This is a genomic window from Pseudoxanthomonas helianthi (genome assembly GCF_017939625.1).
GTDB lineage: Bacteria > Pseudomonadota > Gammaproteobacteria > Xanthomonadales > Xanthomonadaceae > Pseudoxanthomonas_A > Pseudoxanthomonas_A helianthi.
The window spans coordinates 991,296-1,104,963 of the sequence record NZ_JAGKTC010000001.1 but is presented as its reverse complement, the minus strand read 5'-3'; the positions used below and the strand labels follow the sequence as shown (position 1 = coordinate 1,104,963).

101 protein-coding genes and 3 pseudogenes (2 of these 104 only partly in view) are annotated in these 113,668 nt (G+C 66.0%); 50 read left to right on the top strand and 54 right to left on the bottom strand.

Annotated features, from left to right (window positions below):
- Positions 1-12 carry the 5' portion of a hypothetical protein gene (locus tag J5837_RS04985; RefSeq protein WP_210535603.1) on the bottom strand. Its footprint begins 522 nt before the window's first position, so only the first 12 of its 534 coding nucleotides appear in the window; it begins with the start codon at positions 10-12; its stop codon lies off the left edge, out of view.
- Complete coding sequence (locus J5837_RS04980) at positions 9-2,369, bottom strand: alpha/beta hydrolase family protein (protein WP_210535602.1); 2,361 nt, start codon at positions 2,367-2,369, stop codon at positions 9-11. The genes J5837_RS04985 and J5837_RS04980 overlap by 4 nt, the downstream gene beginning before the upstream one ends.
- Positions 2,370-2,517: 148 nt before the next feature.
- Between J5837_RS04980 and J5837_RS04975 the strand changes: the two genes are divergently transcribed.
- The 3 genes from J5837_RS04975 (at position 2,518) to J5837_RS04965 (ending at position 6,697) form a co-directional block, all read left to right on the top strand.
- Positions 2,518-2,775 (top strand): YcgL domain-containing protein, encoded by a 258-nt coding sequence (locus tag J5837_RS04975; protein WP_210535601.1) that lies wholly within the window; start codon positions 2,518-2,520, stop codon positions 2,773-2,775.
- Positions 2,768-6,055 (top strand): ankyrin repeat domain-containing protein, encoded by a 3,288-nt coding sequence (locus J5837_RS04970; RefSeq protein ID WP_210535600.1) that lies wholly within the window; start codon positions 2,768-2,770, stop codon positions 6,053-6,055. The genes J5837_RS04975 and J5837_RS04970 overlap by 8 nt, the downstream gene beginning before the upstream one ends.
- 174 nt (positions 6,056-6,229) lie before the next feature.
- A complete protein-coding gene (locus tag J5837_RS04965) occupies positions 6,230-6,697 on the top strand; it encodes an REP-associated tyrosine transposase (protein ID WP_210535599.1) in 468 nt (155 codons plus the stop codon).
- A gap of 88 nt (positions 6,698-6,785) precedes the next feature.
- Here J5837_RS04965 and J5837_RS04960 read toward each other — a convergent pair whose 3' ends face one another.
- A complete protein-coding gene (locus J5837_RS04960) occupies positions 6,786-8,573 on the bottom strand; it encodes a monovalent cation:proton antiporter-2 (CPA2) family protein (protein WP_210535598.1) in 1,788 nt (595 codons plus the stop codon).
- Between the two features lie 122 nt (positions 8,574-8,695).
- Between J5837_RS04960 and J5837_RS04955 the strand changes: the two genes are divergently transcribed.
- The 6 genes from J5837_RS04955 to J5837_RS04930 all read left to right on the top strand — a co-directional run bounded on the left by J5837_RS04955 (position 8,696) and on the right by J5837_RS04930 (position 15,488).
- Entirely contained in the window at positions 8,696-9,535 is an 840-nt protein-coding gene (locus J5837_RS04955; protein ID WP_244755625.1) for an energy transducer TonB, read from the top strand.
- A 168-nt stretch (positions 9,536-9,703) separates the two neighbouring features.
- On the top strand, positions 9,704-10,465 hold the full coding sequence (locus J5837_RS04950) for an energy transducer TonB (RefSeq protein WP_210535596.1): 762 nt from the start codon (positions 9,704-9,706) through the stop codon (positions 10,463-10,465).
- A gap of 787 nt (positions 10,466-11,252) precedes the next feature.
- Positions 11,253-12,251 (top strand): PP2C family protein-serine/threonine phosphatase, encoded by a 999-nt coding sequence (locus J5837_RS04945; RefSeq protein WP_210535595.1) that lies wholly within the window; start codon positions 11,253-11,255, stop codon positions 12,249-12,251.
- Positions 12,252-12,261: 10 nt separating this feature from the next.
- Positions 12,262-13,314 (top strand): serine/threonine-protein kinase, encoded by a 1,053-nt coding sequence (locus J5837_RS04940; protein ID WP_210535594.1) that lies wholly within the window; start codon positions 12,262-12,264, stop codon positions 13,312-13,314.
- Positions 13,311-14,393 carry a serine/threonine-protein kinase gene (locus tag J5837_RS04935; protein ID WP_210535593.1) on the top strand — a complete coding sequence of 361 codons (1,083 nt, stop codon included), beginning with the start codon at positions 13,311-13,313 and terminating at the stop codon, positions 14,391-14,393. Before J5837_RS04940 ends, J5837_RS04935 begins: the two co-directional genes overlap by 4 nt.
- Positions 14,394-14,423: 30 nt before the next feature.
- Positions 14,424-15,488, top strand: coding sequence for a hypothetical protein (locus J5837_RS04930; RefSeq protein ID WP_210535592.1), 1,065 nt, complete (start codon positions 14,424-14,426; stop codon positions 15,486-15,488).
- A 185-nt stretch (positions 15,489-15,673) separates the two neighbouring features.
- Here J5837_RS04930 and J5837_RS04925 read toward each other — a convergent pair whose 3' ends face one another.
- Positions 15,674-16,300: a hypothetical protein gene (locus tag J5837_RS04925; protein WP_210535591.1), complete on the bottom strand. Its 627-nt coding sequence runs from the start codon at positions 16,298-16,300 to the stop codon at positions 15,674-15,676.
- A gap of 129 nt (positions 16,301-16,429) precedes the next feature.
- Between J5837_RS04925 and J5837_RS16620 the strand changes: the two genes are divergently transcribed.
- Positions 16,430-16,687, top strand: coding sequence for a helix-turn-helix domain-containing protein (locus tag J5837_RS16620; protein WP_210535590.1), 258 nt, complete (start codon positions 16,430-16,432; stop codon positions 16,685-16,687).
- A 44-nt stretch (positions 16,688-16,731) separates the two neighbouring features.
- On the opposite strand, the gene J5837_RS04915 is transcribed toward J5837_RS16620, so the two are convergent.
- The gene (locus J5837_RS04915) at positions 16,732-17,541 is read right to left on the bottom strand and encodes an abortive infection family protein (protein ID WP_210535589.1); all 810 of its coding nucleotides are present in this window, start codon (positions 17,539-17,541) and stop codon (positions 16,732-16,734) included.
- 143 nt (positions 17,542-17,684) lie between these two features.
- On the opposite strand from J5837_RS04915, the gene J5837_RS04910 reads away from it, so the two are divergent.
- Positions 17,685-18,374, top strand: coding sequence for a recombinase family protein (locus tag J5837_RS04910; protein WP_210535588.1), 690 nt, complete (start codon positions 17,685-17,687; stop codon positions 18,372-18,374).
- 30 nt (positions 18,375-18,404) lie between these two features.
- Here J5837_RS04910 and J5837_RS04905 read toward each other — a convergent pair whose 3' ends face one another.
- The 8 genes and pseudogenes from J5837_RS04905 to trxA all read right to left on the bottom strand — a co-directional run bounded on the left by J5837_RS04905 (position 18,405) and on the right by trxA (position 24,142).
- On the bottom strand, positions 18,405-19,163 hold the full coding sequence (locus J5837_RS04905) for a hypothetical protein (protein WP_210535587.1): 759 nt from the start codon (positions 19,161-19,163) through the stop codon (positions 18,405-18,407).
- Complete coding sequence (locus J5837_RS04900; protein ID WP_210535586.1) at positions 19,160-19,612, bottom strand: helix-turn-helix domain-containing protein; 453 nt, start codon at positions 19,610-19,612, stop codon at positions 19,160-19,162. The genes J5837_RS04905 and J5837_RS04900 overlap by 4 nt, the downstream gene beginning before the upstream one ends.
- Before the next feature lie 164 nt (positions 19,613-19,776).
- Positions 19,777-20,235, bottom strand: a complete 459-nt coding sequence (locus tag J5837_RS04895; protein ID WP_210535585.1) for a hypothetical protein — start codon at positions 20,233-20,235, stop codon at positions 19,777-19,779.
- Positions 20,236-20,240: 5 nt separating this feature from the next.
- Complete coding sequence (locus J5837_RS16615; protein WP_210535584.1) at positions 20,241-20,477, bottom strand: helix-turn-helix transcriptional regulator; 237 nt, start codon at positions 20,475-20,477, stop codon at positions 20,241-20,243.
- 54 nt (positions 20,478-20,531) lie between these two features.
- On the bottom strand, positions 20,532-21,491 hold the full coding sequence (locus J5837_RS04885; RefSeq protein ID WP_210535583.1) for a tyrosine-type recombinase/integrase: 960 nt from the start codon (positions 21,489-21,491) through the stop codon (positions 20,532-20,534).
- Between the two features lie 90 nt (positions 21,492-21,581).
- Positions 21,582-21,761: pseudogene (locus J5837_RS16610) on the bottom strand (DUF6538 domain-containing protein); the annotation flags it as partial.
- Between the two features lie 144 nt (positions 21,762-21,905).
- Entirely contained in the window at positions 21,906-23,579 is a 1,674-nt protein-coding gene (gene rho / locus J5837_RS04880; protein WP_210535582.1) for a transcription termination factor Rho, read from the bottom strand.
- A gap of 224 nt (positions 23,580-23,803) precedes the next feature.
- A complete protein-coding gene (gene trxA / locus J5837_RS04875; RefSeq protein ID WP_210535581.1) occupies positions 23,804-24,142 on the bottom strand; it encodes a thioredoxin TrxA in 339 nt (112 codons plus the stop codon).
- 298 nt (positions 24,143-24,440) lie between these two features.
- Here trxA and rhlB point away from each other — a divergent pair, with 298 nt between their 5' ends.
- From rhlB to ung, 4 genes are all read left to right on the top strand, one after another.
- Positions 24,441-26,078, top strand: coding sequence for an ATP-dependent RNA helicase RhlB (gene rhlB, locus J5837_RS04870; RefSeq protein ID WP_210535580.1), 1,638 nt, complete (start codon positions 24,441-24,443; stop codon positions 26,076-26,078).
- Between the two features lie 161 nt (positions 26,079-26,239).
- Entirely contained in the window at positions 26,240-26,926 is a 687-nt protein-coding gene (ftsE, locus tag J5837_RS04865; protein WP_210535579.1) for a cell division ATP-binding protein FtsE, read from the top strand.
- Positions 26,923-27,891, top strand: coding sequence for a permease-like cell division protein FtsX (gene ftsX, locus J5837_RS04860; protein ID WP_210535578.1), 969 nt, complete (start codon positions 26,923-26,925; stop codon positions 27,889-27,891). The genes ftsE and ftsX overlap by 4 nt, the downstream gene beginning before the upstream one ends.
- Positions 27,892-28,040: 149 nt before the next feature.
- The gene (ung, locus tag J5837_RS04855) at positions 28,041-28,748 is read left to right on the top strand and encodes a uracil-DNA glycosylase (protein WP_210535577.1); all 708 of its coding nucleotides are present in this window, start codon (positions 28,041-28,043) and stop codon (positions 28,746-28,748) included.
- Between the two features lie 110 nt (positions 28,749-28,858).
- Here the strand turns inward: ung and J5837_RS04850 are convergent, their stop codons facing one another.
- From J5837_RS04850 to J5837_RS04830, 5 genes are all read right to left on the bottom strand, one after another.
- Positions 28,859-29,251 carry an MAPEG family protein gene (locus J5837_RS04850; RefSeq protein WP_210535576.1) on the bottom strand — a complete coding sequence of 131 codons (393 nt, stop codon included), beginning with the start codon at positions 29,249-29,251 and terminating at the stop codon, positions 28,859-28,861.
- 288 nt (positions 29,252-29,539) lie between these two features.
- The gene (locus J5837_RS04845; protein WP_210535575.1) at positions 29,540-30,097 is read right to left on the bottom strand and encodes a hypothetical protein; all 558 of its coding nucleotides are present in this window, start codon (positions 30,095-30,097) and stop codon (positions 29,540-29,542) included.
- A gap of 102 nt (positions 30,098-30,199) precedes the next feature.
- A complete protein-coding gene (locus J5837_RS04840; protein ID WP_210535574.1) occupies positions 30,200-31,900 on the bottom strand; it encodes a M28 family metallopeptidase in 1,701 nt (566 codons plus the stop codon).
- Positions 31,901-32,037: 137 nt separating this feature from the next.
- Positions 32,038-32,703 carry a DUF4097 family beta strand repeat-containing protein gene (locus J5837_RS04835; protein WP_210535573.1) on the bottom strand — a complete coding sequence of 222 codons (666 nt, stop codon included), beginning with the start codon at positions 32,701-32,703 and terminating at the stop codon, positions 32,038-32,040.
- 72 nt (positions 32,704-32,775) lie between these two features.
- On the bottom strand, positions 32,776-33,438 hold the full coding sequence (locus J5837_RS04830) for a DUF4097 family beta strand repeat-containing protein (protein ID WP_210535572.1): 663 nt from the start codon (positions 33,436-33,438) through the stop codon (positions 32,776-32,778).
- Between the two features lie 116 nt (positions 33,439-33,554).
- On the opposite strand from J5837_RS04830, the gene gpmI reads away from it, so the two are divergent.
- From gpmI to J5837_RS04815, 3 genes and pseudogenes are all read left to right on the top strand, one after another.
- Positions 33,555-35,099, top strand: a complete 1,545-nt coding sequence (gene gpmI / locus J5837_RS04825) for a 2,3-bisphosphoglycerate-independent phosphoglycerate mutase (protein ID WP_210535571.1) — start codon at positions 33,555-33,557, stop codon at positions 35,097-35,099.
- Positions 35,096-36,340, top strand: a complete 1,245-nt coding sequence (locus tag J5837_RS04820) for a murein hydrolase activator EnvC family protein (RefSeq protein WP_210535570.1) — start codon at positions 35,096-35,098, stop codon at positions 36,338-36,340. The genes gpmI and J5837_RS04820 overlap by 4 nt, the downstream gene beginning before the upstream one ends.
- Before the next feature lie 94 nt (positions 36,341-36,434).
- Positions 36,435-37,781: pseudogene (locus tag J5837_RS04815) on the top strand (S41 family peptidase); the annotation flags it as partial.
- A gap of 321 nt (positions 37,782-38,102) precedes the next feature.
- Here the strand turns inward: J5837_RS04815 and J5837_RS04810 are convergent.
- Positions 38,103-38,423, bottom strand: a complete 321-nt coding sequence (locus J5837_RS04810; RefSeq protein ID WP_210535568.1) for a DUF1820 family protein — start codon at positions 38,421-38,423, stop codon at positions 38,103-38,105.
- Positions 38,424-38,447: 24 nt separating this feature from the next.
- Positions 38,448-39,140 carry a rhomboid family intramembrane serine protease gene (locus J5837_RS04805; protein ID WP_210535567.1) on the bottom strand — a complete coding sequence of 231 codons (693 nt, stop codon included), beginning with the start codon at positions 39,138-39,140 and terminating at the stop codon, positions 38,448-38,450.
- 228 nt (positions 39,141-39,368) lie between these two features.
- Here J5837_RS04805 and J5837_RS04800 point away from each other — a divergent pair, with 228 nt between their 5' ends.
- Entirely contained in the window at positions 39,369-40,751 is a 1,383-nt protein-coding gene (locus J5837_RS04800; RefSeq protein ID WP_210535566.1) for an OmpP1/FadL family transporter, read from the top strand.
- 247 nt (positions 40,752-40,998) lie between these two features.
- On the opposite strand, the gene putA is transcribed toward J5837_RS04800, so the two are convergent.
- The gene (putA, locus tag J5837_RS04795) at positions 40,999-44,235 is read right to left on the bottom strand and encodes a bifunctional proline dehydrogenase/L-glutamate gamma-semialdehyde dehydrogenase PutA (protein WP_210535565.1); all 3,237 of its coding nucleotides are present in this window, start codon (positions 44,233-44,235) and stop codon (positions 40,999-41,001) included.
- 165 nt (positions 44,236-44,400) lie between these two features.
- On the opposite strand from putA, the gene coxB reads away from it, so the two are divergent.
- From coxB to J5837_RS04775, 5 genes are read left to right on the top strand one after another with little or no spacing between them, the layout of a single operon-like run.
- Positions 44,401-45,333, top strand: a complete 933-nt coding sequence (gene coxB, locus J5837_RS04790; protein WP_210535564.1) for a cytochrome c oxidase subunit II — start codon at positions 44,401-44,403, stop codon at positions 45,331-45,333.
- 24 nt (positions 45,334-45,357) lie between these two features.
- A complete protein-coding gene (gene ctaD / locus J5837_RS04785) occupies positions 45,358-46,980 on the top strand; it encodes a cytochrome c oxidase subunit I (RefSeq protein ID WP_210535563.1) in 1,623 nt (540 codons plus the stop codon).
- Positions 46,981-46,987: 7 nt separating this feature from the next.
- Positions 46,988-47,122, top strand: coding sequence for a hypothetical protein (locus J5837_RS16480; RefSeq protein WP_280518200.1), 135 nt, complete (start codon positions 46,988-46,990; stop codon positions 47,120-47,122).
- Positions 47,119-47,715, top strand: a complete 597-nt coding sequence (locus J5837_RS04780) for a cytochrome c oxidase assembly protein (protein ID WP_210535562.1) — start codon at positions 47,119-47,121, stop codon at positions 47,713-47,715. Before J5837_RS16480 ends, J5837_RS04780 begins: the two co-directional genes overlap by 4 nt.
- A 20-nt stretch (positions 47,716-47,735) precedes the next feature.
- Positions 47,736-48,614 (top strand): cytochrome c oxidase subunit 3, encoded by an 879-nt coding sequence (locus J5837_RS04775; RefSeq protein ID WP_210535561.1) that lies wholly within the window; start codon positions 47,736-47,738, stop codon positions 48,612-48,614.
- A gap of 212 nt (positions 48,615-48,826) precedes the next feature.
- On the opposite strand, the gene J5837_RS04770 is transcribed toward J5837_RS04775, so the two are convergent.
- Entirely contained in the window at positions 48,827-49,045 is a 219-nt protein-coding gene (locus J5837_RS04770; protein WP_210535560.1) for a twin transmembrane helix small protein, read from the bottom strand.
- Positions 49,046-49,092: 47 nt separating this feature from the next.
- On the opposite strand from J5837_RS04770, the gene J5837_RS04765 reads away from it, so the two are divergent.
- The 4 genes and pseudogenes from J5837_RS04765 to J5837_RS04750 form a co-directional block, all read left to right on the top strand.
- Positions 49,093-49,845, top strand: coding sequence for an SURF1 family protein (locus tag J5837_RS04765; protein ID WP_210535559.1), 753 nt, complete (start codon positions 49,093-49,095; stop codon positions 49,843-49,845).
- A complete protein-coding gene (locus J5837_RS04760) occupies positions 49,842-50,429 on the top strand; it encodes a hypothetical protein (RefSeq protein WP_210535558.1) in 588 nt (195 codons plus the stop codon). Before J5837_RS04765 ends, J5837_RS04760 begins: the two co-directional genes overlap by 4 nt.
- Before the next feature lie 22 nt (positions 50,430-50,451).
- Positions 50,452-51,618 (top strand): COX15/CtaA family protein, encoded by a 1,167-nt coding sequence (locus J5837_RS04755; RefSeq protein ID WP_210535557.1) that lies wholly within the window; start codon positions 50,452-50,454, stop codon positions 51,616-51,618.
- 97 nt (positions 51,619-51,715) lie between these two features.
- Positions 51,716-52,645: pseudogene (locus J5837_RS04750) on the top strand (heme o synthase); the annotation flags it as partial.
- Here J5837_RS04750 and J5837_RS04745 read toward each other — a convergent pair.
- Positions 52,642-53,433, bottom strand: a complete 792-nt coding sequence (locus J5837_RS04745; protein WP_210535555.1) for a LytR/AlgR family response regulator transcription factor — start codon at positions 53,431-53,433, stop codon at positions 52,642-52,644. The pseudogene J5837_RS04750 and the gene J5837_RS04745 overlap by 4 nt on opposite strands.
- Complete coding sequence (locus tag J5837_RS04740; protein WP_210535554.1) at positions 53,430-54,539, bottom strand: sensor histidine kinase; 1,110 nt, start codon at positions 54,537-54,539, stop codon at positions 53,430-53,432. Before J5837_RS04740 ends, J5837_RS04745 begins: the two co-directional genes overlap by 4 nt.
- Positions 54,540-54,748: 209 nt before the next feature.
- On the opposite strand from J5837_RS04740, the gene J5837_RS04735 reads away from it, so the two are divergent.
- Positions 54,749-55,108, top strand: coding sequence for a hypothetical protein (locus J5837_RS04735; RefSeq protein ID WP_210535553.1), 360 nt, complete (start codon positions 54,749-54,751; stop codon positions 55,106-55,108).
- A gap of 136 nt (positions 55,109-55,244) precedes the next feature.
- Here the strand turns inward: J5837_RS04735 and J5837_RS04730 are convergent, their stop codons facing one another.
- From J5837_RS04730 to dnaG, 4 genes are all read right to left on the bottom strand, one after another.
- On the bottom strand, positions 55,245-57,236 hold the full coding sequence (locus tag J5837_RS04730) for a S9 family peptidase (protein ID WP_210535552.1): 1,992 nt from the start codon (positions 57,234-57,236) through the stop codon (positions 55,245-55,247).
- A gap of 76 nt (positions 57,237-57,312) precedes the next feature.
- Entirely contained in the window at positions 57,313-58,323 is a 1,011-nt protein-coding gene (locus tag J5837_RS04725) for an MBL fold metallo-hydrolase (RefSeq protein WP_210535551.1), read from the bottom strand.
- A gap of 109 nt (positions 58,324-58,432) precedes the next feature.
- Positions 58,433-58,954, bottom strand: coding sequence for a protein tyrosine phosphatase family protein (locus J5837_RS04720; RefSeq protein WP_210535550.1), 522 nt, complete (start codon positions 58,952-58,954; stop codon positions 58,433-58,435).
- A 16-nt stretch (positions 58,955-58,970) separates the two neighbouring features.
- A complete protein-coding gene (dnaG, locus tag J5837_RS04715) occupies positions 58,971-60,692 on the bottom strand; it encodes a DNA primase (RefSeq protein ID WP_210535549.1) in 1,722 nt (573 codons plus the stop codon).
- A gap of 72 nt (positions 60,693-60,764) precedes the next feature.
- Between dnaG and dld the strand changes: the two genes are divergently transcribed.
- Positions 60,765-62,495 carry a D-lactate dehydrogenase gene (gene dld, locus J5837_RS04710; RefSeq protein WP_210535548.1) on the top strand — a complete coding sequence of 577 codons (1,731 nt, stop codon included), beginning with the start codon at positions 60,765-60,767 and terminating at the stop codon, positions 62,493-62,495.
- Here the strand turns inward: dld and J5837_RS04705 are convergent.
- The 5 genes from J5837_RS04705 to J5837_RS04685 form a co-directional block, all read right to left on the bottom strand.
- The gene (locus J5837_RS04705) at positions 62,492-64,033 is read right to left on the bottom strand and encodes a PepSY-associated TM helix domain-containing protein (RefSeq protein WP_210535547.1); all 1,542 of its coding nucleotides are present in this window, start codon (positions 64,031-64,033) and stop codon (positions 62,492-62,494) included. The two genes, dld and J5837_RS04705, sit on opposite strands and share 4 nt — an antisense overlap.
- Complete coding sequence (locus tag J5837_RS04700; RefSeq protein WP_425504814.1) at positions 64,030-64,317, bottom strand: hypothetical protein; 288 nt, start codon at positions 64,315-64,317, stop codon at positions 64,030-64,032. Before J5837_RS04700 ends, J5837_RS04705 begins: the two co-directional genes overlap by 4 nt.
- The gene (locus tag J5837_RS04695; protein ID WP_210535546.1) at positions 64,314-64,586 is read right to left on the bottom strand and encodes a hypothetical protein; all 273 of its coding nucleotides are present in this window, start codon (positions 64,584-64,586) and stop codon (positions 64,314-64,316) included. Before J5837_RS04695 ends, J5837_RS04700 begins: the two co-directional genes overlap by 4 nt.
- A 10-nt stretch (positions 64,587-64,596) precedes the next feature.
- Positions 64,597-66,723, bottom strand: a complete 2,127-nt coding sequence (locus J5837_RS04690; protein WP_342345503.1) for a TonB-dependent siderophore receptor — start codon at positions 66,721-66,723, stop codon at positions 64,597-64,599.
- 92 nt (positions 66,724-66,815) lie between these two features.
- On the bottom strand, positions 66,816-67,313 hold the full coding sequence (locus J5837_RS04685) for a GNAT family N-acetyltransferase (protein WP_210535545.1): 498 nt from the start codon (positions 67,311-67,313) through the stop codon (positions 66,816-66,818).
- Positions 67,314-67,383: 70 nt separating this feature from the next.
- On the opposite strand from J5837_RS04685, the gene J5837_RS04680 reads away from it, so the two are divergent.
- Complete coding sequence (locus J5837_RS04680) at positions 67,384-68,013, top strand: GNAT family N-acetyltransferase (RefSeq protein WP_210535544.1); 630 nt, start codon at positions 67,384-67,386, stop codon at positions 68,011-68,013.
- A 38-nt stretch (positions 68,014-68,051) separates the two neighbouring features.
- Here J5837_RS04680 and J5837_RS04675 read toward each other — a convergent pair whose 3' ends face one another.
- Positions 68,052-68,498 carry a GatB/YqeY domain-containing protein gene (locus J5837_RS04675; RefSeq protein ID WP_210535543.1) on the bottom strand — a complete coding sequence of 149 codons (447 nt, stop codon included), beginning with the start codon at positions 68,496-68,498 and terminating at the stop codon, positions 68,052-68,054.
- A gap of 76 nt (positions 68,499-68,574) precedes the next feature.
- Positions 68,575-68,790 carry a 30S ribosomal protein S21 gene (gene rpsU, locus J5837_RS04670; RefSeq protein WP_210535542.1) on the bottom strand — a complete coding sequence of 72 codons (216 nt, stop codon included), beginning with the start codon at positions 68,788-68,790 and terminating at the stop codon, positions 68,575-68,577.
- Positions 68,791-68,961: 171 nt separating this feature from the next.
- Here rpsU and tsaD point away from each other — a divergent pair, with 171 nt between their 5' ends.
- From tsaD to folK, 3 genes are read left to right on the top strand one after another with little or no spacing between them, the layout of a single operon-like run.
- Entirely contained in the window at positions 68,962-70,008 is a 1,047-nt protein-coding gene (gene tsaD, locus J5837_RS04665) for a tRNA (adenosine(37)-N6)-threonylcarbamoyltransferase complex transferase subunit TsaD (protein ID WP_210535541.1), read from the top strand.
- 50 nt (positions 70,009-70,058) lie between these two features.
- Positions 70,059-70,415 (top strand): dihydroneopterin aldolase, encoded by a 357-nt coding sequence (folB, locus tag J5837_RS04660; protein ID WP_210535540.1) that lies wholly within the window; start codon positions 70,059-70,061, stop codon positions 70,413-70,415.
- Positions 70,416-70,419: 4 nt separating this feature from the next.
- Positions 70,420-70,908 carry a 2-amino-4-hydroxy-6-hydroxymethyldihydropteridine diphosphokinase gene (gene folK, locus J5837_RS04655; protein WP_210535539.1) on the top strand — a complete coding sequence of 163 codons (489 nt, stop codon included), beginning with the start codon at positions 70,420-70,422 and terminating at the stop codon, positions 70,906-70,908.
- A gap of 104 nt (positions 70,909-71,012) precedes the next feature.
- Here the strand turns inward: folK and J5837_RS04650 are convergent, their stop codons facing one another.
- Entirely contained in the window at positions 71,013-71,768 is a 756-nt protein-coding gene (locus J5837_RS04650; RefSeq protein WP_342345502.1) for a pteridine reductase, read from the bottom strand.
- A 189-nt stretch (positions 71,769-71,957) separates the two neighbouring features.
- Between J5837_RS04650 and J5837_RS04645 the strand changes: the two genes are divergently transcribed.
- Entirely contained in the window at positions 71,958-73,430 is a 1,473-nt protein-coding gene (locus J5837_RS04645; RefSeq protein ID WP_210535537.1) for a circularly permuted type 2 ATP-grasp protein, read from the top strand.
- Positions 73,430-74,371 (top strand): alpha-E domain-containing protein, encoded by a 942-nt coding sequence (locus tag J5837_RS04640; protein WP_210535536.1) that lies wholly within the window; start codon positions 73,430-73,432, stop codon positions 74,369-74,371. Before J5837_RS04645 ends, J5837_RS04640 begins: the two co-directional genes overlap by 1 nt.
- A gap of 99 nt (positions 74,372-74,470) precedes the next feature.
- On the opposite strand, the gene J5837_RS04635 is transcribed toward J5837_RS04640, so the two are convergent.
- Positions 74,471-75,292 carry a proteasome-type protease gene (locus tag J5837_RS04635; RefSeq protein ID WP_210535535.1) on the bottom strand — a complete coding sequence of 274 codons (822 nt, stop codon included), beginning with the start codon at positions 75,290-75,292 and terminating at the stop codon, positions 74,471-74,473.
- A gap of 130 nt (positions 75,293-75,422) precedes the next feature.
- On the opposite strand from J5837_RS04635, the gene J5837_RS04630 reads away from it, so the two are divergent.
- Both J5837_RS04630 and J5837_RS04625 read left to right on the top strand, forming a co-directional pair.
- A complete protein-coding gene (locus J5837_RS04630; protein ID WP_210535534.1) occupies positions 75,423-76,607 on the top strand; it encodes a class I SAM-dependent methyltransferase in 1,185 nt (394 codons plus the stop codon).
- Positions 76,608-76,620: 13 nt separating this feature from the next.
- Positions 76,621-77,034 carry a VanZ family protein gene (locus J5837_RS04625; protein ID WP_210535533.1) on the top strand — a complete coding sequence of 138 codons (414 nt, stop codon included), beginning with the start codon at positions 76,621-76,623 and terminating at the stop codon, positions 77,032-77,034.
- A gap of 82 nt (positions 77,035-77,116) precedes the next feature.
- Here J5837_RS04625 and J5837_RS04620 read toward each other — a convergent pair whose 3' ends face one another.
- Both J5837_RS04620 and J5837_RS04615 read right to left on the bottom strand, forming a co-directional pair.
- Complete coding sequence (locus tag J5837_RS04620; protein ID WP_210535532.1) at positions 77,117-79,201, bottom strand: N-acetylmuramic acid 6-phosphate etherase family protein; 2,085 nt, start codon at positions 79,199-79,201, stop codon at positions 77,117-77,119.
- A 13-nt stretch (positions 79,202-79,214) separates the two neighbouring features.
- Positions 79,215-81,548 (bottom strand): family 20 glycosylhydrolase, encoded by a 2,334-nt coding sequence (locus J5837_RS04615; RefSeq protein ID WP_210535531.1) that lies wholly within the window; start codon positions 81,546-81,548, stop codon positions 79,215-79,217.
- 146 nt (positions 81,549-81,694) lie between these two features.
- Here J5837_RS04615 and J5837_RS04610 point away from each other — a divergent pair, with 146 nt between their 5' ends.
- Positions 81,695-82,885 (top strand): exo-beta-N-acetylmuramidase NamZ family protein, encoded by a 1,191-nt coding sequence (locus J5837_RS04610; RefSeq protein WP_210535530.1) that lies wholly within the window; start codon positions 81,695-81,697, stop codon positions 82,883-82,885.
- A gap of 111 nt (positions 82,886-82,996) precedes the next feature.
- On the opposite strand, the gene J5837_RS04605 is transcribed toward J5837_RS04610, so the two are convergent.
- The 3 genes from J5837_RS04605 to J5837_RS04595 form a co-directional block, all read right to left on the bottom strand.
- Positions 82,997-85,309, bottom strand: coding sequence for a beta-N-acetylhexosaminidase (locus J5837_RS04605; protein ID WP_210535529.1), 2,313 nt, complete (start codon positions 85,307-85,309; stop codon positions 82,997-82,999).
- A 103-nt stretch (positions 85,310-85,412) separates the two neighbouring features.
- Complete coding sequence (locus J5837_RS04600) at positions 85,413-88,130, bottom strand: TonB-dependent receptor (RefSeq protein WP_210535528.1); 2,718 nt, start codon at positions 88,128-88,130, stop codon at positions 85,413-85,415.
- A gap of 123 nt (positions 88,131-88,253) precedes the next feature.
- Positions 88,254-89,273 (bottom strand): glucokinase, encoded by a 1,020-nt coding sequence (locus tag J5837_RS04595; protein WP_244755622.1) that lies wholly within the window; start codon positions 89,271-89,273, stop codon positions 88,254-88,256.
- 371 nt (positions 89,274-89,644) lie between these two features.
- Between J5837_RS04595 and J5837_RS04590 the strand changes: the two genes are divergently transcribed.
- The 6 genes from J5837_RS04590 (at position 89,645) to J5837_RS04565 (ending at position 96,207) form a co-directional block, all read left to right on the top strand.
- Entirely contained in the window at positions 89,645-90,898 is a 1,254-nt protein-coding gene (locus tag J5837_RS04590; RefSeq protein WP_210535526.1) for a sugar MFS transporter, read from the top strand.
- Positions 90,899-90,917: 19 nt separating this feature from the next.
- Entirely contained in the window at positions 90,918-91,982 is a 1,065-nt protein-coding gene (locus tag J5837_RS04585; protein WP_210535525.1) for a LacI family DNA-binding transcriptional regulator, read from the top strand.
- 35 nt (positions 91,983-92,017) lie between these two features.
- Entirely contained in the window at positions 92,018-93,019 is a 1,002-nt protein-coding gene (locus J5837_RS04580) for an SIS domain-containing protein (RefSeq protein WP_425504828.1), read from the top strand.
- Between the two features lie 138 nt (positions 93,020-93,157).
- The gene (gene nagA / locus J5837_RS04575) at positions 93,158-94,297 is read left to right on the top strand and encodes an N-acetylglucosamine-6-phosphate deacetylase (RefSeq protein WP_210535523.1); all 1,140 of its coding nucleotides are present in this window, start codon (positions 93,158-93,160) and stop codon (positions 94,295-94,297) included.
- Positions 94,290-95,375 carry an acyltransferase family protein gene (locus tag J5837_RS04570; RefSeq protein ID WP_342345501.1) on the top strand — a complete coding sequence of 362 codons (1,086 nt, stop codon included), beginning with the start codon at positions 94,290-94,292 and terminating at the stop codon, positions 95,373-95,375. The genes nagA and J5837_RS04570 overlap by 8 nt, the downstream gene beginning before the upstream one ends.
- A 229-nt stretch (positions 95,376-95,604) precedes the next feature.
- Positions 95,605-96,207, top strand: coding sequence for a glutathione S-transferase family protein (locus J5837_RS04565; protein ID WP_210536137.1), 603 nt, complete (start codon positions 95,605-95,607; stop codon positions 96,205-96,207).
- Positions 96,208-96,239: 32 nt separating this feature from the next.
- Here the strand turns inward: J5837_RS04565 and arr are convergent, their stop codons facing one another.
- From arr to J5837_RS04505, 12 genes are all read right to left on the bottom strand, one after another.
- A complete protein-coding gene (gene arr / locus J5837_RS04560) occupies positions 96,240-96,689 on the bottom strand; it encodes an NAD(+)--rifampin ADP-ribosyltransferase (protein ID WP_210535521.1) in 450 nt (149 codons plus the stop codon).
- Between the two features lie 247 nt (positions 96,690-96,936).
- Positions 96,937-97,566: a DUF4124 domain-containing protein gene (locus J5837_RS04555; protein ID WP_210535520.1), complete on the bottom strand. Its 630-nt coding sequence runs from the start codon at positions 97,564-97,566 to the stop codon at positions 96,937-96,939.
- On the bottom strand, positions 97,566-98,255 hold the full coding sequence (locus J5837_RS04550) for a DUF4124 domain-containing protein (protein WP_210535519.1): 690 nt from the start codon (positions 98,253-98,255) through the stop codon (positions 97,566-97,568). Before J5837_RS04550 ends, J5837_RS04555 begins: the two co-directional genes overlap by 1 nt.
- Positions 98,256-98,309: 54 nt before the next feature.
- Positions 98,310-98,873 carry an L-threonylcarbamoyladenylate synthase type 1 TsaC gene (gene tsaC, locus J5837_RS04545; protein WP_244755620.1) on the bottom strand — a complete coding sequence of 188 codons (564 nt, stop codon included), beginning with the start codon at positions 98,871-98,873 and terminating at the stop codon, positions 98,310-98,312.
- 81 nt (positions 98,874-98,954) lie between these two features.
- Positions 98,955-101,477, bottom strand: coding sequence for a DNA topoisomerase I (locus J5837_RS04540; RefSeq protein ID WP_210535517.1), 2,523 nt, complete (start codon positions 101,475-101,477; stop codon positions 98,955-98,957).
- 168 nt (positions 101,478-101,645) lie between these two features.
- Entirely contained in the window at positions 101,646-102,590 is a 945-nt protein-coding gene (locus J5837_RS04535) for an RDD family protein (protein ID WP_210535516.1), read from the bottom strand.
- Between the two features lie 20 nt (positions 102,591-102,610).
- The gene (locus tag J5837_RS04530; protein WP_210535515.1) at positions 102,611-103,585 is read right to left on the bottom strand and encodes an RDD family protein; all 975 of its coding nucleotides are present in this window, start codon (positions 103,583-103,585) and stop codon (positions 102,611-102,613) included.
- A 25-nt stretch (positions 103,586-103,610) separates the two neighbouring features.
- Complete coding sequence (locus J5837_RS04525) at positions 103,611-104,645, bottom strand: RDD family protein (RefSeq protein ID WP_210535514.1); 1,035 nt, start codon at positions 104,643-104,645, stop codon at positions 103,611-103,613.
- Between the two features lie 38 nt (positions 104,646-104,683).
- Complete coding sequence (locus J5837_RS04520; RefSeq protein ID WP_210535513.1) at positions 104,684-105,394, bottom strand: pilin; 711 nt, start codon at positions 105,392-105,394, stop codon at positions 104,684-104,686.
- A gap of 107 nt (positions 105,395-105,501) precedes the next feature.
- Positions 105,502-105,993 (bottom strand): DUF494 family protein, encoded by a 492-nt coding sequence (locus tag J5837_RS04515; RefSeq protein ID WP_210535512.1) that lies wholly within the window; start codon positions 105,991-105,993, stop codon positions 105,502-105,504.
- Positions 105,994-105,998: 5 nt separating this feature from the next.
- Positions 105,999-107,225 (bottom strand): DNA-processing protein DprA, encoded by a 1,227-nt coding sequence (gene dprA / locus J5837_RS04510; RefSeq protein WP_210535511.1) that lies wholly within the window; start codon positions 107,223-107,225, stop codon positions 105,999-106,001.
- 69 nt (positions 107,226-107,294) lie between these two features.
- A complete protein-coding gene (locus tag J5837_RS04505) occupies positions 107,295-108,458 on the bottom strand; it encodes a LysM peptidoglycan-binding domain-containing protein (RefSeq protein WP_210535510.1) in 1,164 nt (387 codons plus the stop codon).
- Between the two features lie 136 nt (positions 108,459-108,594).
- Here J5837_RS04505 and def point away from each other — a divergent pair, with 136 nt between their 5' ends.
- The 5 genes from def to J5837_RS04480 form a co-directional block, all read left to right on the top strand.
- Positions 108,595-109,116, top strand: coding sequence for a peptide deformylase (def, locus tag J5837_RS04500; RefSeq protein ID WP_210535509.1), 522 nt, complete (start codon positions 108,595-108,597; stop codon positions 109,114-109,116).
- Positions 109,117-109,147: 31 nt separating this feature from the next.
- On the top strand, positions 109,148-110,068 hold the full coding sequence (gene fmt / locus J5837_RS04495; RefSeq protein WP_210535508.1) for a methionyl-tRNA formyltransferase: 921 nt from the start codon (positions 109,148-109,150) through the stop codon (positions 110,066-110,068).
- A 156-nt stretch (positions 110,069-110,224) separates the two neighbouring features.
- Positions 110,225-111,517, top strand: coding sequence for a 16S rRNA (cytosine(967)-C(5))-methyltransferase RsmB (rsmB, locus tag J5837_RS04490; protein ID WP_210535507.1), 1,293 nt, complete (start codon positions 110,225-110,227; stop codon positions 111,515-111,517).
- 94 nt (positions 111,518-111,611) lie between these two features.
- Complete coding sequence (locus tag J5837_RS04485; RefSeq protein WP_210535506.1) at positions 111,612-112,847, top strand: O-antigen ligase family protein; 1,236 nt, start codon at positions 111,612-111,614, stop codon at positions 112,845-112,847.
- Positions 112,848-112,938: 91 nt separating this feature from the next.
- Positions 112,939-113,668, top strand: the beginning of a protein-coding gene (locus J5837_RS04480) for an ArnT family glycosyltransferase (protein WP_210535505.1). 965 nt of this gene lie beyond the right edge of the window; the window shows 730 of its 1,695 coding nt (coding positions 1-730); it begins with the start codon at positions 112,939-112,941; its stop codon lies off the right edge, out of view.

The window sequence follows — 113,668 nt, the reverse complement described above, 5'->3', positions numbered from 1 at the left end:
CGGCGGGTTCATTTCAGGTTGTCCTCGAACAGCTTCAGCACCCGCTTGTACTCGTCCAGCCACGAATCCGCGCGGGTGAAGCCGTGCCGCTCCAGGGGATACGGCGCGATGCTCCAGTTGTCCTTGTGCAGTTCGATCAGCTTCTGGGTCAGGTCGACCGAGTCCTTGAAGAACACGTTGTCGTCGATCATGCCGTGGGCGATCAGCAGGTGGTCCTGCAGGCCGGCGGCGTACTCGATCGGCGAAGAGGTCTTGTACGCCTCGGGGTCGAGTTCCGGCGTGTTGAGGATGTTGCTGGTGTACTCGTGGTTGTACTGGGTCCAGTCGACCACCGGGCGCAGCGCGGCGCCGGCCTTGAATACGCCCGGCTTGCGGAACAGCGCCATGAAGGTCATGAAGCCGCCGTAGCTGCCGCCGTAGATGCCGGCCCGGTCGCGGTCGCCCTGCTTGTTCGCGACCAGCCAGTCGAGGCCGTCGAGATAGTCGTCGAGCTCCGGGTGGCCCATGTTGCGGTAGATCGCGGTACGCCAGTCGCGGCCGTAGCCTTCGCTGCCGCGATAATCGAGGTCGAGCACCACGTAGCCCTTCTGCACCAGCAGGTTATGGAACATCTGCTCGCGGAAGTAGTTCGGGTAACGATCGCTGACGTTCTGCAGGTAACCGGCGCCGTGCACGAACATCACGATCGGGTATTTGCGGCCCGGTTCGTATTGCTTCGGACCGTAGAACTTGCCCCAGACCGTGCCGGGGCCATGTTTCGACGGCACCTGCACCATTTCCGGCTGGATCCATTCGCGTGACTTGAACGCGGCGCTGCGCGTGTCGGTCAGCGGGTGCGCCTGTCCGCCGTTCGTGGACACCACGCTGAGCTGCGGCGGCAGGTAACTGGAGGAATGCCGCACCAGCAAGCTCGATCCGTCCGGAGACAGGCTGAAATCCTCGACGCCGCGCAGCGAGGTGACTTCGCGGACCTCGCCGCCGCCGGTGCCGACCGCACAGACTTCATAGACGCCGGGCCGCTGGCGGTTGCACAGGAAGAACAGCGCGCGGCCGTCGGCCGACACCTGCGGCTGCGAGGCTTCCCAATGCCCCGAAGTCAGCGCGCGCGGCTTGCCGCCATCGCTGGCATACAGGTGCGACCAGCCCTTTTCCTCGGACAGCCACCACAGCGTGCGGCTGTCCGGCAGCCAGCCGAAATCGTTGAAGCCCCAGTTGATCCATGCGTCGTCGTGCAGGCGATGGCGCGGCTGCAGCTTCGCGTTGGCGAGGTCGATCGTGGCGATCCAGCGGTCCTTGTTGTCGATCGCGCGGACCATCACCGCGGCGCTGCGGCCGTCGTCGCTCCAGCGCAGGTTGGAAGCGTCGCCGTTGTCGCCGCTGGTGGCGACCTGCACGTCGCGGTTGCCTTTCAGCGGTTCCTTGCCTGCCCGCTTGCGCAGCGCGGCCAACGGATCGTCGGCGATGCCGGGCAGGGCGTCGAACTTCAGCTCGCGCACCGACGCGCCGGCCGCATCGACCAGCCACAACTTCTGCCCCGGTGGCGTATTGCGGCCGACGCGGGTGTGGGTTTCCTCGAATTCCTCGTACCCGGATTCGGTCACGTACTTGGGCATCTTGCCGGCCTGGCCAGGGTCGGCGCCCTTCGGCTGGGTCACCACCAGCAGCCAGCGCGCGTCCGGGGACAGCGCGCTGTCGATGATGGTGACGTCGTCGCCCAGGTAGGCCGGCAACGGCGCACGGGTCGGATCGGCGCGGCGCCAGGCCTCGGCCTGCTTGCGCGCTTCCTCGCGCAGGGCGCGGTCCTTCGCCAGCGTCTGCAGGGTGCGCAATTGCTGTTCGCGCAGCGCGTCGGGCTTGGGTGCGGCGTCGGGATCCTTTTCCGCCTTGACGATCGCCGCCTGGGCCACGCCGCCCTGTGGCGTCCAGCGGAACCAGTCGGTGCCTGCGCGCCAGACCACGCCGCCGTCCGGGGAAAAGCGCGGCTGGCTTTCGACCGCTTCGCTGCGGGTCAACTGGGTCAATGCGCCGCTGCGCAGGTCGCGGACGAAGATGTCGCCGTTGCGGACGAAGGCCATGCGCGTGCGCTGCGCGTCGTAGGCTGCCGCAGGCGCATCGAGCGAGCCGCGCTCGCCATCGCCGATGCGTTGTGCCGCGCCGCCCGCGACCGGCTGGACGAAGGTGTCGCGGACCAGGCTGCCTTCGCGCTTCAGCGTGTACTGCACGGACTTGCCGTCCCAGGCCCACCAGGCTTGTTCGACCGGCGGACCGATCCAGTCCGGGTCGGCCATGACCTGTTCGATGGTCAGGGGCACGTCCTGCGCGATGGCGACGGCAGGCAGGAACAGGACGGCAAGCAGGGCGGAGCGCATCGAATCGGACCCGGGTCGTGGCGAAGCCGCAAGGTTAACAGTCCGTGCACGAAGCCGACCGGGAGGCTGCGGCGAACGCGCGCGCGGGTTCCGCCGCTTGCGCATTTCCCGCACAATTCAGCTTGTTCCCCGCAGGGCCGGCGCCTGGATGCAAGCCTACGTCTACAAAAGCCAGCGCAAGGCCGACACTTTCGTGTACCTGGCCGCGCGCGACGACTTCGCCCGCCTGCCGGAACCATTGCGCACCCAACTGGGCCCGCTCGGCTTCGTGCTGGAAGTGGCGCTGACCCCCGAGCGCAAGCTGGCCCGCGAAGACGTGGAAGTGGTGCGCAACAACCTGGCCGCGCGCGGTTTCCACATCCAGTTCCCACCGCAAGTCGTGCCCGGCGAGCGTGCCGATGGCTGAGGCGAACGCGCGCTCCCACGCCCGCATCGCCACCGGTTTGGCGGTAGTCGTCGCGGCGCTGGGCGGGTTCGGCGAATGGCCGGCCGTCGTCGCGGCACTGCTGGCGCAGTCTTTGGCCGCGCTGGGCGTTTCCTGGTGGCGGGGCAGTCGGGCGCCGGGTTTCGCCGGGCGTGATGCCGGCACGCTGCTTGCGTCGTGGGCCGGCGGCTTCGCCGGGGCCGCCCTGCTGTCGGCGTGGCCGCTGCAGGCATTGCGCGGCAGCGGCAGCCTGGGCGCCGCGTTGGGGCTGAGCGCAGCCATCGCCGCCATCGTGCTGGCGCTGTGGTGGAGTTGGCCGCTGTGGTGGGGACTGGAACGCGAAGGCGGCCGACGCCCTGCCCTCGCCGGCCGCCACGTATGGACCTGGAGCGGCCTGGGCGTCGCCGCATTGCTGGCGTTGGTGTTGGCCGGCGGCATTGTCTTGGCCTGGCCGGGGCTGCTCGCTGCGCCGTTGCGCTGGCCGTTCGCCATCGTCTACGCACTGCTGCTGCCGGTGCTGCATTGGGGCGTGCAGCGCGCGCCGCAGGCCGAAGCCCTGGCCGAAGTCGAACTTTCGCCGCGCGAATCTTCGTTCGATTTGCCGGTGGTCGAAATGAAGGCGCCCGCGGTTTCCGAGCCGCCGTCGAACCCCGCGCGCGGCCTGGAGCCGGATCGCGCCGCGCAAGCCGAGTTGTACGAAGCCGCGCGTACCGGCCGGGTCGAGCGCGCGCTGCAATTGCTCGATGCCGGCGCCGACGCGCACGCGATGCCGCCCGCCGACAGTCGCGACCAGCGCAGCCTCGCCGCGCTCGCCGCGGTATTGCCCGACCTGCGCCTGTTGCGCGCACTGATCGCACGCGGCGTGAACCTCAACCTCGCCCAGGCCGGCGTGACCCCGCTGCTGGCCGCGACTCGCGACAGCTGGCACGGTCGGCCCGATGCGGTGACCACCCTGCTGGCCAACGGCGCCGATCCGCGCGCCACCGATGCCGACGGCAACACGCCGCTGCACCACGCCGCGCGCAGTTCCGATCCGGGCGTCGCCGCGTTGCTGCGCGATGCCGCGGCCGAGATCGACGCGCTGAACGCCGATGGCTTCACCCCGCTCGGCATCGCCTGCATCGCCGGCAACTGGCGCCTGGCCAAGTTCCTGCTCGAACGCGGCGCGAAACCCGAACCGCCGCGCGGCCAGCCCGTCCTGCTGGCTGCCGCCGCGACCGAGGAAGACGATCCCGCCGGCGTGCAGTTGCTGCTGAAGTACAAGGCCAAGGCCGACACCCGCAACGCGAGCGGCCGCAGCGCGCTGCACGAAGCCGCGCTCGCCGGGCACGTGGAAATCATCGATATCCTGCTGGCCGCCGGCGCCGATGTTCAGGCGGCCGACGCGCAGGGGCGCACGCCGTGGCTCGAAGCCGCGCGCGGCGCACGTCTTCCCGCGCTGGAAAAACTTGCCGCCGCCGGCGCGCCCGCCGCGGTGAACGATGCCGAAGGCCGCAATGCGCTGCATCTCGCCAGCGCCGCCGAAGACGTGTCGCCGGCCTTGGTGCGGCGCCTGCTGGAATGGGGTGTCGATCCGGAGCAGGTCGATGCTGCGGGCAAGCGCCCGATCGATGTCGCCGCGTCCGCCGGCCGCTGGTCGCTGGTATCGGCGCTCGACCCGGACTATGCATTGCCCGCGGCGGTGCGCCCCGGCGACGAACCCGCGCCGGACCGCGCGCCGCTCGGCCTGCTGCGCGACGCCTTGCAGGAAGGCCGCAGCGATGGCCTCGACGCGCTGGTCAGGCTGTGCACCGCCGACGAGCTGGGCGGACTGCTGCACGATCCCGATCTCGATGCCGGTGCGCTGCGCTGGCTGCTCGCCCATGGCGCGCGCTTCGAAGTGGTGAATGGCGTCGGCGAAACGCCGCTGTTCGCCCTGCTGGGCCTGGGCCGCACCGCACTGCCGTCGCTGCGCGTGCTGCTGGATGCCGGCGCTTCGCCGGCCGGCGCGGGAGGCTTGGCGCGTTGGCTGGGCGCGGCGACTTCGCCTTCGCCCGACGTCGAAAATCTCGCGTTGGAACTGTTGGAGCGCGGTGCCGATCCGTTCGCGCCCTCGAAGCATGGCGATCCGACGCTGGCGCTGGCCGTGCGCCTCGATGCGCCGCGCCTGCTCGAACGCCTGCTGGACATCGGCGTGAACCTGGAAGCGCGCGACCCGCGCGGCATGACCGCGCTGCACCTGGCCGCGGCGCTGGGCCGCGAGTCGGCGCTGAAGCGCTTGATCGCGCACGGTGCTGCCCCCGGCGCGCGCGCCGCGGACGGGCAGACGCCACTGGGCGTGACTCTCGCCGCCGGCCGCCGCGACCTCGCCGACTGGCTGGATTGGCGCGGCTGGCCGCTGCCGCGCCGCGCGTTGCGCGCCGCCGACCTGCCGGCCGCGGCGATGGCCGGCGACGCCGATGCGGTACGGCGACTGCTTGATCTCGGCTTCGCCGTCGATTCCGTCGACGAGCAGGGCTGCACCGCGCTGCTGCGCGCGGCTGGCGGTGGCCATCGCGCCACGGTCGACGTGCTGCTGGCGCGGGGCGCCGATCCGCAACGCGCGGCGAACACCGGCGCCACGCCCCTGTCGGCGGCGGTCAGCATGCGCCAGGCGGAGATCGTCGCGGTGCTGCTGCAGGCCGGCGCGCAACTCGAACACCGCCTGCCCGGCGGCGTCACCGTGCTGATGCTGGCCGCGGCGTTGGGACTGCCCGACATCGTCGCGCGCTTGCTCAGCGCAGGCGCCGACGTGCACGCCAGCGATGCGCAAGGCTTGACCCCGCTGCATTGCGCTGCGCTGTACGGCTTCGTCGCCCGCGACCGTTCGCGCCTGGTCGCGTTGTTCGACACCTTGTTGTTGGCCGGCGCCGAGGCGGAAAGCGTCGCCGCCGGCGCGGTGACGCCGTTGTTGCTGTTGCTGGGCGCACGCGCGGAGCCGGGCACCGCCTGCGACGAGGACGTGGTGCTGGCCGCGCTGGAGCGCCTGCTGGACGAGGAAGTCTCGCTGGACGTGCAGGATCCGCGCGGTTTCGGCCCGCTGCACCTGGCCGCATTGCATGGCTTGCTGCAAGTGGTGCAGCGCCTGTTGCGTGCCGGCGCCGACCCCGACTTGCGCGATGCGTTGAACCGCAGCCCGCGCGAAATCGCGGTGATGCGCGGCTTCGTCGATGTCGCCGCGCAATTCGCCCCGGCCATCCCTGGTGCGCCGCTGGCCCGCTTCCTGCGCGAGCCGCGCGCGTAATCCGTCACCGCTTTGTAGAGCCGAGCATGCTCGGCTGCTCTTGATTTTTCCCGCGGCTTGGCGAAAAGCAGCCGAGCATGCTCGGCTCTACAAGGCCCCGCTGGGAAATTCCCTACACCATGTGATGGAACGTTCCGATTTTGCGTCGCCGGCAGGTTCGCCACGCTTCGGTGCATGGCCAGCCCTCGATTGCAATCCGGCCGCATTTCGCAATGCGGCGCCTGCTACTCAGTCACCATCGTGGTTCGCGACCGAAGGCCGATGCTTTCGCTCCGGCACAATGCGGGCATTGTCGTGGACGAATTGCGGCGTTTGGCATCGAAAAACACCGTCACCCACATCGCCTGGGTGCTGATGCCGGATCACGTGCATTGGCTGTTCCGTCTGAATAATGGATCGCTCAGTCGTTGCGTGCAGGCATTGAAAGCGCGCTCCGCGAGGGCTATCCACCAATACGAAAACGAAACAGGGCCGTTGTGGCAGGCTGGCTACTACGATCATCGTCTTCGCGATGAGCGCGATCTGCACGCGCAAGCCCGCTATCTCGTCGAGAATCCCTTGCGCAAGGGTTTAGTGGAGCGGGTTGAGGACTACCCGTTCTGGTGGTGCCGATGGATAACCGGTTCGGCCGATCTGCTTTGAGCCTTGTAGAGCCGAGCACGCTCGGCTGCTCCTGGTTCTTCTCACAATCTGGCGAAAGCAGCCGAGCATGCTCGGCTCCACAAAGAGACTACGTCTTCGGCGCGGCTTCCTGCGCGTCCGCTTCGAACAACTTCTCCAGATCGGCGCGCGCGCCCATCGAGGCCTGGATCAGCGCGTTCTCGTCGTCGTAGACCAGATGCTGTTCGCGCAGCAGCTTCTCGTCGTGCAGGCGGAAGCGATGCGCATGGTCGCGGGCCACTTCGGCCGGCACGCCCAGCGCCTGCAGGACCTCCTCGCCCATTTCCAAGCTGGAACCGAAGGTCTCACGGAACACTTCCGCGCCCAGATCCATCAGCCGCCACGCATGCTGGCGATCGCGTGCGCGGGCGAATACCTTGGCCTTCGGATACATGCGCCGGATCAGCCGCGTCACCCGCACGTTGGTGTCCACGTCGTCCACCGCCACCACGAACACCTTGACGTTCTGCGCGCCGGCCGCCCGCAACAACTCGGGCCGGGTCGGATCGCCGTAGAACAGCCGGTTGCCGAAGCGGCGCAGGGTGTCGACCTGCTCTGCGCTGTGCTCCAGCGCGACGAAGCGAATGTGTTGCGCGGTCAGCAGACGCGCGATGATCTGGCCGAAGCGGCCCATGCCGGCGATCAGCACCTGCGATTCGTCGTCGGGGATCGCGTCGAACTCGCGCGCCTGCTTCGGCTTGCCGTCGGGTAGCTTGGCCAACAGCTTGGTCAAGCCGATCAGCAGCAACGGCGTCAGCGCCATCGACACGCCGACGATCGCCACCAGCCGGTCGTGGCTGGTGCCGTCGAGCAGGCCGAAGCGTTCTGCATCGTTGAACACGACGAACGCGAATTCGCCGCCCAGCCACAGCACGCTGCCCAGCAACACCGCCTCGCGCTTGCGCAGGTCGCCCGGATGCAGGCCGATGAAGAACAGGATGGCGAACTTCACCAGCAGCAGCGCCAGCACGCCGGCGGCGATGATCTGCGGTTCGGCGACCACCCGGTCGACATTGATGCCCATGCCCACGGCGATGAAGAACAGGCCCAGCAGCAGGCCTTCGAACGGCCGGATCTGCGATTCCAGTTCGTGGCGGAACTCGGAATCGGCCAGCATCACGCCGGCGAGGAACGCGCCCAGCCCGGCGCTCAATCCGGCCAGCTGCATGAACCACGCCGTGCCCAGCACCACCAGCAAGGCGCTGGCGGTGAACACCTCGGGCATGCGCGTGCGTGCAACCACGCGGAACAGACTGCGCAACAGCACGCGCCCGCCCAGCACCACGATGGCGATCGCGCCGACCGCCTTCAGTATCGCCACCGGATTGAAGCCTTCCTGTTGCGCGCCGCCGAGGATGGGAATCGCGGCCAGCAACGGGATCGCGGCGAGGTCCTGGAACAGCAGGATGGCGAAACCGAGGCGCCCGTATTCGGTCGCCAGTTCCTTGCGTTCGCCCATCAGCTGCAGGCTGACGGCGGTCGAAGACAGGGCCAGGCCCAAGCCGACCACCAGCGCGGCCTTCCACGACAACCCCGTGGCCAGCGTCATCGCACCCAGCGCCAGCGCGCTGAGCGCGACCTGCAGGCTACCGGCGCCGAACACCGGCTTGCGCATCACCCGCAGCCGCGCCGGCGACAGTTCCAGGCCGATCACGAACAGCAGCATCACCACGCCGATTTCCGACGCGTTGAGGATGCGGTCGGCGTCGCGCACTACCCCATAGCCATACGGCCCCAGCACCACGCCGGTCGCCAGGTAGGCCAGCACCGCGCCCAGGCCGAAGCGCTTGAACAGCGGCACCGCGGCCACCGCGGCCAGCAAAAACACCAATGTCAGTTCCAGACCGCCGCCGTGCATGGGCACCTCCTTGGGTGGGCATTATGCGGGGTGGCCGGGTCGTGCTGTTGAACGGCGGCAGGGGTGGGAATAGGCTGTCGCGACGCGACTCAGGGAGAGGGGATATGCGCAAGGCGTTGGGGATGTTCCTGCTGCTGGCAGCGGCAAATTTCGCTTCTGCTGCGGGCAATGGTCCAGGCGCGGTGCGCAAGCAGGCCGAGGCGAGCTTGCTGGTCACCGGTACCATCGCTATCGAGGCGGATGGCAGCGTGTCGGCGGTAGATCTGGATTCTCCGGAGAAGCTCCCGAAGGGTATTGCGGCATTCGTGGGCGGCAGCGCCGCCGACTGGCACTTCGAGCCGGTCCTCGCTGATGGCAAGCCAGTCGCGGTACGCACGAAGATGAGTGTGCGACTGGTGGGGAAATCGGCGGGCAAAGGCCAGATGACGGTGTCGATTCGGGGCGCGGAATTCGGCGACTACCAAGCCCGGCCGGAAGCCGAGCGCATTACCGGTCGCAAGATGACTCCGCCAGGCTATCCCGAAAGCGCCGCGCAAGTCGGCGCGCAGGGCACAGTCTATCTGCTGATACGAATCGCGTCCGACGGCAGCGTCAGTGACGTCGCGACCGAACAGGTGAACTTGCGGATCATCGCCAGCGAACCGCAAATGAATCTGTTCCGCAACCAGTTCGCACGGACCGCGATCGTCGCCGCACGCCGTTGGACATTCAAGCCGCCGACCGAAGGCGAAGATGCCCGGCAAACGCAGTGGGCGGTGCGGATACCGGTCGATTTCACCTTCGGCGACAAGCGCGAATACGGGGAGTGGGAAGCCTATGTGCCTGGGCCGCGCGAACGCATCGCTTGGGCCCAACAGGATGACGCCGCCTTTACGCCAGATGCATTGCCGGAAGGCGGCATCTATCTCGCCGGAAGCAAGGGTCCGAAGCTGCTGACTTCGTTGGGAGACGAAGGTATTTGACGGTGACGGTGGCGAGCCATTGGTGACGATTCATCTAAATGGAGAACGGACGAGGTAAGAATCGAAGAAGGATGTGTTGCGGACCATCAGCGGGTTAGTTCAGGCTGAAAAGCCGAAATTCGATTTTCTCGGACGTTCGCTGTGGGTAGATCACAATTGGAGACGAAAATGAGGACGTGGGCTCTGGGAACTCTTGCTTTGGTGCTGACGACAGCTGCCGGTGTTTCGGCGAAAGAGGACAAGGAAGGAGAGAAGCTCGTTGCGTTCAACGTTTCCGTCCGCGTCGACGTAGATGCTGCCGGTAACCCGGTCAAGGTAGAGGCACCTGCCGATTTACCGGAAACGATCCGAGACTTTGTCGAAAAACGTGTTACCGCCTGGCAATACGAGCCTGCCAAGATCGGTGGCGTGCCACAGTCGGCCACCACATATGTCGGGGTGAAAGCTTGCGCAGTGCCCGTGGCCGGCGGGTATCGGCTGGGCGTTGACTTCAACAGCAACGGGCTGCGAAGCGCCGACGACAAACCACTGCTTCCGCCGGCGTACCCAAGGACCGCGGCGCGAAGTGGAACCGATGCCGAATTCGTCCTGATCCTTGGCGTCGATGCGAATGGTCGCGCGATGATCGATAGCATCGAGCGGAAGGAAATTTCGTCCCGCGCTGGGGCGCACGAATTCGAGCCTGTTCTGCGCAATTGGGTTAGAACCTTGCGCTTCGATCCGGAACTCGTGGCTGGCAAGCCGGTGCCCGGCAAGGTCAAAGTGCCGGTTAATTTTTCAACGCAGGGCTTTGATCGGCAAGCGATGCAGGATGAATTGCAAGCCAAGGCAAAGGTATCGCGCGAGTGCCGATTGGCCGAAAGGGACGCCGGGTTGAAGCCGGTCGCGGTGAATCCCGTCGTGCAGGTGACACCGGCGCCTGCCGGCTAGAAGAGGTGTGTGGTCTGACAAAAAGCCCCGCATCGCGGGGCCTTTTCTTGCGGCGGAAGGCCAATCGCTTACCGCTTCATCGAAGCGAAGAACTCGTCGTTGGACTTGGTGTTCTTCATCTTGTCCAGCAGGAATTCCATCGCCGCGATCTCGTCCATCGGGTGCAGCAAAAACCCTACTAATTAAAGGGTTACTTACCCTGCCTTGACCGGAATGGGGGTCAAGGTCGGGGGTCAAGGTTCGCTCTCTGGAGGTCTCCAGTCAATCATGGGGATCCCTCTCTACGTATCCTTCGGGGAGAATGGGGTTCCGGGCCCCGCGTCGGGTTTCGTCGGGTTATGTCGGGTTCCCGACTATGGAAGGGGGGGCCCGCGGAAGGGAATTGGTCCCACGAAAAGCCCCGCGAGCACTTTTTTTGAGCGCCACAGCGGCGTTTGCAATTAATTGCACAGACTTTGGAGCCCTCGAAGCGTGCCGATGGGGGGGAATGGCTTCGCTGGGCCAAGGGCGCGCATCTTTGTTTCGGGAGGGGCTTTGGCGCCAGGATGCAGTCCCGCAGAAGCGGTCGGGCCAGTGTGCTCAAAGGATCTAGAGTGCCAATTTGGCCATCTTTCGGGTGCTTAGGCAGAGGATTGTCTCCATAGCTATCATCTAGAAGTCGGTCTGTAGGCAAATTGGAAAACTTATGACATCAATCGACGGGTTCTTTCATCGCCGGCTCACGAACTGGCTTCTCCGTGCGGTCCCCCGAGGCGGAGCTCGGCGGGCTGGGCCAATGCCTATTGGCATGGCTAGTGACATTGGTAGTGTGCGTGACCGGAATGAGGATCGGTTGGCCGTATGTCGGGCAGCTGATAGATACGGAAACTCCTATGTTCTTGCAGTGGTAGCCGATGGCATAGGAGGACTACGTGACGGTATGCAATGCGCTGCAATATCAGTCGCCACAATTTTTGAGGCCGTCTACGTAGAGGCGCAGATAGGTCAGAGTAAGCCGGCGGCTTGGCTGGAACGTGCCTTAATGGCAGCCAATGAGAGGGTGTATGGCTCCTATGGAGGACGAGGCGGTACCACCGTAGCTGCGGTGCTTTTTAGCGAAGTTGGCCGCCCGTGCTGGGCAAGCGTCGGTGATAGCCGCATCTATGCATATAAGGATAGTGTCCTTGAACAGCTATCGAAGGACGACACTATCGCTGGTCAGCTCGGTCGCTATGATGACGAAATACTAGAGAGATCCTTTCTTTTGCAATTTGTCGGCATGGGGCAAGAGCTTGTGCTCTCGATTGCTGAGTTTGATAAGAAAGATGAGCAACAGATTCTTCTAAGTACAGATGGAGTCTATTTTGTAAGTCCCGATAAGCGTCTTCTTACGCAGGTACTAAATGCGGGGCGTGGAGTAGACGAAGGTGTAATAGCAAGGCGGTTAGTGGAGATTGCGAAGTGGGCGGGTGGGCCAGATAACGCCTCGGCAGCCTTAATTTCAGCGCCATTGCCATTTCCGGCGTCGAAAGAAAAGCTCGAGAACTGTATGGAGATCTGGGATAGCTTCGGGGACGCTCTACTTACATTCCATACGGTGACTGAGCGGAATCGGCAAGAGCAAAGCACGCCTGAAGAAGCTGCAGTAGCGCAAAAGTCAAAACCAAAGCGTGCGCGCAAGCAAGCTCAAAAAAGTGGGAGTACAAAGACGTCCAAGAAGCCGAGAAAGGGACGTATTCAAGAAGATCTAATTGAGGAACAGGCGCCGCAAGTGCAGCTCAGCTTTTCCAAGGGGTCAAAGGACTGAGGGATGGGGTATGTTTCCGACTCGCTATGAAGTCATCGAAGGCCCGCTAAATGGCGGTATGGGTTCGGTCTATAAATGCAAGGACGTCACTCTCGCAAGGTTTGTCGCAATCAAGGTGCTACAGAATGTAGCTGATGAGCGCCGAATGGCCGACGAGATCGATGCGCTTCTGAAACTACGTTCCAAGCATGTAGTGCAAGTCTACGATCTTGTGCCGGTCGAAGCAGGAAGGGCTGTCGTCCAGGAGTTTATCGAGGGCAATGACCTCTGGCGGAGGGATGGGCACCCGGTATCGGTTGCACAAAAGTATAGATGCCTTTGGCAAATTGCCTCGGGCATAGCTGATATTCATGACGCTGGTGTCATACATCGTGACATCAAGCCGAACAACATGAAAATTGATCCGGAAGGAGTCATTAAGATATTTGACTTCGGCCTCGCACGAAATAATGGCGTAAATGCCTCAACGCTGGGGTTCATCGGAACATATGGCTTTGCGGCGCCCGAGCTATTTGATGGGCGCGTAGCGTTTACTCCGGCCGTCGATACATATGCGTTTGGCGCAACCGCGATTCACCTTATTGCAGGTCAGCTCCCAGAGGACATGCGGCGGCCAATGCCTCCTCAGGCGCTGCCTGTTGGTTTTTTTGAGCGGTTGAACTCTGGGCTATCTGGAGATGTTGTTCGTCTACTCGAGGCATGTATGCATATGGACCCTAGTCGGCGTCCATTAATGGCTTCTGTTCGAGATGAGTTGGCGAAGCATCTGCTGTTCGATAAGCATCAGGCATTGGCTGTCCATAAGGGTCATCCCTACTACCTCAATAAGGACAATAGGACTGTATCAGCCAGATGGGATGGCGTTGGGTCGGTGCGCATAACCTACGATGGAATGAAATTCTTCGTCGAAGAGGTGGAAGGCGAAGTCTTCATCAACTACATGCCAGCAACGGCCAATCAGCTTCTACCGGAGTCATGCGTTTTGGCGCTCGGTGCTTCTACGCGAGGAAATATGCGCATGTACATTACCTTTGATCTGTCGCGTCCGGAGGTGGTTCTATGACTGGCCCTCTAGATGCTGGAGATTTGTTAGGAGGCCGCTACCGCGTACTCAATTATCACGCAGAAGGCGGTATGCAGTATGTATATGCAGCTATTGATGAACTGACACGAAGAAAAGTTGCGCTTAAGACGCCAAAGAATAACTCCGCATCCAAGCGGTTCAAGCGTAGCGCGATAGTTGCGGCGAGAGTTAATCACCCTAATGTTGCAAAGACGCTCGACTATTTGGTCGAGGATGAGAGGCGATTTCTTATAGAGGAGTTCATTGAGGGCGCAGATCTTGCAAAGTCCTTACTGGGACAAGTCAACTTCCTAGACCCGTATCTGTGTGCAAGGGTGTTTCATCATGTAGCAAAGGGAGTTGCTGCAGCACACCATGTGGGAGTTGTGCATCGTGATTTAAAACCTACCAATATCATGATCGGTGGCGGCTATAACCTGACGGAACTTAAGGTAACCGACTTCGGCGTAGCCAAGCTCGCAGGTGATGTGATCGATGAGGCGAATGCCGGTGGCGAGCAAACTCTTCTGCTCTCAGCCACCGCCGTAGGGGCACTTCCGTATATGGCGCCTGAGGCCATCGAGGCACCTAGGACGATTACGACAAAGGCCGATATTTGGTCGGTTGGAGCGATGATTTTCCACTTATCGACAGGCGTAGAGCCTTTTGGAACTGGGCTACTTGCAGTCAATAAGATTCTTGCTGCTGTCCCCGCGGAGTTGCCGCAATTTGTCACGAGAAATCCTCAGTTTCATCCACTTGCTGCACAGGTCATCGATCTGGCCAAGAGCTGTATGAAAAGGAATCCAGACGAGCGACCATCAGCTGATGAGCTTGTTCGTAGCTGTGGTGAGCTTTGTTATAGCTCGTCGTTACGAGAAGTTGGTACTGTTAAGCGAGTGCAAGATCATAAGCAGTGGGGCTTCATTAGAAGTGACAATGGGGATGTCTTCTTTCATGCAAATTGTGTGTTTGGGGCTGCTGGTCTAAGTGCGGGGGACAAAGTGCTATTTTCCAAACACGAAGTGGGTGGCAATGCTGCGCCACGAGCGTACCCAGTTCTTAAGTTGACTAAATGATGTGAACGGCCTCTGGATGATTAGGCGGACATGAGCCAAATCGGAGTAAGAGAAGGGAAGTTTCTTTCTTTGATGCCTGCTCGGCATCATAGAGCCCATGAATTCTGCTTTTTTATCCACGATCAGATGGCTCGTGTGCTGGTCGAGTATGAATCCGCTGGCGCTCATACTCGTGTTGAGCGGGCATTCAATCGGGCGGCCGCGAATGCAAGCCTTGATCTACAAAGCTTCGATTTAATCGACTTTCTCAAGGAAAAAGATCTGCGTTCTTTATATGAACAACATTTGTTAGGCCATCTCGTACTTGGACTAACAAGCGATCTTTGTCATTTCCTGTATGAGGCACTCACTGCATTTGAAAAACGCAAATTTGCAGTCGGATATAGCCTGTTGAGGAAGCCGCTGAAGGAGAATCTATTATTCCTTTGCTGGATTCTCGGTAGCTTTGATGATTTCATCCCGAGATTTGAGAGGGACAACTACAAGTCTCTTAATGGGGTGACTAAAGAGAGGCAGATTTCCATAATTTCTAGCGCTATAGGAAAACTCTCAACTGGGGATGCGTTTGATCCCGAGGCAATCTGGAAAATCATTTATTCAAAAAATTACGAGAATGGGCTTGAGCCTACTTGGCAGAGGGCGACTCATTTAATTACATCAAAGGGGGATCTCCTCAAGACTGAAGATTACACAATAAATTTCATATTCAATGACGCATCTGACGACAGGTTATATGACAGGCTGTACTTCTCTCTGCCGTACGCATTAATTTTTGCAGTGCAAGTGGTTGTTGAATGCTTCAATCGCATACAAAAAGTCAATGAAAATACTTACGGTCACCTTGTCTTGAGTACTTTGGGTTGCTACGAGGCAATGTTTCTTAAGGGTAAGTCGCCGATTGGAAGGACTCTCAACAAGAGCCTCAAAGGTTTCCTCGAGTGTTGCCATTGTCGTGCTCGGCTGAAGATTACAAAGAAGAATGCCGTTGAGATATATCTCGCAGAGCAGACGCGTTGCCCGTCCTGCAATTTACTAACCCCAATTCCCCTTTATTGGATATTCTCTTTCTCAAAACTCAAGATTCTTAGGGACTAACAGTTACATATCTCGATGCAGTCTGGCTTCTACGAAGTTGACAATGAAGACGGCGCGCTCGCTGGAGATCGGCTCGGTCCCGGTTTTTTGGAAGAAGATGAAGGGCCAGAAGGGGTCTTTGCAATTAATTGCAACGCGTAGTAAGCCTGTAGCGGTATTTGCGCATGCGCTAAGCGATATGGAAGCTAAAAGTAGGTGCTGACCCTTGTCTCGCCGTCCCCAATGCCGATGAAGAAGACGGTTGGGCTGGAGTCTGTCGAATACTGATATTGCATGCGCGTTGTCTTATCGAAGGTCGCTGCAGGCTCGCCCCAAAGGTCCCGTAGCTTCTTTCCGATTGAGTGACCGCTCCATGTAATCGAGATCGAGGTAACTTCTCCTTTGGGAGAGAAGCGAACGGCGATGGAGCTGTCTTGGTCCCAAGATAGCCCGCTGGTAGAGCAGGATTCTTCTCCTCCTGCGTCTGAGCAATGAAAATTCTCTGATTTCTCCACTTTATCCATTGGGTACAGCTTGGCAATGGCAGCGTGGAATGCTTCATTCGTCATAGGTTTCTTTGCCTGCTCAACTACGCATGCGTTGTAATCCATCGATTCCGTTAGTGTGATAGGGATATTTACCTCGGCACCGTTAGTCGCGAGGAACAGGCATCGAGGGAACCGCATTTGTGCAATTACATCGGCTCGCTGTCGGGTTTTCTGCTGCGCCGCAGTCTCCCTTTTGGCTATGACGGCGGGATCTGGCTTGCAGGCGCTCAGGGCGGTGCATAGAGCAATCATGGAGAGCAAAGCGCGATGCTTGATGTCGGTCATGCAATTTCTCCTTCATAGTTGGTGCGGGCAATCTCTTGGCGGGCCGCTCTCCCCACGATTGGCGGCCAGAGATATTGCAGACTATAGTCCGTCGCACTATAGTCACACCACACCTAATGTCCATCGCCAATGGCGACGGATAGCAAATCGGTGCAAAGGGCATTTGGCGAGACATTGCGCCAAGCCCGAGTCGGTCTTGGGCTCTCGCAACAAGATTTGGCGCTAGAGGCCGAGTTGGATCGCACTTACATCTCGCTGCTGGAACGCGGTCAGCGCCAACCAACCATTACAACGCTCATCGTCTTGGCGAAGGCGATGGGCGTAGATTCAACTGAACTGCTCAAGAGAACGGTAGCGGCGCTGCAGCCGCGACATAAAGGGTTATAGAGCCTTATGCCTTCGCCAGTTCCGCGCGCCTCTATAAATTTCGTCTAGAGTTGCGTTAATAGACGATCAGCTACCGCGCCCATGCTCTCTACTGCGATTCGTGCCTCGTCTGGGCTGACGGTCGAAGGGAATGGGCGGCCATGTCCGATGCCTTGGGCGTTGCGGAGCGCGTTGACGCCGCACGCGAGTTCATAAAGCGCGGCATCCACTCGCTCTTGTGGACTCCGTGCCGCAGATTTTTCGATGCATAGGCCTAATGCTATGAAGGCTTGTGCAAGGAGTGTTGGAAAGTTCGTTATGGTGGGTTCTGTACCGAACTTAGTCATAAGAACATGTTTTGCGGTTGCCTCAAGAAGATCCTTTCCGGTCCCGGTGACAAGAGCAGCATCTAACGCGCCTGCGCGCGCTCGTCTGACATATGCGTTGAGGGCTTCGGTGAGGGGCTTCCCCGACAGCGAGTCCAATAGAAGGGGGCGCAGTTCGCCATCAGTACTGAGTTCGTAACCCTCGCTTCGAAACGCCGCTATTGCGTCAATGATCGCCTCCCGACCGGCGTAGTTCGGTGAGGTCTCTCTGAAGCCGCCGGAGCCCCTAACTACGGCCAATAGGGCTTCAGCGAACTGGCTGGCGTTCAGCGGGGCATTTTCCATTCCCCAGCTCAAGACGCCCCTTACACGCTTAGCTTTGCCAACAACCTGGCCTGTCTTTGAGGGGTCACCAGCTGACAACCTGGCCTTGTCGATTTGAAACTCAATGGCAGAGTGCGTCGGCTCACGCTTCACTTCAGCCTGCCCATCGTCAACGAGTCTAGAGAGGGCGGTAATCACTGTCTCCGAGATGACAAGCTGGCCCATGGCGCCTCCTTCGTTCCCGCGTGACTCTACTTCAGGTCGTCCTTAGACGGTCCGATGTACTTTAATCTTCGGAATTAAGTACAATTCGGTTCCGAAAGGCCCCTCCGCGACGGGGCAATGCCCATCACTGGAGGGGGCAGACCATGCGAAAGACGGCTATCCCGGCAGTTGCCTATCTCCGCACCAGTTCCGCCACCAACGTGGGCGAGGGCAAGGATTCCCACGTGCGCCAGTGGACGGCTATCGAAGCCTTTGCCAAGCGAGCGGGGTACGTCATCCGTGAGCCCGCCTACTACGATGCCGCCGTTTCCGGCTCCGACCCCATCGACGCTAGGCCGGGTTTCCGGGAACTGCTTGCCTACCTCTCCGACAATCCCGATGTTCGGGTGATCCTTGTCGAGACCGCCAACCGCTTTGCCCGCGACCTCATCGTGCAGGAGACGGGTTACCGCCTGCTCAAGGAACGCGGGATCGAGCTCATCGCGGTGGACACTCCCGGCGGATTCCTAGACGACACTCCGACCGCTCAGCTTGTTAGGCAGGTGATGGGGGCCATCGCGCAGTTCGAGAAAGCCAACATCGTTGCCAAGTTGCGAGGGGCCCGTGAACGCAAGCGAGCCGCCGAAGGGAAATGCGAAGGCCGGAAGTCCCATCACGAGGTCAGGCCCGAAGTAGTGGAACTGGCTCGCAAGCTGCGCCGCAAAAGGGGAAGCGAAGGGAAGCGGCTGAGCTACCGAGATATTTCCGCGCAGTTGGCCCTACAGGGCCACTACAACGGCAAGGGCAACGCTTATCACGCCTCCGCTATTCGCTCCATGCTTAAAGCCGCCTAGGCGCACATAGCGGCTTTTAGGCGGGGATGCCTACCCCATCGTCGATGGGATCTCTCTTTTGTTGAGTTCGGCCCGCAATTGCGCAATGCGCCCATCGGACTTGTCGTTTTCCATGGCCGGTTCATCAGTCAGCAACACCCCGCCGCTTTCGATGAATTCGAGGCCCAACTCGGCCAGCCCAAAGAGTGCTTCCAGCTCAGATGGCGTATGGCTGAGGAGCGCATCGCGTCCAGTCACTTGCTCAATAAAGCGAACAGTCCTCAGTTGGAGGTCATCTCCACGAGCGCTTTTTCGCCAAGCCTCCAGCGAATATTTGAGAAACACCATGCAGTAAAAAGCGCATCCCCGCAAATTATCCGGATCCATCCCGGCAAGCGGATTCCTAAAATAGGGCGTGTCCGCCTGCTGCATATGCTTTCGCAGCAAGGGGCCGGCCTCGTGACGGAAGAAGACCGTATTCGCCTCTTCTTCGACGAAGAAAGGGAAGCCAACATGCCAATCGTTGCAGTAACGCGCGTCGTCGAGACCAAAGCTAAGCGCAAAGGAGTTCATATCCCTGTCATTCATCTCGCCACTTTCCGGCATGTACTCACGAACACAGCACATGTCGAGACAATCGCGAATATCTTTCCCGGTCTGGGTATGGATGAGCCATGCGCGACGAATCACGTTATGCGTTCTCTGTCTGTTGTAGCGACAGTTCTCGTCGGGGGAAAGCTTGTCTAGGCGCTTAGCAGGAAGGCGAAGCATGTCTAGGTCTTCGCCAACAATCATTTTGTGAATGGTCATTCGTTGCGCTCCCACTCGCTGCGCATCTCACGACCCCTCCGCTGTTGCATGACTTCGAGAATCATGGCGTCCTGTGGGCTCAAGCCTGCAGCGGACGTGGTTGCGGATGCTTCATCCTTCTGGCCGAACCTGTCGAAGAAATAGCGGATGGCTTCCAGCCTAATGGTGGGCGGCGCTTCCTGTGCCAGCTTCCGCAGCTGGCTGAGCATGAAGGTGTTGTATGCCGGGAGGAGGTTACGCATTTCTTCTTCTGCTTCCGCTTGCAATTCTTCCAGCTTCGCGCGGAATGCGGGATTGTGGTTCTTCCACTCGCTTACGGTCTGCCGAGAGACTCCCAGCTTTTCCGACACCTCTGTCAGGGTCAGGCCGGAGAGAATGAAATCCAATGCCTTGAGTTGGATCGGTTTCAGTTTTGCGGGCTTCTTGCCGCTTGCTTTGTGTTCGGGCATGGCGGAACTCCAGTGCAATTAATTGCAAATCGGTCAATGCAATTAATTGCAATTACGGTGGCGGTTTGTGTTGGGTCAAGCTCAGTGCAATTAATTGCAATTGGGGAAGCAACGGGCGCGGGAGGTTCCGTCCACCGCGCCCATGCTCCCCACCGCCACAGTGGTCAGTAGTCGCCGTCGTCCTCGTCCGTCATTGCGATGCGGCTGGCGAAGCCGGGGTAGAAATGCAGGCCATGCGCGCTTTTGCGCAACTCGGCGCGCTGCTCCGCGCGGAAACGGGTACCCAGCGAACTATCCATGTAGAACGGCTCGTCGTTTTCCATGGCCTTGATGACGTTCTTACCCGCGAAACCGCCGCCGAGAGAACTCTTGGCGAAGGAAACGCGGGGCGGTTCGGACTTCTTGGCCGGTGCAAATGCGGGGTCCAATTCCGACTTCTGTGCCTGCGTTTCATTCATGCGCTTTTGCAGCGCTGCGAGAGTCGGGAACATCTTGTCCATTTTCACCTGAAGCTGCTGCTCTTTGGTGAGGATGGCCGAATGCTGCTCCTGAGCCTTGCGCATCTGCGCAATGTGATTCAGCTCGGCAACGAGCTGGTTGAGGGACTTTGCGTGAACGGACATGACTGCTACCTCCGGTTAGAGCTGGAGCGATGACGGGAGACGAACTCGCCAAGGTCGGACGGGAAGTAACGCACCGTGTGGTGCCCGTACTTCACGAACGTGGGGCCACCGCCGTACCTGCGCCATTTGTAGAGGGTCGGAACACTGACACCCAAAAATTTGGCGGCGTCGTGCGGATTGAGTGGCGTTTCGGGCAAAGTGTGTGGAGCGGACACTGGAGAAACTCCGAATGACTGGAACATTCAATCCACATTCGGGGTATCAAACTCAGTTGGCAACACCTTTGTTGGACGCGTCTATTTCAGGAATCGTCTTACCGCGTTCTCAACATCGCGGGGATAGGTGATGGCTTTTCCTGTGGCGCGTTGCGTGACCTCTGTTGCGCCGCCGGAGTAGACGCGAAACGCGAGGGTCGGTAAGGAATGTCCAACGTAACGGGCGATATGGACTTGGTCGATGCTCAAGTTCTCTAGCCGGGTGATGAAGGTGCGACGCAAGGAGTGGAAATCCGTTGCGCCAGTCAGGCCCTGCTTGTTTCGGTGGTAGCGAAACGCCTGCCCCACATGCCAAGAGAGGCGCTTGTCGTAGCCGCCACCCTTTAGTTCCGGGAATAGCTGCGCCGCAGGCGAGGCCCGCCGTTTCCACCGCGCGCGGAGGATTCCCACCGGAATGGGGTGCACGACTGCAAGAGTGCGAACCCCGGCGTTGGTCTTGGCCTTGGCAATGCGGACATAGGCGACCCCGCGTTCCCAGCGGAGATCGCCTTGGGTGAGCGAGCAGAGCTCGTCAATGCGGGCTCCCGTATACAGGCCCAACGCCATGACTTCGCGTAAGGCAGGGTAAGTAGGGGAGCCCGAGAACAGCCGGACCAGCTCCGGCATGGTGTAGGGGCGCTTCAGCGGGGTCTTGCGGTCGCTGGGATTGAGGCGAAAGCCCTTCCACGGGTTTACACCCTTGGGAACGTACCCCCGCAGGCCCAACCACTCCCAGAACGCAGCCAAGGCGCTGAGCTTGCGCCTGCGCGTGCTCGCGCTGTCTGGGGACTTGGCTAAACGTTCGTCCACGTAGGCGGCGGCTATCGCATTTGTGACGACTCCGGGCGGGTGGTCTCCGCCGAGGTAGGCGCGGAGCTCGGCATAGACCTGCCGGCGTTGGTAGCGCACGGTCTTGGTGGTGCCGGCAATCTCGGCCCATTTCTCCGCAAGTTCATTCAGCCCAGCTGAAGGGCAGGCCCCAGCCGGTGCAATTAATTGCAATCGGGGGGATGAGGGTGCAGTGCAATTGATTGCACTGGCAGGCGGAAGGAGCGCGGAAGGCGTAGTAGGGGAGTTTTCCCTGAGGGAGTCGAAGTAGGCGCGTACCTGCGCCACGGCTCCCCACTTCCGGCGCACCGCTTCGTCTAGGTCGCGTGTTCCCAGCGCCCGCCGAATATGTGTATTTCCGACTCTCCCCTGCAAGGCAGGGGGTACTTTCATCCGCAGATACCAAGACTGCCCCAGTCTCTGCAAATACAGCGTTTTGCGCATCTTCCCCGTCCGTCGTGGTCGGGGGTTCTTGCTGCGCGGGGGTCAAAGTAGGGGGTCAAACCCCTTCCCGACCCTTCCGATGGTTCCGGGCCCTCCCTGCGAGAGGAGGGCCCGTTTGGACGTGGTTTCCCGGCTTTTTGGGCCTTACCGCTTCATCGAAGCGAAGAACTCGTCGTTGGACTTGGTGTTCTTCATCTTGTCCAGCAGGAACTCCATCGCCGCGATTTCGTCCATCGGGTGCAGCAGCTTGCGCAGGATCCAGATCTTCTGCAGCAGGTCCGGTTCGATCAGCAGGTCCTCGCGGCGGGTGCCGGAGCGGTTGATGTCGATGGCCGGGTAGACGCGCTTCTCCGTGATGCGGCGGTTCAGGTGCACTTCGCTGTTGCCGGTGCCCTTGAATTCTTCGTAGATCACCTCGTCCATCTTGCTGCCGGTCTCGACCAGCGCGGTGGCGATGATGGTCAGGCTGCCGCCTTCCTCGACGTTGCGCGCGGCGCCGAAGAAGCGCTTCGGGCGGTGCAGTGCGTTGGCGTCGACGCCGCCGGTCAGGACCTTGCCGGAGCTGGGCACGACGTTGTTGTAGGCGCGGGCCAGGCGGGTGATCGAGTCGAGCAGGATCACCACGTCCTTCTTGTGCTCGACCAGGCGCTTGGCGCGTTCGATGACCATTTCCGCGACCTGCACGTGGCGCGCGGCCGGTTCGTCGAACGTGGACGAAATCACCTCGCCGCGCACGGTGCGCTGCATTTCGGTGACTTCTTCCGGGCGCTCGTCGATCAGCAGCACGATCAGGTGCACGTCCGGGTGGTTGGTGGTGATGGCGGTGGCGACCTGCTGCATCATGATCGTCTTGCCGGCCTTCGGCGGCGAAACGATCAGCGCGCGCTGGCCCTTGCCCTGCGGTGCCATCAGGTCGAGGATGCGGCCGGCGATGTCTTCCGAAGAGCCGTTGCCGCGTTCCAGGGTGAAGCGCTTGCGCGGGAACAGGGGGGTCAGGTTCTCGAACAGCACCTTGCCCTTGCTGGCCTCGATCGGCTCGCCGTTGATCGTGTCGACGATGTTCAGCGCGAAGTAGCGCTCGCCGTCCTTCGGCCAGCGGATGCGGCCGGCGATGTGGTCGCCGGTGCGCAGGTTGAAGCGGCGGATCTGGCTGGGCGAAATGTACACGTCGTCCGGGCCGGCGAGGTAGGAAGCCTCGGCCGCGCGCAGGAAGCCGAAGCCGTCCGGCAGGATTTCCAGCACGCCGTCGGCGGCAACGCCTTCGCCGTGGCGGGTCAGCACCTTCAGCAGGGCGAAGATCACATCCTGCTTGCGCGCGCGGGCCACGCCTTCGTGGATGTTCAGCTGCTCGGCGATCTCCAGCAGCTTCTGCGCGGGCATGCGCTTGAGGTCGCTGAGCGAGTATTGCGGGAAGCCTTCCGGCACGCTCGGCTGCTGGCGCGGCACGAACTGGTTGTCGTTGCCTTCGCCGTCCTGCGGCAGGCCGTTCTGCTGGGCGTAGCGCTCGCGATTGCGTTCCCGGCGGTTGCGGAAGCGATCGCGGCGATTGTTATTGTTGTTGTTGAAACGGTTGTTCTGCTGGCCGTCGCGCGGTTCGCCGCCTTCGGCGCTCTGCGCGGTGTTGCCGCCTTCGGCGGCAGGCGCCGGAGCGGACTCGCTGGCGGCCGGCGCACTGGGCGCGGGCGGCGGCGGGGCTTCGGCAGGTGCCGCAACGGCGGCGGGTTGTTCGGTGGCGGCCGCGGCGGCGGCCTTGCTGACGCGCGGCTTGCGCACGCGCTTCTCGGCGGTTTCGCCGGTTTCGGAAGTGGTATCGGACAAGTGGGAAATCCTCGCTAGATGGCGAGCGCCGGCATGGAAGCGGGCGTTGTGGAAGAAACGGAAGAGGGTTCCGGGAGATGGGTGCGGCGCGCAACACCCGCGCCGGATACGGTGAAGACACTAGCACCGGGCCACGGCGGCGGCAAGCGCCGCGTGGCGGATGTGTTCAGCTGGTGCCGGGGAATGCCCGGCGAGGGAGGGCCGCGATGCGGCCCGCCGCCGGTTCAGGCGTGGGCCGTGATGCCCTTGTCGATCATCTGGGTCAGCTGGCCCTTGCCCACCGCGCCGATCTGGGTGGCCTGGATCTGGCCGTCCTTGAACAGCAGCAGCATCGGGATCGAGCGCACGTGGTACTTCATCGCGCTGGCGCGGTTTTCGTCGACGTTCAACTTGACCACCTTCAGCTTGCCGTCATAGGTCTCGGCCAGCTCGTCCAGCACCGGGGCGATCATCTTGCACGGGCCGCACCATTCGGCCCAGAAATCCACCAGCACGGGGGTGTCCGACTGCAGCACTGCGGCGTCGAAATCGGCGTCGCCGACATGGGTCACTTTGTCGCTCACTTCGGGTCTCCTGCGGAAAACGCATGGCGTCCGGCCGGGGTCGGCCGCCGTTTGGGTTAAACTTGGGTATTGCGTGGCCGGGTTCAAGGCCCTCTTGGCAAGGGTTGCGGGGCTGTCCGCGAAGCGTTTCCGTCGCGGCCCCGCCATGGTTCTGGCGAAAGGTTTTCGCTGGTAGCGCAAGGTCCCGGCATTGGGGCGCAGTGTGCGACGGCGACCCCGCCGATGCAAGCGCGAACCCGGTCTTCACATGCGCGTACGCGGAACACAGCGACGCAATCCCAGCCTTCACAGAAACACGATGAGCGACAAGCCCTTAACCGACATCACCTTCGATTCGTTCGAACTGCACCCGGCCCTGCTGGCCGGGCTGGAAGCCGCCGGCTTCACCCGTTGCACGCCGATCCAGGCGCTGACCCTGCCGGTCGCGCTGGCCGGCCGCGACGTCGCCGGACAGGCGCAGACCGGCACCGGCAAGACCCTGGCCTTCCTGGTCGCGGTGATGAACCGCCTGCTGAGCCGTCCCGCGCTGGCCGAGCGCAAGCCCGAGGACCCGCGCGCGCTGATCCTGGCGCCGACCCGCGAACTGGCGATCCAGATCCACAAGGACGCAGTGAAGTTCGGCAGCGACCTCGGCCTGCGTTTCGCCCTGGTCTACGGCGGCGTCGATTACGACAAGCAGCGCGAGCTGCTGCAGCAGGGCGTCGACGTGATCATCGCCACGCCGGGCCGACTGATCGACTACGTCAAGCAGCACAAGGTCGTGTCGCTGCACGCCTGCGAAATCTGCGTGCTGGACGAAGCCGACCGCATGTTCGACCTGGGCTTCATCAAGGACATCCGCTTCCTGCTGCGGCGCATGCCGATCCGCACCGAGCGCCAGACCCTGCTGTTCAGCGCCACCTTGAGCCACCGCGTGCTGGAACTGGCCTACGAGCACATGAACGAGCCGGAAAAGCTCGTCGTCGAAGCCGAAACCGTCACCGCCGCGCGCGTGCGCCAGCGCATCTACTTCCCGGCCGACGAAGAGAAGATCCCGCTGCTGCTGGGCCTGCTGTCGCGCAGCGAGGGCGCCCGCACCATGGTGTTCGTCAACACCAAGGCCTTCGTCGAGCGCGTGGCGCGCGCGCTGGAACGCGCGGGCTACCGGGTTGGCGTGCTCAGCGGCGACGTGCCGCAGAAGAAGCGCGAAACCCTGTTGAAGAAATTCCAGGCCGGCCAGCTGGAACTGCTGGTCGCTACCGACGTGGCCGCACGCGGCCTGCACATCGACGGCGTCTCGCACGTCTACAACTTCGACCTGCCGTTCGACGCCGAGGATTACGTGCACCGCATCGGGCGCACCGCGCGGCTGGGCGCGGAGGGCGACGCGATCAGCTTCGCCTGCGAGCGCTATGCGATGTCGCTGCCGGACATCGAGGCCTACATCGAACAGAAGATCCCGGTCGAAGCGGTCACCGCCGAATTGCTGACCGCGCTGCCGCGCCCCGAGCGCGCACCGCCCCCGGCGGGCGAAGCCGGCGAGGAAGAGGAAAGCATCGGCGAGATCTTCAAGGAAGCCCGCGAAGCGCGTGCCGCCGAGGACGCCAAGCGCGGCGGCGGCCGCAGTGGCGGTGGACGCAGCGGCAGTGGCGGTCGCGGTCGCGGTGGTGAACGTCGCGAGGGCGGTTCGCGCTCGCATGATGGCAAGCCGCGCCCGCCACGCAGCCCGCGTCCGGAACAGGCGAACCCCGTCGTTGCCGCGAATGTCGAGGCGAAGCCGGAGGGCGAGCGCGCGCCGCGCAAGCGGCGTCGCCGTCGCCATGGCCGTCCACTGGAGGGAGCCGATGCCGTCGCCGCACCAATGGCCGCGTCCGCGCCGGTCGCGAAGCCGGCCAACACCGCCGATTCGTTCCTGACCCGTTTGGGCCGCAAGGTCAAGTCGCTGTTCGGCGGTTGAGCGCTGTTCCTTCTCCCACCGGGAGAAGTTGGCGCGCAGCGCCGGATGAGGGCGGGAGCTTTCCGATTCGAAGAGGCTGCATCGCAAGCGCGGTGTTACGCCCTCATCCGCCCTTCGGGCACCTTCTCCCGATGGGAGAAGGAAGGCGGCATAATCGCCGCATGAGCGTCCTGCAATTCGAAAGCGTCAGCAAACAGTATCCCGGCGGCCACGTCGCCCTGGAAAACGTCAGCTTCGATGTGGCGCAGGGCGAGATGTTGTTCGTCACCGGCCATTCCGGCGCCGGCAAGAGCACGCTGCTGAAGCTGATCCACCTCAGTGAACGGCCTACGCGCGGTGCGGTGGTGTTCGGCGGGCGCAACCTATTGAAGGTGCGCGGCGGCCGCGTCGCCCTGCACCGGCGCGAAGTCGGCGCGGTACACCAGGACCATCGGCTGCTGACCGACCGCACCATCGAGGAAAACGTGTCGTTGCCGTTGATCCTGCGTGGCGATCGCCGCAGCGACATCCACAAGCGCGTGCGCGAGGTGCTGGCGCGGCTCGGCCTGGGCCATCGCGAACGCGCGCTGCCCGGCCAGCTTTCCGCCGGCGAACAGCAGCGCGTCGGCATCGCCCGCGCCATCGTCAGCGAACCGCGCCTGCTGGTCGCCGACGAACCGACCGGTAACCTCGACCCGACCCTGGCCGCGGAGATCATGTCACTGTTCGCCTCGATGCCCGAGCGCGGCACCAGCGTGCTGGTGGTCAGCCACGACCTGCCGCTGATCAAGCGGATGAAGAAGCGCGTGCTGATCCTCGACCACGGCAAGCTGGTCGACGACATCTCGCCCGCGGAGCTGGCCGAATGAACACCGCCGATCCGTCCGTGCAGAAGAACGAGGCCAACGTCCGCAGCGAGCCGCGCGGCGGTTTCGGCATCTGGCTCGAGCAGCACCTTTACAGCTTCGTCGCCAGCCTCGGCCGCGCGGTGCGCAAGCCATGGGCGACGCTGCTGACCATCGGCGTGATGGCGGTGGCCTTCGCCCTGCCGCTGGGCCTGGGCCTGGCGCTGGACAACGTGCAGCGCTTCGCCGGCAACGTACAGCAGTCGCGGCAGATCGACGTATTCCTGAAGCAGGATGTCGCCGTGTCGCGTGCGCAGGCGCTGGCCGACGAATTGCGCGGTCGCGGCGACGTGGCGAAGCTCGAACTGGTCACGCCCGAACAGGGGCTGGCCGAGTTCAAGAAACTCAGCGGACTGGACGATGCGGTCGCCGCGCTCGACCAGAATCCGTTGCCGAACCGCCTGAGCCTGGTGCCGCGCGGCGACGAAACCGCGCTGGTCGCCGCCTTGCAGGCATTGCCCGAGACCGACCAGGTCCAGCACGATGCCGGCTGGCGCAAGCGGCTGGACGGCTGGATCGGTTTCGGCCAGCGCCTGGCCTGGGTGCTGGCCGCGTTGTTCGGCCTCGGCGCGTTGCTGGTGGTCGGCAACACCGTGCGCCTGGACATCCAGTCGCGGCGCGAGGAAATCGGCGTGCTGCAACTGCTCGGCGCCAGCGACGGTTTCATCCGCCGGCCCTTCATCTATCTCGGTGCGTGGTACGGGCTTGCCGCCGGCGCGCTGGGACTCGCGCTGGTGCTCGGCGCGGCCGCGGCGCTGCGCGAACCGCTGGATGCGCTGGCCGGCAGTTATGCCAGCCGTTTCGCGTTGAGCGGCCTCGACCCGTTGCGTGTCGGTGCGGTGTTGCTGGGCGCCACCGTGATCGGCTGGATCGGCGCATGGCTGGTCACTGGCCACTTCCTGCGCCAGACCCGCCCTACCGAAACGTGATTCATCGTTCGTCATTCCCGCGAAGGCGGGAATCGCTCTTCGCTGTTGTTATTCGTCGGACGTGCGCGGCAAGCAAAAGCCAGAGCGATTCCCGCCTTCGCGGGAATGACGAACGAAAGACATTACGCCTCACCTGATTCCTGATTTCCATGTCCGACGACGACCGCATCAAGCTGGAGCCTTCATGGAAGGCGCGCATCGGCGACTACCTGCAGCGCGACGATATGCGCGCGCTGTCGGGATTCTTGCGCCAGCGCAAGCAGGCCGGGGCGCGGATATTCCCGCCAGGGCCACAGATTTTCGCGGCATTCGACGCGACGCCTTTCGACGCGGTGAAGGTGGTGATTCTCGGCCAGGACCCATATCACGGTTTCGGCCAGGCGCACGGCCTGTGCTTTTCGGTGCTGCCCGGCGTGCCGGTGCCCCCGTCGTTGGACAACATCTTCAAGGAGATCCAGTCGGATCTCGGGATTGCGCGCCCTGACCATGGCTGCCTGTTGCCGTGGGCGCGACAAGGCGTGCTGCTGTTGAACGCGGTGCTGACGGTCGAAGAAGGCCGTGCCGGCGCGCACCAGGGCAAGGGCTGGGAAGGTTTCACCGACCATGCCATCGAAGCGCTGGCCAACGAGCGCGAGAACCTGGTGTTCCTGCTGTGGGGCAGCTACGCGCAGGCCAAGGGCAAGGTCATCGATGCGCGCCGCCATCGCGTGCTGCGCGCGCCGCATCCTTCGCCACTTTCGGCGCATCGCGGCTTCCTCGGTTGCAAGCATTTTTCCGCGGCCAACCAGTACCTGAGTCAGCACGGACAGACGCCGATCGACTGGTCGTTGCCGCCGCGTTCTCAACTGGCGATCTGAGCTTGTAGGAGCGCCCCTGGGCGCGACTTGAAAACAACGTCTTGCAGAAGATTCCGCAGGTCGGAGAATCCGCGGTCGCGCCCGCGGGCGCTCCTACAAAAAAGGACCGCTTACGCCACGCGCAACGCGGCCAGCACGATCAATGCCACGGCGCACAGCATGCCGACCAGCCAGATCAGGCTGCGCAGCGTATGCAGGTCGGCCAGGTAGAACACGCCGTGCAGGACCCGGGCGACGACGAAGCCGATCGCCAGCGGCGTCACCAGGTTCGCCGGAACGCCGGCCAGTTGCGCCATCAGCACGCCCGCGACGAAGGCGGGGAAGGCTTCGAAGCCGTTGAGATGCGCGGCGTTGGCGCGCTGCACCTTATAGTTGCCTTCCTGCTTGGCGACCCACGCGCGCGGGTTGCGATTGTTGTAACGCTCGCCCGAGGTCTTGGCGACGAAGACCCATACGTACGGCAGCAGCGCGGCGATCAGGATGCACCAGTAGGCGATGGCCATGCGAACCCTCCAGCGGTCACGGTCGTAGGGCCGAGCTTGCTCGACCAGGCTTCGAATGGCAATTCTGCGGCAAACGCAGTCGAGCAAGCTCGACTCTACAAAGGCGGGCCTCCGCCGGGTTTTGTAGAGCCTGCCCCGCGTAGATAGGGGTGCCGGGCTTGTCCCGGCACGCTTTGATTCTCGCGTGGGGTGCGAAAGGCAGAAAGCCAGCCGGGACAAGCCCGGCTGTTACGACAGCAATGACAAAGGCAGCCGAGCATGCTCGGCTCTACAAGGCGAAAGCTCCGCTTACGGCCACAGCCAGCAGAACACCAGAGCCGTCACCACGGCATAGATCAGCGCGTCGAGCAGGTCCTTGAGCGTCGCGGCCCATGGCTTGCCCATCCAGATGGCGTCGCTGACACTGCCCGCCCCGTAAGCAAGCAAGGTAGCCACGCCTGCCGTATGAGCGGCACGATGGCCGTCGCCGCCAAGGCCGAGCGCACCATAGACGGCGCAGGCGGCGATTGCCGCTACGACCAGGTTGAGCAGAAACCATTGCAGCAGCGGCGCGCCCATCGACACCGGACCGGGTTTGCGCAGCAACAGCTTGCCGACCGGGCCTTCGCGGAACTTCGCCTGCACGGTTTCCGATTTCCAATCCTTCTCGTCGAGGCACTGCGGCAGCATGTACAGGCCGGGGCCGGGTTGGCCGGCGTTGATCGCGGCGCGCACTTCGTCTTCGTTAGGCAGCTTGCGGTAGTCGCGGTTGTGCCACTTGAACACCATGTGGACCAGGCTGCTGGCGACGAATACGGCTACCGCGGCAAGCAGGATCGGCAGCCATAGCTGGGCAAGGACATACATGACGCTCTCCCGACTGGATGGATCGCCAGCGTAGCGCAGCCGTACCGGAAAAACGGCGCCCGCAGGCGCCGTTCGAGGTTTCTTCCGGGGCGAAGGTAACGCCTATTTCGTGGCCGCTTGGCCCTGTCGCATCGCATCGCGGGCAGCGCGGAACGGGTTGTTCTTGTACCAGTTCGGCCACTGGTCGCCATCGGCGAGCTGCAGGCCGACTTCGTATACCGCGGACAGGTCGTCCATGGTGCCGTCGAGCTTCCACGTGGCCGCGTCGTACTGGTCCGCGGGCTTGTGGTAACGGTTGTCGCCGTAGTCCTTCGCCGCCGCGTCGCCGGCCGCCTTGCCGCCGTCGACCAGGTCTTCGCCGCCGTCGACGTACAACGCCGGTACGCCGGCCTTGGCGAAATTGAAGTGATCGGAACGGAAGTACCCGCCGGCCTCGGGACGCGCTTCCGAATGCAGGGTGCGGCCCTGCTTGTCTGCGATCGGCTTCAGCACGTCTTCCAGTTCCGAACTGCCCATGCCGACCACGGTGATGTCGCGGGTCTTGCCGGCCACGCTCATCGCGTCGATGTTGATCACCGCGACGGTCTTGTCCAGCGGCACCGACGGATGGGCTACGTAGTACTTCGACCCGAGCAGGCCCGATTCCTCCAGGGTCACCGCGAGGAACACCACCGAACGCTTCGGCTTGCCGACCTTGGCCATCTGCTCGGCGATCTCGAGGATGCCGGCCACACCGGTCGCGTTGTCGACCGCGCCGTTGTAGATGTTGTCGCCCGGCTCGTCGGGATGCTTGCCCAGGTGGTCCCAGTGGGCCATGTAGACCACGGCTTCATCGGGGCGCTCGCTGCCGCGCAGCACGCCGACCACGTTGCGCGACTGCTTCTCGACCGTGGCGCTCTTCAGGTCGATGCTCATCTTCGCGTCCACCGGCACCGGCTTGAAGCCGCGCTTGTTGGCGTCGGCGCGCAGCTTGTCCAGATCGAGGCCGGCGTCGGCGAACAGCGCTTTCGCCTGCTCGCCGGTGATCCAGCCCTGCAGCGGCACGCGCGGCGCCGGGTCGTCGGCGGCGCGCAGGTCGTATTGCGCGCCGGACCACGAATTCCTGACCACGTCCCAGCCGTACGATGCGCCTTCGGTGTCGTGGATGATCAGCGCCGCCGCGGCGCCCTTGCGCGCGGCTTCCTCGAACTTGTAGGTCCAGCGCCCGTAATAGGTCATGCGCTTGCCTTCGAACAGGCTTTCGTCGTGGGCATGGAAGCCGGGATCGTTGACCAGCATCACCACGGTCTTGCCCTTGACGTCGAGGCCGGCGTAGTCGTTCCACTTCTGCTCCGGCGCGTCGACGCCGTAGCCGATGAATACCATGTCGCTGGCATCGATCTTCACGTCGGGCTGGCCGGTGCGGGTGCCCACGACCATGTCGGCGCCGAACTTCAGCACGTGCGGCTTGCCCTTCACGTCGATGTTCATCGCCGTGTTTTCGTCCGCGGTGGTCTCGGTCATCGGCACGGTCTGGAACCAGTCGCCGTTGTTGCCGGGCTGCAGGCCGATGCGCTCGAACTGCGCCTTGATGTAGCCGACGGTCTTGTCCTCGCCGGGCGTGCCGGGGCCACGGCCCTCGAACTCGTCCGAGGCCAGGGTCTTCACGTGTTCGGCGAAATCGGCGGGGTTGATCGCGTCGGCGAAGGCATGCGCCGGCGCAGGCGGCGGGTTCGTGGCGGGCGCCGCTTGGGGCGCCTCGCGCTTGCAGGCCGACAAGGCGGCCAGTGCGGCGAGACCCAATAGCAGGTGGCGTGTTTTCATCCGGGGGTTCCTGGTTCAGGAATCCCGGATTCTATAGAAACGCGCTGTTGTGGGAGCGGCCTTGGCCGCGAATGCTTTTGTCCTTGCCGGCGCCCTCGTCAAAGCATTCGCGACAGGGTCGCTCCCACAGGAAGTCGTCAGTCCTTCGGCGCGGTCGGCGTATCGAACGTCTTCGCCGTGGCGCCGCTCACCGGCCCGGTCTTCGCGGTCTTGTGCACGTACAGCACGACCGGATGCTCGAACACCATCGCGCCTTCGACCACCGCGTCGGGGCCGATGACGATGCGCGGCGGACGCTGCTTGCCCAGATGGAAACCGCCATTCGGCTTCTCCACGCGCAAACCGCCCTTGACGTGCGAACCGACGCCGACGGTGATGTCACCGCGCACGGTGCGGATGCCGCCGCCGACATCGGTATCGACCAGGCCGATGCCGCCGTTGACGTTCTCCACGTCTTCGCGGATGCGGCTGCCGCGGTCGGCGAACAGGCTGCCGTTGACCGCTTCCAGGCCGCCATCGACTTGGACCTCGCGGCCCAGGCGGATGCCGCCGTTGACCGTCTCCAGCCCGCCGGTGCGTGCACGGTCGCCGACTTCGATGCCACCGTTGACGGTCGAGGCGCTGCCGGTGGTCGCGGCGGCGTCGATGTCGATGCCGCCGTTGACGGTGGAGAGGTCGCCATAGCTGCGGCCGGCTTCGGCATGGATGCTGCCGTTGACCTTGGACGTGTCGTCGTCGTGGGCGAAGGCGGGCGCGGCGCTCAGCGCCAGGGTCAGCAGCAGGGCTTGGCGGAACGGGGTCATCGTGTTTCTCCGTGGAAGGTGCGGTCTATGGTGCGCGAATGCGGATCCGGGTTCAGTGACGCAGGCAGCGAGTCAGTCCTTCGGCGCGGTCGGCGTATCGAAGGTCTTCGCGGTGGCGCCGCTGACCCGGCCGATTTTCGCGGTCCTGTGCACGTACAGCACGACCGGGCGTTCGAACACCATCGGGCCGTCGACCACCGCGTTCGGGCCGACGACGATGCGCGGCGGGCGGCCCCAGTTCATGCTGCTGCCGTTCTCGTTCTTCTCGATCTTGATGCCGCCGCGCACGTGCGAGCCGATGCCGACGGTGATGTCGCCGGACACGGTTTCGATGCCGCCGGACACCTCGGTGGCCACCAGGCCGACGTCGCCGCTGACGGTCTCGATGTCGCCGCCGATGCGGCCGCCGCGATCGAAGTAGATGTCGCCGCTGACCGTGCCGACGCCCTTGCCGGCCGTGACCTTGCCGGCCGCCTGGATGTCGCCGCTGACCGTTTCGATCCGGCCGGTGGTCGCGCCTTCGGCCAGTTCGATATCGCCGCTGACGGTGTTCACGGTGCGGGTGCTGGCGCGGGCTTCGATGTGGATGTCGCCGCTGATCGTGTCCAGGTTGCCGTAGGTCTGCCCGGCCCGGGCGACGATGTCCTTGCTGATCTCGTCGAGGTCCTGCTGGGCCAGGGCCGGCGCGGCGGCCAGCGCCAGGGTCAACAACAGGATCGGGCGAATCGGTTTCATCGGCGTTCCTTCATGCATGGGTGGTGTGAACCCTGTGATGCACGGAAACGGCGCAGGGTTTAGAACCGGACGCGAGCCTCGCTACAATCGTCCCGACCCCCATCGCTGGAGCCCCCGTGTCCGCCAACCCTTCGCGTCCCAAGCCCGTCGTGCTGCTGATCCTGGATGGCTGGGGCCATCGCGAAGACCCGGCCGACAACGCGCTGGCGCTGGCCGAACTGCCGAACTGGCGGCGCCTGCTGGCGACCTGCCCGCATACGCTGATCCATACCGAAGGCCGCCACGTCGGCCTGCCGGACGGACAGATGGGCAATTCCGAAGTCGGGCACATGAACCTCGGCGCGGGCCGCATCGTCTACCAGGACCTGACCCGGATCGACGCGGCCATCGAGGACGGCAGCTTCTTCGCCAATGCCGAACTGGCCGCGGCCTGCGACGCGGCCAAGGCCGACGGCGGCACCCTGCACGTGTTCGGCCTGCTTTCGCCGGGCGGCGTGCACAGCCACGAGAACCACATCTTCGCCATGCTCGACATGGCCGCGCGCCGCGGCGTGCCGAAGGTCGCGGTGCATGCCTTCCTCGACGGTCGCGATACGCCGCCGCGCTCGGCCGAAGCCAGCCTGCGCGCGCTGCAGGACCTGTGCGCGAAGCTCGGCAACGCGCATGTCGCCAGCGTCAGCGGCCGCTACTACGCGATGGACCGGGACCAGCGCTGGGACCGGGTGCGCAAGGCCTGGGACGCCATCGTCGAAGCGAAGTCCGAACACCACGCGCCCGACGCGCTGGCGGCGTTGCAGGCGGCTTATGCCCGTGGCGAGAACGACGAATTCGTGTTGCCGACCGTCATCGATGGTGCGCAACCGATGCGCGATGGCGACGCGGTGGTGTTCATGAACTTCCGCGCCGACCGAGCGCGCCAGCTGACCGCCGCGTTCGTATCGCCGACGTTCGATGGCTTCGAGGCGCGTCGCCCGAAGCTGGCGCGCTACGTCTGCCTCAGCGAATACGACGCCAAGCTGCCGGCGCCCGTCGCCTTCCCGCCCGACGACCTGCGCCACACCCTGGGCGAACTGCTGGCCGAAAACGGCCTGGCCCAGCTGCGCATCGCCGAGACGGAAAAATACGCGCACGTGACCTTCTTCTTCAGCGGCGGTCGCGAAGACCCGTATGCCGACGAGGAGCGCATCCTCGTGCCCAGCCCCAAGGTCGCCACCTACGACCTGCAGCCGGAGATGAGTGCGCCGGAAGTCACCGACAAGCTGGTTTCGGCGATCGCTTCCGGCCGCTTCGACGCGGTCGTCTGCAACATCGCCAACCCGGACATGGTCGGACACAGCGGCATCCTCGATGCCGCGATCCAGGCCGCGCAGGCGGTGGACGTGGCCATCGGCCGCATCGAGGCCGCGGTGCGCGCTGCGCACGGCGCGCTGCTGATCACCGCAGACCACGGCAACCTGGAGATGATGCGCGACCCGCAGACCGGGCAGCCGCATACCGCGCACACGGTCGGACCGGTGCCGTTCGTCTATGTCGGCGAACGTGCGGACGCGAAGTTGCGCGAAGGCGGCGCGCTGCGCGATGTCGCCCCGACCATGCTCGACCTGCTGGGCCTGCCGCAGCCGGCGGAAATGACCGGTCGCAGCCTGTTCGCCGCCGGATGAAAGCCGTCCCGCTTCGCGCATCGGTGTTGGGGTTCATCGTGGCCCTGGCTGCCGGCAGCGGCTTCGCCCAGAGCCAGCGCGACGCCGAGAAGAAACTGGAAAGCGTGCGCGGCGAGTTGAAGTCGATCGCCGCCGAACGCCGCAGGCTGGAGGGCGAGCGCGGCAACGCGTCGCGCGAGCTGCGCGAGGCCGATGAGAAGGTCGGCAAGAGCAGCCGCGCGCTGAGCGAGACCGAGGCCTCGCTGCGGCAGGAACAGGCCGCGCTGGCGCAATTGCAGCAGCAGCGCGATGCCGCGCAGGAACGGCTCGCCGGCCAGCGCCAGCAGCTCGCGGCGCTGGTGCGTTCGGCGTACCGGCAAGGCGGCGATGCACCGTTGAAGGCCTTGCTGGCGCAGGACGAGGTCGGCAAGGCGCGCCGCGTGTTGGCCTACCACGGCTACCTGCAGCGCGAACGCGCGCGGAAGATGGGTGAGCTGACCGCCGAGTTGCAGCAGATCGAGCAGCTCGAACGCGAAATCGCCGAGCGTCGCGCACAACTCGATGCCACCCGCTCGCGGCAGAAGCAGCAGGTCGCCAGCCTGCAACAGGACCGCAAGGAACAGGCCGGCGTGGTCGCCGAGCTGGATCAGAAATACCAGGACAAGGCCGCGCGCGAAAAGGCGCTGGGCCGCGATGCCAAGTCGCTGGAACGCCTGCTGGCCAACCTGCGCGCGGCGGCCGCACGCGCCGAAGCCGCGCGCCGCGCCGAGGAAAAGCGCCAGCGCGAAGCCGCCGAGCGCGAAGCGCGCGCCGCCGCCGCGACCGGCAAGCCGGTGCGCAAGCCGCCTCCGCCGAAGGTCGCCAATGCGCCCGCGCTGAAGGTCGGCGGCCTGGGCTGGCCGGCATCGGGCAACCTGCTCGCGGGTTTCGGCGGACGCATGCCCGACGGGCGCACCAGCTCCGGCGTGCTGATCGGTGCACCGGTGGGCACGCCGGTCACCGCGGTCGCCGACGGCACGGTGGTGTTCGCCGAATGGATGACCGGCTACGGCCTGATCCTGATCGTCGACCACGGCAACGGCTACATGAGCCTGTACGCGCACAACGACACCCTGCTGCGCAACGCGGGCGACGCGGTGAAGCGCGGCGACCCGGTCGCGCGCATCGGCAGTTCGGGTGGGCAGGGCACGCCGGCGCTGTACTTCGAATTGCGGCGCAACGGCGCGCCGGTCGACCCGAGGGCGTGGCTGCAGCGGCGCTAGCGATCTTGCCGGCGGGCGTTAAGAAGCCGTTGCTGCAACGCCATTCATCGCCGCTTCGCGCATAATCCCGGTGGATTCGAATTCGCCCGGAGCGATGCGCATGCGTTCGTCATTGTGGTTGGTCTTGCTGCTCGCGGCCGCGCCCGCCTTCGCCCAGGAAACGCCCAAGCCCGACGAAGAGCCGGTGATCGCCTCCAGCGACGATCCCGATGCGGCCGAGACCGCGCCCGCGAAGGTGCCGCTGGAGGAAATCCGCCGCTACGTGTCGGTATTCAATGCGGTCAAGGAAGCCTACGTCGAGCCGGTCGACGACAAGAAGCTGATGCATTCGGCGATCCGGGGCCTGCTGCTGGACCTCGACCCGCACAGCACCTACTTCGACAAGAGCGACGCCGAGGAATTCGACGAGCAGGCCAACGGCAGCTACGCCGGCATCGGCGTCGAGCTGATGACCCAGGCGGACAACACGCTGAAGGTGATCGCGCCGATCGACGACACGCCGGCGAAGCGCGCGGGCATCAAGGCCGGCGACGTGATCGTCGCCGTCGACGGCAAGCCGTTGCCCAGCGACGACAGCATGTCGCCGCTGCGTGGCGAGCCCGGCAGCAAGGTCAGGCTGACCATCGTGCGCGAAGGCAAGGACAAGCCCTTCGACGTGGAGCTGGTGCGCGAGAACATCCGCATCGCCAGCGTGGACAGCCGCCTGCTGGAGCCGGGTTACGGCTACGTGCGGATCAAGGCATTCCAGGCCGACACCGGCGCCGACTTCCAGAAGCAGGTCGATGCGCTGCAGGCCAAGGGCAAGCTGCGCGGGCTGGTGCTGGACCTGCGCAGCAATCCCGGCGGCTTGCTGACCGCGGCGGTGCAGGTGGCCGACGACCTGCTCGACAAGGGCACCATCGTCAGCACGCGCGGGCGCATCCCGATCAGCGATTCCGAATTCAAGGCCACGCCGGGCGACCGCCTCGACGGCGCGCCGGTGGTGGTGCTGGTCGACGCGGGTTCGGCCAGCGCTTCCGAAGTGCTCGCTGGCGCGTTGCACGACAACAAGCGCGCGCGCATCGTCGGTAGCCGCACCTTCGGCAAGGGCTCGGTGCAGACCGTGCTGCCGCTGGACAACGGCGATTCGGTCAAGCTGACCACGGCGCGTTATTACACGCCCAGCGGCAAGTCGATCCAGGCCAGCGGGATCGTGCCGGACGTTGCGTTCCAGCCGGAAGTGCAGGCGCCGCGGTTGATCAAGGACGGCGACAAGACCTTCCAGGTGATCGACGACAAGGGATCGGTCATCGATTTCAGCGAAGCCGCGTTGCCCGGCCATCTGCGCGGCGACGACGAAGGCAAGGAAGGCTATGCGGTTGGCGACGTGCTGGATGGCGACGGTTACATCGCCAAGGCGTTGGCCGAACTGAAGAAGCCCGGCGTTACCGCGCAGGCGGAAAAGCCGACGAGCAAGCGATAGCGATAATGGGTCGGGATAACGTCCCCGACCGTTTTTTGGCGGATCGGAGACGTTACACCTATTCCAGCGGCGTCAGCCGAGAATCCGTTGCCGATGAAAAGGCGATGGAACGAGGTCGCATCCCGGCGAGAGCTGCGGAGGGTGGGTGGAGCGTAGCGATACCCGCCAGCGTGTCGTGTGTCCGGCGCCGTGTCGATGGGTATCGCCTTCGGCTCCACCCATCCTACGTTTCCTCGCATGCTTGCTGCGATCGCGGAACTAGTTGCATGCCCTGCAGGCGGGCGATCCTGATCGCAACGTTTACCTCGGCTTCGCCGGCATCGGAAACGGCGTCACCACTTTTTCCCCACTCTGCGCATCGCGGATCGCGGACTGGCCCTTGTGGTCCACTTCCTCGACACGGACGATGCTTTGCATCGGCAGGTGCAGCACGCGGGTGCCGGCGAATTCGTCGCGCAGGCGTTCCTCGGTCGGATCGATCACCACGCCTTCGTTGACGTCGAACACCAGTTCGCCGACTTCGGTGAAACCCCACAGGCTGCTCGCGCCGACCCGGCGCGCGTACAGCTCATAGATCTTGCCGGCATTGAAGAACGTGACTTTGTAGAGCGGTTTGGCCATGGGCGAATTATAAGGTCGCCCGCTTCAATAGCCCTGCCGCTTGCGCAATCGCCGCGCGATGGCCGCGCGCACGAACAGTGCGTAGATCACGCCGAACAGGAAGCCGGCGATGTGCGCCGACCACGCCACGGCGCCGAACGCCGGGCCGATATAGGCGAACACGACCTGCAGCACCGCCCAGATGCCGATCAGCAGTGAGGCCGGCGCCTTGACGAATTCCAGGAACAGGCCCAGCGGCAACACCACTCCGAGCTTCGCCCCGGGGAACAGCGCCAGGTAGGCGCCGATCACTGCCGACACCGCGCCGCTGGCGCCGACGATGACCTGGTCCGGGGTGCCGACGCTGAGCACCGCGGCGAGGTTAGACATCGCGCCCCCGACCAGGAACAGCACCAGGAACCGCCACGGCCCCATGGTGCGTTCCGCCGGCGGGCCGAAGATCATCAGGAACACCAGGTTGCCCAGCAGGTGGGCCCAGTCGGCGTGCAGGAACAACGCGGTGAACAGCCGCAGCGCGCTGCCGTCGCGCAGGGCTGCCCACCAGGCCTCGGGCGTGGCCAGTCCGCCGGACAGCGCGCCCCAGTCCAGCCACAGGTTGCGCTGGGCCTCGTGCGGACGGCTGTACGCCCACAGGAAGGCCAGCGACATCAGCACCAGCAGGGTCGGGGCGGCCCAGCGCACGCCGGGTTTCTTGCGGGAGGGCAGGGAAACGAACATGCGGGGACTGTACGGGGCGGAGGGTTCGCGTGGCTTGACCCGATTCACGACAGTGAACCCCGGGCTAACCGCGACGCCCCTAATTGTTACTTTTTTGTTTTAAGTGCGGGCTATACTACATACGGCGTCGTATGTCGGGAGGGGTTTCCGGCACAGGGCCTGCCTCCTTCCCGGGGCGGCCGTGATCGTGGCGCAAGAGCTGTCCCACGTTTTTTCGGAGAGGCATACATGCAGATTTCCAATCGTTTCGCCCAGCTTTCCGCCCTCGCGTTCGGCATCGCCGGCGCGCTGGCCATGGGCCAGGCCCATGCGTCGGCCTTCCAGTTGAAGGAAAACAGCGTCAAGGCCCAGGGTCGTGCGATGGCCGGTTCGGCCTCGGCCAAGGGCGACGCCTCGGTGGTCGTCAACAATCCGGCGGTGATGTCCACCTTCGAGCAGAAGGCCGTGCAGGCCGACGTTTCGGCCATCGACCTGTCGTTCAAGTTCAAGGGCGGCGGTACCGCGGCGGCGGGCAGCCCGCTGGCCCGTCCGCTGACCGGCGGCAATGGCGGTGAAGCCGGCGACCTGACCGCCGTGCCGGCGATGTCGTTCGTGCTGCCGCTGGACGGCGCTTTCGACCGCATGACCCTGGGTGCCATGGTCAGCGCGCCGTTCGGCCTGAAGACCAACTACGACAAGGATTGGGTGGGTCGCTACCACGCGCTGGAATCGGACGTGAAGATCGTCGACCTGACCCTGGCCGCCTCGGTGGCCCTGACCGACCGCTTTTCGGCGGGCTTCGGGCTGATCTATTCGCGCGCCGACGTGACGCTGTCCAACGCGGTCGACTTCGGTTCGGCGATCTGCCGCATCAACGTCGCCGCCTGCGTCACCCCGAACCCGGTCGCCGCGCCGTTCGGTCCGCAGAAGAACGACGGCTTCGCCGAGATCCACGGCACCGACAACAGCATCGGTTGGCTGGTCGGCCTGAACTGGCGCCCGACCGACAACCTGTCGCTGGGCTATAGCCACCGCTCGGAAGTGGATTACGACCTGCGCGGCACGGCCACCTTCGAGAAGCCGGGCAACGTCGCCACCCTGCTCAATATCTTTGCGCCGAACCAGTACGTCACCACCGGTGGCGGTGCGGCGCTGACCACGCCCAGCATCGATACCCTGAGCGCCACCTGGCAGGTCAACGATCGCGTTGCCCTGATGGCCGAGACCTCGAAGACCGACTGGCATTCCCTGAAGGAAATCCGCATCGAGTTCGACAGCGCGCAGCCCGACTCGGTCGAGAACTACTCCTGGGGCGACAGCTGGTTCTACTCCGTGGGCGGCGAGTACAAGTTCAGCGACAAGTTCACCGCCCGCGCCGGCGTGGCCCGCGACGATTCGCCGGTCAGCCTGCCGCACCGCACCCCGCGCATGCCCGACCAGGACCGCATGTGGTATTCGCTGGGCCTGACCTGGAACGCGACCCCGAACTTCGAGATCAGCGCCAGCTACGTGAAGATCGACCTGGTCGACACGCCGCAAATCGACATCGTGTCCTCGAGCGGTTCGCGCCTGGTCGGCGAGTTCGACGGCGGTGCCGATATCTACGGCATTTCCGCGCAGTACAAGTTCTGATCGAAGCAATCGCGACACGCAAAAAACCCCGCCTCGGCGGGGTTTTTTTGTTTCAGTAGGAATACTCGGTGTGGGAGCGACGTTAGTCGCGAATCATGGCGCCACGTTGTCCCGTCCACGGACCGGTGCCGACAAGGCTCCGGGTCTGCCAGGTGCGATGTCGGGAGTATCCGACTTCGAATTCGCGACTAACGTCGCTCCCACACCGGAGCGGTTCGCAACCGGTCCCACACCGAATCGTGTCGCATCAATCGCCGAGTGTCAGCAGCGAAGCATTGCCGCCCGCAGCGGTGGTGTTGACGGTGACGGTCTTCTCGGTGGCGAAGCGGGCCAGGTAGTGCGGGCCGCCGGCCTTCGGGCCGGTGCCGGACAGGCCCTGGCCGCCGAACGGCTGCACGCCGACCACCGCGCCGATCTGGTTGCGGTTGACGTAGACGTTGCCGACCCTGACCCGCGCGGCGATGCGGTCGATGGTTTCGTCGATGCGCGAATGCACGCCCAGGGTCAGGCCATAGCCGGTGGCGTTGATCGCGTCGATCACCGCATCGAGCTGGTCGGCCTTCCAGCGCAATACGTGCAGTGCCGGGCCGAACACCTCGCGCTGCAGCTGGTCGAGCGACTTCAGTTCCCACGCGCGCGGGGCGAAGAAGGTGCCGTGCGCGGCTTCGTCGCCGAGGTTGGCCTGCTTGATCAGGCGCGCTTCTCCGGCCATGCGCGCGGCGTGGTCCTCGAGGATCTTCAGCGCGTCGGCATCGATCACCGGGCCGACGTCGGTGGACAGCAGGCCGGGGTCGCCGATCTTCAGCTCGTCCATCGCGCCGGCCAGCATGGTCATCACTTTGTCGGCGATGTCGTCCTGCACGAACAGCACGCGCGCGGCCGAGCAGCGCTGGCCGGCCGAAGTGAAGGCGGACGCCAGCGCGTCCTTGACCAGTTGTTCCGGCAGCGCGGAGCTGTCGGCGATGAAGGCGTTCTGGCCGCCGGTCTCGGCGATCAGCACGGCGATCGGGCCGGCTTCGCGGCCGGCCAGCGCGCGGTTGATCGCACGCGCGGTTTCGGTGGAGCCGGTGAAGGCCACGCCGGCGACGCGCGGATCCTTGGTCAGCGCGGCGCCGACGGTGGCGCCGTCGCCGGGCAGGAACTGCAGCACCGCTTCCGGCACGCCGGCTTCATGCAGCAACTTCACCGCGTAGTAGCCGATCAGGTTGGTCTGCTCGGCCGGCTTGGCGATCACGCTGTTGCCGGCGGCGAGCGCGGCGCCGACCTGGCCGAGGAAGATCGCCAGCGGAAAATTCCACGGGCTGATGCAGACGAACACGCCGCGGCCGTGCAGCTGCAGTTCGTTGGATTCGCCGGTCGGGCCGGGCAGCTTTTCCGCGGCGCCGAACTGCGCGCGCGCCTGGCCGGCGTAGTAGCGCAGGAAATCGACCGCTTCGCGCACTTCGGCGACGCTGTCGGGAATGGTCTTGCCTGCTTCCTTGACGCACAGCGCGATGTATTCCGGCATGCGCTGCTCCAGCAGGTTCGCCGCCTGCTCCAGCAACGCGGCGCGGCTCGCGGCCGGTGTACGGTCCCAGGCCGGCTGCGCGGCGACCGCGTTCTGCAGCGCCTTCTCCACCGTGGCCGAATCGGCCGGTTGCCATTCGCCGACGTTCTGGCGGCGGTCCGCCGGGCTGGTCACCGCCAGCGGGCTCGAGGAGACCACCGCGCCCGGCACCAGCGGCGTGGCCTTCCAGGGCTTCACGGCGGCATTGATGCGCTCGGCCAGCGCGCGCAGGTCGTTGTCGTTGGCGAGGTTGGCGCCCATGGAGTTGTCTCGGTCGGAAGTCGGAATCGGAGCGGGCTGCTGGCGGAACAGGTCGCGCGGCAGCGGGATGCGCGGGTGCGGGATCGAATCGAAGTTCGACACGGTTTCCACCGGGTCGCGGATCAGGTCGTCGATGGCCACGCTCTCGTCGGTGATGCGGTTGACGAAGCTGGAATTGGCGCCGTTCTCCAGCAGGCGCCGCACCAGGTACGGCAGCAGGTCCTCGTGCGAACCGACCGGCGCGTACACGCGGCAAGGCACGCCGAGGCGGTCGGCCGGCACGACTTCGGCGTACAGGTCGTCGCCCATGCCGTGCAGCTTCTGGTGCTCGTACGGGCGGCCTTCGGAAATCGAGCGGATCGCGGCGATGGTCTGCGCGTTGTGGGTGGCGAACATCGGGTACAGCGCATCGCCGTGGCCGAACATGCGCCGCGCATTGGCCAGGTACGACACGTCGGTATTGGGTTTGCGGGTGAACACCGGGTAGCCCGGGTGGCCATCGATCTGCGCGCGCTTGATCTCCGCGTCCCAGTACGCGCCCTTGACCAGGCGCACCGGCATGCGCCGGCCGACGCGGCGGGCGAGGTCGGCGAGGAAGTCGATCACGTACGGCGTGCGCTTCTGGTAGGCCTGCACGGCCAGGCCGTAGCCTTCCCAGCCGTCCAGCGACTTGTCGGAGAAGGTCGCTTCGATCAGGTCCAGCGACAGCTCCAGGCGGTCGGCCTCCTCGGCGTCGATGGTGAAGCCGATGCCGTAGGACTTGGCCAGCTGCGCCAGTTCGAGGATCGCCGGGGCCAATTCCTTCATCACCCGCGCGCGCTTGGCGTGCTCGTAGCGCGGGTGCAGCGCGGACAGCTTGATCGAGATGCTGGGCGCGGCGAACACATCGCCGCCGACGAACGAACCGTTCGGTCCGCTCTTGCCGATGGCGTGGATCGCGTCACGGTAGGCCTGCAGGTAGCGCGCGGCGTCCTTCGCGGTCAGCGCGCCTTCGCCCAGCATGTCGAAGGAATAGCGGTAGTCGGCGTTGTCGCCCTTGCGCGAACGGGCGAGGGCTTCGCCGATGGTCCGGCCCATCACGAACTGATGGCCCATGATCCGCATCGCCTGGCGCACCGCCAGCCGGATCACCGGTTCGCCGACCCGGCCGACCAGGCGCTTGAACGCGCCGCGGACGTTGGCCCGGGTCAGGTCATTCAACGAGACCAGCTTGCCGGTCAGCATCAGGCCCCAGGTCGAGGCGTTGACCAGCACCGAATCGCTCTGGCCCAGGTGCTTTTCCCAGTCGGCATCGCCCAGCTTGTCGCGGATCAGCGCGTCGGCGGTGTCCTGGTCGGGGATGCGCAGCAGCGCCTCGGCCACGCACATCAGCAGCACGCCTTCCTCGCTGCCTAGGTCGTACTGGCGCATGAAGGCCTCGATCGCGCCCTGGTCCTGGGCGCGGGCGCGGACCCGCTGGACCAGGTCGGCGGCCAATGCCTGCGCATGGGCCTGCGCGCCGGGTTCCAGCCGCGCCTGCGCCAGCAGTTCACGTACGTGCTCGGCTTCGTCGCGCAGGTAGGCGGCGGTGATCGCGGCGCGCAACGCGGACGGCGGCGGGGGCAGTTCGGGGGCGACGATGGCGCCCGCAGGCGCTGACGCGGACGGGGCGGAAGGGGTTGGCTGGGGCGTGGCCATGGACTGCCGATACCGGAGAAAGACCAATAGTTTAGTCCGCAACCTCCGGCGACGAGAATGCGCTCGGCTTGCCGCCCCGGAGCCCCCCGGATAACATTCCCCGGTTATTCAGCGTCTTGCGGCCGCGCCGCGGGACGACAACCGACGACGCTTGGGGTCTAGGCAATGACGCAAATGAATGGATGGGGCAAGCGCTTGACCGCCCTGGGAATGTGGCTGGCGCCGGCGCTGGCTTTCGCCCAGTCGGCAGATCCCAAGGAATGGCAGCTCAACATGGGTCGCGGCGTCACCGCCTCGGCCAACCACGCCTACGACGCGCACATGGTGGCGCTGTGGGTCTGCGTGGTCATCGGCATCATCGTGTTCGGCGCGATGGGCTATGCGATGTTCAAGTTCCGCAAGTCCAAGGGCGCGGTCGCGGCCCAGTTCAGCCACAACACCGTGGCCGAGGTCATCTGGACCGTGGTGCCGATCGTGATCCTGGTGGTCATGGCGATCCCGGCGACCAAGAAGCTGATCGCGATGTACGACACCCGCCAGTCCGAGATGACGGTCAAGGTCACCGGCTACCAGTGGATGTGGAAGTACGAATACCTGGGCGAGGGCGTCGAGTTCACCAGTCGCCTCGACCGCGAATCCGACCGCATCCGCCAGAGCGGCGAGGTGCCGGACGTCGCCAAGAACCCGCACTACCTGCTCGACGTCGACAACGCGCTGGTGCTGCCGGTCAACACCAAGATCCGCTTCGTCATCACCGGCGACGACGTGATCCACGCCTGGTGGGTGCCGGCGCTGGGCTGGAAGCAGGACGCGATCCCCGGGATCATCAACGAGGCCTGGACCGACATCCAGCAGCCGGGCACGTACCGCGGCCAGTGCGCCGAGCTGTGCGGCAAGGACCACGGCTTCATGCCGATCGTGGTCAAGGCCGTGCCGAAGGAAGAATTCAAGCAGTGGCTGGCCTCGAAGAAGCCGGCCGCGCCCGTCGAAGCCGCGCCCGCGGCACCCGCCGAGGCTGCGCCAGCCGAGCTCGCCGCCCCGGCCGAGGCCGCGCCGACCGCGCAGCAGGCCCCCGCCGCCGCCGCTTCGGCCGGCTGATCGAACGAACATCCGAGGTAGCCCATGTCCGCAACCCATCCCGAAGCTGTCGGCCATCACGACGACCACCACGAACACAAGCAGGGGTTCGTCGAGCGTTGGTTCTTCTCGACCAACCACAAGGACATCGGCACGCTGTACCTGATCTTCAGCTTCATCATGTTCATCATCGGCGCGGCGATGTCGGTGGTGATCCGCGCCGAGCTGATGACCCCGGGCCTGCAGTTCGTCAAGCCCGAGTTCTTCAACCAGATGACCAGCGTGCACGCGCTGGTGATGATCTTCGGCGGCGTGATGCCGGCCTTCGTCGGCCTGGGCAACTGGATGATCCCGCTGCAGGTCGGCGCGCCGGACATGGCGCTGCCGCGCATGAACAACTGGTCGTTCTGGATCATGCCGTTCGCGTTCACCCTGCTGCTGATGACCATCGTGCTGCCGGGCGGCGCGCCGGCGGGCGGCTGGACCCTGTATCCGCCGCTGTCGCTGCAGGGCGGCTACAACGTCGCCTTCACCGTGTTCGCCATCCACATGATGGGCGTCAGCTCGATCATGGGCGCGATCAACATCATCGCGACCATCCTCAACATGCGCGCGCCGGGCATGGACCTGCTGAAGATGCCGATCTTCTGCTGGACCTGGCTGATCACCGCCTTCCTGCTGATCGCGGTGATGCCGGTGCTGGCGGGCGCGGTGACCATGCTGCTGACCGACAAGTTCTTCGGCACCAGCTTCTTCAACGCCGCCGGCGGCGGCGACCCGGTGATGTACCAGCACATCTTCTGGTTCTTCGGCCACCCCGAGGTCTACATCATGATCCTGCCCGCCTTCGGCGTGGCCAGCGAGATCATCCCGACCTTCAGCCGCAAGCCGCTGTTCGGCTACCAGGCGATGGTCTACGCGACCGCGTCGATCGCCTTCCTGTCGTTCATCGTCTGGGCCCACCACATGTTCACCGTGGGCATGCCGCTGGGCGGCGAGATCTACTTCATGTTCGCGACCATGCTGATCGCGATCCCGACCGGCGTGAAGGTGTTCAACTGGGTCAGCACGATGTGGAAGGGCTCGCTGAGCTTCGAAGCGCCGATGCTATGGGCAGTGGCCTTCGTGATCCTGTTCACCATCGGCGGTTTCTCCGGCCTGATGCTGGCGATCGTGCCGGCCGACTTCCAGTACCACGACACCTATTTCGTCGTCGCCCACTTCCACTACGTGCTGGTGACCGGCGCGCTGTTCTCGATCATCGGCGCGGTGTACTACTGGTGGCCGAAGTGGACCGGCCGCATGTACAACGAGACCGCGGCGAAGTTCCACTTCTGGTGGTCGGTGGTGTTCGTCAACCTGCTGTTCTTCCCGCAGCACTTCCTGGGCCTGGCCGGCATGCCGCGCCGCATCCCGGACTACAACCCGGTGTTCGCCGACTGGAACCTGGTCAGCTCGATCGGTGCGTTCGGCATGTTCCTGACCCCGTTCATGATGTTCGCGATCCTGTGGCACTCGAAGAAATACGGCGCCAAGGCCGACGCGCGCGTCTGGGAAGGCGCCAAGGGCCTGGAATGGACGGTGCCGTCGCCGGCGCCGCACCACACCTTCAGCACGCCGCCGGTCATCAAGGACGGCGACCTGGCCCACGGCGACGTGTCGCACTGACATCGCGATGAGCCCGCGGCCCGCCCCCGCCGACGACATCGCCGCGCGCCGCAAGCGCGCGGTGCGCACGGCGTTGATCGCGGGCGCGATCGCGGTGCTGGTCTACGTCGCGTTCCTGTTGTCCGGGGTGCTGGCCTCATGAGCGGCGCGAAGTCGAACGCCGCCGGGTTGGGCAAGCTGGTCGGCGTGGCCGTGGCGGTGTTCCTGCTGACCTTCTCGCTGGTTCCGCTGTACCGCATCGCCTGCGAGAAGGTGTTCGGCGTGCGCCTGGAGCAGGGTCCGGGCGAAGCGAAGGCGGCCGTGGTCGCGCCGAAGTCGCGCCTGGTCACCGTGCAGTTCGACGGTACTGCCAACTCCAAGCTGCCGTGGGCGTTCCACCCCGAGCAGCTGACCATGCAGGTGGAGCCTGGCAAGCTGTACGAAGCCAAGTACTTCGCCCGCAACGACGGCAAGCGCGCCATCGTCGGCAGCGCCGCGCCTTCGGTGGCGCCGTCTCGCGCCTCGGGTTACTTCACCAAGACCGAATGCTTCTGCTTCACCGCGCAGACCCTGCAGGCCGGTGAAACCCGCGACATGCCGGTGCGCTTCATCGTCGATCCGGCGCTGCCGGAAGACGTCAGCACCATCACCTTGTCGTATACCTTCTACAAGAACGACGCACTGACCGCCCAGCTGCAGCAGAACCAGCCCGGGCGGGCGCCCATCGCGTCCACCACGCCGCTCGCGGCGCCCTGATCCGCACCGGAAGACTCGCCATGGCCAATACCCATTCGACGGACGCCAACACCTACTTCGTGCCCCACGGCAGCCGCTGGCCCTTCGTCGGCTCCATCGCCATGTTCACGACCATGTTCGGCGTGGCCAACTGGCTCAACGAAACCACGTGGGGCAAGTGGGTGTTCTTCGCCGGCGTGTTCATGCTGATGGCGACCCTGTTCATGTGGTTCGGCGACGTGATCCGCGAATCGCTGCGCGGCCACTACAACAAGCAGGTCGACGTGTCCTTCCGCATGGGCATGGTCTGGTTCATCTTCTCCGAAGTGATGTTCTTCGGCGCGTTCTTCGGCGCGCTGTTCTACGCGCGCCAGTACGCGCTGCCGTGGCTCGGCGGCGAAGGCGACGGCGTGATGACCAACAGCCTGCTGTGGGACGGCTTCAGCGCGGCGTGGCCGACCGCCGGTCCCGGCCAGGTCGGCGGCACGTTCAAGACCATCCCGGCGTGGGGCCTGCCGCTGCTCAACACGCTGATCCTGCTGACCTCGGGCGTGACCATCACCATCGCCCACCATGCGTTGAAGGCGGGCAAGCGCAAGCACCTGCTGTTCTGGCTGGGCGCCACCGTGCTGCTGGGCTGCACCTTCCTGTATTTCCAGGCCAAGGAATACATCCACGCCTACCACGAGCTGAACCTGACCCTGGGTTCGGGCATCTACGGTTCCACCTTCTTCATGCTGACCGGCTTCCACGGCGCGCACGTGACCCTGGGCACGATCATGCTGGCGATCATCTGGCTGCGCTGCGCCAAGGGCCATTTCAGCAAGGACAACCACTTCGCCTTCGAAGCCGTCGCGTGGTACTGGCACTTCGTCGACGTGGTCTGGCTGGGCCTGTTCCTGTTCGTCTACGTGCTGTAACCGGCACGGGATGCAGAAAAACGGCGGGCCGGCATTGCCGGCCCGTTTCTTTTGGCATCCCGATCCGGAGCAAGCGTCCCGATATCCGGAATATCCGGCGTAGGAGCGACGTCAGTCGCGAGCTCTTTCCCGGCATCGGTACGGCAAAAGCATCGCGACTGACGTCGCTCCCACACCGGATATCTCGATTTTTCGGAAGGCTTGTAGTGCGGTTACGCGCCGATGCCGTGCGGCTTGATCCAGCCCATGTACATGGCCAGGATCACCAGCAGGATCAGCGCCACCGACAGCGCGATGCGCCGGGTCAGGGCGTTGACCGTGCGCTTGCTCTGGCCCTTGTCGACCAGCAGGTAATACAGGCCGGCGCCGAGGTTCCACACGATCAGCGCCAGGAAGGCCACGATCACCAGGGTTTTCAACGAATCGCTCATCGTGTCCTCGCGTGGCTGCCCGGTCGCGTGAACGTATTATTGCAGCCATGGGCAACGAACGCGCGAACAGGCGCCTGCACCCGCTGTTGGGCTGGACCCTCGCACTGCTGGCGATGGCGGCCTTCTGCGGCCTCGGTACCTGGCAACTGGGCCGGGCCAAGCAGAAGGAAGCGATGCTGGCCGCGGTCCATGAGGTATTGGTCGAACGCAACCCGCAATCCCTGGCGCTCGCGGCCGATGCCGCGCGCGCGCGCGAATACGATTGGGCGGCCGGCGAAGGCGTGTTCGCCGATGCGCCGGCAGTCCTGCTGGACAACCAGCAGCGCGATGGCCGGGCCGGGGTGCGCGCGTACCGCTTGTTCGTTCCTACGGGCGCGCCGCCCTTGCTGGTCGAACTGGGCTGGCTGCCGCTGCCGGGCGACCGGGCCATGCCGAAAATCGAGTCGCCGGCCGGAAACATCCGCGTGCAGGGCCTGCTCGCACCGCCGCCGTCGCACGGCATTGCCAGCGCGGTGGCGACGAAGCAACCGGGTGGCGAACTGCTGACCATCGGGCTGGATGCGCCGAACCTCGCCCCGGACCTCCGCGTTCGGGCGCTGCCGCCACGGGTGCTGAAGCTCGATCCCGCGCTCAGGCTCGGCTACGCCCGCGACCTCGACATCCTGCCCAACACCCTGCCGCCGGAGCGCCACCTGGGCTACGCAGTGCAGTGGTTCGGACTCGCGCTGGCCGTGTTCGCCACCGCATTGCTGCTGAGCCTGCGGCAGCGCCGGCGCTCGCGTGAGAAAATGGCCGCATGAGCCATCCTTCCCCCGAGGCCGCGTCGGTTCGCCGCGGCCGACGCACCCTGATCGCGCTGTTCCTCCTGTTCATCGGTCCGATCCTGGTGGCGATGGCGATGGGTTGGCTGAACCTGCATCCGTCGGGCAGCCGCAGCAAGGGCGAGCTGCTGTCGCCCAAGCCCGACCTGCGCGCGTTTGCGCTGGCGCGCGCGGACGGTACCGCCTATGCGTGGGAACCCGAGCGCCGCCTGTGGCGCATCGCACTGGCCCCGCCGCCGGGCTGGTGCCAGGCCCATGCCGCCGAATGCGCGAAGCTGGCGCAAGACGTGGACAAGGTCTGGCAGCTGTTCGGCAAGGACGCGGACCATGCGCAGGTGTTGTGGTTCGGCGCGATGCCGGCGCAGGCGCCGGGCTCGCCGGCGTGGCAGCCGATGCGCGAAGACGCGAAACTGTCCGCCGCGCTGCCGCGCAACCAGGTTTCCGCCGCCGGCGTGCCGGCCTACGTCATCGACCCCTACGGCTTCGTGGTATTGCGCTACGCGCCCGGCTTCGATCCGGTCGACCTGCGCAGCGACATGGCCAAGCTGCTGAAGTTGATGTGAGCCCCACGAACCGGATGTCCCGATGAATTCCGCACCGCACGCCGCCCATCGCCATCGCCATTTCCATCGCCTCGCCTGGTTGGCGGTGGCGCTGGCGTTGGGAGTGATCGTGTTCGGCGCCTTCGTGCGCCTGTCCAACGCCGGCCTGAGCTGCCCCGACTGGCCGACCTGCTATGGCCGGGCGACGTGGCCGCAGGCGGTGGGCGAAGTCGCCGACCATGCCGCCTCGGCGATCCGTCCGTTCGAAACCCACAAGGCCTGGCGCGAACAGGTGCACCGCATGCTGGCCGGTTCGCTCGGCGTGCTGGTGCTGGCGCTGGCCCTGCTGGCGGCGCGCCGGCGCCGTTTCGGCATCGCGCAAATCCTGCTCGCTTCGGCCTTGGTCGCCGTCGCCATTCCGTTGTACATGCACGGGCAACACGTGGCGTCATCGGCGTTGGCGATCGTTGCGGAAGGGTTGTTGCTGTTCGCCGCGTTGCGCTGGTCGAACGCCGACCTGTCGCGCGCCTCGGCGTTGACCCTGGCGGTGATCATCTTCCAGGCCCTGCTTGGCATGTGGACGGTGACCTGGCTGCTGAAGCCGGTGGTGGTGATGGGCCATCTGCTCGGCGGCCTGTTGACCTTCTCCCTGCTGACCTGGACCGCATGGCGTGCGACCGACCGGCCGATCCGCCTGGCGGAGGCGTTGCAGTTGCGGAACTGGGTGATCGGCGCCATCGCCGTACTCGCGCTGCAGATCGCGCTGGGCGGCTGGACCAGCGCCAACTACGCGGCGCTGAGCTGCGGTGCGGGCAGCTGGTCCGCGGACAATTTCCCCAAGTGCGTCGGCCAGTGGTGGCCGCCGCACGATTTCCGCGAAGGCTTCGTGCTGTGGCGCGGGGTCGGCGTCGATTACGAGGGCGGCGTGCTCGACGGCGCTTCGCGCATCGCCATCCAGATGGCGCATCGCATCGTCGCGGTGCTGGCCGCGGGCTACCTGCTGGTGCTGTCGTGGCGCCTGTTGCGCATCCCGGGCATGCGCGGCTGGGGCGTCGGCATCGTCGTGCTGCTGCTGGCGCAGGTCAGCCTGGGCATCCTCAACGTCAAGCTGGCGCTGCCGTTGCCGGTCGCCGTCGCCCACAACGGCGGCGCGGCCTTGCTGCTGTTCACCCTGGTGTCGTTGCTTGCGCGCCTGAGGAAGCCGGAATGACGATTCGTAGAGTCGAGCTTGCTCGACTGTTCTTTCTGGTTCCCGCGCGGGAAGCAGTCGAGCAAGCTCGACTCTACGCGGCGCGGCTGCGCGGGACCGCCCGCGCATGACCGGCAAGTTCGGCCAGTACTGGGAATTGACCAAGCCGCGCGTGGTGGCGCTGATCGTGTTCACCGCGCTGGTCGGCATGTTCCTCGCCGTGCCGGGACTGCCGCCGCTGCGCGAGAGCGTGTTCGGCCTGCTCGGCATCTGGCTGGCGGCCGCGTCGGCGGCGGCGATCAACCACCTGATCGACCAGCGCATCGACAAGGTGATGGCGCGCACCGCGCATCGACCGCTGGCGACCGGCGCGTTGGCGCCCGCGCAGGTGCTGGCGTTCGCGGTGTTCCTCGGCGCGGCGTCGATGGCGATCCTGATCGGGCTGGTCAATCCGCTGGCCGCGGGGCTGACCTTCGCTTCGCTGATCGGCTATGCGGTCGTCTACACCGGTTTCCTGAAACGGGCCACGCCGCAGAACATCGTCATCGGCGGCATCGCCGGCGCCGCGCCGCCGCTGCTGGGCTGGGCCGCGGTCACCGGCATGCGCCAACCGTGGGATTGGGCGCACGCGCTGGTGCTGGTGCTGATCATCTTCGTGTGGACGCCGCCGCATTTCTGGGCGCTGGCGATCTTCCGCCGCGACGACTATGCGCGCGCGCTGATCCCGATGCTGCCGGTGACCCACGGCGTGGAATACACGCGCTGGCAGATCCTGTTCTACACCGTGCTGCTGGTGCTGGTCACCGTGCTGCCGTGGCTGTTGGGCATGAGCGGCCTGTTCTACCTCGGCGGCGCGCTGGTGCTGGGCGCGATGTTCCTGTGGTACGCGTGGAAGCTGCTGGACCCGCCGGACGAACTGTTCGCGATGAAGGTGTTCAACTACTCCGTGGTGTACCTGATGGCGCTGTTCGCCTTCCTGCTGATCGACCACTGGCTGCTGCCGTTCCTGCAGCCGGCGGCGGCGCTGGAATTCGTGCCGACCGCCTAGCCGGGCGATTCGTCCGGCTCCTTGCGCGTTGTCGCGAGGCGCAGGAAGGTCTCGTGCTGGTAGCGGCTCATGCGCAACTGCTGGCCGGTGTCCATGGTGACCACGTGGTGGCCGTTGAACCAGGGATGGATCGCCTTGACCCGGCGGACGTTGACGATGGCCGAGCGGTGCACCCGGGCGAAATGGCGCGGGTCCAGGCGCGCCGCGAGCGAGGCCATGGTTTCGCGCAGTTCGTGCACCTTGCCGGCCAGATGCAGTTCCACCACGTTGCGGTTGGCCTTGATCCAGACGATGTCGTCGACGGGGACGAAGACGACGTGCTCGTCCACGCGCACGGGCAGGCGTTCCAGGTAGTGGTCGCGCTGGCGTAGCGCATCCAGCGCCTGCAGGATCCGCGCCGAGGCGTCGATGTCCGCGGACAGCCGCTTTTTCGCGCGTTGCAGCGTGCCGGCGAAGCGTTCGCGGCTGAACGGCTTGACCAGGTAGTCGATGGCGTTGGCTTCGAAGGCGCGCACCGCGTACTGCTCGTAGGCGGTGACGAAGATGGTCGCCGGCATGCGTTCCGCGCCGATCGTCGCGACCACGTCCATGCCGGTCATCACCGGCATCTGGATGTCGAGGAACACGAGGTCGGGCGAGCGCTCGCGGATCGCGATTACCGCCGACGCGCCGTCGCCGCATTCGTCCAGCAGCTCGATCTCCGGATCGTCGCGCAGCAGGCGCACGATCGCGTGGCGCGCGATCGGCTCATCGTCGACCACCAGCGTGGAAATCCGCGACGGACTCATGCGGGCACGTGCTCGGGCGGATCGTCGGGCTCTTCCATTGCGCGGAACGGCAGGCGAATGCGGCAGGCGACGCCCTGCGGCCAGGTCATGTCGAGGCGGATGTCGGCCGCTTCGCCGTAAAGCTCGCGCAGGCGGTGCCGCGTGTTGGACAGGCCGATGCCGTGTCCGCCGGGCGTGCCTTCGGTTTCCAGGGAACTGTTCTGGTTGCGTACCTCGATATGCAGCGTGTCGCCTTCGCGGCGGGTTTCGATGTCGATGCGGTCGCTGCCGGCGTGCCGGCCGATACCGTGGCGAATCGCGTTCTCGACGATGGGCTGCAGGATCAGGCTTGGCACGGCGCAATCCAGCGCATCGGGGGCGACGTACACCTGCGTGGTCAGGCGGTCCTTGAAGCGTTTGCGCTGGATGCCGAGGTACAGGTCGAGCAGTTCCAGTTCGCGGCGCAGGCTGATCTCCTGGCCGTCGTAGTCCTCGAGGAAGGCGCGCAGCAGTTCGCTCAGGCGCAACAGCATGTCCTCGGCGGACAGTTTGTCTTCGTCGAGCAGGGTGGCGATGGCGTGCAGGGTGTTGAACAGGAAATGCGGTTGCAACTGGGTCTTCAGCACCTGCAACCGCGATTGCGCCAGTTCGGTGGCCAGGCGGCTCGCTTCGACCTCGCGGCGCGCCTTTTCGGCCTGCAACCGCAAGGTGTGCTGGATCGCCAGCAAGGCCCAGTAAGTGATCAGGCCGGCCAGCGCCTGCTTACCGAAGAACTGGTGGAACTGCACGCTAAACGAACTGGGCTCGAATGCCGTGGACACGGCCGCGCCAACGAATAGCGCCAACATGGTCAGTCCCGCGCTGGAGACCATGTGCCTGCCCAACGAACGCAGCCGGAAAGGCGCTTCGATCGGATAGCGCTCGCCGAGCCGGAACACGATCGGTGCGAGCGCGGCCCAGGCGTACCACTGGATGGCCGACCAGCGCAGGTAATCGAACGCCGACCATACAGGGCCTTCCTGGGTGTCGCGCAGGTAGCCGTGCAAGGCGGACACCAGCACCACGGCTGTCCACAGCGCGAAATAGCGCCGCAGGGAAATGCGTGTGGTGCCGAGTTCGACGGTCATGGCGGCTCGTCCGGGATGGCACCCGCATCGTAGCCACGCACTGGCGCAAGGAAAAGCACGCTGTCGCCCGACTACGATTCGCGCCGCCGCAACGACGATTCGTCCCGCATCGGTGGCCGTGGCCGGCCCTGCCCGCATCAGATGGAAGGACCGGGTTGCGCGAGCGATGCGCAACCGGTCATTCCGACCCATCGACCGGAGACCTTGCCATGCGCCCGACCCGCTTCGCCCTACCGGCGGCTTTCCTGCTCGCCACCGCCGTGCACGCCCACGCCGGCGACACGCGTTACGTCGACCTCGTCAACCGCGCCCACGACAGCGTGACTTCGTTATCCGTCGCGCCGGCAGGCAGCGATGCATTCGAGGATGTCCCGCTGGAACCATTGAAGGGCGGCGGCGACTCCGCCACCGTCAGCGTGGATGCCGAAGGCTGCCGCTACGACTTCCGTTTCCATTTCAGCAACGGCAGGACGATGGTCTACGAGAACGTCGACGTCTGCCGTTACGGCAAGATGTACATTCGTCCCCTGCCGACGGGAGATGGCGAACATCCGTACGTCGTTCGCTGAGGCAAGAACGCCAGTGACGTAGGGTGGGCACGCCTTTCGTGCCCACCATCGGCGAGATCGTCGCAATGGTGGGCAGGTGGAGCCTGCCCACCCTACTGGTCGTCGCGACGGAAACGAGCGCAGCGCAACGCGCCGATCAATTCAACAGGTTCTGTTGCCAAAACAGAATGCTCGCAGCACCGAACCAATCGCTGTTGCCCTTCTTGCGGAAGCCATGACCTTCATCGTCGTACAGCAGGTACCAGACCGGCTGGCCATTGGCGCGCACCGCCTTCACGATCTGCTCCGCCTCGGTATAGGGCACGCGCGGGTCGTTCTTGCCCTGGGCGACGAACAGCCGCGACCTGATCCGGTCGGCGTGGCGCGCGGGGGAAATTTCCGCGAACACCTTCTGCATTTCCGGCGTGCGTTCGTCGCCGTATTCGGCGCGGCGCAGGTCGCGGCGGTAGCTTTCGGTATTGGTCAGGAAGGTGGCGAAATCGGAGATGCCGACCAGGTCGATGCCGGCGCGCACGCGGTCGCTGTAGTGCATCAGCGTGGCCAGGGTCATGTAGCCGCCGTAGCTGCCGCCCACGACGCCGACACGCGAGGCATCCAGTTCGGGCTGCTGCGCGATCCAGTCGAGCAGGGCGCCGATGTCCTTGACCGAATCTTCGCGCTTTTCCGCATTGTCCAGCGACAGGTAGGTCTTGCCGTAGCCGCTGGAGCCGCGCACGTTCGGCACCAGCATCGCTACGCCCAGTTCATTGGCCATGAACTGCGCGTTGGGGCTGAAGGTCGGGAACGACTGGCCCTCGGGGCCGCCATGGATGTTGATGACCACCGGCAGCTTCTTTCCCGCGGGCACGTTCGCCGGCTTGTAGTAGAACGCGGGAATGGTGCGCTTCTTTCCATCGACTTCGTCGAAGGTCGGGTAACGCACTAGCGAAGGCGAGACGAACTTGGATGCGTCGAGGCCGCCGACTTCGCTGCGTGTCCAGCGGACCAGCTTGGCGCTGTCCAGGTCGATCACGTAAGCGTCGCTGGGCGAAGTCGCACTGTTGATGCTCAGCGCGAGGCGCTTGCCGTCGGGCGAGAACGTGCCGGCACCGAACACGCCGACCGGCAGTTCCGGCAACTTCACTTCCTTGTGCGACGGCAGCGCCAGCACGTGCAGCTTGCTGATGCCGTCCTCGTTGGTGACGTAGGCCAGGTGGCGGCCGTCGTCGGCGACGGTGAAGCCGTCCACGTCCCACGGGATCTGGCGCGACAGCACTTCGAGCTTGCCCGTGGCCGGGTCGTGGTAGCGCAGGGTCTGGAATTCCTGCGCCTTGCCGTCCAGCGGTTCGTCGGACACGAAATAGACCGCACGCCCGTCAGGCGCGAACTCGAAGCCGCCGAACGCGGCCTTGCCGCCGTCGACCGGGAACATTCGCAGCTTGCCCGTTTCCAGGTCGACCACGCCGGGATACGACTCGGCCGCGGAGACGTACTTCACCACCAGCAGTTGCTTGCCGTCGGGCGAGAAATCCTGCGCGCTCCAGCTGCCGCCTTCGGTCACCACCGGTTTCGCGGTGCCGCTGGCGACGTCGCGCACCCAAATGTCCGTGTCGGTGCCGTTGCGCGCGGTGCTGCTGTAGGCCATGCGCGCGCCGTCCGGCGAGAACAGCGCGCCGTTGTTCTGGTTGCGCTTGCCATCGGTCAGCAGGGAAATCTCGCGGCTGGCATCGTCGAACCAGTACAGCTGCGAGAACTCGTCGCCGCCCTTGTCCTTGGAGAACACGAACCCCGATCGCGCGGCGCGCGCCGGCGCGGTGGCCAGGCCGGCGACGGGCTCCGGATAGAAGGTCAGCTGTTCGCGCATGCCAAGCGGCTGGCATACGCGGTGCGCCTGCGCAGTTTCGGCGAAGCGCGTGGAAACCAGCAGGCAACCGTCCTTGGTCCAGCCGGCCACGGCCGCGCCGCGGGTGTTCTGGTAGCGGTTCAGGCGCTCGATCAGCTCGGCGGGAATCGCCGGGATGTTTTCGCTGGTGCGGTTGCCGACGACTTCGCGCTTCACGCCGGACGATGCCGCCTCGCCGGTCTGGGCGAGGGCCGGCGTGGCGACAAGGGCGAGGGCCAGCAGGGACAGGCGGATGCGGTGCGACATCGGCAGGGCTCCAAGGGGATTCCCGCCAGCTTACCGCGCCTCCGCCGCCCTGCTCGGGCCGAAGGTCATGCCGCGGTCATTCGGCGACCCAGACGTAGGTGTGGGTACCCTCGCGCTTTTCGAACTTGCCCACGCCCGGGAACGGGAAGTGCACGCCGTAGATGCGCTGGCCGCTGGCCGCGCTTTGTTCGATCAGCTTCTGGCGGCTGGCCGCAGCCAGCGCAGTGTCGCCGCCGCCGTCGAAGGCGTTGACCCACTCCGGTTTCTGCACCGAGATGATGGAACTGTGCGCCGCGTCGCCGATGTACAGCAGGGTGTCGTTGCCGGAACCGATCAGGTAGCCGGAATGGCCGGGCGTATGGCCCTTGATAGCGACCGCCTTGACCGTTCCCGGCACCAGCTCGCTTTCCGGCGCGAAGGCGTCGAGTTTCGGCGTGACCGCCGCCACCAGGGCCGCATGGTTTTCGATGCCGAAGGCCTTGGCCTTCTCCGCGTCCAGCCCGGTCAGGAAATCCCATTCCGGCTTCGACACATGCACGGTGGCGTTGGGAAAGGCCAGCTTGCCTGCGGCATCGACCAGGCCGCCGATGTGGTCGCCATGCGCATGCGAGATGAAGATGTCGGTGACGCTGGCCGCGTCGATGCCCGCGGCGGCCAGCGAAGCGGGCAGCTTGCCGGCGCTGGGGCCGAAGTTCGATGCCGCACCCGTGTCGAACAACAACACGCGATCGCCGGCCTTGACCAGCAGCGGTTGCAGGCTCAGCTGGATCTTGTCGGTCGGCGCGCCGGAGGCGGAGAGGACCGCGGCGACTTCTTCCGGCGTGCGGCCGACGCCGAACACCTTGTTGTCGTTGGGGAATTCCAGCGCGCCGTCGCGCAGGGCGAAGGCCGACAGCGTGCCGATCGAAAACGCCTTCACATCCTCGCTGGCGGCCGCAGGTGCCGGGGCAGGTGCGGTGGCGGCAGGCTCGGCTTTGGTTTCCGCAGTCGCCTGCGAGGCATCGTTGCGCGGGGCGCAGGCGGTCAACGCCGTAGTGATGGCGAGCGTGAGCAGCGACTTCGAAACCAGGGCGGCAAAACGCGACATCGGATTCTCCAATGAGTGGGGTCAAGCGATTCTGTTCCGCACGCTGGTGCGCGGCAAGCTTGAAAACGGAAGTCAGCGTGCCGCGAGCCGCGTGCAACGGCCGTGCGGATTACGGCTGCGTTGGCTTCACCGCCGCAGGGGCCAGCCCGAGCTTTTCCTCGACCACCGGGGACAGCGACTTCATCCCGGCCTGTTTGCCGAGTTCCAGCGCTTGTGCCGGCGGCAGGCGTTCTTCCTGCGCGGCCATCAGCGCGAGCAAGGCGCCCGCGCGGTTGCCGGAGGCACAGTGCAGCAGCACGCCGTCACCGCTTTCGTCGAGCAGCTTCTTCAGGGCGGTGGCATTGGCCGGCGTCAGGTCCTGCGCGCCGGCGATCGGCAACCTGAGGTACTTCAGCTTGCGCTGCTGCAACTCGCGCGCTTCGTCGTAGCCGTGGTCCTCGCTGTCGGGACGCAGGTCGATCACCGTGCGCACGCCCTGCGCTGGCAATGCATCGAGCTGTTCCAGCGTCGGCTGTCCGCCGGTGCGCAATCCGGGGCGCGGCTGGGCGAATTCGCCTGCCTGAGCGGCGGCGGCGAAGCAGGAAAGGCATGCGAAGAGGATTGCGAAGTTGAAGCGGCGAATCGCGTTCATCGTGGCCTCCAAAGGCTCAATGTGTCGCGCGCGCCTGCAGCAAAGCGCGCAGTTCGTACTTGTCGGCCTCGTCCAGGCCAGTTTCGCGGTGCTTGGCCTGCAGTTCCTCCAAGCGCTGCTGCAGCGTCTGCTTCTCCAGTTGCGCCACCGCGTCGAGCAGTTCCGCACGCCAGTGCGTCTCCTCGCCCGGCAGTTGCTGCATCGCCAGTTTCTGCAACGCGGCCAGTTCGTCGCGCTCGGCGAAGTGCTCCAGCAGAGCGCCGGTGCTGATCTCCGGCCGGGCCTGCACGATGTCGAGCAATTCGACCAGCAATTCGACGCCGGGATGGCGCAGGTTGGCAAAACCATACGGCGGTTCCACCGCCAGCGCCAGCGATGGCGAATGCAACAGGCGCACGATGGCGCTGCGCACCAGACTGGGCTTGCCGCCGGCGTTCGGCAGCGCGCGCGCAACGCGCACCGGCGGGGCAGGTGCCGGCGTCTGGGCGCCGATGCCGGTGATACGCGCCAGCTCCTGCTTCATCAGGTCGCCGAACGCGCCATCGGGGATCTGCGCCAGCAGCGGGCGCGCGCGTTCGGCCAGTCGCGCCTTGCCATCGAGCGTGGCCAGGTTCACTTCCTTCGACAACTCGTCGAAGAAGAACTGCGACAGTGGCGTGGCTTGGCGGAGGCGCGCGTCGAACGCGTCCTTGCCTTCCTTGCGCACGATGGTGTCCGGATCCTCGCCATCGGGCAGGAACAGGAAGAACGCCTGGCGCCCGTCCTTCATCCGCGGCAGCGCCGATTCCAGCGCGCGCCAGCCGGCCTTGCGCCCGGCGTTGTCGCCGTCGAAGCAGAAGTACACGTCGGGCGCGTTGCGGAACAGCAGCTCCGCGTGGTCCGGCGTGGTCGCGGTGCCCAGTGTCGCCACCGCTTCGGTGACGCCGAACTGGAACAGCGAGACCACGTCCATGTAGCCTTCGACCACGATCAGCCGTTCGAGCTTCTGGTTCGACTGGCGCGCCTGCCACAAGCCATAAAGTTCGCGGCCCTTGTGGAACAGCGGTGTTTCCGGCGAATTCAGGTACTTCGGTCCGTCGTCCTTCTCCAGCACTCGGCCGCCGAAAGCGATGGTGCGTCCGCGCCGGTCGGCGATCGGGAACATCACCCGGTCGCGGAACTTGTCGTAGACATGGCCGCGGTCGTTCTTCGAGAACATGCCGCCGCGTTCCAGCAGGGCCAGCCGACGCGGGTCCGTGCCCAGCGCGTCCTTCAACGCCGAATAGCCTTCCGGTGCGTAGCCGATGCCGAACAGTTCGCGCGTATGTTCATCGACACCACGTCCATCGAGGTAGGCGCGCGCTTTCTCGCTGTTCGCCAACTGGCGCTGGAAATACTTCGCCGACGCTTCCATCGCCGCGTACAGGTCGCGACTGTCGTCGTTCTGGTTCTGCTGGCGGGTATCGCGCGGCACTTCCATGCCGTTGCGCTTGGCCAGTTCCTCGACCGCGTCGAGGAACTCGAGGCGGTCGTAATTCATCAGGAACGAGATCGCCGTGCCGTGCGCGCCGCAGCCGAAGCAGTGGTAGAACTGCTTGGTCGGCGACACGGTGAAGCTGGCCGAGCGCTCGTCGTGGAACGGGCAGCGCGCCGCGTACTCCTTGCCCTGTCGTTTCAGCGGCACGCGCGATCCGATGACCTCGACGATGTCCGTCCGGGCCAGAAGATCGTCTATGAAGGCGTCGGGGATGCGTGCCATGCCGATGCGATTGTACTTCGGCGCCCTGGCTCCGGCTGGCCGCATCGGCCGGATTCGCGGGAGAATGCGGCCATGGCTGCCGTCGATTCCGCAACCCTGCTGGCGCGCCTGCGCCAAACCGTCGGCGCGGCCCACGTATTCACCGGCACGCGCGCCACGCGCCGCTTCCGCAAGGGCTATCGCTTCGGCGGAGGCCCGGTGCTGGCGGTGGTGCGCCCGGGCACGCTGCTGGAGCTGTGGCGCGTGCTGCAGGCGGTGGTCGAGGCGGGGCGCATCGTCATCCTGCAGGCGGCCAATACCGGGCTGACCGGCGGTTCCACGCCGGACGGCGACGATTACGATCGCGACATCGTGCTGGTCAGCACCTTGCGCCTGGTCGGCGTGCAGTTGCTCGATGGCGGCAGGCAAGCCGTCTGCCTGCCCGGGGCCACGCTCGATGCGCTGGAAAAGGCGCTGGCGCCGCTGGGCCGCGAACCGCATTCGGTGATCGGCTCCTCGTGCATCGGGGCGTCGGTGCTGGGCGGCATCTGCAACAACTCCGGTGGCGCATTGGTGCGGCGCGGGCCGGCCTATACCGAACTGGCGCTGTATGCGCAGGTCGGCGACGGCGGCAGGTTGCGGCTGGTGAACCACCTGGGCATCGCGCTGGGCGACGAGCCGGAACAGATCCTGTCCCGGCTGCAGGCCGGCGATTACCGCGAAGAAGACGTCGTCCACGATCCGGCGCGCGCCGCGTCCGATCCGCGCTATGCCGAACAGGTGCGCCAGGTCGATGCACCGACGCCCGCGCGCTACAACGCCGATCCGTCGCGATTGCACGAGGCTTCGGGCTGCGCGGGACGGCTGGCGGTGTTCGCGGTGCGCGTGGACACTTTCCCGCAGGAACCGGCGACGGTTTTCTACATCGGCAGCAACGACCCGCACGACCTGACCGGGCTGCGCCGCGAGCTGCTGACCGCGCCCGGCCGCCTGCCGATCTCGGGCGAGTACATCCATCGCGATGCGTTCGACATCGGCGCGAAATACGGCAAGGACGTGTTCCTGCTGATCGATCGCTTCGGCACCGACAGGGTGCCGGCGGCGTTCGCGCTGAAAAGCCGCGTCGATGGCTGGTGCGAGCGGATCGGGCTGCGCGGTGCGACCGATCGTGCATTGCAGGCGTTGTCGGCGCTATGGCCCGATCATCTGCCGCGCCGCCTGCGCGAATACCGCAACCGTTACGAACACCATCTGTTGTTGAAGGTGTCGGCGGACGACGCCGGCGCAACGAGGGCGCTGCTGGAGCGCTTCTTCGCCGGCAAGGCGGGCGGCTTCTTCGAATGCGATGCCGACGAAGGCCGCAAGGCCTTCCTGCACCGCTTCGCGGTGGCCAGCGCAGCAGTGCGCTATCGCGAGACGCATCGCGCGAGCGTCGAGGACATCGTTGCGCTGGACATAGCCCTGCGCCGCGACGACCGCGACTGGGTGGAGACGCTGCCGGCCGACCTCGATGCGGTCATGGCGGCGAAGCTCTATTACGGGCATTTCTTCTGCCACGTGTTCCACCAGGATTACATCGTGAAGAAGGGCGTCGATCCGCTGGCGATCGAGCATCGCATGTGGGCGCTGCTCGATGCGCGCGGCGCCGAGTATCCGGCCGAACACAACGTCGGCCACCTGTATCGCGCCAAGCCGGGGCTGGCGGCGTTCTACCGTTCGCTGGATCCGGGCAACCGCTTCAATCCGGGCATCGGCCAGACCTCGAAGCGTGCGGACTGGGGTGAAAGCGTGCAGGGGTCGCGCCAGGCGGATCCGATCCGCTAGCGCAGCGCCCACACGCTGTTCGAATCGCCTTGGCGGCCGCGCCGCAACGTCGCCTGCGCCATTCGTGCATACGCCAGCGCCATGACCAGCGCGATCGCATCGATGAAGAAGCGGTGCCAGTGCCCCTCCGCGAAAGCGGCGAACAGGTGTTCGCCCATGCCCCACCAACCGGCCAGCGGAATCGCCGCGGTCAACAGCGCGCACAGCCACAGCAGTTCGTGCCCGGCGCGCGCCGGCTGGCGCAGGCCGGCCCATAGCAGGCAGGCGAAGAACACCGCGAAATAGGCCGGTGCGGCCTTGGCCTGCGGGAATAGAGCGCCGAACACGAACAGCGCCGATACGCCGGCGACACAGCCCAGGCAGACGCCGAGGGTCAGCGCCGCCATGACCCGCGTGCGCCGCGGCTGCTCCGGCTGCCTGCGCTTGCGCCGCGACTCGATCCACAACAGGTTGCCGCTGTAGAACAGAAAGGCGCCGGCCAGACCGAGCACGAAGTACAGCCACTTCACCGCATCCCGGCCGAAGTTGCCGTAGTGCAGTGCCTGCAGGCCGCGCAGCATCAGCATGCCCGGGGTCATGGTCCTGGGCGCGAAGGCGTTGATGACTTCGCCGGTTCCCGCCTTCATCGCGACCGCGGCCAGCTGGTTCAGCTGGCGCTGTTCGACCACGCCGTACAGCGTGGCCCGTGCATTGGCGTCGCCGACGTGGGTCAGGGACACGCCTTCCACCTGCAGTTCCGGCATCGCCCGCTTGCCGCGTTCGAGCAGTTCGCGCACTGGCAGCGTCGGCCCCGGCGCATGGGCGGGCGGCACCTGCGGCGCACCGTAGAAATCCGTTTCGACCAACTGCATGAGCTTGCCGTCGTAGACCAGCGACTGGAACGGGAGCATCAGCAACAGGCCGATCGTCAGCACCGCGCCGCTCCACGCGAAGATCACGTGGAAGGGCAGCGACAGGATGCCGATGGCGTTGTGCGCATCCTGCCACAGGCGCTTGAGGTTCTTGCCCAGGCGCAGCGCGAACAGGTCCTTGAAGAAGCCCGGCGCATAGATCACCACCCCGCTGACCAGGGCCAGGCCGTACAGGACGCAAACCACGCCGAACAGATAGGTGCCGAACGGCTTGGGCAGGCCGGCGGTGAAATGCAGGTCGTAGATGAATTCGACGAAGGACTGGCCGAACAGGCTCTCGTGCAGCGGCTTGTCTTCGTCCTCGTCGAAGGTGAAGCGGTGCGAGGTGTCGGTGGCGAGTTCGTACCAATAGGCCGAAGGTTGCGGGCCGTGTTCGCCGGGCAGGACCAGGTACACGCTTTCCGCGGCCTCCGGATGTTCCTTCAACAGCCGGTCGAGCAACTGCTGCGAACGCCCGATGGGGTCTTCCGCCACCTGCGCAGCGGCGCCGGTCCGGTTCCAGTCGCTGATCTCGTGCGAGAACACGGTGATCGCGCCGGCATAGAACGCGATGAACAGCGCCATGCCGGCGAACAGGCCGACCCAGGTGTGCAACGCAAGGAACCGACGCAAGGTCGCGGCCTTCATGCGTTCACCCCGATCCAGCCCAGCGCCTTCAAGCCATACAACAGGCCGAAGCCGGCCAGCGTCGCGCCGCCCAGCCACAACCAGGCGCGCAAGCCGCTCTTGAACGCGAAAGCCAGCGCCATCGCCGTTATCCATACCGGGAAAGCCAGCAACATCCACGGCAGCGCGGTGATCTCCGCGCGACCCGGCCACGCCAGCGCGCACACGCCGACGATGCCGATGGTCAGCGGCAGGCCCAGCAGCAGCGCCGCCAGCCAGCGCGGCCACATCGCGACGTCCTTCATGGCGCGCCCCGCTTGCGCAAATGGAGCGCGACGTCGGCATAGGGCAACAACACCAGCGCCAGCATCAGCGCGGTCAGGGCCGAAAACACGCCTGCCCAGACGCCCAGCCGCGCGACCGCGAAAGCCAGCGACGTGCAGGTGCCGATCCACGCGGCCATGCGCAACGCGGCCGCACGGGACCGAGTGGCGGGAAGCAGCCGTTGGTGGTTGCTGGATAGGTAGAAGCCCAGTGCGGCGAACAGGGACAGGGACAGATAGGCAGCGGTCATCGCAGCGTCCTCAGAACCGCCAGTCGAGGCTGAGCGAATAGTTGCGAGGCGCCCCGTAGTAGCCGATCTGGTAGAGGCTGTTGATGTATTTCTCGTCGGCCAGGTTGTTGACGTTGGCGCGCAGCGTCGCGTTCGGCAGGAAATTCCAGGCCACGAACGCATTCATCACCGCATAGGCGCCCTGGCGGACCGTATACCCGGTGTAGCTGTCGACCGCAGAGGTCTTGCTCTGCCAGCGGCCACCGAGGCCGAAGGAAAGCGCCGGGTGGGACGGCAGCCTTGCGGTTACCTGCAGGTTGGCGGTCTGGCGCGGATACCATTCGTATTCGTCCTTGCCGTCCGGACCGGTCAGCTCCAGCGAGGTGTAGCCGAGCACGACATCGATGTTGTCGCCCAGCTTGCCGCTGGCTTCGAATTCGAAACCCTCGGATTCGACGTCGACGCCCGTGTAGTAATACTGGAAGTCTTCGGTCACGCCCGCATAGGTGGAAAGCCCCTTCTGTTCGGCGCGGAACCAGGCCAGCGTCGTCATCAGGCGCTTGTCGAGCCAGTCCTTCTTCACGCCGACCTCGTAATTCACGCCTTTCGAGGCGTCGAGGTAGTTGCGGTCGATGTCGTACTGATCCTGCGGCTGGTAGATGTCGGAATAACTGACGTAACCGAGCAGGCTGTCGGTGAAGTCGAAGGTCAGGCCGGCGTAGGGGCTGGTCTCGCGTTCGGTCTGGTCGAACAGGACGCCCGTGTTGTCGCCGTCGCGATGGTATTCGGCGAAGTTGAAGCCCAGGATCGCCTTGAACCTGTCGCTGAGCGCCAGCCGGGTAACGCCGTAGACGCGCTTGAGTTCCTGGTTCAGCACGCTGTAGAAGGTCTTCGGGCCCCAGTTCGGTTCCGGGACCGCATTGCCCGCGTAGGGAAAGCCCGGCAATGCCTCGAAACCGGAATCCGGCGCGTGGTTCCAGTACGTCTGTTCGCTGCGCGCGACGCTCGCACCCAGCATCGCCTCGTGCTCGCGCCCGAACAGCGTGTAGCGCCCGCTGATGCTGATGTCGCCCAGGTGCGAGGTGGTTTCGTCGACGTATTTGCCGGGCCAGCCCAGCAGGCCTTCGCCCGTCTCCGGGTCCAGTCCGGTGGCGGAATAGGCGAAGAACAGCTGGTCGTCGTTGCCGGTGCGGCGGTAGTTGTAAGAGGCCTTGATTTGCCAGTCGGCCGGGAGCGCGTAGGTGTATTCGACGAAAGCGTTCTGGGTGGTCGTGTTCCAGTACGTCCAGTCCTGCGTGGTCGACGCGCTGGTATCGAATTCCGCCTGCGTGCCGTCGTTGTTGACGAGGGTCAGCGCGCCCCACATGTTGCCGTCGCTCTTGTTCGCCTGCCAGGCGTAGCCCAGGGTCAGCGTGCCGTTGTCGCCGATCTGTCCGTCGACGACGCCATAGAGGAAGGTGCGGTCGTTCTTCAGCCCGCGCAGGTAGGAGTCGCCGACCTCGCGCGCTGCGACCACGCGCGCGGCCCAGGCGCCGTCCTCGGTGATCGGTGCGGAGTAGTCGACTTGCACGCGCTTGCTGCCCCACGAGCCGACGCTGACGCCCACGCTGCCTTGTTCGTCGTTGGTCGGCCGCTTGCGCACGTAGTTGATCGTGCCGGAGGCGTTGCCCACGCCGGTGAGCAGACCGTTCGCGCCGCGGATCACTTCCAGCTTCTCGTAACCGAAGGAATCCAGCGCACCGGTGACGATGCCCCAGTCGTTTGGCAGGCCGACGCCGTCGATCTGGTTGTTCTTGATCTCGAAACCGCGCGCCGCGTAATTGGTGCGATTGGTTTCCCATTCCTCGACGCTGATGCCGGTGGCCAGGCGCAGCGCGTCGTTGATGGTGTCGGCGCCGAACCGTTCCATCTGCTCCCGCGTCACCATGCCGATCGATTGCGGGGTTTCCTTGATGGCCAGGTCGAGGTTGGTGGCGCCGTTGCTGACGCGGTCCGCGCGTTGGGCGACGACCAGCACCTTGTCCAGGTCGGTGGGTTGGGCGCCGTCGGCAGGGGTATCGGCACCCCGCGCCTGGGCATGGATAGCGATCAGCAGGCAGGCGGAGAGCAGGGAGGCGCGCGGAAGACCGGCGCGAAGTCGGGGAAGGTTGGCGGACACGGGGAATCCCGGCAAATCGTGGGGGACGCGGCGATTCGGCTGACGTCCGGCCGGGACAGCTTATTTGAGAATGATTCTTATTTCAATTGCGATCAGGTGTCCGCCTTCGCCGCCAACGCCAGCAAGCCCTCGCCATCGAGCCGCTGCACCGTCCATTCGTCCATGCCGACCGCGCCGAGGCTGCGGTAGAAGTCGATCGCGGGGGTATTCCAGTCCAGCACCGACCATTCGAAGCGCCCGCAGCCGCGCTGCACCGCCAGCTTCGCCAGACGGATCATCAGCGCACGGCCCAGGCCCAGCCCGCGGAATTCCGGTCGTACGAACAGATCTTCCAGGTACAGCCCGCGGCGGCCGCGCCAGGTCGAGAAGTTGTGGAAGAACAGGGCGAAGCCGGCGCCCTGCCCATCGACTTCGGCAATGATCACCTCCGCGCCCGGACGCTCGCCGAACAGCTGCTCTTCAAGCAGGTCTTCGGTCGCTTCGACCGCATCGGGCTCGCGTTCGTATTCGGCCAAGGCGTGGATCAACTCGAGGATCAGTGGAATGTCGGCGCGCGTGGCGGGGCGCAGGACGATGGTCGGCGTGGTCATCGGGCAAGCATGCCATCGACGGGCGCGATCGCGCACGGCGGCGTGCGATGATCCTCGCGGGAGGACGGGGATGACCGAACAAGTGCGTTTCCGGGCGGCGACGGCCGACGATGCCGAAGCGGCGGTGCCCTTGATCCACAGCTCCGGACCGGCCGCGTTCGAATACGTGTTCGCGGTGCCGGGACGCGGGGACGCGCGGGATTTCCTGATGCGTGCGTTCGTCGATGGCGCCAGCGAATTCGGCTGGCGCAACCATCGGGTCGGCGAACTGGACGGCCGCGTGGTCGCGGTCGGCGCCGGGTTCGGTGGTGAATCGACGCTGGCCTTCACCCTGGCGGCGGCGCGGCAGATATTCGGCCACTACGGAATGCGCGCGCCGGGCGTGGTCGCGCGCGGATTGCGTGTCGAACGGGTGATCCAGCCACCGGCGCGCGGCATGCACTATCTCGCCCACCTCGGCGTGGTGCCGGATTTGCGCGGGCAAGGCATCGGTCGTGCGTTGGTCGCGCACCTGGTCGAACAGGGCCGCGCCCAGGGCAAGCGGCGCATGGTGCTGGACGTGGCGACCACCAATCCGCTGGCGCAGGCGCTTTACCAACGGCTGGGTTTCGCCGTCGCCGGCGAACGCCTGTCGACGCTCGCCAATGCGCGCGGCAGCGTGCCGGCGCATCGGCGGATGGAGCTGATGCTGCCCGGATGATTCCAGGCCAGCAGGTCGCCGCAGGCGACGAGCCGTCGTCAGCCGACCAGCTTCTTCTTCACCAGCGCGGACACCTGGCCCATGTCGGCCTGTCCGGCCAGCTTGGGCTTCAGCACGCCCATCAGCTTGCCCATGTCGGCCGGACCGGTGGCACCGGTCTCGGCGATGGCGGCGTCGATCGCGGCGAGGATTTCCGCCTCGCCCAGCTTGGCCGGCAGGTAGCCGTCGATCACCGCGATTTCGGCGCGCTCGATCGCGGCCAGGTCCTCGCGACCGGCGGTTTCGTACTGGCTGACCGAATCCTTGCGCTGCTTGACCATCTTTTCCAGCACGGCCAGCACCGCCGCGTCGTCCAGCTCGACGCGCTCGTCGACTTCCTTCTGCTTGATCGCGGCGTTGATCAGGCGGATCACGCCCAGCTTGTCCTTGTCGCCGGCCTTCATCGCGGCCTTCATGTCGGCGGTGAGTTGTTCTTTCAGGCTCATCTCGGTCTCCGAATCCTTAAAACACAAAAAGCCGGCCACGCTCGCGCGTGCCGGCTTCCTTGCGAAGCATCGTCGCTCAGTACAGGCGCTGGCGCTTGGTGACGTCGCGCGAGCTGCGGCGGATCTGGCGCTTCACCGCGGCAGCGGCCTTGCGCTTGCGTTCCTGCGTCGGCTTTTCGTAGAACTCGCGCTTGCGGGTTTCGGCCAGCACGCCGGCCTTCTCGCAGGTGCGCTTGAAGCGGCGCAGGGCAAACTCGAACGGCTCGTTTTCGCGGACTTTGACGCTGGGCATACGTGATCTCGGTGGTTGGAAAGTCCGGCCGTGGATGGCCGGGCTCTTGCGGACGAATCCGCGCATGATTCCCCGGTCGACCCGGGGGAGCCGCGCATTATACTGAAGCCATCGGGCGCCGTGCAAGCCGGTACCCTTCCGAATCAAGCGGATAGCCCCCATCTGAGCCCCATGCGCGTCCTAGGCATCGAAACCAGCTGCGACGAAACCGGGGTGGCCGTGTACGACACCGGCCGGACCGGCGCGTCCGGGCTGCTGGCCCATGCGGTCTACAGCCAGATCGCCCTGCACGCCGAATATGGCGGGGTGGTGCCCGAACTGGCCAGCCGCGACCACGTGCGCAAGCTGCTGCCGCTGGTCCGGCAGACCCTGGCCGAGGCCGGGCTGGCCCCCGGCGACCTCGACGGAGTCGCCTACACCGCCGGGCCGGGTCTGGTCGGTGCCCTGCTGGTCGGCGCCGGGGTGGCCCGTTCGCTGGCCTGGGCGCTGGGCGTCCCGGCCGTGGCCGTGCACCACATGGAAGGCCACCTGCTGGCCCCGCTGATCGAGGACGACCCGCTCCGCGGCCGGCCCGAACCCCCGTTCGTGGCCCTGCTGGTCTCCGGCGGACATACCCAGCTGGTCGCGGTGGAGGCCATCGGCCGTTACCGGCTGCTGGGTGAAACCTTGGACGACGCCGCCGGCGAGGCCTTCGACAAGACCGCCAAGATGATGGGCCTGCCGTACCCCGGCGGGCCGCAGTTGGCGAAACTGGCCGAGCAGGGCCGGCCGGGCGCCTACAAGTTTTCCCGGCCGATGACCGTCTGCCCCGGGCTGGATTTCAGCTTCAGCGGGCTGAAGACCCAGGTGCTGCTGGCCTGGCGCGACAGCGACCAGTCCGAGACGACCCGCGCCGATATCGCCCGTGGGTTCGAGGATGCGGTGGTCGACACGCTGGCGATCAAGTGCGAACGCGCGCTGGACGCGGCCGGGTGCGACACCCTGGTCGTCGCCGGCGGCGTCGGCGCGAACAAGCGCCTGCGCGCGAAACTGCAGGCGATGGCGGAGAAGCGCGGCGGCCGCGTGTGCTTCCCGCGCCCCGAGTTGTGCACCGACAACGGCGCGATGATCGCCTACGCCGGTGCGTTGCGCCTGCAGGCGGGCCAGCACGAACCCGCCGAGGTCAAGGTGGTCGCGCGCTGGGACATGGCGACGCTGCCGGAAGTGGCGAGGGGCTGATTCACGGCAAAGCGGCTAAGCTTTCGCGTTCACGCATTCCGGCAACGCACATGGACATCGTTTTCATCGAAGACCTGCGCATCGAAACGGTCATCGGCATCTACGACTGGGAACGCAAGATCCGCCAGATCGTGGCGCTGGACGTCGAGATGGCTTTCGACAACCGCGTGCCCGCGGCCAGCGACGACATCGCCAAGACCCTCGACTACAAGGCGGTGTCCAAGCGCTTGATCGCCTACGTGGAGGCCGCCGAGTTCGGCCTGGTGGAAACGCTGGCGGAAAACTGCGCGCGGATCATCCGCGAGGAATTCGGCGTGGCCTGGGTGCGCCTGAAGCTGGCCAAGCCCGGCGCGGTGACCGGGGCGAAATCGGTCGGCGTGGTCATCGAGCGCGGCACGCGCGACTGACGCCGTGGGCATCGCCTACCTCAGCCTCGGCAGCAACATCGAGCCGGAAAAGCACCTGCGCGCGGCGATCGCCGAATTGCGCGAGCGCTTCGGCGACGTGCTGCTGTCGCCGTTCTACCGCACGCCGGCGGTCGGCTTCGACGGCGCTGATTTCCTCAACGCCGCCGCCCGCATCGAAACCGGATTGTCGCCCGAAGAACTGGATGCGTGGCTGCATGCGCTGGAAGATCGCCATGCGCGCGATCGCAGCGGGCCGCGATTCTCCAGTCGCACGCTGGACGTCGACCTGTTGCTGTACGACGACCGCGTCCTGCGTGGCCCGGGTCACCTCGAACTGCCGCGTCCCGAATTGACGAAGCAGGCTTTCGTGCTGAAGCCGATGGCCGACATCGCGCCGGAGGTGGTGCACCCGGCCTTGGGCAAGACGCTTGGCGAGTTGTGGATGAAGATGCGCGCGGATGGCGATCCGTGCGTCGAAGTCGCGCTGCCGTAGGAGCGCCCTTCAGGGCGCGACCGGAATGGCGCTACGCCGATAGTTTCAAGGCGTGCCTGTTCTTAGGTCGCGCCTTGAAGGACGCCCCTACGAGGGGGAAAAGGCTATACCAGCCCGCGCCCGCCATCGACGCGAATCACCTGCCCGGTGGTGTAGCTCGCCCCATCCAGCAGCCATGCGACGGCATCGGCGATTTCCTCCGCGCTGCCGGTGCGCGCGAGCGGGGTGCGCGCGATGATCGCCTGCTGGCGTTGCGCGTCGCCGTCTCCCGCCTGCGTGGAGGCAGGCTCGGGCCACAGGATCGCGCCCGGCGCGATGGCATTCACCCGCACCTCGGGCGCGAGTTCGATGGCCAGCGATTGGGTCATCATCGCCAGCGCGGCCTTGGCCATGCAGTAGACGGAATGCCGCGGCAACGGACGTTCGGCATAAAGATCGACGAGGTTGACGATCGCGCCGCGCGTTGCGCGCAGGTGCGGGGCCGCCGCCTGCGCCAGGAAGAACGGCGCGCGCGCGTTGCTGGCGAACAATTCGTCCCATTGCCGTGGCGTGGTTTCGCCGACCGGCGTCGGATGGAAGGTCGAAGCGTTGTTGACCAGCGCATCGAGGCGACCGAAACGGCCGACCGTCTTCGCGACGAGTTCCGGCAGGCGGTCGAATTCGGCCAGGTCGGCCTGCAGCGTCAGCGTGCTGCCTGGCCGTTTCGCTTCCAGCTCCGTTGCCAACCTCTGCATGTCCTGCGCGGAACTGCGGTAATGCAGGGCCAGATCGTAGCCGTCCGCATGCAGGCGGCGGGCGATGGCCGCTCCGATGCGGCGGGCGGCTCCGGTGATCAGGGCGACGCGGCGGGAGGTGGGCACGAGACGCTCCGATGACGATTCATGGTGCATTGTCACCCAACTCCCATGGCTCGAGCACCGCTTTGGTGCACGCAGCGAAAGGCACATGAAGCGTCAAGAAAATACCTTGACGCTCGTGTCGTTTTACGGGCATGTTGCAACGCAAGACCGTACCGGACAACGTCCGGTCGGCATGGTCGAAGGAAGGGAATGGACTGGGCGAAATACCGCACCACCACCTATGACGAGCTGATCCAGGCCGATGGCCAGGCGCGGCCGGCGGCCAGACGGCTGGTCGAATACCTGTCGGGCCTTTCCGGTCGCGAAATCGCCGAACGCCAACTGGCCGCCGATGTCGTCGCCCGCGTGCAGGGCATCACCTTCACCGTGTATTCCGATGGCCGCAATGTCGATCGCACGCTGCCGTTCGACCTGATCCCGCGGGTGATCCCGCGCAGCGAATGGGAACGCACCGAAGCCGGCCTCAAGCAACGCATGCAGGCCTTGAACCTGTTCATCGGCGACATCTACGGCCCGCAACGGATCGTCAAGGACAAGGTGTTCCCGGCGATGCTGTTGAAGGATTCGGTCAATTTCCGCCCCCAATGCGTGGGCATCCGGCCGCCACTGGGCGTGTGGGCGCACATTTGCGGCAGCGACCTGGTGCGTGATGCCGACGGCACGTTGTACGCATTGGAGGACAACCTGCGCATTCCCTCCGGCGTGTCGTACATGCTGGAGAACCGCATGGTGGCCAAACGCGTGTTCCCGGAATTGTTCGAGACCAGTTCGATCCTGCCGGTCGACGAATATCCGTCGCAGCTGTACGACACCCTGGCGGCGTTGTCGCCGCGCCCGGGCGACACGCCGGTGATCGCACTGCTCACGCCGGGCGTGTTCAACAGCGCCTATTTCGAGCATGCGTACCTGGCCCAGGCGATGGGCATCGAGCTGGTCGAAGGCAGCGATCTGTTCGTCGCCGACGACGACTGCACCTACATGCGCACCGTGTACGGCCCGCAACGCGTCGACGTGGTCTACCGGCGCGTGGACGACCTGTTCCTGGATCCGGAGGTGTTCCATCCGGATTCGGTGCTCGGGGTGCCGGGTCTGATCCGCAGCTGGCGCGCGGGCAAGGTCGCGCTGGCCAACGCGCCGGGCGCGGGCGTGGCCGACGACAAGGTCGTGTTCGCCTATGTGCCGAAGATGATCCGCTACTACCTGGACGAAGAGCCGATCCTGCCCAACGTGCCGAGTTACCTGTGCCACAACGCGAAGGACCGCAAGTACGTGCTCGAGCACATCGACGAACTGGTGGTGAAGCCGGCCAACGAATCCGGCGGCTACGGCATGCTGATCGGGCCCCGCGCGACCAAGCGGGAGCGCGACAAGTTCCGCAAGCTGATCGAGGCCAATCCGCGCAACTACATGGCCCAGCCGACGCTGTCGCTGTCCACCGCGCCGATCGTCACCGACAAGGGCCCGTCCCCGCGCCACCTCGACCTGCGCCCCTTCATCCTGTCGCGCGAGGACACTTACGTCACCACGGGCGGGTTGACCCGGGTGGCGATGGTGCCGGGCTCGCTGGTGGTCAATTCGTCGCAGGGCGGTGGCGCCAAGGACACCTGGGTGGTCGATCTGGATGACGAAGCCGAGCTCGGCGCGCTCGCGAGGAGCGCCTGATGCTGTCGCGCGTGGCGGACAATCTGTACTGGTTCAGCCGTTACGTGCGGCGTGCGGAGAACACCGCGCGCCTGGTCGGCGTGGGCAGCCAGCTGCAGCTCGACCTGCCGCGCTCGGTGGATTTCGCGTGGCGGCCGTTGATCGACACGGTCGGCGTCGGCGACGTGTTTGCGGAGCTTTTCCCCGAGGCGGGACGGAACGTCGGCGACGCCGAAGTGATGCGCTTCCTGCTGCTGGACCGGCGCAATCCTTCCTCGCTGGGGAGTTCCATCGATGCCGCGCGCGAGATCCTGCGCGGCATCCGCGACAGCCTGCCGCAGGACGTGTGGGAAGCGGTCAACGACCTGCACATCTACATCGACGGCGATGGCGAGCGCAGCATCGGCCGGCGCTACCGCATCGATTTCCTCAACCGGATCACCGATGGCTGCCTGAAGGTGTCGGCCCTGCTGTCGTCGAACGTCAGCCGCGACATCGGCTTCCAGTTCCTGCGCCTGGGGACGGCGCTGGAGCAGGCCGACATGACCACCCGCATCGTCGATGCGGGCGCTTCGGGCCTGGTCACGCCGCGCAACGAGGAAGACCGCGAGACCTTCCGCAACATGCAATGGATGGCGGTGCTGCGATCGCTGGCCGCTTACCAGATGTTCCGTCGCCAGATGCGCCAGCGGGTGACCGGCGAACTGGCCCTGCGCTTCCTGTTGCAGAACGCCGAATTCCCGCGCAGCGTGCAGTTCTGCCTGACCCGCGCCCAGCGCGTCCTGCCCAGCATGCCGACGCGTCCGGAAGTGGAGCGACGCATGAACCGGGTCATGGGCCTGGTGCGCAATGCCGACCCGGTGGCGCTGGTCCAAGGCAATCCGACAACGCTCATGGACGAGATCCAGATGCACCTGGGCGGCCTGCACGAGGCCATCGCCGAAGGCTATTTCAACGGCTGAGTGCGGGCTGGGTGGGAGCGGCCGTGGCCGCGAATGCTTTTGAAAATGACTGAGGGATCCACGAGAGCATTCGCGGCCGAGGCCGCTCCCACGATCTCGCTACTGCTGTCCCTGCGCGTCGCCCGGATCCTGTCGCGCGGGCGTGCGCCGCGGCGGCAAGGAGGAAGCGGGCTCGTCGGTTTCCCGGGCCGGCTCCCACGGGAAGCGCGGCAAGCTGTGCATCGCCGCCTCCAGCTTGCGCGACCAGGTGTCGTGGATTTCCGCGTACAACGGCGTGTCCGCTTCCAGGCGCATCTTGCGGGTGATCTTCAGGTCGCCGGCACGCAGCAGGGCCAGGTCGATCGGCATGCCGACCGACAGGTTGGAACGGATGGTCGAATCCAGCGAAACGAGCGCGCAGCGCGCGGCGTCTTCCAGCGAAGTCTGCGGACGCAGGATCCGGTCGAGGATCGGTTTGCCGTACTTCGACTCGCCGATCTGCAGGTACGGCGTTTCCGGCGAGCTCGCGATGCAGTTGCCCAACGGGTAGATCATGTACAGGCCGGGGCGTTCGCCGGCGATCTGTCCGCCGAGGATCAGCGTCGATTGCACGTTGACGCCCTGCATCTGCGCGTCGTCGCCGACCTTGACCTGGCTGGCGACCAGCACCTCGCCGATGTATTCGGCGACCTCGTACAGGTGCTTGAAGGTGCGCAGGCTGCGCGCGGCCTGCGGATCGTCGGCATCGCGCTGCAGGCGCGAGATGGCCAGCTGGGTGGTGGCCAGGTTGCCCGCCGACATGACCACGAACACGCGTTCGCCCGGCCATTCGAACACGTGCATCTTGCGATACACGCGCACATCGTCGAACGAGGCGCTGGTGCGGGTGTCCGCGGCGAACACCAGCCCTTCGTCCACCTCGATGCCGACGCAATAAGTCATGGGAATTCCGCTGCGTTCTCCACCGGAGATTCTAGGCGCCGGTAATGGCCTTGGCTAGCGAATGCGCGGCATTTCGGGTGCTTTCCGCGGCTCGTTCTACAATGGTCCCACCCCACGCAAAGCATGGCACATGCAGGCCGACCTTCCCGCTCCCGACGACGACGCCCTGCGCCACAGCGAGCGCCTGGCCGCGCTGATCCGCGGCGAGATCACCGCCAACGGCGGCAGCGTGCCGTTCTCGCGTTTCATGGAACGCTGTCTGTACGCGCCGGGACTGGGCTATTACAGCGCCGGCAGCGCCAAGTTCGGTGCGGCCGGCGATTTCGTCACCGCGCCGGAACTGGGCCCGCTGTTCGCCGCCTGCGTGGCCGAGGCGGTGGCGCCGGTGCTGCGCGAACTGGGGCCGGAAGCGGAGTTCGTCGAAATCGGCGGCGGCAGCGGCGCCTTCGCGGAAACCGTGCTCAAGCGCCTGCTGCAGCTGGACGCGATGCCGGCGCGCTACTGCATCCTCGAACCCAGCGCCGACCTGCGCGAGCGCCAGCGCGAACGCCTCGGGCGCAGCCTGACGCCGCCGGTGTTCGCCGGGGTCGAGTGGCTCGAACAGCCGCTGCAGACGCGCTGGCATGGCGTGCTGTTCGCCAACGAAGTGATCGACGCCCTGCCGACGCCGCGCTTCACCTTGCGCGACGGCGAGGTGTTCGAGGAACACGTGGCGCTGGACGGCGAAGGCCGTTTCGTGCGTACGGACCGTCCCGCCGACGCGCTGCTGGCCGCGGCCGTGCGCCATGTCGAGCGGTACCTCGAGCGCCCCTTCGCCGAGGGCTATCGTTCCGAACTGTTGCCGCAACTGCCGTACTGGCTGCAGGCGGTGATGGGGCGACTGGACGCCGGCGCGATGTTGTTCGTCGATTACGGCTATCCGCGCGGCGAGTACTACCTGCCCGAACGCGACGACGGCACCCTGCGCGCGTTCTACCGCCATCACGTGCACGCCGATCCGTACCTGTGGCCCGGTTTGCAGGACCTGACCGCATCGGTCGATTTCACCGCGCTCGCCGAGGCGGGCACCGGTGCCGGCTTCGACCTGGCCGGCTATTGCGACCAGGCCGGCTTCCTGCTCGGCAATGGGCTGGCGCAACGGCTCGAGGAAGTGCAGGCGCGCGGCGACGAGAAGCTGTCGTTGAAGTTCGCCAACGAGGCGAAGAAATTGACCCTGCCGACCGAAATGGGCGAGCGCTTCCAGGCGATGGGCTTCGCCCGCGATGTGGAGCTCGGCGCCGCTTTCCTCGGCGGCGACCTGACCTGGCGGCTGTGAAAGGGATATCGGAATGAGCGCATTGCGATTCGGCCGTTCGTTGAAGCCGTTCCGCCGCCCCTGGCTATGGAGCGCGCTGTGGTGCGCGGCCATCGCCGCCGTGGTGATCAGTTCGTTGTTGCCGGCCGCCGACGTGCCGGTACCCGACATGCCCAATGGCGACAAGCTGCTGCATGCCAGCGCCTATCTTGCGCTGGCGGCGATGGCGGTGCAGTTGTTCCCGCGCTGGAGTTCGCTGCTCGGCGCCGGCATCGGCCTGGTGCTGCTGGGCATCGGCGTCGAATATGCGCAGGGCGTGCTGACCGTCGACCGGATCGCGGATGCGCAGGATGCCTTGGCCAATACGCTGGGCGTGATCGCCGGATTGGGCACGCGACTGACGCCGTTGCGCGACCTGCTGTTGAAATTCGACACGCGCGGTTCGTAGAACGGCTTGGTGGGAGCGGCTATAGCCGCGATGAATCCCGCGACAGACCATCGCGGCTATAGCCGCTCCCACAGGGCGCGGTTCAGTCGTCGTAGCCCGCCAGATACGGGTCCAGCTTGCGTTCGCGCAGCAGCGCGGCGGCGGCGTCCCACGATATCGCGCGCTGCAGGCGCAGGCTCTCCAGGATGCGCACGATGGCCAGCTCCACCTCGGGGCTGCCGGTCAGCGCCGGATTGCCGGAACGCTTGCCGATGGCGTCGAACAGCACTGCGTTGGCCTGTGCGTAGGTCAACGGCGGCGTCTCACCATGGGCCTGCTTCCATTTCGCGCTGGACAGCACCGCGTTGACGTGCGACTGGATCAGGAAGGTGGCGCGGCCGTACAGCTTCAGGTTGCTCGGCTGCACCGCGGTCATCGTGTTGCCGACCACGCGGCCGAGCTTGGCCATGATTCCGGTCGAATGCGCGTTGAGCAGCATCTTCAGGCCCAGGGTCTGGCTCACCTGCAGCGGGTCGTGGGCGAACGGCATGGTGAAGTCGAACACCGCCAATTGCGGCAGCTGCCGGTGCAGGGCGTCCAGCGCATCAGCCGACAGCGGTGCGTTGCCGACGTGGACGACGACCGGCACCGCGCCCTGCTCGGCGAAGGTCCGCAACCACTGTTCGCCGATTCGCGGCGATTCATTGCCTAGCAGGATCATCGCGCCGTGATCGCCTTCGCCCGGACCGGATCTGCGCAGGTTGTCCGCCGAGAACGACAGGTCGTACAACCATTGCTGTTCCGCGCCGGCGTTGGCCAAGCTGCGCTGCGCGGCGGCGTGCAGCCACGGGTCCTCGATCTGCGTATCGAACGGCTTCGCGTACAACGCCGGGTCGAGGCCGTGGAACGGGCGGTGCAGCAATGCATCCCACGCGGCGCCGGCATCGGCGGCCGGCGTCCATACCTGGATCCACGACTTGCGCTCGGTCGCGTTGGCGCGGTCCAGCGGGGCGAGGCGGAAGGTCGGCGAGCGCTCGGTCACGTCGACGAACACCGCCATCAGCGCGCGCTGCGCGAGGTAAGTGGTGCGATGCCCGGCGGCATAGGTCGACGACTCGCGATCCGTCCACGCGGCCAGGCGAGGCGCGGTCGCGGCGATGGTCTGTTGCAACGTGGCGAAATCGTGCAGGCGCGAGGCGATCGTCGCGTTGCCGTCGAAACCCAACGCCGCCAGCTCGCGCTTGGACAGCACCGGTTTCAACAGGGCGTGGATCGCGTCTTCCATCGTCACCCCCAGCGCATACAGGCTGGTGGTGGTGGCCTGCATGCGGGTGGAGCCGGTGATCGATTGCGGTCCGGTCGCCAGCATGAGCTTGGTGATGCCGGGGTGTTCGATCACCTCGCGGCTGCGCACGAACGGCAACAACACCTCGTCGGGATTGTTGTAGACGAACCAGGTCTTGTCCGGGTCGTTGCCGTTGACCACGGCGCCTTCCTTGGCGGTGCCGATCACCGCCGAAGTCTCGCCCCCCTCGGTGACGGCGAACACCACGTCGTCCTTGCCGATGCCGTTGTCGTGCAATTGCAGCTTGCCGATCAGCTGCAGGTCTTCGAAGCCCTCCAGCGAGGACACCAGCGCGCGGTCGCCGCCGGTGATCTCGCCGCGCACGCGATCCTGGATGCCCGGATACGCCTTCTGCACCTTGCGCCAGATCTTTCCGTCCCGCGCAAGGCGCGCCCAGAACGGGCGCCACAGTCCGCTTTCCAGCGTTTCCGCGAGGCGGCCGGTAGACCCGGTGCCGTAGAAATAGACGCGATGGCCGTTCTTCAGCGCATCCTGCATCGCCTGCGAGGCGTCCTGCAGTTTGGCCAGGCGCGCAGGGTCGTCGGCGACTGCGTTCATCGTCGCCGCCACGTCGCGGTCGACGGCGAACAGCTCCTGCAGTCCCGCGGTGGTGTCGCCGGCGATGCTGCGGCTCAGGTCCATGGTCTGCGGATGGCGCTGCTCGGTCAGCAGCGTGTGCAGTTGGAACTGCTGCTTGTTCTGCACGTAGTCGCGCGACTGCTCCGAAGGTTCGATGCCGAGCAGGCGCAGGATGTCTTCCTTCACAGCGGTCTTGCCATGGGCGAGACCGGCGGCGCAGACGAGCAGGAAGGTGGCGACGGCGGGTTTGCGATGGCGTGACATGGCGGTCGCGGCCTCAGGGAGTCGGTGAAAGGGTAACGCGGTCCAGCACCCACATCCGTGGGCGGAAATCCCCGCTGAAACGCAGGCACAGCGAATGCGGCGCGTCCAGCTCGCGGGCCAGGGGCGCGCGCAGGGTCGCGAAGCCATCGGCGCCCGCTTCGGCCGGCAGCGGCGCGGTGGCGATGGTTTCGCCATCGCAGGAATCGAGCCGAACGTCGAGTTCGCCGTGCGCGCTCTTCGCCGGCAGGTACTTGCGTGCGGCGTCTTCCTCGGCGCGCTGGTTGAAGAGGTAGGGCAGGCGGCCGGCGCGGACCTCGATGGCGGCGATATCCTGCAGCGGCGCATCCTTCCATTGCCAGCACGGCGCCATGATCGCCACGTTGTACAACGCGCGTACGCCGGTAGCGGGGCCGTCGTCTTCCATGCGCAGCACCGGGCCGTCGGCGGTGCAGGTTTGCAGCTGTTCGTCGGTGCGGGCCAGCAGACCGGTGCGGCTGAAATCGAAACGCTGGACCGGATGCACGATCCGGCCCTCGGCGAGGGCGACAGCGCGAAGTCGCGCCGGCAACTTGATGCGCAATGGCTTCCGGTATTCCAGCTTGGGCATGTCCGTCCCGGCGCCATCGATCGCATAGCGGATCGGGTAACCGAGCGGATTGGCGAGCGTCACCAGTGCGTCGCCCTGCGGGGAGTCGCCCGGTCCCGGCAGCAATGCGGCATCGGCGATCACTTCGAATGGCGTACGCGCGTAGCCGACGCCAAGGGCTTCGTAGCGATGGGTCCACGCCGGCAAACGCCGCAGGAAGCTCGCGTAGTCCTTCCGTTCCTTCGGCGTCCATCCCGTCTCGGCGACGGCGAGCAGGCGCGGGAAGGTGTTGTGTTCGACCCCGGCGAAGCTGCGGTTGTCGGTGGTCCACATGTTCGCCTGCAGGCCGAGGACGTGCTTCTGCTGCGTGGCGTCGAGTTGCGCGGGCACGGGCTCGAAGGCGTAGAACTTGTCCATCGGAATCAGCCGCGGCGCGGGACGGCCGGGGAATTCGTTCGGCGAATCGGTCTGCAGGTAGTCCAGGTACATGCTCGAGGTCGGCGACATGACCACGTCATGGCCCTGTTTCGCCGCCTCGATGCCGCCTTCGATGCCGCGCCAGGACATCACCGTGGCGTCGGGCGCCAGCCCGCCTTCGAGGATTTCGTCCCAGCCGAGCAGGCGCTTGCCGTGCGCTTGCAGGATCGTTTCCAGGCGATGGATGAACCAACTCTGCAGCGCCGTCTCGTCTTTCAGGCCGAGCTTGCGGATCTTCGCCTGCACCGGCTTCGAGGCCTTCCACTGGTCCTTGATCGCCTCGTCGCCACCGATGTGGATGTACTCGCCGGGGAACAGTTGCGCGACTTCGGTGAACACGTGGTCGAGGAAGCGGAACGTGCCTTCTTCGACATTGAACAGGTTGGAATGGATGCCGCGGAATGCGGTGACCGGAATCTTCCTGCCCTCGGTGCCGAGCCGAGGATAGGCGGCGATGGCGGCGGTGGCATGGCCAGGCAGGTCGATCTCTGGAACCACGGTGATGTGGCGCGCGGCGGCGTAGGCGACGATGTCGCGGATCTCGTCCTGCGTGTACCAGCCGCAATAGCGCACGGGCTTGCCGGTCGCGGCGTCGACGCCCGCATCCCCGGCGGGAATGCGGCAACTGCCGATCCTGGCCAGCTTCGGGTAGCGCTTGATCTCGATGCGCCAGCCCTGGTCGTCGGTCAGGTGCCAGTGGAACACGTTGAGCTTGTGCAGCGCCATCGTGTCGAGGAGCTTCTTGACCTGCGCGACACTTTGGAAATGCCGCGCTGAATCGAGCATGTAGCCCCGCCACGGGAAGCGCGGCGCATCCTCGATGTGCAGGGTGGGCAGCACGGCGCGGCCGGCTTCGCCCTGGGTAAGCAACTGCCACAGCGTGACGGCGCCGTAGAACAATCCGGCTTCGTCGTGTGCGACAAGATCGATGCGGTCGGTGTCGATATCCAGTGCGTAGCCCTCGGGCCGGCCACCGGAAGAGGTGTCCAGGCGAAAGCGGATGGCGCTGGCCCCCTGTTCCTGCTCGTCCACAGGGCGGGCCAGCACGCGCAGCGGTGTCTTTCCCGCTGCGGAGAGGAAGCCGTTGAAGCGCTCCGCGACACGCAATGCGGCGTCGCCTTCTGCCGAAATGGTCGTGTTCGCATCCACCGCGAATGAGCCGCTACCGACCTGCATCGACGCAGGTTGCGGAATCAGCGACGGCACGATCGCAGGTTCGTCGGCGGCACGCGCATGGCCGGCCAGCGCCAACAGGCAGGCGGCTATCGGAAGAAAACGACGCATCGCGGCTTTCGGGTTCCGTCCTGGCGGCATGGGGCCGATTATCCGACGATCGGTTATCGTTGCCCATGCCTTTCGTCACGCCCATCGCGCGGGTCGCACGCATGCATCGATATGCACGGAGTGTTTTCTTCCTCGGCCTGATGTCCATGGCGATCGCGCTGCCGTTGCGCGCGGCCGGACCGCATGGCATGGGGCCCGAACCCGGCATCGAAGTGCTGCTGCGCGAGCAGGCCGACCAGTTGCGCGGCAAGCGCATCGGCCTGGTCACCAACATGACCGGCGTGGATCGCGAGCTGCGCAGCGACGTGGACCTGCTGGCCGCACGCAGAGATTTCCGGCTGGTGGCGCTGTTCGGTCCCGAGCACGGCGTGCGCGGCGACGTACAGGCGGGCGCGCACGTGGATTCGTCGCGCGATGTGGCGACCGGCCTGCCGGTGCATAGCCTGTACGGCGAACATCGCGAACCCGACGCGAAGATGCTGCAGGGCATCGACCTGCTGCTGTTCGACATCCAGGACGTCGGCGCGCGCTACTACACCTATCCGTACACGCTGGCCAACGTGCTGCGTGCGGCGAAGAAGCAGGGCATTCCGGTGTGGGTGCTGGACCGGCCGAATCCGCTCGGCGGCGAAAAGGTCGAAGGACCGGTGCTGGAACCGGAATTCGCCTCGTTCGTCGGCCTGTTCCCGATACCCGTGCGCCATGGCATGACCATCGGCGAACTGGCCAGGCTGTTCAACGAAGCCTTCGGCATCGGTGCGCAACTGCGCGTGGTGCCGATGCGCGGCTGGAAGCGCGGCGAGGCCGAACCCGGCGGCGCGATGCCCTGGGTACCGCCGTCGCCGAACATGCCCACGCGCGACACCGCGCTGGTCTATCCGGGCACGGCACTGATCGAGGGCACCAACGTTTCCGAAGGGCGCGGGACCACGCGGCCGTTCGAGACCATCGGCGCTCCGTTCGTCGATGCGCAGCAACTGGCTGTGAGCCTCAATGCGCTGGACCTGCCGGGCGTGCGTTTCCGCCCGACCTGGTTCACGCCGAGTTTCTCCAAGCACCAGGGCGTGTTGTGCGGCGGCGTGCAGCTGCACGTGACCGACCGCGATGCGTTCCAGCCGTTCCGCACCGGCTTGGCCGTGGTCAAGGCCTTGCACGATCTGTATCCGCAGCAGTTCCGCTTCGAGCCGGCATCGCCGTATTTCTTCGACAAGCTGGCCGGCAATGCCTGGATTCGCGAAGGCATCGAGCGCGGTGAGTCGCTCGATGCCTTGCAGGCGCGCTGGGAGCCGGGGCTGGAGAGGTTCCGGCTCCAACGACAGCGTTACCTCTTGTATTGAATCTGCCTTCGTAGGAGCGCCCCTGGGCGCGACCGGGGCAATGGCGCTGCGCGGAAAAGTCCGTGGCTCCCGAACTTTAGGGTCGCGCCCAGGGGCGCTCCTACGATCAGATCAATTTGGCTGCAAGGCGATCCGGTCCACCACCCACATCGTCGGCCGCGTATCGCCGGTGAAATAGACGCACAGGTCGGTCGGCTTCGGTTGCGTCTGGATCGCCGCCTTCAGGGTGACGAAGCCATCCGCATCGGGTTGCGCGGGCATCGGCACGCGGGCCAGTTCGGCGCCCTCGCAACCGGCGCGCAGCACCAGTTCGCCGTGCGCGGTCCGCGCCGGCTGGAACTTGCGGCTGGTTTCGTCGTGGGCCAGCTGGAAGTTGTATGGCAGGCGCGCCGCATGCACTTCGATTGCGCCGATGGCGGAAAGATCGGCCTGCTTCCACTGCCAGCAGGGATTGAAGATGTCGACGTTGTAGATGCCGCGCTCGCCCTTGAACGGGCCGTCGTCCTCCAGCCGCAAGCCCAGGCCCTTGCCGCACGAGGCCAACGCATTGTTGCCGCGGCTCAGCAGCGAAGCGGCATCGATGTCGAACGTGTTCGCATCCGCCAGTGCCTGCCCATCGACGAACACCGCCGCGCGCAGCTGGGTCGGCACCACGACGTCGAACGGCTTCGCATACGCGGTGGACGTCGCGGTCGGCGCGCTGCCATCGGTGGTGTACCGGATGTCTGGATAGCCCAGCGGATTCGACAGCGACACTTTCGCCGTGGCGCTGCCGCCGGCTTCGGCCTGGAGCTCGACTTCGAAGGGCGTACGCGCGTATTCGACGTCCTGCGCGCGCCAGCGCGGCAGTTGCGCGGGCAGGCGGGCGAGGAAGCTGGCGTAGTCCTTCCGGTCCTTCGGCGTCCAGCCGGTTTCGGCCACCGCGGCCAGGCGCGGGAACAGGTTGTGCTGCACGCGCGCGAAGGTGCGCGAGTGCTCGGTCCACATGTTGGCCTGCAAGCCGAGGATGTGCTGCTGCTTGTCGGCAGGCAGTTCGGCCGGCACCGGCTCGAAGGCGTAGACCTGCTTCATCTCGATGATCGACGGGCGTCCCGGCGGCTCATTGGCCGAACGGGTCTGCAGATAATCGAAATACAGATCGGACGAAGGCGACATCACCACGTCGTGGCCCTGCTTCGCCGCTTCCAAGCCGCCTTCGGTGCCGCGCCAGGACATCACCGTGGCCGATTCCGGCAGCTTGCCTTCGAGGATCTCGTCCCAGCCGATCAGGCGCTTGCCGTGCGCGGCGAGGAATTTCTCCAGGCGCGCGACCATCAGGCCCTGCATCGCCATCTCGTCCTTCGCGCCCTGTTCCTTCATCTGCTGCTGGATGCGCTGCGAAGCGATCCACTGGTCCTTCACCGCCTCGTCGCCGCCGATATGCACATAGCGGCCGGGGAACAGTTTCACCATTTCGCCCAGCACGTCCTCGAAGAAGCGATAGGTTTCCTCTTCGGTATTGAACAGGTTGCTGTTGACGCCCCATTCGTTGGAGACGGGCAATGACTTGCCGGTCACGCCCAGCTGCGGATACGCGGCGATGGCCGCGACCGCATGGCCGGGCACGTCGAATTCCGGCATGACTTCGATATGGCGCGCGGCGGCGTAGGCGACCACGTCGCGGACCTGCGCCTGCGTGTAGAAGCCGCAATACGGCGCCGGCTTGCCGGTCGCGGGATCGATGCCGGCGTCGCCAGCCGGGATCCGGCAAGCACCGATTTCGGTAAGCTTCGGATACTTCGGAATCTCGATGCGCCAGCCCTGATCGTCGGTCAGGTGCCAATGGAACACGTTGAGCTTGAGCAAGGCCATCGCATCGAGCAGGCGCTTGATCTCGTCGACGCTCTGGAAGTGCCGCGCCGAATCCAGCATCGCGCCGCGCCAGCCGAAGCGCGGGGCGTCTTCGATGTGCAGTGCGCGCACCGCGACCTTGTCGCCATTGGCCGGGGTAAGCAACTGCAGCAGTGTCGCGGCGCCGTAGAACAACCCGCGTTCGTCGGCCGCACGTACCACGATGCCGTCCGGCTTCACGTCCAGCACATATCCCTCCGAAGAAGGCGATGCGCCGGCAGCAATCTCGAAGCGGATGCCGCCGGCGCCGGCATCGGCAAGCGGGATTTCCGGGCGCTTCTCCTTGGCGAGGAAACCATTGAACAGCCTGGCCACGCGCTGCGCGGCTTCGCCTTGGGCATGCAGGCGCGTGCCGGCGTCGACGACGAACTGGCCATCGCTGGTCTGCAGCGTCGCCGGAGCCGGGATCAGTGCGGGGGCTGCGGCAGTGGGGGCGGCATGGTCGCCGTGCTGTTCGGTTGCGGGCTTGCATGCAACCAGCGCGACAAGGGCGAGTGCGAACGGGATAGCGCGGAACGAGGACAAAGGCTTCATCGGTTTTCCGGAAGTCGTGGTGCGTGGCGCAGCTTGCAAAAGAAAACGGGCCCGGACAAGTCCGGACCCGCTGGATACAGCTTTACTTCGAACCAGCCATTGCTCAGAACTTGAAGCGGAAGTTCAGGTAGTACTGGCGGCCATTGGAGTACATCGCGTAGGGCAGCACGCCCGCGGCAGTCTTGGTGTAGTAGGACTTGACCGGGTCGTTGAGGTTCAACCCGTCCAGGCTGATGGTCAGCCAATCGGTCGCCTTGTAGTTGAGCGAAGCCGACACCGTGCCGAAGTCGTCCTCGTAGAAGGCGTCGGTACGGCTGACGCCGGCATAGAACGCTTCACGGAAGCTGTAGGCGACGCGCGCGCTGAACGTGTCGTTTTCGAAGTAGCCAGCGACGTTGTAGGTGTTCCTCGAAGTACCGTTCAGCGGCTTGCCGCCTTCGGTGGAACTGTTGGCGCGGGTGTAGTTGGCCGACACGCCGAACCATTCGCCGATCGGCTGCTGCCAGTTCAGCTCAAGGCCGGTGACCTTGCCGTCGGTGTTGACCGGAACGGAAACCAGGTAGTCGCTGTACACGTCGGTGCCGGTTTCATGGCTCGCGGCCTGGTCCTTGTACGCGATCGTGGTCGTGCCGAAACCGACGTAGTCCTTCAGGTGCATGCTGTACAGGCTGGCGGACAACAGGGCACGCGGAGCGTAGTACCACTCCAGGGCGACATCGAAATTGGTCGAAATCAGCGGATCCAGCTGCGGATTGCCGCCGCTGCCGGTATGGGTCAGGTCGTCCAGCGACAGCGAGCCGGCCAACGCCGAATAGTCGGGGCGAGTCATCGTTTTCGACGCGGCGATGCGCGCGACCACGTTGTCGTCCAGGTCCAGCTTCAGGTTAACGCTGGGCAGCAGCTTGTTGTAGCTGTTGTCAACCGTCACCGGCAGGTAGTCGCCGAACGCCGAACCGGTGATCGCGCCCGGAACGCCCGAGGCGACCGGCAGCGCCTGGTTGTAGCGGATGGTGCCGTCGGTCTTCACGTAGCGCAGGCCGACGTTGCCGCTCCAGCGTTCGCCTTCGAAGTTGGCTTGCACATAGGCGGCCGAGACCTTCTCCTTCACGCCGTACACGTCGGAGAAGTAGAAGCGCTCGGGGTTGTTGCGGTTGGCGAACTCGGCGTTGATCGCGGCCAGCTGTTCCGGCGTGTAATACCAGATTTCGGACGGGACGCTGCCGCCGATGCCGTTGCCGAAATCGCCGGGGTAATGGGCGGCATCGGTCGGGTAGTTGGCGATGTTCTGCCAATCGGTGGCCCAGTTCGGGCCTTGTGCGATCTCGAAGTCGTTCTTGCGCTCGTGTTCGGAGTAGCGGACGCCGAAGTCCAGCGATGCCAGCACGCCGTCGGTAAAGCCGTATTCACCATCGGCTGCGAACCAGTCTTCCTTGTCGCTCACGTCGATGCCCTGGCCGCCGAAGATCCAGCCGGCGGTGGGCAGATGGTTCGCGGGCGTGTTGTTGCCGCCGAGACTCCAGTCGATAGCCTTGTCGATGCCGTGCATGGCCCAACTGGCGCCGGCGCCCTGGCCGATGCCGGTTTCCAGCACGTCCTGCGTGGGGCTGCTGCCCTTGCCCTTAGAGGTGCCGAGCTGGAACTTGAGGTCAAGCGAATCGCTGGCCCGCCAGTCGGCATCGAGGGCGATGTAATTGGACGAAGACTTCGCGCCCGGGCGCGAGATCATGTCGTACACGCCATAGGCGCCATCGGCGGCGGTGCCGTCGGGGTTGAGCGTGCCGGAGGTGATGACGCCGTTCTGCACGACGGCATTGGCGAACGTGGCGCCGTTGCCCAGCGCATGGCTGGTCCACAGCATGTAGTTGCGGTTGTAGTTGTCCGCTTTCAGTTCCGACGCGAAGGCGTTGAGGTTCAGGGTCAGGTTGTCGCCGGCCTTCACTTCGATGTCGAGCACGCCACCAGTGCGCTTGCGTTCCTGTTCGAACAGCACCGCTCCGAGCAGGTTCGGATAGTAGGTGCCGGCCAGTTGGGGATTGGCCAGTGCAGCGGCCGAGTCCGCCGCGATCTGGCCATAGCCGCCGACCACTTCTTGGCCATCGCGACGCAGATGGCGTTCTTCGGAGAAGCCCTGCACCATCACGCCGATGGTGCCGGCATCGTTCTTCCAGTTGAACAAGGCGCTGACCTGCGGATCGGTCTTGCCCGCCAAGTCGGAGTAGACCGCGCCCAGCGAGCCGGTCGCGGTGAAATTGTCCGCGTACTGCAACGGGCGGCGGGTGATGATGTCGACCGAACCGGCGCTGCCGCCTTCGACCAGCTTGGCCTCCGAACCCTTGTGCACGACCACCTGGTCGACGATTTCGGACGGCAACAGCGAGTAGCTGACGCTGCGGCCCACGGTCTGCACCTGGCTCAGCACGAACCAGTCGCCGGTGCCGATGTTGTGGCCGTTGACCAGGGTCTGGGTCAGGCCGGGGCTGGTGCCGCGCATGCTGACGCGATCGGCTTCGTCGAAGCCGCCTTCGCTTGCGCTGGAGGAGCTGATGTTCACGCCCGGCAGTTCGCGCAGGGTGTCGGCCACGTTCTTCGCCGGCAGCTTGCCGATGTCCTCGGCGGTGACCACCTCGACGTGCGACTTGGCGTCGCGCTTCACGTCCAGCGCCTTTTCGATGCTGCCGCGGATGCCGGTCACGGTCACCGCGTCCAGCTCGGTGGCTTGGGCTTGCTGCTGCGGGGCGGCCGCGTCTTGCGCCTGCGCATGCATCGAGACCACGAGGCCCGTCGCGACGGCGACGGAAAGAAGCGATTTGCGGTATTTCATGTGTGTCTCTCCCATCATGATTTGTGAGCGGCCGGAGCCGGGTTGCTGCTGTGTTGCCCAAGGTCGGCCGAACGCTCCGCCCCCGTTTTCCTGTCCACGCCATCCCCTGCGCCGACGTTGTCCTCAGTCGTCCGTGGCGTGGCCGAGGTACCAACTGGCGGCGCCGATGACGCCCAGTTGCCCGTGCTCGACCAATTTCACGGGAATGCGCTGCAGCGCCTCGCGCATCGGCCCCTTGTCCAGGAAGCGCGCGGCGAAATCGCTGCGGAGAAGGAAGTCGCCGAGGTGCGGCAGGATGCCGCCGGCCAGGTACACGCCGCCCTGGATGCCATAGGTCAGCGCAAGGTCGCCGCAGACGCTGCCGAGCAGGCCGCAGAACACCTCCAGCGCTTCGCGCGCCGCGCCGTCGTGGCCGTCCAGCGCCGCGGCGGTGACTGCGTTGGGCGTGGCCAGCGCCGGCTCCGAACCGTGCAGGGCACAGACGGCGTGGTACAGGTTGAGCAGGCCGGGTCCCGACAGCGCATGTTCGATCGACACGTGGCTGCGGCCGCGCAGCATCTGTCCCAGCAGTGCCAGTTCGCGCGCATTGCCGGCGGCCAGCGAGGCCTGGCCGGCTTCGGTCGCCAGCACCACGGGGCGCGCGCCGTTCGGAATCCACACGGCTGCGCCCAAGCCAGTGCCGGGACCGAGCACCAGCACCGGTCCCTGCGCCGGCGCGATGGCCGGGCCGGCCAGGCGGATCGCCTGTTCGCCGTCGAAGCCGGCCACCGCGTGCGCCAGCGCTTCGAAATCGTTGACCAGGCGCAGGTCGGCGAAGCCGAGGCGTTCGCGGATCGCCGCCGGCGACAACTGCCATGGCAGGTTCGCGGAAATGACGCTGCCGTCTTCCAGCGGGTAACCGGCGCTGGCGATCACCCCGCGGCTTACCGCCACGCCGGGCAACTGGCGCAGGTAGGCCTCGAAGATCTCGGCCAGGCCGGGATAGTCGGCGCACTGGTACTTGCGGTACTCCGACACGCTGAGGGGGCACCCCGCGTCGTCGGCACGGACCAGGCCCAGCCGCACATGGGTGCCGCCGACATCCGCCGCGACGAAAGCTTCGCCGGCGGAGGGCCGGGAACGTGCCAGTGCGGGGCGAGCCATGACCACCATGCGTTTCCGAAACCTCGGGATTCGTGGAAGGGCCAGGCCCCTTTGTTGCGGCGGAGTTTCAAAATCCTTTGACAACGATGTCAAGACTTTGGACACCCATTGGTATCCCGCTGCGGAGGCGTATGGAGCAAATGTGACTTCAGTCACAAATTAGATCGATTTGAGCAAATCGAAGGCTCTATCCGGTCAAAGTTTCATGTTGCAGTGCCGCATGATCTCCGCGCCGAAACCTCGGAAGCCCGCGGCTTTCGAATGGGCTCAGGTAGCTTCCAGAGGGTTTTTGTGACAACGTTGTTCCCGCCGCTTCCGCACCGGGATGCGCGAATGCCGGCCCATCGCCATCCATTCGGGGAGCACCGCGCATGAGCGCAAGCCCAGCCACGCGCCAGACCACGTCGATCGCCATCGTCGGCGCGCTGTTTTTCATCTTCGGCTTCGTCACCTGGCTCAACGGGCCGCTGATCGGCTTCGTCCAGCTCGCCTTCGAGCTGAGCGTGGTCAAGGCCTTCCTGGTCACCTTCGTCTTCTATCTGTCGTACTTCGTGTTCGCGTTGCCCGCGTCGGCGATCCTCGACCGCACCGGGATGAAGAAGGGCATGGCGCTGGGCCTGCTGGTGATGGCGGTGGGCGCGGCGACGTTCGGCGAGTTCTGCGTGCGCCGCTGGTATCCGGGCGCGCTGGGCGGGCTGTTCGTGATCGGCGCGGGCCTGGCCGTACTGCAGACCGCGTCGAATCCGTACATCAGCATCCTCGGCCCGATCGAGAGCGCGGCCCAGCGCATCGCGGTGATGGGCATCTGCAACAAGGTCGCCGGCATCCTCGCCCCGCTGGTGCTGGGCGCGCTGGTGCTGCACGGCATGGACAACCTCAGCGAGCAGGTTGCGGCGGCCGATGCGGCCGGCAAGGCCGCGCTGCTGGACGAGTTCGCCGCGCGCGTGCACCTGCCCTACCTGGTGATGGCCGGCGTGCTCGCGGTGCTGGGCATCGCGATCCTGTTCTCGCCGTTGCCCGATCTGCGCTCCGAGCAGGGCAGCAAGGCGGACGCGGGCGGCGACAGCCTGTTCAACTATCCGCACGTATGGCTGGGTGCGCTGGCGATCTTCGTCTACGTCGGCGCCGAAGTGATGGCCGGCGACGCCATCGGTACGTACGGCCACAGCTTCGGCCTGCCGGTGGACCAGACCAAGTTCCTGACCTCGGCCACGCTGACCGCGATGCTGTTGGGCTACATCGTCGGCTTCGTCGCCATTCCGCGCTTCATTTCGCAGCAGAGCTACCTGGTGTGGTCGGCGGTGCTGGGCGTGCTGCTGACCATCGGCGCCTACCTGACCAAGGGCTACGTGTCGGTGGCCTTCGTCGCCGCGTTGGGCTTCGCCAACGCGATGATGTGGCCGGCGATCTTCCCGCTGGCGATCCATGGCCTGGGCAAGCTGATCGAACGCGGTTCGGCGCTGCTGATCATGGGCATCGCCGGCGGCGCGATCGTGCCGCAGCTGTTCGCCCTGCTGAAGGAACGGATGGACTTCCAGCTGGTGTTCATGCTGCTGATGGTGCCGTGTTACCTGTATATCCTGTACTTCGCCGCGCGCGGGCACAGCGTGCCGCCGCGGCGTTGAACCGGGAAACGGAGTGGCCATGCGCAGACCCACGATCAAAGACGTCGCCGAACGCGCCAACGTGTCGTTGAAGACCGTGTCGCGGGTGATCAACAACGAACCGTCGGTGCTGCACGGGACGCGCGCGCGGGTGTTGCGCGCGATCGACGAGCTCGACTACGAACCCGATGCCGCCGCACGCAACCTGCGCAGCGGCACGCCGTTCGTGATCGGCCTGGTCTACGACAACCCCAACCCGTACCACATCATCGGCGTGCAGAACGGCGTGCTGGCCGCGTGCCGCGAAACCGGTTTCGGCCTGCAGATCCATCCCTGCGATTCGACCTCGCCGCTGCTGGCCGACGAGCTGGCCGACTTCGCCCAGCGTTCGCGCCTGGCCGGACTGGTGCTGACCGCGCCGATGTCCGAACGCATGGAGCTGGTCGAGGCGCTGGCCGCGCGCGGCGTGCCGCTGGTGCGGATCATCGCCGCCACGCGCGATCCCGAGGACGGCCATCCCTGCGTCTATGTCGACGACCGCGACGCGGCCTACGAAATCACCGAACACCTGATCCAGCTCGGCCACCAGCGCATCGGCTTCCTGTGGGGTGGGCTGGCGCACCTGTCCAGCACCGAGCGCTACGCCGGCTACGAGCAGGCGCTGGCCGATTACAACATCCCGCTGGACAAGCATCTGGTGGTGCCGGGCGATTACACCTTCGACGACGGCTTCCGCGGCGCGCGCCGCCTGCTGGCCTTGCGTGAACCGCCGACCGCGATCTTCGGCTGCAACGACGAGATCGCCGCCGGCGCATTGGCCGCGGCGAAGTCGGCCGGCCTGAATGTTCCGTACGACCTGTCCATCGCCGGTTTCGAAGACAGTCCGTTCTCGCGCCAGTCGTGGCCGGCGCTGACCACGGCCAAGCAGGCCACCGAGGAAATCGCCCGCCACGCCGCGCGCCTGCTGATCGCGCGCCTGCGCCAGGACGCCTACGACGACCACCCGATGCCGGTGCACAACCAGGGCTTCGCGCCGCAGCTGGTGGTGCGCGGCTCGACCGCGCCGATGCGCCCGCGTCCCCCCGAATCCAGACCCAACGAATGACCCCCGCCGTGAGCCCAGCCCCCGAATCCACCCTGATGTTCAATGAAGCGGCGCAGGCCGCCGACGTGGTCGCCGCGCAGTTCGCGCGCAATGCCGGCACCGTCGCAGCGCTGGCCACCGACCTGCGCGCCAATCCGCCGCCGTTCGTGGCCACCTGCGCGCGCGGCAGTTCCGACCACGCTGCCACCTACGCCAAGTACCTGTTCGAAACCCAGCTCGGTTTCGTCACGGCGTCGGCTTCCCCGTCGGTCGGTTCGGTGTACGAGGCAAAACAGAAGCTCGCCAACGCGCTGTACATCGTGATCTCGCAATCGGGCAAGAGTCCCGACCTGCTGCGCAACGCCGAAGCCGCGCGCGAAGCGGGCGCGCGCGTGGTCGCGCTGGTCAACGTCGAGGACTCGCCGCTGGCGCAACTGGCCGACACCGTGCTGCCGCTGTGCGCGGGACCGGAGCGCAGCGTCGCCGCGACCAAGAGCTACCTCGCCTCGCTGGCCGCGATCCTGCAACTGGCCGCGCACTGGAAGAACGAAGCGCCGCTGCTCGATGCATTGCCGGCGTTGCCCGATGCGTTGCGCTCGGCATGGCAGTGCGACTGGTCGTCGCTGACCGAAGGGCTGGTCGACGCGCATAACCTGTTCGTCCTGGGTCGCGGCCTGGGCTTGGCCGCCGCCCAGGAAGCAGCGTTGAAGTTCAAGGAAACCTGCGGCCTGCATGCCGAGGCCTACAGCTCGGCCGAGGTGAAGCACGGGCCGATGGCGCTGGTCGGACCGGGGTTCCCGGTGCTGGCCTTCGCCCAGCCCGACGAAACCGGCGCCGGCACGCTGGCCGCCGCGCAGGAATTCCGCGGTCGCGATGCGCAGGTTTGGGTCGCGGCGGAACAGGGTGGAGATTTGCCGCTGGCGCATTCGCCGCATCCGGCTTGCGCGCCGCTGTTGACCATCCAGAGCTATTACCGCGCGATCAACGCGCTGGCGTTGTTGCGCGGTTACAACCCCGACGTGCCGCCGCATCTGAACAAGGTCACCGAAACAGTCTAGTTTTTGTCTCGTCATCCCGGCGAAAGCCGGGACCCTAGCCTTTGCTTTCGCTCCGAGGACGAATAGGCAAGGGCAACCGCAAGAGCTGGGTCCCGGCTTTCGCCGGGATGACGATATCGAGAATGTAGAGTTCAATCCATGAGCACCTTCGCCCTCACCAACGCACAAGTCCTGACCGACAACGGCTTCCTGTCCGGCATCGCCGTGCTGGTCGAGAACGGCAGGATCGCCGCACTGCTGCCCGAGTCGGAACTGTCGAACGACCTGCAACGCCACGACCTGCACGGCGATTACCTGCTGCCCGGCTTCATCGACGTGCAGGTCAACGGCGGCGGCGGCGTGCTGTTCAACAACGCACCCACCGTCGAAGCGCTGCGCACCCTTGTCGCGGGGCATCGCAAGTTCGGCAGCACCGGCCTGATGCCGACCCTGATCAGCGACGACGTCGAGGTGATGCGCGAAGCGGTGGAAGCCGTGCGCCGCGCCATCGCCGAAGGCGTGCCGGGCGTGCTCGGCATCCACCTGGAAGGCCCGTACATCGCGCCGGCGCGCAAGGGCACGCACAACGCGGACAAGTTCCGCGTGCCCGATGCGGCCGAGATAGAAATGGCCACGTCGCTGGACAACGGCGTCACCCTGATCACGCTGGCGCCCGAGCGCGTGCCGGCGGAGACGATCCGCGCGATGGTCGCGCGGGGTGCGAAAGTCTGCGCGGGACATACCGCGGCGACCTACGAAGAAGCCCGCGCCGGCCTCGACGCGGGCATCAGCGGCTTCACCCACCTGTACAACGCGATGACCCCGCTGCAGGGCCGCGAGCCCGGCGTGGTCGGGGCGGCCCTGGAAGACGCGGACAGCTGGTGCGGCGTGATCGTCGACGGCGTCCACGTGCATCCGGCCAGCCTGCGCGTGGCGCTGGCGGCCAAGCCGCGCGGCAAGGTCGTGCTGGTTACCGATGCGATGCCGATGGTCGGTTCCGACGATCCCAGCTTCGACCTGTACGGCGAAACCATCACCGCGAAGGATGGCGTGGTGCGCAACGCCGCGGGCTCGCTGGCCGGTTCCGCGCTGGACATGGCCAGTGCGGTACGCAACACGGTCCACCTGGTCGGCCTGCCGCTGGGCGAAGCCGCGCGCATGGCGTCGACCTATCCCGCGCAATGGCTGGGTATCGATGGCGTGCGTGGTCGCATCGCCGAGGGCCTGGCCGCCGATTTCGTTGCGTTGGATCGTGATCTGCAGGTGTCCGCAACGTGGATCGGCGGCGAGCGTGAGTAAGGCGTTGCCGGCGAAGCCGAAACGCTTCGCGTCGGTCGACGCGCTGCGCGGCCTCACCGTCGCGGCGATGCTGCTGGTCAACAACCCGGGCGACTGGGGCCACGTCTACGCGCCGCTGCTGCATTCGGAATGGAACGGCTGCACGCCGACCGACCTGGTATTCCCGTTCTTCCTGTTCATCGTCGGCGTGTCGATCGCGCTGGGCATCGTGCCGCGCATCGAAGCCGGCGCCGATCCGCGGCCGTTGCGACGCGCCGTGTGGGCGCGCGGAGCGAAGATCATCGGCCTCGGCGTGCTGTTGCACCTGCTGGCATGGTGGTTGATGGACAAGCCGGCGTTCCGCCCGCTCGGCGTGTTGCCGCGGATCGGCATTTGCTTCATCGCCGCCGGCCTGCTGGCGACGGCGAGCAGGCCGCGTACGCAATGGGTGTCGATCGTCGTGCTGTTGCTCGGCTACTGGGCCGTGATGGCGGCAGGCGGCTCGTACGAACCCTTCGTCAACCTCGCCAGCCGCGTCGATACCGCGTTGTTTGGCGTGCACAACTACATCTACGACGCCGCCAGCGGGCGCGGGCACGATCCGGAAGGTCTGCTTTCCACCCTGCCGTCCATCGCCACGACCTTGCTGGGGTTGCGCGCGGGGGACTGGTTGCGGCATGGGGAAACGAAACGTCTGCCGTGGTTCGCCCTTGTCGCGTTGGCGCTGGGTGCGCTCTGGTCGTTGTGGTTCCCGTTCAACAAGAACCTGTGGACCTCGTCGTACGTACTGTGGACCGCGGGTTGGGCGGCGCTGGCGCTGTGGCTGGCGCATCGGCTGGTCGACGTGCGCGGCTGGCCGGCGCTGGGCCGCAGTTTCGGCGTCAATGCCATCACCGCCTACGCCGGCTCCGCGCTGATGGTGTACGTGTTCGCCGGTCTGGGTTGGTCGGATCCGATCTACCGGGTCGGCTTCGCGGACTGGATGACGCCGCTGTTCGGCCCGTACGTGCCGTCGCTGGCCTTCGCCCTCGTCTTCGTCCTGGTGTGGTGGGGCATCGTGCGCTGGATGGATCGGCGCGGGTGGCACTGGAAGGTATAGCGGTTTGGTGGGCACGCTTCATGTGCCCACCTCGCTTGAACATTGCACCTGCGGTGGGCACAAGAAGCGTGCCCACCCTACGTGCTTGTCGAATCCCGGTCCTGTCGTTCGTCTATGTCGTGGAGGAGGGCAAGCGCCCGCCCAGGCCATCGACCCGAAAGGAGGAGTCGCCGTGAACCTTCCAACGAACCCGACCATCACCGCCTTCGAACGCTCGCCCGATGGCGGCATGGGCCTGGCGCGCGATACGCGCGTGCGCTGGGCGCTGGAAGAAGTGGGCCAGCCTTACGACGTGCGGCTGGTTTCCTTCCAGGCGATGAAGGAGCCCGCGCATCTGGCGCTGCATCCCTTCGGGCAGATCCCGACTTACGAGGAAGGCGATCTCGCCCTGTTCGAGACCGGCGCGATCGTGCTGCACATCGCGGAGCATCATGCGGGTCTGCTGCCTGGCGATGCCGACGCGCGGGCGCGCGCGATCATGTGGATGTTCGCCGCGGTCAACACGGTGGAGCCGCCGATCCTGGAGCTGGTGATCGCGAGGATCCACGAGGGCGACAAGCCCTGGGCCAAGGAGCGCCTGCCCTTGGTCGCGGAACGCGTCCGCAACCGGCTGAAGCAGCTTTCCGCCCGCCTCGGCGATGCCGAATGGCTCGATGGCGCCTTCAGCGCGGGCGACTTGATGATGGCGTCGGTGCTGCTGCGCCTGCGGCCGTCGGGCATCCTCGACGAGTTCCCCAGCCTCGCCGCGTATGTCGCGCGGGCCGAAGCGCGGCCTGCGTACCAGCGGGCGTTCGCCGCGCAGCTGGCGATCAACGCCAGCCGAGCTGTGTAGGGTGGGCACGCTTTCCGTGCCCACCGCACGGGCTAATTGATGATCTCGCCCATGCCCGTTTCGATGCGTTCCCTCAAATGCCGGATGAACTCGGGATCGTAGGATTCCCAATCATCGAGTTCGCCGACGATTTTCAGGGGATGCCGGCTCCGGTATGAGCGCGTCGGGTTGCCCGGGAATTTCTTGTTGGTGACGTTCGGGTCGTCTTCGAAAGGGCCGGTCGGCGCCACGACATATACCCGCGGCCTGCCATTTCCCTTGGCGATTTCCGCGGCAAGGCCAGCTCCTTTCGGCAGGGTCGTGAAATAGATGTGGTTCATCACCACGCTGTCGTCGTAGTTGGATCTGAAGCCCGCGGTCAGCAGGCCGCCGGCCGAAAGATCCGCCTTCGTTCCGTGATAGAACGGACCGGCCACCGTATCGCAGTTCTCCGCGGAAACCGGAACCCAGTCGTCGTCCGGAACCAATGCGTCGTTGTGCATCGTCTGGTCGCCCTCTTGCCTGCCTTGTCGACAGGGGCGCGATTCTAGTGTCCGCTTTCAGCCTTGCCGCAAGCCCCCACGGGTGATATAAATTCATGGTGGGAGGCGCAGCGCGCCTCCTTTTTTTGTTTGGTTCCGCGGCGAGGGATAGCGGTTGCGCGACCGCCCGGTCGCTTCAGATGCCGGGACCGGGGCGTGGAATTCGGGTGAAACCGCCGTCGTGCGCCCGAGTGTGCGGGCCGATGACCTATGGCGATGTCGCGCCGCAAGTGCTCTCGTGGATGATGCGCTGCACGCGTTCGAATTCGGCCCTGTTCTTCTCGGCGTTCTCGGTACGGCCGAAGCGCCACGCGACTTCGGTTTCGCCAAGACGCTTCTTCCACGCCTCGCACAAGGCGCCATCGGGCACGCGCGCGCACTGGTCGTAGACGATGTCGCAGGCCTGGCCGGCGCCGGTGGACGGGTTGCCATCGAGTCCGACGGTGCGCAGGGGCAGGCAGCGTTTCTGCGGCTCGCTGCTCTCGGTGACGTAGCTGTCGCGGTCGTAGGTGGTGCACTGGAACAGGACCGGCGGCGACAGCCGCGGCTTGTCGTCGGCGACGGCTTCGACGGGCTCTTCGCGCGGGGTGTCGGGTACGGCTTCGGGCCTGGGTGGCGCGGCGGGCAGCGGAGCCGGCGTCGACGGTTTCGCGGCGGCCCCCATCGGTACCGTGTTTACGCCCTGCATGGTCTTCTTCTCTTCACGCGAGCCTTTCGGGCACGGCGAATTCTGGATGGTCAGGTGACCGGCCGCATCGGTGCAGCGATAGAACACGACATCGCCGGCAAAGGCGGGAGCGGCCGGCAACAGGCCCAGGACAAGCAACATCGAACGCATCAGTAGGTTCCGCAATCGTTGGCGAGGCGCGCATCGATGCCGCGCTGTTCGAGGTCCAGCTCGCGACGTTCGCTCTGCAGCGCGCTGTAGTAACGGCGCTGGATCTCGTAGCGGCGGTCGGACAACCGCGCACAGACTTCCTGCGGTGGCAGTTGGTGGCAAGTATCGCGCACCCAGGTACCGCCGCCCATGCCGGCATACGTCGGCACCACCGCTTCGCGCACGCTGCCGCTGCGGAAACTGCCGCTGACGTGGCCATTGTCGACGCGGACGTGGGCGTGACCGGGTTCGACCACCGGCACTCGCGCCAGGGCCGGGTAGCCGAGCGTCCACAACGGGACCCAGCGCGGATTGCCTTCGCCGTTGTCGCTGCTGTAGCGACGGCCGTCGGGATCGACGCACTCGTACATAGGTTGCGGCGGCGTGCGGTAGACCACGCTCGTTTGCGGCGCGGATGCGGCGGGCGGGGTCGGCGCGATCGTGATCGGCGGGGCGCGGCCGGGTGCGGGATCGCGCGGGCGCTGCATCGAGCGCACCTGCTGCGTCTCGCCCTTCGCGCACGGCGTATCGCGCAGGGTCAGTCGCCCGTCGCTGCCGACGCAGCGATAGATCGTCACGTCGCCGGCGCGCGCCGGCGCGATGGCCTGCGCGGCGAGCAGGACGGAGGCGAGGGTGGTGGCTTTCCACATGCGCGCATCTTGCGCGCAACGCACGTACGCGGGAAGCCGCGACGCGGCGTCCGTTCAGCCGCGGAAAACGTGGCCGCTGAGCGCGTCGCGGATCGGCGTGGGTTGGTCGAGGCCGCCCGTTTCTCCTTCGGTCGCGCCATCGACCAGGGCAAGAACCGCCGGATCGAGCTGGTCGCGGTTGAATGCCGAAGGCGCGCCGGCCAGGTTGGCGCTGGTCGATACCAGCGGCCCGCCGAAGGCGCGGCACAGCGCGACCACGGTCGGATGCGCGCTGATCCGCACGGCGATGCCGGCATGCGCGCCGGTGATCCAGCGTGGCGCGCTGGCGCTGGAGGGCAGTACCCAGGTATTCGGGCCCGGCCACGACGCCAGCACTTCGGCCAGGCGCGCCTCCGACACGGTCGCCAAGTCCAGTACCGGCTGCAGTTGGGCCAGGTCGGCGGCGATCAGGATCAGGCCTTTTTCCACCGGACGCTGCTTGATCGCCAGCAGGCGCAGCACCGCGGCCTCGTCGAACGGATCGCAGCCGAGGCCCCAGACGGCTTCGGTGGGGTAGGCGATGACGCCGCCGGATTTCAACCGGGCGACGGCATCGTCGAGGGTGAGCGCGGTAGACATGTGCGGAGTTTGTCGCATTGCCGCGACGATTGCTCGCCTTTGCTTTGTAGAGCCGAGCATGCTCGGCTCTACGAGGCGGAACTACGACTTCTTGACGACGCGCTTCTTGCCGGGCTCGAACTTCGCCGCGGTGACCAGTACCTTGGCCGGTTCGACGTCGCCGGACAGCGGCCGCACGGCCTTCTTGGCCGGCGCCTTCTTGGCGGCAGTCTTCTTGGTCGCGGTCTTTTTCGCGGCGGTCTTCTTCGTCGCCGTCTTCTTCGCGGTCACTTCCTTGGTCTTGGCCGTGGCCTTCTTCGCGCCGAAGCCGCGCCGCGCCGGCTTGCCGGTTTCCTCGAGCAGCTTCTGCACCTCTTCCAGGGTCAGCGACGCCGGCTCGCGATCCTTGGGGATCTTGCCGTTGAGCTTGCCGTCGCTGATGTACGGGCCGAAGCGGCCGTTCAGCACCTGGATGTCGCTGTCGGCGAATTCCTTGATGATGCGGTTGCGCGCGATCTCTTCCTTCTCTTCGATCAGGAACACCGCGCGCGCCAGGTCGATGGTGTACGGATCGTCTTCCTTCTTCAGCGAGGCATAGGTCGAGCCGCGCTTGGCGAACGGGCCGAAGCGGCCGATGCCGACGCTGACTTCCTCGCCGTTGGATTCGCCCAGCTTGCGCGGCAGCTTGAACAGCTCGATGGCTTCCTCGAGCGTGATCGTGTGCATCGACATGCCGGGACGCAGCGAGGCGAACTCCAGCTTCTCGTCCACGTCCTTGTCGCCGATCTGCGCGTACGGGCCGAAACGGCCCAAGCGCACGCTGACCGGCTTGCCGCTCTTCGGATCGGTGCCCAGCTCGCGCGCGCCGGTGGCTTCGCTGCGGTCGACCGATTCGGATTTCTCCTCGACCAGTTCCTTGAACGGGCCCCAGAACTTCTCCATCAGCGGCACCCACTCTTCCTCGCCGCGGGAGACGGCGTCCAGCTCGTCCTCCATGTTCGCGGTGAAGTCGTAGTCGACGTAGCGGGTGAAGTGGCTGCTGAGGAACTTCGACACCGCGCGGCCCACGTCGGTGGGCTTGAACGCGCGGCCTTCCATTTCCACGTACTTGCGGAACTGCAGGGTCTGGATGATCGAGGCGTAGGTGGACGGACGGCCGATGCCGTATTCCTCCAGCGCCTTGACCAGCGCGGCTTCGGTGAAGCGCGGCGGCGGCTGGGTGAAGTGCTGGTCGGCGTGGATGCGGTCCAGCGGCACGCGGTCGCCCGGCTTCATCGCCGGCAGCTTGCGGCCTTCGTCGTCGTCCTCGGCGTTCTTCGCGTCCTTGCCTTCCTCGTACACGGCGAGGAAGCCGGGCACGACCACGGTGGTGCCGCTGGCGCGGAAGCTGTGCTCGTTGCCGGCGGCGAGGTCGACGCTGACGGTGTTCAGCGTGGCCGGGATCATCTGGCAGGCCACGGTGCGCTTCCACACCAGTTCGTACAGCTTGCGCTCGTCGTCGCTGAGATAGCGCGCGACCTGCGCCGGCGTGCGCAGCGCGCTGGTGGGACGTACCGCTTCGTGCGCTTCCTGCGCATTCTTCGACTTGGTCTGGTAGAAGTTGGGCTTGTCCGGCAGCGAAGCGGTGCCGAAGTCGCGCGCGATCACGTCGCGCAATTCCGACAGCGCATCGACCGACAGGTTGACCGAGTCGGTACGCATGTAGGTGATCAGGCCGACCGTGCCTTCGTCGCCGATGGACACGCCTTCGTACAACTTCTGCGCCACCTGCATGGTCTTGCGCGTGGTGAAGCCGAGCTTGCGCGCGGCTTCCTGCTGCAGGGTGGAGGTGGTGAACGGCGGCGCCGGGCGGCGCTTGCGTTCCTTGCTGGCGACGTCGGTGACGTGCAGCGCGCCCTGCGCGGCCTGCTGGATGCGCAGGCGCGCGGCTTCGGCGGTGTCGCCGTCGGTGACGGTGAACTGCTCGAACTTCTTGCCGTCCAGCTTGGTCAGCTTGGCGGTGAACGACTGCGACGGATGCGCGCACTCGGCCTCGATGGTCCAGTACTCGCGGGCGATGAAGGCTTCGATCTCCTCCTCGCGCTCGACGATCATGCGCAGCGCCGGGCTCTGCACGCGGCCGGCGGACAGACCGCGCTGGACCTTGCGCCACAGCACCGGCGACAGGTTGAAGCCGACCAGGTAGTCCAGCGCGCGGCGCGCCTGCTGCGCGTCGACCAGGTCGCCGGCGATCTGGCGCGGCTGGGTCATCGCTTCCTTGATCGCGCGCGGGGTGATCTCGGTGAACACCACGCGGTGCAGCGGCTTGCCGTCGAGCAGGCCGCGTTCCTTCAGGATCTCGGCGATGTGCCAGCTGATCGCCTCGCCCTCGCGGTCCGGGTCGGTGGCCAGGAAGATGTCGTCGCTGGCCTTGGCCGCCTTGGCGATGGCGTCGACGTGCTTCTCGTTCTTGTCGATCAGGTCGTAGCGCATGGCGAAGCCGTTGTCCGGATCGACCGCGCCTTCCTTCGGCACCAGGTCGCGGACGTGGCCGTACGACGCGAGGACCTGGAAGTCCTTGCCGAGGTATTTGTTGATCGTCTTGGCCTTGGCGGGCGACTCGACGATGAGGAGGTGCTTGGGCATGGCGGCAGTCTTTGGGGCGGGTCGGCGGGCCCGCAAGGGCCGCGCGGGGCGGTACGTACAGACACCAACGCCCGGGGCGGCGGGCCCCGGGCGTTCAGCTTCGTCTCTTTTTATAGTGGAATCACGCCCGGGGGCGGCCTGTCAAGCCGAACCTGAACGGGGCCGGCCTCAACGGGTCGGCAGGTTGGCCAACATGCCGAAGATGACCCCGATGAATACGATGCCGAGCACAGTCATCGCCCCGGCGATCACCAGGATCACCACGGTCGCCGTGCCCAGTTCGCGGCGCTGCCATTCCGGGTGGGCGGTGTAGGCCCATTTGTCCACGACCTGGGTCCGGCAGATCAGGTCGTGCAGGGCCTGCTTGCGCTGGGTGAAGGCAGCCATCAGGTAGCCCAGGCCCAGCAGCAGCCAGCTGATCCAGCTGGCGAAATGACGGGCGACGCCACGCAGCAGGCTGATCCGGCGGCCGTCTTCGCCGGCCACCTTGATGCCCACGGCCATCTTGCCCAGGGTGGCCTGTTTTGAAGACGCGTGGAATGCCGCGAAGTAGAACGCCTGCAGGGCGATCGGGATCAGGTACACCGACACGATGATCGCGATGCCGAACGCGCTGCCGAACGGATCGCCGCCCGAGGTAAGCGAACCGGTGCTGGCGCCGATGCCCATGAACACCACCATCAGCACCATCTGCACGATCTGGCTGGCCGCACCGATCACGAAGGCATCGATGAAGTAGGCGGCCACGCGTTTCCAGAACCCGGCATAGACCACTTCGCCCGTGGCGTGGAAACCTTCGTCCGAGTGCAGGGTCGCCGCAGGCGCGGCGTAGGGCGAGGCGTGTGCGGGGGCGGGCTCGCTATACAGGTCGTCCGTGAGCGGAGCCAGCGGCTCGACGGAAAGTTCGGCCTCCCCGGGCGTTTCGGCGGGCGCCGGTTCCAGCAGGGCGAGTTCGGCGGTGAAGTCGCCGAGTGGTTGCCAGCCCGACAATCCTTCGCGCCAGACCAGCGTGTCCAGAGCCACGCTGCCGTTGCGGAACAGGCGCGCCAGTTCGGCGCTTTCCACCGGCCCGTGGCGCTGGCGATTGCGGTCGGCGTAGTGCCATTCGGACATGCGAAGGATTCCCGTTGGGGTCAGCGTCCGCCCATCGTCGCGGAGAAGATGATCAGGGCCAAGTAGCCGAACACGAACAGGAGGCTGAGGCCGATCATCACGATCGTCACCGAGCCCACTTCATCGTTCTGGCGCTCCGGATGCGCGGTGAAGGCCCATTTGTCGACGACCAGCGTGTCGCAGGCCAGGTCGTGCAGACCTTGCTTGCGTTCGCTGGTGCCCACCATGATCGCCGAGACCAAAGTACCCACACCGCAGCTGGCCATGTTGATGAAAAAATAGGCCGCCCACCGTCCCAGGCTGCGTCCGAGCATGATCGGTTGGCCGTCGCTGCGCGCCACCTTGATCCCCACCGCCATCTTGCCCAGCGTCGCCTGTCGCACCGACGCCTGCATCCAGGTGAAATACGCGGCCTGGAACAGGATCGGGATGGCGTAAAAACCCAGCAGCATCGAGCCTATGGCGCCCGCTCCCGGACTGACGTTTCCGGAAAAAGCGCCCAGGCCACCGGCCACGCCCATCGTCGCGATGACCGACACCATGGTGATCGCGAAGCCGATCATGCCGTCGATGAACGAAGCCGCGTAACGCTTCCAGAATCCGGCGTACACCACGCGGCCGCCGGCGCTGGCCATCGAATCCCGATTGGTCAGCGTCGCCGCAGGAGCGGCATAGGGCGATGCAGCTGCAACGGATTCACGGGAGGCGAACACCGCTCGACCGAAGTCGGCAGCGCTGTTGCCGCCAGGCCTTGCGGTCTCCATTGGTTCCAGCGACAGCGTGCCGGATTCTTCGGGCGCGTGAGCTACTGGCGCGTCCTCGAGCAAGCCCAATTCGGCCGCGAAATCCCCTAGCGGTTGCCAGTTCGCCAGCCCTTCGCGCCACACCAGCGAATCCAACTGCAACCGGCCTTCGCGAAACAGCCGTGCCAGCGCGGCGGACTCGACAGGTCCCTGGCGATTGCGGTTGCGGTCGGCGTAATACCAGGCGGACATCGGCGTTCCTTCGCGGGCGATCGGTTCAGTGCCGCAGCATGGCAAGGCTGAAGCCCAGGAACAAGACGCCGATGGCGAACAACGCCAGCATCGCGCCGTAAATCCCCAGCACCACCACCGTCACCGTGCCCAGCTCGTGCCGTTGCATGGCCGATTGCCGCGTGTAGGCATAGCGGTCGACTACTACCGTATCGCAGAAGAAGTCGTGCATCGCCTGCTTGCGCTGGGTGAAGGCGGCCATCAGGTAGCCGGCACCCAGCAGCAGCGAACCGGGGATCTGCGCGAAGTAGCGCGCCACGTTGCGCAGGAAGCTGGAGGGTTCGCCGTCGCCGCGCACCACCTTGATGCCCACGGCCATCTTGCCCGGCGTGGCCAGCATGAAATTGGACTGGAACCAGGCGAAATACAGCAGATACAGGACCAGCGTGAACACCACCGGCAACAGGGCCTCGCCCGTTTTGCCGCCGCCGATCATGTCGCTGAGCAGGGTGCCGAACATTTCGCCGCCCAGGCTGCCGATCACGGCGAGGATCACGCCATCGATCAACTGCGCGGCCACCCGTTTCCAGAAGCCGGCGTAGACCACGTCGTGGTCGTCGCGTACCTGCCGCGCTCGCAACGACGCTTGGGAAGGCGCATAGGGATTCGGCGTCGAGCCCCCGTCGGCGCCGGACGGGACGGCGGATTCGCGCCACGCAGGCGGCAGCGGAGTCTCCGCGGGATCGGTGCCCAATGCGAACACCGCGCGACCGGTGAGCGGAGGTTCCGGCGCAGCCTCGGGCGGCTCGGGCTCGAACGGAGGTGGAGACGGCGGGCCCGGCCGGATCGGCTCCAGGCTCAGCGTCGTCGCGGGCGGCGCGATTTCTGCCTGTGGCGCGACGATTTCATGCAGGCGCAACGGCTCGGCCAGTTCGCCCAACGGACGCCATGCCAGCATGCCCTCGCGCCAGACCAGGGTGTCGAAGCCGATTTCGCCGGTGCGCAGCCGTTCCTTCAGTTCGTCGGTGGACAGCGGCCCCAGGGGCTGCCGGTCCGCGCCGGTGTAATGCCAGATGGACATCCGTTTCCCTCAGTTGGGCCGAAGCGTTGCGACGCCGCTCATTCGCGGCAGGGTTGCGGCAAGTAGCGGTTGTCGATTTCCGAACTGCATTGCCAGGCATTGCCGTCGTATTCCCACCACAGCGCCTTGCCGTCGATCTTGTCGCTGCCGGTGCCGCGCAGGCGCATTTCGATGCCGCAACGTTCGTTTTCGAAGGTGCCCACGGTGATCGAGGCGACCTGCGGGCCGGCATAGGCCTCGGCGGCCTTGAACCCCGGGCTGTCGTTGTCCGGGCAGGCCTGCCGCTGGCTATGGAATCCCGCGATGGCCAGCTTCAACGGTTCCGCCGACATCGCGCCCGCGGCGACTTTCGCCCGCAGGGTGTAGTCGTTGTAGGCGGGAACGGCGATGGCGGCGAGGATCCCGATGACCGGCACCGCCAGCACCGCGACCACGATCAGTGCGATCAGGCAGCCGGACATGCCGGACTTCGGCGGCGCGCTGACTGCAGCGCCCGGTACGCGCGGGACCGTCGACATGGCCACGGGCGGCAGCGGTGGTGGAGCGGCGGGCGTCGGCGCGTAGAGCTCGGCGGGCGCAATGCCCAGCTCGGCGGACAGCCGCTCCAGCGGTTGCCATTCGCCCAGGCCTTCGCGCCAGACCAGCGTGTCGCGGCCGATGCGGCCGGAGGCGAAGTGCTCGCGCAGCGTTTCGACGGCCAGCGGCCCGACCCGGCCTTCGCCGGGCGCGTGGTAGTACCAGTCGCTCATGTGGGTTCCCCGTTTTCCCCGCCGCCATTATTCAACAGACGGACGCTTCATGGGAGCGGCCCGGCTTCGGGGCCGGTTTCAGGGAAAAACGGGGTCTTCCGGACCGGTCAGTGCACCGATTCCGGTTCCTCGGTCAGCATCTGCGTTTCCATCCACGCATACGCCGCCTCGCTGCCGGGCTGGTTGAACAGCACCATCAGCACGACCCACTTCAGGTCGTCCAGGTCGAGTTCGTCATGGTCCAGCGCCATCGCGCGGTCCAGCACCAGTTCGCGCTGGTCGGCGTCGAGGATGCCGTGCTGCTCGAGAAACAGCAGGAAGCCGCGGCATTCCACGTCCAGCTTGTCCAGCTCGGCGCCGTGGTAGACGCGGGTGGGACCGCCGACGCGCGGCGTGGCGGTGGCGGGGCGCTGTTCGGCCAGCGCGTCCAGCCAGTCGAAGGCTTTGTTGATCTCGGTGGAGCTGAAGCCGGCCTGGGTCAGTTCGTTGAACAGCGGGCCGTTCTGCAGGGAATCGCGGTCGGCGATGGGGTCGGCGCTTTCTTCGACGAAATAGTGTTCGAACAGGTACAGCAGGACGTCCAGGATGCTTTCTTTCATTGTCCTCAGCCTGCGTCGACGACGCCGTGGCGATGGAAGGAACCGGCCTTGCGGGCGTAACGGCCGTGTTCGACCGCGACCCTGCCCTCCAGTTCCATGACCAGCAGCATGGAGGACAGTTCGGCCGCCGTCAATCCGGTGCGTTCGGCGAGCAAATCCATACCGGTTGGGTCGTGGCCCAGGGCCAGCCACAAGCGCTGGTAGTCGGGATCCCGGCCGGAAGCGGGGTCGAAGCCCGCAGGAGCGGGCCCTGCCCGCGATGCCTTTGCGCCAGATCCGTCGCGGGCAGGACCCGCCCCTGCGGGTTCCACGGCCAGCCGGGCGCGCAGTTCGCTGGCCAGATCGTCGGCCAGGGGACCGATACCGGCGAGCACTTCTTCGGCGGATTCGACCAGACCGGCACCGTCGCGGATCAGCCGGTGGCAGCCGCGGGCCAGCGGGTTGTGGATCGAGCCGGGCACGGCGAACACCTCGCGTCCGGCGTCGGCGGCTTGGCGGGCGGTGATCAGCGCACCGGAGCGCTCGGCCGCCTCGATCACCAACGTACCCAGCGCCAGTCCGGCGAGGATCCGGTTGCGGCTGGGGAAATGCGCGGGTTTGGCCGCCGTGCCCGGCGGGTGTTCGCTGACCACCGCACCACGCGCGGCGATGCGGTCGCGCAAGCCGGCGTGGTGCGGCGGGTAGGCCAGGTCGGGCCCGGTGCCGAGCACGGCGATGGTCAGGCCATCCCGCACCGCCAGCGCCGCCTCATGCGCGGCGGCATCGACGCCAGAGGCCAGGCCGCTGGCAATGGCGACCCCGGCCGCGGCCAGCGCACGGGCGAAGGCATGGGCGTTGTCGCGCCCGCCCGCGCTGGGCGCGCGGCTGCCGACCACGGCCACGGTCGGGTGCCACAGCAGGGCCGGATCGCCGTCGACGAACAGGGCCAGCGGCGGACTGGACAGGCGTCGCAACAGCGGCGGGTAGTCGGGATGGTGCCAGCCGATCAGGTGATGGTTGGGCAGCTGCAGCCAGGCCAGGCCACATTCGTACAGGGCTGCGTCCGGCTGGCGCAGGCGATCGACCTGTTCGTCGTTGAGGCCGGCGGCGCGCCAGGCGGTGCGGCCCGCAGCCAGCGCGGCCGCCGGGCTTGCGTGGTGGACGTCGAGCAGCGCACGACGCGCCACCATCGCGCCGCCGGCCAGCACCAGCGCGAGCAGGGCGGCACGGTCTTCGGGAGTGTCATCGAGCATCGGGCCAGCGTAGGCCGCAAACGAAAACGGCGCCCTCGGGCGCCGTCTCGTTCGAAGGTAGGGAAATTCCTATTCGACCGCGTCCGGATGCTTCAGCGTGTAACCGACGCGGGTCGGCCGCGAACCTTCCATCACCAGCGCGTAGCTGACCTTCTCGAAGGTGCGGAACACCATCACGTGCGACGCGTACTCATCCGGCAGCTGCACCCGGCCGCCGCGGCCGATCACGTCGTCGTGGAAGTCGCCGTGCTTGACCCGGTCGACCGCAAGGCTGCCGTTGCGCCACACCGAGAACACGGTGCCGTTGTCGATGCCTTCGCGGCTGCCGCCGGAAATGGCCACCACGTCGTGGTTGCCGCCGTACAGCATGCCGTCGGCGACCGCGGCGATCTGCAGCTTGCCCACCGGCGGCTGCGAGCGCGGCGCATGCGGGAAGAACTGCAGGTCGTAGGGCTGGGCCTGCACCGGGACCAGGCGGTCGCCGGGGCGGACATCGCGGTATTCGTCGTCCAGCAGCACCGAGGTCACGTCGCCGCCGGTGCGGGTCACGGTGCCGGTGCTGACCTTGGACAGCTCGTAGCCGAGCAGTTCCATCGGGCCTTCCATCAGCGCGGCGGAGGTCCACTGGCGATCCCAGTCGACCGTGTCGCCCTTCAGGCGCTTGCCGCGCCAGTCGAGGTCCTCGGTGTAGCCGAGGTACTTGGCGTTGGAAGCCAGTCGGGTCTGGGTATAGCGCAGCGACGGACGCACCACGCTGTAGCGCTGGCCCGGCTGGGCGCCGGCCAGATTGCGCACGTAGACCAGCCGGCCGGCGCTGCCGCGCAGGTGGTCTTCCTCGATCGACACCACGTAGGGCAGGCCCTCATAGCTGTCGGCGATGCTGAGGTCCTTGAGGAAGGGCTCGATGTCGCTGAGGTTGATCGCGTTGACCGGGGCTTCGTCGCGCGGGCCGGGCTGCACCGCGACGCGGTTCAGGTAGGCCAGGCTGATCACGTCGCCGGGATAGATCAGGTGCGGGTTCTTGATCTGCGGGTTGGCCTGCCAGATTTCCGGCCACAGCCACGGCTTCTTCAGGAACTTCGCCGAGATGTCCCACAAGGTGTCGCCCTTGCGCACGACGTAGCTGTCGGGATGGCTGCCGTTGAACTCGGCGGCGGTGGCGAAGGCGGCGACGGTCAGCGCAGCCGCGGCCGCGACCACGCGCAAGCGGGTCGAAGCGATACGTTTGAACATGGCGATATCCACCTGATTCCCCGATACAGGCTAGTGCCGAACTATAGTCCAGAAAGCCCGGCATGAAGCAAGCGCCGGGGTTAGAATTCGTGAGCGCTTGCCGGATTCGCCGGCCGCCCCCATCTTGCTGAACGCCATGGCCCTGCTTCCGATCCTCGAATTCCCCGACCCCCGGCTGCGCACCGTCGCCGCGCCGGTGGACGCCGCCCGCATCGCCGAGCCGGGCTTCCAGCGCCTGCTCGACGATATGTTCGAGACCATGTACGAAGCCCCCGGCATCGGCCTGGCCGCGAGCCAGGTCGACGTGCACCAGCGGTTCATGGTCATAGACGTCAGCGAGGAAAAGGACGGGCCAATGGTGTTCATCAACCCGGAGATCGTCGAAACGGCCGGTGAGACCGTCTACCAGGAAGGCTGCCTTTCGGTGCCGGGGATCTTCGCCGACGTGACCCGCGCCAACGAGATCACCGTGCGCTACCTCGACCGCGAGGGCAAGGCGCAGGAATTGCATGCCGACGGCCTGTTGGCGATCTGCATCCAGCACGAAATGGACCACCTGCTGGGCAAGCTGTTCGTCGATTACCTGTCGCCGCTGAAGCGCGAGATGGTGCGCAAGAAGCTGGCCAAGCAGCGCAAGCACGCGTCCGACGCGGCCTGATCGCGGCGCCTGGCGCCGCCCGCTTTATCGCATGAAGATCGTTTTCGCCGGCACTCCCGAATTCGCCGTTCCCTGCCTGCGCGCGGCCGCGCAGGGCGGTGAGGTCATTGCCGTCTACACGCAGCCCGACCGGCCGGCCGGTCGCGGCCGCGGATTGCAGGCTTCGCCGGTCAAGCTGGCGGCGCAGGAACTCGGCATTTCGGTGTTGCAGCCGGAAACGCTGCGCGACGAAGCCGCGCAGGCGCAGTTGCGCGAACTCGCGCCGGACCTGATGGTCGTCGTCGCCTACGGCCTGATCCTACCGCGCAAGGTGCTGAAGATTCCTCGGCACGGTTGCTGGAACGTCCACGCCTCGCTGCTGCCGCGCTGGCGCGGCGCGGCGCCAATCCAGCGCGCAATCGAGGCCGGCGATGCGGAAACCGGCGTCGACCTGATGCAGATGGAAGCCGGCCTGGATACCGGCCCGGTGCTGCTGCAGCGACGCACGCCCATCGGCGACGCCGAAACCGGCGGGCAGTTACACGACAGGCTTTCAGAGCTCGGCGCCGAAGCCCTGGCCGAAGGTCTGGCCCTGTTGCGCGAAGGCCGGCTCCCGCCCGCACAAGGGCAGCCGGAACAAGGCGTGACCTACGCGCACAAGCTGGACAAGACCGAGGCGAAACTCGACTGGTCGCAGCCGGCCGTGGTGCTGGCGCGCAAGGTGCGCGCGTTCAATCCGTGGCCGGTGGCCGAGGCGCAGGTTGCCGGCGAACGCCTGCGCATCCATGAAGCCGTGGCGCTGCCTTCGGTATTCGTTTCGGAACACGGCCGGATCATCGCCGCCGACAAGCGTGGCATCGACATCGCTTGCGGGGAAGGCGCGCTGCGCTTGCTGCGCGTGCAGCGCGAAGGCGGCAAGCCGGTTTCCGCTGCCGATTACCTCAACGCGCGCCGTGATCTGATTGCGGGGTAGCCGGATGCGTGCCTTCGCTCTTGCCCGTCATCCCAGCGCAAGCCGGGATCCATTTGGCTTTTGTTTTTGCCCTGGCCCCGGCATTGAGGAAAAAACAACGGCAACGGCAAAATGGATCCCAGCTTGCGCTGGGATGACGACTGCGGGGGTGTCGCGATGAACAGCCAAGCCGGCGTCGCCGTCCGCGTGATCGCCGCGAAAGCCGTCGACGCGGTCCTGCGCGGGCGTTCGCTGAAAGCCGAGCTTGCCGCTGCCTTGCCGAAGGTCGGCGACCCCCGCGATCGCGCGCTGGTCGAAGCGATCTGCTTCGCCGCCCTGCGCCAGCGTACGCGCTACGACGCGGCGCTGCGCGCCTGGATGCCCAAGCCGCTGGGTGCGAAGGACGGCGAGTTGCGCGCGCTGTTGCTGGCCGGCTTCGCCCAGGTCGACGAATTGCGCCTGCCAGCGCACGCCGCGTTGTCGGCTACGGTCGAGGCCGCGCGCGTCCTTGGTCGTCCGCACCAGGCCGGCCTGGTCAACGCGCTGTTGCGGCGCGTGCAGCGCGAAGGCGTGCCGGCGGCCGACCCGTCCGCGGCATGGCCGGCCTGGTTGCGCGAACGCATCGCGGTCGACTGGCCGCAGCATGCCGAGGCGATCTTCGCCGCCAGCGCGCAGCCCGCGCCGTTGTGGTTGCGGGTGAACCGGCAACGGATTTCGCACCACGACTACGTGCGGAAACTGGGCGAAGCCGGCATCGTCTTCTCCATAGATGGGGCCTTGTCCGATGCGATCCGCGTCGACGAACCGCTCGCCATCGCCGACCTGCCCGGTTTCGCCGAAGGCGAGGTGTCGGTGCAGGACGCGTCGGCGCAACTGGTCGCCGATGCACTGGCCCCGGCGACCGGCGCCCGCGTGCTCGACGCCTGTGCCGCCCCCGGCGGCAAGACCGCGCACCTGCTGGAACGCGACCCGAGCCTGCGCGTGCTGGCCCTGGATGTCGATGCGCGCCGGCTGAAGCGCGTGGCCGAAACCCTGCAGCGGGTCGGCGCCGAGGGGCGCTTGCAAGCGGCGGATGCAGCGGACACTGCAGCGTGGTGGGATGGCGAACCCTTCGACGCGATCCTGCTCGACGCGCCGTGTTCGGCCACCGGCATCGTGCGCCGCCAGCCCGACGTGCTGTTGCATCGTCGCCCGGCCGACATCGATGCGCTGGTCGCGCTGCAGGCGCGGCTGCTCGACGCGCTGTGGGCCACCCTGAAGCCCGGCGGCGTGCTGTTGTATGCGACCTGTTCGATCCTGAAGGACGAAAACCAACATCAGGTCGAAGCCTTCCTCGCCCGCACCGACGATGCGCAGACCGAGCCGCTGGAAAAACGCTATGGCCATGCGTGCGGTCCCGGTCGCCAATGCTTGCCTGGCGAAGGCGGGCGCGACGGATTCTTCTACGCGCGGTTGCGCAAGCGGGCCTGATCGGCTCATTTTTACGCGGTATTGCCGCGCACGCCGTTAAACTCGGCGAATGATGGATCGTGCGTCAAGCGCCCTCAGGACGGCGCAGGTCGGGTTGAAGTTCGCGAGCGTCGCGGCCGGCGGCTTGCTCGTGTTCGACGGAGGTCTGTATCCGTTCGCTGTTGGCCTGTTGCTCGCCACGATCGCGCAGGGTGTCGCGCAGGCTTCGACGCCGCGCGGCCAGTCCGTCGCGGTGCCGCCATGTGTGACCGGGACGCTGCTGTTGGCGCTGGCGATCATCGCCCTGGCCGCGATTTCCGCCGCGCTGCATGGCCGGGAGGCGGATTCACTCGACCATGTCGCGCGCCTGTTGCTGATTCCATGGTGCGCCTGGCTGGCCCACGGCATGCGCTTGCCGCGCGTCGCCGTGTGGTACGGCGCGATGCTTGGCCTGTTGGTCGCGGTGGGTGTCGCGGGATGGCAAATCCATGCCGGCGAACTGCGCGCGGGCGGCGGCGGCAACCCCATCGTGTTCGCCAATCTGGTGTCCGGCCTGCTGGCCATTGCGCTGTTCGCGGGACCCCATACGCCAGGCCTGCGCACATGGCCCCAACTGGTCGCGTGGCTGGTGGGCGGGCTGGCCATCATCTGGTCGGGCAGCCGTGGGGCCCTGCTGGTCTGGGCGGCCTTGGGCCTGCTGGCGTGGATGCGACATGGGGACAGCCGTCGTCGTGTCCGCTGGCTGGCCCTGGCGCTGCCGGGTGCGGCCGCCATGCTGGCATTGGTCGGATGGCTTGGATTGCACGCGCCGCTGCGGCTGGAACAGATCGAGCCGAACCTCGTCCGCTTCGCCCACGGCGATCCGGATTCGCCGATCGGCGCGCGTCTGGAGCTGTTGGGCCTGGCCTGGCAAGGCTTCCTCGCGCATCCGTGGTCGGGCGTGGGCATCGAAAACTTCGGCTCCCTGGTGCGCGAACTTCCTGGCTGCCGGACGCCGTCGCCGATGGGCATGTGCGTACTGACGCACGCCCATAACGATTTCGCGGAATGGGCGGCGACGATGGGCTTGCCCGGACTGGCCGGGATCATCGCGCTGTATGGCCTGCCGCTGGCTTGCTTCATCCGCATCATCCGGCGGACCACGGGCGTGCCGGGCGCTTCGGCGCAGGCGTCCTGGGCCGGGGTGGCGCTGGTCGGCGTTTACTTGGGCTCCGGCTTGTCGCAGTCGATTTTCGCCCACGCGGCGACCGCAAGTGCGTACGCGGTGTTCGTCGGATTGCTGCTTGGCGTCGCCCTGCACGAAGGCGTCAGTCCGGCGCCCTGCGCGAAGCAGGACGCAGCAGGACCCTGATCCCGCGCTAAGCCGCTCCTGCGCCACGCTGCCGACGAATTTCCGAGGCGCGACCTCTATCATGGTCGCCATGACGAATTCGCCCAGCGCCATGCCTCGACGCACCCCCGAACAAACCCGCGAACTGTTCTGGCTGCTGGCCTTCGCCCTGCTGGTGATCGGTGCCGGGTTGGGCCTGCGCGCGCCGTGGCCGGCAGACGAGCCGCGTTTCGTGCTGGTGGCCAAGCAGATGTGGGAATCCGGCGACTGGCTGTTCCCGCATCGCGGCCACGAACTTTATCCGGACAAACCGCCGCTGTATTTCTGGCTGATCGGTGCCTGCTATGCGGTCGTGCGCCACTGGAACGTCGCCTTCCTGATCCCGTCGCTGCTGGCCGCGCTGGGTACGCTGTGGCTGACCTACGATCTGGGCCGGCGCCTGTGGAATCATCGTGCCGGCCTGTGGGCGGCGGGCGCGGTGCTGTGTGCGTTCCAGTTCGTCTACCAGGCCAAGCGCGCGCAGATCGATCCGACCGTGGTGTTCTTCATCACCCTGGGCGTATACGGCCTGCTGCGGCATACGCTGCTCGGGCCGAGCTGGCGCTGGTATTGGCTGGGCTGTTTCGCCGCGGGCCTGGGTGTGATCAGCAAGGGGGTCGGTTTTCTCGCCCTGCTGGTCTTGCTGCCGTACGCACTGATGCGCTGGCGCGGCTGGAGCGGATTAAGCGAACCGGCACCGCGCGGCGTGGGGCGCTGGACGCTCGGCGCGCTGGCTTTCCTCGCGGCGATCGCGTTGTGGTTCGTGCCGATGCTGCTGACCGCGCTGCACGACGGCGATCCGG

Coding starts and splice junctions, on each gene's coding strand:
- J5837_RS04645 (WP_210535537.1), top strand. CDS start 71,958: ATGGACTGGGCGAAATACCGCACCACCACCTATGACGAGCTGATCCAG.
- J5837_RS04745 (WP_210535555.1), bottom strand. CDS start 53,433: ATGAGTCCGTCGCGGATTTCCACGCTGGTGGTCGACGATGAGCCGATC.
- J5837_RS04800 (WP_210535566.1), top strand. CDS start 39,369: ATGCAGATTTCCAATCGTTTCGCCCAGCTTTCCGCCCTCGCGTTCGGC.
- J5837_RS04520 (WP_210535513.1), bottom strand. CDS start 105,394: ATGAGCGACTGGTACTACCACGCGCCCGGCGAAGGCCGGGTCGGGCCG.
- J5837_RS04730 (WP_210535552.1), bottom strand. CDS start 57,236: ATGTCGCACCGCATCCGCCTGTCCCTGCTGGCCCTCGCCCTTGTCGCC.
- J5837_RS04595 (WP_244755622.1), bottom strand. CDS start 89,273: ATGGCTCGCCCCGCACTGGCACGTTCCCGGCCCTCCGCCGGCGAAGCT.
- J5837_RS04720 (WP_210535550.1), bottom strand. CDS start 58,954: ATGAACGCGATTCGCCGCTTCAACTTCGCAATCCTCTTCGCATGCCTT.
- J5837_RS04770 (WP_210535560.1), bottom strand. CDS start 49,045: ATGAGCGATTCGTTGAAAACCCTGGTGATCGTGGCCTTCCTGGCGCTG.
- J5837_RS04835 (WP_210535573.1), bottom strand. CDS start 32,703: ATGACCCCGTTCCGCCAAGCCCTGCTGCTGACCCTGGCGCTGAGCGCC.
- J5837_RS04685 (WP_210535545.1), bottom strand. CDS start 67,313: ATGACCACGCCGACCATCGTCCTGCGCCCCGCCACGCGCGCCGACATT.
- J5837_RS04600 (WP_210535528.1), bottom strand. CDS start 88,130: ATGAAATACCGCAAATCGCTTCTTTCCGTCGCCGTCGCGACGGGCCTC.
- nagA (WP_210535523.1), top strand. CDS start 93,158: ATGAGCACCTTCGCCCTCACCAACGCACAAGTCCTGACCGACAACGGC.
- J5837_RS04640 (WP_210535536.1), top strand. CDS start 73,430: ATGCTGTCGCGCGTGGCGGACAATCTGTACTGGTTCAGCCGTTACGTG.
- J5837_RS04630 (WP_210535534.1), top strand. CDS start 75,423: ATGCAGGCCGACCTTCCCGCTCCCGACGACGACGCCCTGCGCCACAGC.
- J5837_RS04945 (WP_210535595.1), top strand. CDS start 11,253: ATGGCTAGTGACATTGGTAGTGTGCGTGACCGGAATGAGGATCGGTTG.
- ctaD (WP_210535563.1), top strand. CDS start 45,358: ATGTCCGCAACCCATCCCGAAGCTGTCGGCCATCACGACGACCACCAC.
- J5837_RS04850 (WP_210535576.1), bottom strand. CDS start 29,251: ATGGCCATCGCCTACTGGTGCATCCTGATCGCCGCGCTGCTGCCGTAC.
- J5837_RS04915 (WP_210535589.1), bottom strand. CDS start 17,541: ATGGGCCAGCTTGTCATCTCGGAGACAGTGATTACCGCCCTCTCTAGA.
- J5837_RS04845 (WP_210535575.1), bottom strand. CDS start 30,097: ATGTATGTCCTTGCCCAGCTATGGCTGCCGATCCTGCTTGCCGCGGTA.
- J5837_RS04910 (WP_210535588.1), top strand. CDS start 17,685: ATGCGAAAGACGGCTATCCCGGCAGTTGCCTATCTCCGCACCAGTTCC.
- rsmB (WP_210535507.1), top strand. CDS start 110,225: ATGAACAGCCAAGCCGGCGTCGCCGTCCGCGTGATCGCCGCGAAAGCC.
- J5837_RS04965 (WP_210535599.1), top strand. CDS start 6,230: ATGGCCAGCCCTCGATTGCAATCCGGCCGCATTTCGCAATGCGGCGCC.
- J5837_RS04700 (WP_425504814.1), bottom strand. CDS start 64,317: ATGAAGGACGTCGCGATGTGGCCGCGCTGGCTGGCGGCGCTGCTGCTG.
- J5837_RS04955 (WP_244755625.1), top strand. CDS start 8,696: ATGTTCCTGCTGCTGGCAGCGGCAAATTTCGCTTCTGCTGCGGGCAAT.
- J5837_RS04705 (WP_210535547.1), bottom strand. CDS start 64,033: ATGAAGGCCGCGACCTTGCGTCGGTTCCTTGCGTTGCACACCTGGGTC.
- tsaD (WP_210535541.1), top strand. CDS start 68,962: ATGCGCGTCCTAGGCATCGAAACCAGCTGCGACGAAACCGGGGTGGCC.
- J5837_RS04930 (WP_210535592.1), top strand. CDS start 14,424: ATGAGCCAAATCGGAGTAAGAGAAGGGAAGTTTCTTTCTTTGATGCCT.
- J5837_RS04940 (WP_210535594.1), top strand. CDS start 12,262: ATGTTTCCGACTCGCTATGAAGTCATCGAAGGCCCGCTAAATGGCGGT.
- rhlB (WP_210535580.1), top strand. CDS start 24,441: ATGAGCGACAAGCCCTTAACCGACATCACCTTCGATTCGTTCGAACTG.
- dld (WP_210535548.1), top strand. CDS start 60,765: ATGGCTGCCGTCGATTCCGCAACCCTGCTGGCGCGCCTGCGCCAAACC.
- J5837_RS04740 (WP_210535554.1), bottom strand. CDS start 54,539: ATGACCGTCGAACTCGGCACCACACGCATTTCCCTGCGGCGCTATTTC.
- J5837_RS04635 (WP_210535535.1), bottom strand. CDS start 75,292: ATGACTTATTGCGTCGGCATCGAGGTGGACGAAGGGCTGGTGTTCGCC.
- ftsX (WP_210535578.1), top strand. CDS start 26,923: ATGAACACCGCCGATCCGTCCGTGCAGAAGAACGAGGCCAACGTCCGC.
- folB (WP_210535540.1), top strand. CDS start 70,059: ATGGACATCGTTTTCATCGAAGACCTGCGCATCGAAACGGTCATCGGC.
- tsaC (WP_244755620.1), bottom strand. CDS start 98,873: ATGTCTACCGCGCTCACCCTCGACGATGCCGTCGCCCGGTTGAAATCC.
- J5837_RS04735 (WP_210535553.1), top strand. CDS start 54,749: ATGCGCCCGACCCGCTTCGCCCTACCGGCGGCTTTCCTGCTCGCCACC.
- J5837_RS04840 (WP_210535574.1), bottom strand. CDS start 31,900: ATGAAAACACGCCACCTGCTATTGGGTCTCGCCGCACTGGCCGCCTTG.
- J5837_RS04760 (WP_210535558.1), top strand. CDS start 49,842: ATGAGCCATCCTTCCCCCGAGGCCGCGTCGGTTCGCCGCGGCCGACGC.
- J5837_RS04605 (WP_210535529.1), bottom strand. CDS start 85,309: ATGAAGCCTTTGTCCTCGTTCCGCGCTATCCCGTTCGCACTCGCCCTT.
- fmt (WP_210535508.1), top strand. CDS start 109,148: ATGAAGATCGTTTTCGCCGGCACTCCCGAATTCGCCGTTCCCTGCCTG.
- J5837_RS04535 (WP_210535516.1), bottom strand. CDS start 102,590: ATGTCCGAATGGCACTACGCCGACCGCAATCGCCAGCGCCACGGGCCG.
- J5837_RS04935 (WP_210535593.1), top strand. CDS start 13,311: ATGACTGGCCCTCTAGATGCTGGAGATTTGTTAGGAGGCCGCTACCGC.
- J5837_RS04585 (WP_210535525.1), top strand. CDS start 90,918: ATGCGCAGACCCACGATCAAAGACGTCGCCGAACGCGCCAACGTGTCG.
- J5837_RS04960 (WP_210535598.1), bottom strand. CDS start 8,573: ATGCACGGCGGCGGTCTGGAACTGACATTGGTGTTTTTGCTGGCCGCG.
- J5837_RS04680 (WP_210535544.1), top strand. CDS start 67,384: ATGACCGAACAAGTGCGTTTCCGGGCGGCGACGGCCGACGATGCCGAA.
- J5837_RS04565 (WP_210536137.1), top strand. CDS start 95,605: ATGGGCCTGGCGCGCGATACGCGCGTGCGCTGGGCGCTGGAAGAAGTG.
- J5837_RS04975 (WP_210535601.1), top strand. CDS start 2,518: ATGCAAGCCTACGTCTACAAAAGCCAGCGCAAGGCCGACACTTTCGTG.
- dnaG (WP_210535549.1), bottom strand. CDS start 60,692: ATGGCACGCATCCCCGACGCCTTCATAGACGATCTTCTGGCCCGGACG.
- J5837_RS16615 (WP_210535584.1), bottom strand. CDS start 20,477: ATGTTCCAGTCATTCGGAGTTTCTCCAGTGTCCGCTCCACACACTTTG.
- J5837_RS04620 (WP_210535532.1), bottom strand. CDS start 79,201: ATGTCACGCCATCGCAAACCCGCCGTCGCCACCTTCCTGCTCGTCTGC.
- J5837_RS04775 (WP_210535561.1), top strand. CDS start 47,736: ATGGCCAATACCCATTCGACGGACGCCAACACCTACTTCGTGCCCCAC.
- J5837_RS04725 (WP_210535551.1), bottom strand. CDS start 58,323: ATGTCGCGTTTTGCCGCCCTGGTTTCGAAGTCGCTGCTCACGCTCGCC.
- J5837_RS04530 (WP_210535515.1), bottom strand. CDS start 103,585: ATGTCCGCCTGGTATTACGCCGACCGCAACCGCAATCGCCAGGGACCT.
- J5837_RS04810 (WP_210535568.1), bottom strand. CDS start 38,423: ATGGCCAAACCGCTCTACAAAGTCACGTTCTTCAATGCCGGCAAGATC.
- J5837_RS04765 (WP_210535559.1), top strand. CDS start 49,093: ATGGGCAACGAACGCGCGAACAGGCGCCTGCACCCGCTGTTGGGCTGG.
- J5837_RS04555 (WP_210535520.1), bottom strand. CDS start 97,566: ATGCGTTCGATGTTGCTTGTCCTGGGCCTGTTGCCGGCCGCTCCCGCC.
- J5837_RS04805 (WP_210535567.1), bottom strand. CDS start 39,140: ATGTTCGTTTCCCTGCCCTCCCGCAAGAAACCCGGCGTGCGCTGGGCC.
- J5837_RS04925 (WP_210535591.1), bottom strand. CDS start 16,300: ATGACCGACATCAAGCATCGCGCTTTGCTCTCCATGATTGCTCTATGC.
- J5837_RS04610 (WP_210535530.1), top strand. CDS start 81,695: ATGGCGATCGCGCTGCCGTTGCGCGCGGCCGGACCGCATGGCATGGGG.
- ung (WP_210535577.1), top strand. CDS start 28,041: ATGTCCGACGACGACCGCATCAAGCTGGAGCCTTCATGGAAGGCGCGC.
- J5837_RS04550 (WP_210535519.1), bottom strand. CDS start 98,255: ATGTGGAAAGCCACCACCCTCGCCTCCGTCCTGCTCGCCGCGCAGGCC.
- arr (WP_210535521.1), bottom strand. CDS start 96,689: ATGCACAACGACGCATTGGTTCCGGACGACGACTGGGTTCCGGTTTCC.
- J5837_RS04980 (WP_210535602.1), bottom strand. CDS start 2,369: ATGCGCTCCGCCCTGCTTGCCGTCCTGTTCCTGCCTGCCGTCGCCATC.
- ftsE (WP_210535579.1), top strand. CDS start 26,240: ATGAGCGTCCTGCAATTCGAAAGCGTCAGCAAACAGTATCCCGGCGGC.
- J5837_RS04780 (WP_210535562.1), top strand. CDS start 47,119: ATGAGCGGCGCGAAGTCGAACGCCGCCGGGTTGGGCAAGCTGGTCGGC.
- dprA (WP_210535511.1), bottom strand. CDS start 107,225: ATGCTCGATGACACTCCCGAAGACCGTGCCGCCCTGCTCGCGCTGGTG.
- J5837_RS04895 (WP_210535585.1), bottom strand. CDS start 20,235: ATGTCCGTTCACGCAAAGTCCCTCAACCAGCTCGTTGCCGAGCTGAAT.
- J5837_RS04905 (WP_210535587.1), bottom strand. CDS start 19,163: ATGACCATTCACAAAATGATTGTTGGCGAAGACCTAGACATGCTTCGC.
- J5837_RS04625 (WP_210535533.1), top strand. CDS start 76,621: ATGAGCGCATTGCGATTCGGCCGTTCGTTGAAGCCGTTCCGCCGCCCC.
- J5837_RS16620 (WP_210535590.1), top strand. CDS start 16,430: ATGGCGACGGATAGCAAATCGGTGCAAAGGGCATTTGGCGAGACATTG.
- J5837_RS04525 (WP_210535514.1), bottom strand. CDS start 104,645: ATGTCCATCTGGCATTACACCGGCGCGGACCGGCAGCCCCTGGGGCCG.
- J5837_RS16480 (WP_280518200.1), top strand. CDS start 46,988: ATGAGCCCGCGGCCCGCCCCCGCCGACGACATCGCCGCGCGCCGCAAG.
- J5837_RS04580 (WP_425504828.1), top strand. CDS start 92,018: ATGTTCAATGAAGCGGCGCAGGCCGCCGACGTGGTCGCCGCGCAGTTC.
- J5837_RS04540 (WP_210535517.1), bottom strand. CDS start 101,477: ATGCCCAAGCACCTCCTCATCGTCGAGTCGCCCGCCAAGGCCAAGACG.
- J5837_RS04900 (WP_210535586.1), bottom strand. CDS start 19,612: ATGCCCGAACACAAAGCAAGCGGCAAGAAGCCCGCAAAACTGAAACCG.
- J5837_RS04820 (WP_210535570.1), top strand. CDS start 35,096: ATGAAAGCCGTCCCGCTTCGCGCATCGGTGTTGGGGTTCATCGTGGCC.
- J5837_RS04755 (WP_210535557.1), top strand. CDS start 50,452: ATGAATTCCGCACCGCACGCCGCCCATCGCCATCGCCATTTCCATCGC.
- J5837_RS04515 (WP_210535512.1), bottom strand. CDS start 105,993: ATGAAAGAAAGCATCCTGGACGTCCTGCTGTACCTGTTCGAACACTAT.
- coxB (WP_210535564.1), top strand. CDS start 44,401: ATGACGCAAATGAATGGATGGGGCAAGCGCTTGACCGCCCTGGGAATG.
- def (WP_210535509.1), top strand. CDS start 108,595: ATGGCCCTGCTTCCGATCCTCGAATTCCCCGACCCCCGGCTGCGCACC.
- J5837_RS04830 (WP_210535572.1), bottom strand. CDS start 33,438: ATGAAACCGATTCGCCCGATCCTGTTGTTGACCCTGGCGCTGGCCGCC.
- J5837_RS04675 (WP_210535543.1), bottom strand. CDS start 68,498: ATGAGCCTGAAAGAACAACTCACCGCCGACATGAAGGCCGCGATGAAG.
- J5837_RS04695 (WP_210535546.1), bottom strand. CDS start 64,586: ATGACCGCTGCCTATCTGTCCCTGTCCCTGTTCGCCGCACTGGGCTTC.
- putA (WP_210535565.1), bottom strand. CDS start 44,235: ATGGCCACGCCCCAGCCAACCCCTTCCGCCCCGTCCGCGTCAGCGCCT.
- rpsU (WP_210535542.1), bottom strand. CDS start 68,790: ATGCCCAGCGTCAAAGTCCGCGAAAACGAGCCGTTCGAGTTTGCCCTG.
- J5837_RS04970 (WP_210535600.1), top strand. CDS start 2,768: ATGGCTGAGGCGAACGCGCGCTCCCACGCCCGCATCGCCACCGGTTTG.
- J5837_RS04615 (WP_210535531.1), bottom strand. CDS start 81,548: ATGCGTCGTTTTCTTCCGATAGCCGCCTGCCTGTTGGCGCTGGCCGGC.
- J5837_RS04590 (WP_210535526.1), top strand. CDS start 89,645: ATGAGCGCAAGCCCAGCCACGCGCCAGACCACGTCGATCGCCATCGTC.
- J5837_RS04505 (WP_210535510.1), bottom strand. CDS start 108,458: ATGTTCAAACGTATCGCTTCGACCCGCTTGCGCGTGGTCGCGGCCGCG.
- J5837_RS04950 (WP_210535596.1), top strand. CDS start 9,704: ATGAGGACGTGGGCTCTGGGAACTCTTGCTTTGGTGCTGACGACAGCT.